This window comes from Enterobacter sp. ECC_219_Taxon_10 (assembly GCF_058354905.1).
This window is the reverse complement of record NZ_CM178005.1, coordinates 683,407-798,749: the sequence shown is the minus strand read 5'-3', so window position 1 is coordinate 798,749 and position 115,343 is coordinate 683,407. Positions and strand designations below refer to the sequence as shown.

Genomic DNA, 115,343 nt, shown 5'->3' with positions numbered 1-115,343 from the left:
CCTGCTCATGGCGTACCAGCACATGGTCAATGCCCCCTACCGTATGCAGCGCATCATAAATATCAAGAACCGCACCGCCAGGATAGCCGAACACTTGCTTTACGCCCTGATCGATCAGCGACCGGACGACCATTTCCGCGCCAGACAACATCTCCATGCTTTGCCTCCAGGCATTTTGTTATAGACGGACCGCCGAATTCATTTCCGCACCGTCTTGCGATCGGGATGAACCCGTCTTCTATTTTGCAGAGTGATACTTACCTTAACCGCTCGTTATGAGGCAGGCAATTCGCAAACCAGGAGAGAGAAGAGGCCGTGAAAGCAGAAAAAACAGACATTGTCAGAGGATATGGTTAATTCATCTGAAATTAGAGGACGAGATGATAAATCATCGCTGAAAAGCGCGGCGATCCAGAAAATCATCTATTTTTACAGGCCTGGCAGCCGCCAGACAAAATACACAACAGAACAAAATATCAATAAATGAAATAAAACCAGGATAAATCACATGCAGAGATGCAATTTATCCTGACTCGATTATCGACGGCAGATGCTAATAAGTAGCTCTTCCATCCACTGATGTCCTTTATCCCGTCCAGCGGCTTCATGCCAGGAGAGATAGCAGGTACGGCTATTTAGCTTGAGTGGCAGGGGCAGAATTTGCAGATTTAATGCGCCAGAGAACTCTTCTGCCAGCCAGCGTGGCGCAATTGCCACCAGCTGCGTCTGGGAAACGACGTTTAATACACTGACCATGGCCATCCCCTGATAAGCCACGCTCGCCTGTTTCTCCGCAGTGTCGTACCACGGCAGGCTAAAGGAGGCATATCTGTCGAGCGCGACAACGGCATGCTGTTCGCCATAAACGTCACTTTCACGTAGCGGAGCATTCAGTCGTGGATGTTTTTTGCTGGCAACCAGCACCATTTCATCTTTAAACAGCGGTACGCAGGAAAATTCAGGACGGCGGAATTCTTCATAACCCAGGACGAATTCGGTTTCCTGGTAACGTAACTGGTGTTCAGTGTTTTGATTTAAGGACGATTTAAAGACAAGATTAATATTAGGTGCGATCTCTTCAACTTTATTATAAATAATTGATGTCAGATAATTATCTAATGGGCTGCAGACGCAGAGATGGAATACTCTCTCACTGCTTAAGGGTTCAAAGCCCGAGCCTGGCAGCTCATTTTGCACCAGCTGCAGCGCCTGGCGGATGGAGCCGAAAAGCTGGAAAGCCCGCGCTGTCGGCTGGATCCCTCTGCCATAACGAACGAATAATTCGTCATTGAACATCACTTTAAGCCTGGCAACCGCGTTGCTTACCGCAGGTTGTGACATTCCCAACGATTGTGCCGCCCGGGTGATATTCTGCTCCTGCATGACGGCATCAAACACCGTCAATAGATTAAGATCCACCGTGCGCAACTGCGGTTTAATCCCATCAGTAACTTGTGGTTGTTTAATATTATTTTCTGGCACTTCTGACTCCACTGTCACGCTACACTCCCTTCGCCAACGCACTGTAATAATTTCAGAAAATATGATTTACCATGCAAATACGACCAGCGAAAGAAAATTGTTTAAAAATCGGAATATATAAAGATCACGTAATAACGTTAAAATAAAAATAGACGCAAAAGATATGTTTAACTTTAGTGCTGGAATGAAACCATAAACCGAATCAATATACAACAACCATCCAGTTAAGGATGACTTAAGTATAATTAAACTGTTATCGCTGTTGCTCAGTACTGAGTTAATAATCTGTTATCACCTTTCATTTCAATGAAGTCAAAACACACTTACCAGAATGATAAATAAGTGATATTAAAGAATTTTTAAAAGGACACCTACATAACAAAACGATCGCCTGAAAAATACCTATTAATTTTATTTGTTTCTGCAAATGTTTTTTAAGTCCAAATTTAGACAATTTGTAAAGCCAGACAAGAAAAATCCAGCACAATAAGCTAAAGCACACATCCTCCCTGCTCGACCTTCCGGGGCCGTTTTTACCATCAGGGGTTGACATGCACAGTCGTATCCAGTACCACTAAAAGCATATTGAATTTAACGGAGCACGATTCATGACACGCACCATTCGTTTCACCGGTCTACTACTACTAAACGCATCCACTGTGCGCGGTAGACTGGCGGGCGAAATTCAGCGTTGAATCGTCACCAGTAAGACTAAAAACCCGCGCCACTGCGCGGGTTTTTTTATGCTCGTAGCAAGGCGCCCTAAGACTGACAAGGACCTAACCCATGAGCCAGCAAGTCATTATTTTCGATACAACTTTACGTGACGGTGAACAGGCATTACAGGCAAGCCTGAGTGTAAAAGAGAAACTGCAGATTGCGCTGGCTCTCGAACGTATGGGCGTCGACGTGATGGAGGTTGGCTTCCCGGTCTCGTCTCCGGGTGATTTCGAATCCGTCCAGACTATCGCCCGCACCATTAAAAACAGCCGCGTGTGCGGTCTGGCGCGCTGCGTAGAGAAAGACATCGACGTAGCTGCTGAGTCGCTGAAAGTGGCCGAAGCCTTCCGTATTCACACCTTTATTGCCACTTCCCCCATGCATATCGCAACCAAGTTGCGCAGCACGCTGGATGAGGTCATTGAACGCGCGGTATATATGGTTAAGCGCGCACGCAACTACACCGATGACGTTGAATTCTCCTGTGAAGATGCGGGCCGTACGCCAATCGAAGACCTGGCGCGCGTAGTGGAAGCCGCCATCAACGCGGGCGCGAAAACCATCAACATCCCGGACACCGTCGGCTACACCATGCCGTTTGAGTTCTCCAACATCATCACCGGCCTGTATGAGCGCGTACCGAATATTGATAAAGCGATCATCTCAGTGCATACCCATGATGATTTGGGCCTGGCCGTAGGCAATGCCATCGCCGCAGTGCACGCCGGCGCGCGTCAGGTAGAAGGCGCGATGAACGGTATCGGCGAGCGCGCGGGCAACTGTTCGCTGGAAGAAGTGATTATGGCAATCAAGGTGCGCAAAGACATCATGGACGTGCACACCCGCATCAATCACAACGAAATCTGGCGCACCAGCCAGACCGTCAGCCAGATTTGCAACATGCCGATTCCGGCCAACAAAGCGATTGTCGGCACCGGCGCCTTCGCGCACTCCTCCGGTATTCACCAGGACGGCGTGCTGAAGAACCGTGAAAACTACGAAATCATGACTCCGGAATCCATCGGCCTGAACCAGGTGCAGCTGAACCTGACCTCTCGCTCTGGCCGCGCGGCGGTTAAGCACCGTATGGAAGAGATGGGTTATCAGGACAGCGATTACAACATGGATCAGCTGTACGACGCGTTCCTGAAGCTGGCCGACAAGAAAGGCCAGGTGTTCGATTACGACCTGGAAGCGCTGGCCTTCATCAACAAGCAGCAGGAAGAGCCAGAGCACTTCCGTCTGGATTACTTCAATGTGCAGTCCGGCTCCAGCGACATCGCCACCGCCTCGGTCAAACTGGCCTGCGGTGATGAAATTAAAGCGGAAGCGGCAAACGGCAACGGCCCTGTCGACGCTATCTATCAGGCGATCAACCGTGTCACCGAGTACGACGTTGAGTTAGTGAAGTATGACCTGACGGCGAAAGGACATGGTAAAGATGCGCTGGGTCAGGTGGATATCGTCGTCAACTACAACGGCCGCCGTTTCCACGGTGTGGGCCTGGCGACGGATATTGTCGAATCCTCCGCGAAAGCGATGGTGCATGTCCTGAACAACATCTGGCGCGCCGCTGAAGTCGAAAAAGAGTTGCAACGCAAAGCTCAGAATAAAGAGAACAACAAGGAAACCGTGTAATGTCGAAGAATTACCATATTGCTGTGTTGCCGGGTGACGGTATTGGCCCGGAAGTAATGGCACAGGCGCTGAAAGTACTGGAAGCCGTTCGCACGCGTTTTGCGATGAAAATTACTACCAGCCACTACGACGTGGGCGGTATTGCGATTGATAATCACGGAACGCCATTGCCGAAAGCCACCGTTGAAGGCTGCGAAAATGCCGATGCCGTGCTGTTTGGCTCCGTTGGTGGCCCAAAATGGGAACATCTCCCGCCGGCAGAGCAACCAGAGCGCGGCGCGCTGCTGCCGCTGCGTAAACATTTTAAGCTGTTCAGCAACCTGCGTCCGGCGAAGCTGTATCAGGGGCTGGAAGAGTTCTGCCCGCTGCGCGCGGACATCGCGGCCAACGGATTCGACATTCTCTGCGTGCGCGAGCTGACGGGTGGGATCTACTTTGGTCAGCCAAAAGGTCGCGAAGGCAGCGGCCAGCATGAGAAAGCGTTTGATACCGAGGTGTATCACCGTTTCGAAATCGAACGTATCGCCCATATCGCGTTTGAGTCGGCACGTAAGCGCCGCCATAAGGTGACCTCCATTGATAAAGCGAACGTGCTGCAGTCGTCCATTTTGTGGCGCGAGATCGTCAGTGAAGTCGCTAAGCAGTACCCGGACGTTGAGCTGTCGCACATGTACATCGACAACGCAACGATGCAGCTGATTAAGGATCCGTCCCAGTTTGACGTGCTGCTCTGCTCCAACCTGTTCGGCGATATCTTGTCTGACGAGTGCGCGATGATCACCGGTTCTATGGGCATGCTGCCATCCGCCAGCCTGAATGAAGAAGGCTTTGGACTGTACGAACCGGCGGGCGGATCCGCACCGGATATCGCCGGCAAAAACATTGCTAATCCGATTGCGCAGATCCTCTCCCTGGCCCTGCTGCTGCGCTATAGCCTCGATGCAGGCGACGCAGCAACCGCAATTGAAAACGCCATTAACCGGGCGTTAGAAGAAGGCGTCCGTACCGGTGACTTAGCGCGCGGCACGGCAGCAGTCAGTACCGATGAAATGGGCGACATTATTGCCCGCTATGTCGCTGAAGGGGTGTAATCATGGCTAAGACGTTATATGAAAAGTTGTTTGATGCGCACGTTGTTTACGAGGCACCAAACGAAACCCCGCTGCTGTACATTGACCGTCATCTGGTACACGAAGTGACCTCTCCGCAGGCCTTCGACGGCCTGCGCGCGCACAAGCGCCCGGTACGTCAGCCGGGTAAAACCTTCGCGACTATGGATCACAACGTCTCCACCCAGACCAAAGACATTAATGCCTCGGGTGAGATGGCGCGTATCCAGATGCAGGAGCTGATCAAGAACTGCAACGAGTTTGGCGTTGAGCTGTATGACCTGAACCATCCGTATCAGGGCATCGTCCACGTGATGGGGCCTGAGCAGGGTATTACCCTGCCGGGCATGACCATCGTCTGCGGAGACTCCCATACCGCAACCCACGGCGCTTTTGGCGCGCTGGCCTTCGGGATCGGCACGTCTGAAGTGGAACACGTTCTGGCGACCCAGACCCTGAAGCAGGGCCGCGCCAAAACCATGAAAATTGAAGTAAAGGGTAAAGCCGCTCCGGGCATTACCGCGAAGGACATCGTGCTGGCCATCATCGGTAAAACCGGCAGCGCGGGCGGTACCGGCCACGTTGTGGAATTTTGCGGCGACGCGATTCAGGCGCTGAGCATGGAAGGTCGTATGACCCTGTGCAACATGGCTATTGAGATGGGCGCAAAAGCTGGCCTGGTCGCGCCGGACGAAACCACCTTCAACTATGTGAAAGGCCGTCTGCATGCGCCGAAGGGTCAGGATTTTGACGACGCGGTGGCGTACTGGAAAACCCTGAAAACCGACGACGGCGCGACCTTCGATACCGTTGTCACGCTGCAGGCGGAAGAGATCGCCCCTCAGGTGACCTGGGGCACCAATCCGGGCCAGGTGATTTCCGTCAACGACAGCATCCCGGACCCGGCGTCCTTCGCCGATCCGGTCGAGCGCGCCAGTGCGGAAAAAGCGCTGGCCTATATGGGACTGAAGCCAGGCGTACCGTTGACCGATGTCGCCATTGATAAAGTCTTTATCGGTTCCTGCACCAACTCACGTATCGAGGATTTACGCGCGGCGGCAGAGATTGCCAAAGGCCGTAAAGTGGCGCCGGGCGTGCAGGCGCTGGTGGTTCCAGGCTCCGGTCCGGTGAAAGCCCAGGCGGAAGCGGAAGGTCTGGATAAGATCTTCATCGAAGCAGGCTTCGAGTGGCGCCTGCCGGGCTGCTCAATGTGTCTGGCGATGAACAACGACCGCCTGAATCCGGGCGAGCGCTGCGCCTCTACCAGCAACCGTAACTTTGAAGGCCGTCAGGGCCGCGGTGGACGCACCCATCTGGTCAGCCCGGCGATGGCCGCCGCCGCGGCAGTTACCGGCCATTTCGCCGATATTCGCAGCCTGAAATAAGGAGACAATCATGGCAGAAAAATTTACCCAACATACGGGCCGTGTTGTCCCGCTGGACGCCGCTAACGTCGATACGGACGCGATCATTCCTAAGCAGTTTTTGCAGAAAGTGACCCGCACCGGTTTTGGCGCACACCTGTTTAACGACTGGCGTTTTCTGGACGACAAAGGCGAAGTGCCGAACCCGGAATTCGTCCTGAACTTCCCGGAATACAAAGGTGCCTCCATTCTGCTGGCGCGGGAAAACTTCGGCTGCGGCTCATCGCGTGAGCATGCGCCATGGGCGTTGACCGACTACGGCTTTAAGGTAGTTATCGCCCCGAGCTTCGCGGATATCTTTTACGGCAACAGCTTCAACAATCAGTTGCTGCCGGTGACGCTGAGCGACGAGCAGGTCGATGAATTGTTCGCGCTGGTTAAGGCGAACCCGGGCATGGCGTTTGAGGTGGATCTGGAAGGGGAAGTGGTGAAAGCCGGGGATAAGACCTACAGCTTCAGCATCGATGCCTTCCGTCGCCACTGCATGCTGAACGGTCTGGACAGCATTGGCCTGACGCTCCAGCACGAGGACGCCATCTCCGCGTACGAGAAAAAACAGCCTGCGTTTATGGGCTAAAAGCAGTGGCCCGCTGCAGGCGGGCCACTGCTTCCCTCCGATACCTGTCAGACAATCGTCTCATTTCGTGAAGCCACCTCCCGGAATCAAACATCCTTGACCCGGCAGGTCAGCCCAAGCGTAACCACCGAAATCGCCGCAATCACCCAGTAAACCGAGGCATGGCCATAGCTTTGCGCCAGCGCCCCCTGAATCACCCCCGCCAGAATAACGCCCGTCGAAATGCTGTTGGTAAAAAGCGTGGTCGCAGAGCCTGCGCGTCCGGGCATAAGATCCTGGAACCAGAGCATGCCGATCCCGGCAACGATACCAATAAACACAGCGTTAAACAGCTGCAGCGCAAGCAGCGCTTCACGCGAATGGAAAAGGATCAGTCCCGCGTAAAACAGCACCCCGGCCGCCACGGCGACGATCATCATCCGACGCTTTCCGAAGCGCTTCACGTAATACCCCGCCAGAATCATCGCTGGAATTTCCAGCCCGGCAGCTGTGCCCATTAAGATCCCGGCAAGCTTGTCCGGCAGGCCCAGATCGCTGCTGATCCACAGCGGCATATCAATGATGTACATGGTGTTGCAGGTCCACATCAGCGTGGAGGCAATAAACAGCATGCGGACGTTTTTATCCTGCCAGCCGCTCACCTGCGTGATGGGCTTATCCGTCGTCTGCTCAATCCGAGCGACGGACGGCAGCGCAAAGGCAATCAGCGCCAGGCTAATAATAAAAATGCCTGCCGCGATCGAAAACATGACCGTAAAGCCATAGTTCAGCGCCAGCATGAAGGCCAGCGGCGGGCCGATGACCCATGCAAGAGAGAGCTGCGCACGCATCACCGAGCTGAACATAACCACCTCCCGCGCCGAGCTGTCGGCGTATTCACGGGCCAGCGCGAACAGCTGCGGCATGGCGGTATTGGCAAGAGAGGCCAGCAGCACGCCGCAGGTAATGAGCGTCAGGTAGTGACGGTTAAAGGCAAAAAGCAGCGCGTTGCCCACGGCCATCGCGCAGCAAAAGAGGATCAGCCTGCGGCGATCGCCCTGGCTGTCCGATCGTTTCGCCAGTCCCAGGCTAACGAGGATCCCGGCAATGGCGTTGACGGTATAAAACAGGCCAACCCAAAACGGCTGTGCGCCCACCTCGCGGCTGAGGAACAGGCTCAGCGTCGGTGCCTGTAGGGCCCCCGCCACGCCCATCATAAAGGCCACCAGCATAAAAGCGGCATATACGCCATTCAGGCGGCGCCCCATCGTCATCAACCACAGCATGCGCAAGTCCTTGTGAAAGCGAATCGAAATTGGGTGAAAGAATAAACGAAAAAAGCCAGCAAAAACATTTTGCTGGCGGGTGATAAACACCAATACTCAGTCACACATGATCGAGGCGAGTTAGCGGGAAGAGGTCGGTTTCGTAACGTCCCACTGCATCAGTTCTTCCAATATTTTCAGCCGTTGCTCTGCACACTGGCGGGCCAGCCAGGACGATCCTTTTGTCGCTGAAAAGTACTGCTGATAAAACTGACGTGCGGTAGACCTCTTCATAATTTACCTCCTCACTTCATCGGAAAGCATTATTGGCCTAATATAGGGATTAATAAATTGCTGATTTTTTGTCAGGAGTTCCTCTTTTATGCCATCCGGTCGACTGCAACAACAATTTATCCGCCTGTGGCAGTGCTGCGAGGGTCAATCGCAGGAGACCACGCTTAACGAGCTGGCAGAACTTCTCAACTGCTCTCGCCGCCATATGCGCACGTTGCTCAACACCATGCAGCAGCAGGGCTGGCTAAGCTGGGAGGCCGAGGCCGGACGCGGCAAGCGCTCTCGCTTAACCTTCCTCTATACTGGTCTGGCGCTGCAGCAACAGCGGGCGGAGGATCTGCTGGAGCAGGATCGCATCGATCAGCTGGTCCAGCTGGTGGGCGACAAGGCCGCCGTGCGCCAGATGCTGGTCTCGCATCTGGGGCGCAGCTTTCGTCAGGGCCGCCACATTATGCGGGTGCTCTACTATCGGCCAATGAAAAACCTGTTGCCCGGCACGGCGTTACGTCGTTCTGAAACCCATATGGCCCGGCAGATATTCAGCGGCCTGACGAAAATAAATGAGGAAAACGGGGAACTGGAAGCGGACATCGCGCACCACTGGCAGCAGCTTTCCCCCCTGCACTGGCGTTTCTTTTTACGCCCGGGCATTCACTTCCACCACGGACGCGAGCTGGAGATGAGTGACGTCATCACCTCTCTGGAACGCGCCCGCACGCTTCCGCTCTATTCGCACGTCTCGCGGATCCACTCCCCCACGGCCTGGACGCTGGACATTGAACTGTCGCAGCCGGACAGATGGCTGCCGTGGCTGCTGGGCTATGTGCCCTCAATGATCCTGCCCGGCGAATGGCGATCGCTGAACAATTTTGCCAGCCTGCCGATTGGCACGGGCCCCTACTCCGTGACGCGCAATACCAACAACCAGCTCAAAATCCGCGCCTTTGATGACTATTTTGGCTATCGGGCGCTGATCGACGAAGTGAACGTCTGGGTATTACCGGATCTCAACGAAGAGCTGAGCGCAGGCCTGACGCTGGAAGGCCCCACAACAAGCGAAAAGGCGTTCGAAAGTCGCCTGGAGGAGGGCTGTTACTACTTGCTCTTTGACAGCCGCAGCCACCGCGGAGCAAACCACGACGTCCGCACGTGGATCAGCCATGTTCTGGCCCCGGCTAACCTGATTTATCACGCAGAGGAGCAATACCAGACCTGGTGGTTCCCGGCATATGGCCTGCTTCCGCGCTGGCACCATGCTCAGCCGGTGCGCAGTGGAAAACCTGCCGGGCTGGAGACCATCACCCTCAGCTACTATCGCGATCACATTGAGCACCGTTTTATCGCGAAGATTATGAGCAAGCTGCTGGCGGCCGAAGGCGTGACACTGGCGATACAGGAAGTCGACTATGATGAATGGCACCGCGGGGATGTCGTCAGCGATATCTGGCTCAATAGCGCCAACTTCACGCTGCCGCTTGATTTCTCGCTCTTTTCTCACCTGTATGAAGTGCCCCTCATTCAGCACTGTATCAACCGGGACTGGCAGCAGGACGCCGCGAAGTGGCGGGCAGGCGAAATGGATCTGGCCGCATGGTGCCAGGAGCTGCTGGCCGGGCAGACGATCGTACCGTTGATCCACCACTGGCTGCTGATCCAGGGACAGCGCAGCATGCGCGGCCTGCGGATGAACACCCTGGGCTGGTTTGATTTTAAATCCGCCTGGTTTGCGCCGCCGGAACCATAACGCTTTCGTAATATTCACCAAATCATTACAATAGCGCCGTTCTCAACGGGGTGCTGCATCACAGATGTGCGCTGAGATAATACCCGTCGAACCTGATCCGGATAACGCCGGCGAAGGGATTTGAGGCTGTCGCTCAAAATCCTTTGCCACTCAACTCTGAGGTGCAAAGTGTTAAAAAAAGTTTTCCCCCTGCTGGCGCTGTTTGCGCTGCCTGCTTTCGCGAAACCCGTCCTGACGGTCTACACCTACGACTCCTTCTCCGCCGACTGGGGCCCTGGCCCGGTGGTAAAAAAAGCCTTTGAAGCCGACTGCAACTGCGAGCTGAAGTTCGTGGCGCTGGAAGATGGCGTGTCGCTGCTCAACCGTCTGCGCATGGAAGGGAAAAACAGCAAGGCCGACGTGGTGCTCGGGCTGGATAACAACCTGCTGGAAGCCGCGACGCAAACCAAACTGTTTGCCAAAAGCGGCGTGGCGGCAGATGCCGTCAACGTGCCGGGCGGCTGGAAAAACGACACCTTTGTGCCGTTCGATTACGGCTATTTTGCTTTTGTTTACGACAAAAATAAGCTGAAAAACCCGCCGAAAAGCCTGAAAGAGCTGGTGGAAAGTGACCAGAAGTGGCGCGTGATCTATGAAGATCCGCGTACCAGCACGCCGGGTCTGGGCCTGCTGCTGTGGATGCAGAAAGTCTATGGAGATAAAGCGCCGGAAGCGTGGCAGAAACTGGCCGCCAAAACCGTCACCGTGACCAAGGGCTGGAGCGAAGCCTACGGCCTGTTCCTGAAAGGCGAAAGCGATCTGGTGCTGAGCTACACCACCTCTCCGGCCTACCACATCATCGCTGAGAAGAAAGATAACTACGCCGCCGCGAATTTTGCTGAAGGGCACTATCTGCAGGTGGAAGTGGCAGCGCGTACCGCCGCCAGCAAACAGCCGGAGCTGGCCGAGAAGTTCCTGAAGTTCATGGTTTCACCGGCGTTCCAGAATGCGGTTCCCGCAGGCAACTGGATGTATCCGGTCACCAGCGTTGCGCTGCCCGCAGGTTTCGAGCAGTTGACCAAACCAACAACCTCGCTGGAATTTACGCCGCAGCAGGTCGCCGCGCAGCGTGCAGCATGGGTAAGTGAATGGCAACGCGCCGTCAGCCGTTAATTCCCGGCTGGTTAATCCCCGGTCTGCTCGCCGCCATGCTGATGGTGGTGGTCAGCCTGGGGGCATTCCTTGCGTTGTGGTTTAATGCGCCAGAGAGCGATCTGCTCGCGCTCTGGCACGACAGCTATCTCTGGCACGTTATCCGGTTCTCTTTCTGGCAGGCGTTTCTTTCTGCGCTGCTGTCAGCGATCCCGGCCATTTTCCTCGCGCGAGCGCTGTACCGCCGGCGTTTTCCCGGCAGGCAGGCTCTGCTGCGCCTGTGCGCCATGACGCTGATCCTGCCAGTTCTGGTGGCCGTTTTTGGCATTCTGAGCGTCTACGGTCGTCAGGGCTGGCTGGCTTCGCTCTTTGCATCTTTGGGGCTGGAGTGGACCTTTTCCCCTTACGGGCTGAAGGGCATCCTGCTGGCGCACATTTTCTTCAATATGCCGATGGCGACGCGCCTCTTTTTACAGGCGCTGGAAAACATTCCCGGCGAACAGCGCCAGATTGCGGCTCAGCTCGGCATGCGCGGCTGGTCGTTCTTCCACTTTGTCGAATGGCCGTGGCTGCGACGTCAGATTGCCCCGGTGGCCGCGCTAATCTTTATGCTCTGCTTCGCCAGCTTTGCCACCGTGCTTTCGCTCGGCGGCGGGCCGCAGGCCACCACCATCGAGCTGGCGATTTATCAGGCCTTAAGTTACGACTACGATCCGGGCCGCGCCGCGCTGCTGGCGATGGTGCAGATGGCGTGCTGTCTGGTGCTGGTGCTGCTGAGCCAGCGATTGAGTAAAGCCATTCCCGCTGGCAGTAATCACATAACCGGCTGGCGCGACCCGCAGGACAGCCTGCACAGCCGCGTCGCCGATTTTATCCTGATTATGCTGGCGCTCATGCTGCTGCTGCCGCCGCTGCTGGCCGTTATCGTTGACGGACTGAACCTTAATCTCACGTCCGTCCTGCAGCAGCCCGTCCTCTGGGAAGCGACGTGGACCTCGCTGCGCATCGCGCTGGCAGCCGGGCTGGTCTGTGTACTTCTGACCATGATGCTGCTCTGGAGCAGCCGCGAGCTCTACGCGCGTCATGCTCGTAAAACCGGACAGGCGCTGGAGCTGACGGGCATGCTGATTCTGGCGATGCCGGGCATCGTGCTGGCGACGGGCTTCTTTTTACTGTTCAACAGCACCATCGGCCTGCCGGAAAGCGCCGACGGCATCGTCATTTTTACCAACGCCTTAATGGCCATCCCTTACGCGCTTAAGGTGCTGGAAAACCCGATGCGCGACGTCAACAGCCGTTACGGTTTACTGTGCCAGTCGCTGGGCATGCAGGGCTGGCAGCGACTGAAGGTGGTCGAACTCCGCGCGCTAAAACGGCCGCTCGCCCAGGCGCTGGCGTTTGCTTGCGTGCTGTCGATTGGCGATTTTGGCGTGGTAGCCCTCTTTGGCAACGAAGATTTCCGCACGCTGCCGTTCTGGCTCTATCAGCAAATCGGCTCTTATCGCAGTCATGATGGCGCGGTCACAGCACTGTTACTGCTGCTGCTGTGCTTTGCCTTATTTACCGTTATCGAAAAACTTCCGGGGCGCGATGTTAACACTGACTGATGTAACCTGGCTTTACCAGCATCTGCCGATGCGCTTCACGCTCTCCGTGCGCCAGGGGGAGATGATCGCCGTACTTGGCCCAAGCGGCGCGGGAAAAAGCACGCTGCTTAATTTGATTGCGGGTTTTCTTCAGCCGGCAAGCGGCGCGATCGTCATTGAAAATCACGATCATACCCACACGCCGCCCGCAAAACGTCCGGTCTCAATGCTGTTCCAGGAAAACAACCTGTTTACCCATCTGACGGTGCGGCAAAACATCGCTCTGGGAATGCATCCGGGGCTCAGGCTGAACGACGCCCAGCGCCAGAAGCTGGAGATCATTGCCGCACAGATGGGGATCACTGGGTTCATTGACAGGCTGCCGGGCGAGCTTTCCGGCGGCCAGCGTCAGCGCGTGGCGCTGGCGCGTTGTCTGGTGCGGGAGCAGCCAATACTGCTGCTGGATGAGCCCTTCTCGGCGCTCGATCCCGCTCTGCGCCAGGAGATGCTGGCGCTGGTGCAGGACGTCTGTCAGCGCCAGCAACTGACGATGCTGATGGTGTCGCACAGTATTGAGGATGCCGCACGGATTGCGCCGCGATCGGTGGTGATTGCCGAAGGGAGAATTGCGTGGGATGGGAAGACAGAAGAATTGCTGAAGGGGAAAGCTACCGCGTCTTCACTGCTGGGCATCAGGGCAGTCTGATGCCCTCCCCTTCACTCAGAGGACGAATAAATCCTCCGCCATTTTTTCAAAAGTGATGAAAGCCCCTACTGCAAGTCCATAGCCGAATGTCGCTCTGAATGAAAAGTCAGAGCGCATATAACCCTGTTTGGCAACCGACGATCCTGAAAAATAATAAATCGAACTTTTTTATTATTATTTTAAATCACATTTTATTTATGAATTAATATCTTTTATATATACGGGAAATAAATACATCAGGCAAAAATAAATACATCAACATGATTTTTACCCTTACGTTTCTTTGCTAAGAGAGTATTATTTTATGATTTTACTGCTCTTGAAAGGGATATTGTCATGGCAGTGCGCCCAGGAAACTTTCAGCAAAATGACACGCTAAATCGCTATTTACTTTTTTTCCCACGTAACGCTTACGCGTTAAACGACGTACATTCCTTTACAGGCGAAGAAGCACTCAGCCAGCCCTATCGCTATACCATCCGATTTACCAGCCCCAATGCAAATATTTCACCTGACGCCGTTTTGAATCAGAAGGCGGAATTTCTTCTTCGCGCCCCTAACCCTGAGGCGTCATGGCATGGTCAGCCAACCTGGCTGCCAGTGCGCCAGATCAATGGAACCATTACTGCGTTTTCCCGCCTTAAGTCATCTTCAGATGAAGCGCTCTATGAATGCGTGCTTGAACATGAACTTGCGTTACTGAACAGAAACTTCCGTTCGGCAGTGTACACCGATGTCTCCGTGCCGGAGGTCGTCACGCAGTTGATGAAAGAGAGCCGTTATTTTGAAGGCTTCAATATTGATTTCGACAACCTCAGCTGTAGCTATCCCCGCAGGGAAATGATTATTCAGTGGAAAGAGACCGACCTGCAGTTTATTCGCCGCCTGTTGGCCGAAGTAGGAATATGGTTCCGTCTTGAAAATCACAGCACCACGCCGACGGAAACAGTGGTTATATTTGGCGACTCTGCCAGTCGCTATATCATTAGCGAAAAGAAATTCCCCTTTGTTCGTCGCTCCGGGATGACCAGTCATGATGAGTACGTGACAAAACTCGAAGAACGACATGCGTTAATACCCGAAAATATAATGGTGAGGGCCTATAACTACCGCGCTCCCCTCTCTCCACAGGCGGACAAGACTATTGTAAGTACCGACATTCCCGGTGGCATGACGGCAGGCAGAGAGTATCACCATTCAGATCATTTTCTTGAGGGCGGGGATTTTTATGGAAAAGAAAGCGAAACCGCTGCGTTCTATGCACGTTTGCGCTATGAGCGCCTGCTAAATACCCAGTGTGTACTCGGTGCCACAACCAGCGCAGCGGAACTGCAGCCGGGAATAAAGTTCGATATAACCGGTCAAATTCCTGATGGCTTTAAGAAAGGTTTTTTCGTTACGTCAATGACGATAACGGGCAGTCGCGCAGAGCATTATCAAGCCCTGCTGTCAGGCATCCCTTGCCGGCATGAGTATAGTTTCAGGCCAGAATTTCTTCCCCGACCACAAATTGCAGGTACCGTTCCCGCACGGGTAATGGCGATAGGCAGCAATAAAATCTATGCGGGAATTGATGCCACCGGACGCTACCGGGTGAAGTTCGATTTTGATCTCGATGAGAAACGTTCAGGCTTTGAAAGTGCGCTGGTGCGCCTTGCCAGACCGTACGCCGGAGATGTTTACGGTTTTCATTTTCCACTGCTCGAAGGCACGGAGGTCGCCATTGCGTTTGAAGGCGGCGATCCGGATCGCCCGTTCATTGCCCATGCCATGCATAACGGCGCGCACACTGATTTAGTCACAAACCGCAATGATACCCGCAACATCATCCGTACTGCAGGCCTGAATAAAATCCGTCTGGAAGACAAGCGGGGCCAGGAACATATCAAGATTTCAACAGAGCGCGGAAAGGGACAGCTCAGCGTGGGCCATCTTGTCGATGCGGAAGGAAAGCCACGCGGGGAAGGTCTTGAAGCGCGAACAGATGACTGGATGGCGCTGCGAGCGGCAAAAGGCGTAATGATCAGCACTGAGGCGCAACCGCGCGCCCAGGGACAACAGCTGGATATGACGGCGGCCATCGCGCAGCTCGAAAAAGCACTCTCGCTGGCCATAACGCTGCAGCAGTGCGCAATGACGGCCGGTGCCGATGAGGTGGATACCGAACGACAAAATGCCCTGCTTAAGACGCTGAATAAGCTTTCGGGCGCGGGCCTGCTGACCTATGCCGGAGAAGGACAGGCCCACGTCACGCCGCAAAGCCTGCAGCTTTCGGCAGGTCAGGATCTGATTGCAACCGCTGGCCGCAACGGCAGCGTAAACGTGGTGAAAAAGTTCTCGCTGGCCGTAGGGGAAAGGCTCTCTCTGTTCGCCCGCAAACTTGGCATACAGCTGATTGCCAGTGCTGGTGATATCAAAACGGAGGCGCAGCGCGGAGCCCTGCACATGCTTTCTCAGGATGATTTCACCGTCACGAGCACGGCAGGCAAAATTAACGGCAGTGCGAAGCAGGGAATACAGCTGGTATGCGGTGGTGGTGGCATCCGTATTAGTCCCAGCGGGCTGGTTGAAATTTTCTCGCCAACCGGCGTGGACATTAAAGCGCCGAATTTTGCCTATAAAGGGGCGGAAAGCGTGCAAACGCAACCGCCTGCATTTAACAAGGGCGCGTTTGCACAGCGCTATCAGCTGCATGCGTCTGACGACCCGGAGCAGATCCTCGCTAATCGCGCGTTCCGCCTTAAAAGCTCGGCGGGCCAAATGATTGAAGGCGTGACCGACAGCAATGGCTGTTCCCCGCTGCTGGATGCGGCCGACCTTGATTCGTACAAACTGGAGGTACTCTGATGGCTGATGAGAAGAAAAGCCCGTATTGCCCGCGCGTGGTCTCTGAGAACGATATCCCCGTCCCCAAATCATTAAGCCTGACGGCGCAGACATGCAGGGTGGGCATTCCTCGTCCGATGCCGGGGATCGTGATTCTGGTTCATGGGGTAAACGATGTGGGTGAAGCCTATCAGAATCAGGAGAAAGGCATTATCGCCGGGTTAAATAAACGGCTTAACCGGACAGATATGTACGCGCATGAATGGAATCACTTCATCATGACGCACAATGAAGAAGCGCAAAAGACAATCGCGGCGCCGGGCCGCTCGCCTGTTATCCCGTTTTACTGGGGCTATAAGCCTGTAACGCATGAAGAATACCGCGCAGATCAGCAGCGCTATCGCAATGAAGTCAGCAAGCTCAAGGCGGAGGCACATCTGCCGTTCGACGCTTACCAGGAGGATGATGCGAAGAAAAAAGCGGATTTGGGTAATGACGGCCAGGGGGCGTTTAAATACCAGAACGACAATTTTGGTAACGCGCTTGATGTGAACTATGCCAAGGGCGGCGGCACCTTTGCGAATGCGACAACCAATATTCCGGATATGCTGGGGCCAGGCGCGGGGGGATTCGCAACGTCCGCAGCAGGGATTATAACGTTGCATGCGAATGATGGTGATTTTACCCATCCTATTTTTTCTAACCCTCACCGGATTTACCAGTTCTTTGCCGCACAGCGCCTGGCGGATTTGATTATTCAGATACGTCAGCCGCTGGAAACACGAAACGACGTTATCAATATCGTGGCCCACAGTCAGGGAACGATTATCACCATGCTGGCAAACATGCTGGTAAAGCAGGCGGGATATGAACCGGTTAACTGCGTCATTCTCAATCACTCCCCTTACTCGCTCGAAAGTCGGCTGGCTGAAGATATTCAGCCGGGTCATCATCAGACATCCGATGCGCGGGTGCTGACGTTTAAGAACTTTTGCTCACTGATGGCGACGCATTACAAAGGCGGTGAGATAACAGAAGCCGATATTCTGGCAATGGAAGCGGCCTGCACGCTGCGTAAACCGTCCGACAACCCGTTAAGGACGGATACAAGATACAGACGTGATAATAACGGCCGGGTCTATAACTATTTTTGTCCGAATGACGGCACCGTCTCCCTCAAGAACATACAGGGGTTCGGCTGGCGCGGTATTCCTGAAGATATTGCCAGCAATATTCCAAACCTGTATCAGCGGGTATTTTATCAACATGGAGAGGTGGGAACGACGCCGGACGGGAAACCGTTTAGCCTGCCGCCCGTGAGAACGGGTGATGCGGATTACGGTTCAGTCGGTAACGCCTCTTACACCGCGCATGACGTGATGGTGAACGGTGAAGAGCTACCGGTGAAGTTTATATTCACATTGCAGGGGGCAAATAATTATAAAGGCGACGATCCAAAAACGAGAGATAAGCCGTATACCGCCTCCATCGATCCGGACAGCCCGGACGCCTATATTTCCTACTCAGCAAAAGCCTACGCCATCAAACGGACGCAAAGCGCCACATACGGTGTTAGCAGATACCAAAGCCTAAGCTGGCATCCCGGCCATGTCTTGACGCCCGATGAGCTGAAAATGGAAAGCTATGAGCGCGGTGTCCAGGTGATTAACGGCGTGGTGGCAGGTTCAAAGGATTTTCTGACCGTGACATTAACCTGGCTTCGCCCGCGCGAAGAGCTGGAAAAGGAATGGGCGAAGTCCGACCCAGTAAGTTACAGCCAGCACTCGTCAATCGTGATGAGTGAATATGCCCCGTCCCATGCGATGGCTTTTGACCTGGCCATCGGCCAGTGCCGGTCCTTTGATTATAAGGCGGGCAAATTCTGGGAAGACCTGCTGCACCGTGCGGACTGGCGGGATCCGCTGAACAATAATCTGCTGGCAAGAGAATACTATCGTTCAGGTCGACTGAATGTCGATGCCACAAAAAAATTCATGAATAAGCCAAATGACATTTTACCGACAAGGCAGTTTGGGGTGGTAAATGAATTTCAGAATGCCACGACGGTAAAGCCATCGCGAGATTTGGCAGCTGGTAACCAGGAAGTCGCAAATTTGCAATGGGATATGCCCAAAACAAAAAGTGACTGTGAACTGGGATTACAAAATCATATATCGGCGCTCGATCTTCGCCCTTATTGAACAAAACAGGGAAGTAAAGGGAAATGAAAAATAGAATAGGTACAGCCTTGGCTGTATTGCTGATGGCTTCAGGCTGTCAGGCGAAAGAGCCGCCGACACAGGTGGTTTACCGCTTTGATGACCATCGTTATCTGGAACTGAAAGGCTGGGACTGTGAAGGCGAGCTCTGGTACACCGATACGCAGCGGGGGATTCATTCGCAGCCGTATTCACAATTTTATCGCATTTTTACCAAAAAATTTATTCACCCTTCAGAGCGATATATTGTCCTCACATCATGGGGTGGTGGTGCCTTTACCGTATCAAAAGATTTCGGAAAGACCTGGCAGTTAGCGCAGTTTTCTCCCGGAGAAAACGAGCCGAATGGTGATTCCTCACCAGCTTATGATGAGGTGCTATCTCTGACGGTAATAAACGATCAAGGCTTTCTGCATACAAAGCACCGGCTTTATATGTCCTCCAGACCGTTTGATGACCCCCGTCTATTGCCCGGTGGTAAGGGTATTCATTACGAACTTCAGGATGGGGTGCAGGGCGATATTACAGCAGGAACGGGTGGCTGGGCGTGGGGAATGATTTATATGACGAAGCAAGGCCTCAAGGACACCGTACAGTCATTACAAACTAATTGGGAAGACCAACCCGATAAGGTCCCTGAAGTGAAAGGTTACACCGGCTGGGACCATATGCAATGTGACATGGATGCGGGGCGCTAACTGATGAAAGCATTATGTTCAGGCATGGCTGTTACTGCTGTACTGATGACTTCAGGCTGTCAGGCCAATGAGCCGCCGACGCAGGTGGTTTACCGCTTTGATAACCATCGTTATCTGGAACTGAAAGGCTGGGACTGTGAAGGTGAGCTCTGGTACACCGATACTCAGAAAGCAATTCATTCTCTGCCGTACTTCCAGTTTTACCGTATATATACCAAACAATTCATTCATAGCTCTGAGCGTTATATTGCCATTCCAGCCTGGGAATCTGCGGGATTTATTGTATCAAAGGATTATGGCAAAACCTGGCACCCGTCCTCATTCTCGCCCGGAGAAAATGAACCTAATGGAGACAATGCACCTCCCTATGACGACATTCTTTCCTTTACTGTCGTGAATGACCAGGGCTTTCTGCAGACAAAGCACCGCCTTTATATGTCCTCCAGGCCGTTTGATGACCCACGCCTGGCAACTGGTGGGCCAGGAATTAATTATGTAGTTGAAGGCGTAACTCACAGAATTAAACCACAATCACCAGGGCCTGCGTGGGGGCTCGATTACATCACTAAGGAGGCACTGGAGAACGATACGGCAAAATTCCATACCAATTATCAGAATTTACCCGATAAGGTCCCTGAAGTGAAAGGTTACACCGGCTGGGACCATATGCAATGTGACATGGATGCGGGGCGCTAACCAATGAAAGCATTATGCTCAGGCATGGCTGCCGCTGCTGTACTGATGGCTTCAGGCTGTCAGGCGAAAGAGCCGCCGACGCAGGTGGTTTATCGCTTTGATGACCATCGTTATCTGGAACTGAAAGGCTGGGACTGTGAAGGCGAACTCTGGTACACCGATACGCAGCGGGGGATTCATTCGCAGCCGTATTCACAATTTTATCGCATTTTTACCAAAAAATTCATTCACCCTTCAGAGCGATATATTGTCCTCACATCATGGGGTGGGGGTGCCTTTACCGTATCAAAAGATTTCGGAAAGACCTGGCAGTTAGCGCAGTTTTCTCCCGGAGAAAACGAGCCGAATGGTGATTCCTCACCAGCTTATGATGAGGTGCTTTCTCTGACGGTAATAAACGATCAGGGCTTTCTACTGACAAAGCATCGCCTTTATATGTCATCCAGACCATTTGACGATCCGCGCGTATTGCCAGGTGGTTCTGGAATTAAGTACCAGCTTGAAAACGGTGAGGTGGACGAAATAACTTCAGATGCACCTGGCTGGAAATGGGGGATGGTGTATTTCACAAAAGGATGGCTGGAGGGAAAAGTCGTCAGGCGTGAATCAAATTATCAGAATTTGCCCGATAAGGTCCCTGAAGTGAAAGGTTACACCGGCTGGGACCATATGCAATGTGACATGGATGCGGGGCGCTAACTGATGAAAGCATTATTCTCAGGCATGGCTGCCGCTGCTGTACTGATGACTTCAGGCTGTCAGACGAAAGAGCCGCCGACGCAGGTAGTCTATCGTTTTGATGACCATCGTTATCTGGAACTGAAAGGCTGGGACTGTGAAGGCGAACTCTGGTACACCGATACGCAGCGGGGGATTCATTCGCAGCCGTATTCACGATTTTATCGCATTTTTACCCAAAAATTTATTCACCCTTCAGAGCGATATATTGTCCTCACATCATGGGGTGGTGGTGCCTTTACCGTATCAAAAGATTTCGGAAAGACCTGGCAGTTAGCGCAGTTTTCTCCCGGAGAAAACGAGCCGAATGGTGATTCCTCACCAGCTTATGATGAGGTGCTATCTCTGACGGTAATAAACGATCAAGGCTTTCTGCTGACAAAGCGCCGGCTTTATATGTCATCCCGACCGTTTGATGACCCACGCCTGGCAACTGGTGGGCCAGGAATTAATTATGTAGTTGAAGGCGTAACTCACAGAATTAAACCACAATCACCAGGGCCTGCGTGGGGGCTCGATTACATCACTAAAGAGGCACTGGAGAACGATACGGCAAAATTCCATACCAATTATCAGAATTTACCCGATAAGGTCCCTGAAGTGAAAGGTTACACCGGCTGGGACCATATGCAATGTGACATGGATGCGGGGCGCTAACCAATGAAAGCATTATGCTCAGGCATGGCTGCCGCTGCTGTACTGATGGCTTCAGGCTGTCAGGCCAACGAGCCGCCGACGCAGGTGGTCTATCGTTTCGATGACCATCGTTATCTCGAACTGAAGGGCTGGGACTGTGAAGGCGAGCTCTGGTACACCGATACGCAGCGGGGGATTCATTCTGAACCTGTAAGCCAGTTTTACAGAATATTTACTAAAAAGTTTGTCCATCCCTCAGAACGATACATCGCTATTACAGGCTGGGGAGTCGGTGGTTTTCGTGTCTCTAAGGACTACGGGAAAACGTGGCAGGTTGCACAATTCTCTCCCGGAGGAAACGAACCGGATGGAATGAACTCACCTCCGCGAGATGATGTTGTTTCTTTCACAGTGGTGAATGACCAGGGCTTTCTGCTGACAAAGCACCGCCTTTATATGTCCTCCAGGCCGTTTGATGACCCCCGTCTATTGCCCGGTGGTAAGGGTATTCATTACGAACTTCAGGATGGGGTGCAGGGCGATATTACAGCAGGAACGGGTGGCTGGGCATGGGGAATGGTTTATATGACGAAGCAAGGCCTCAAGGACACCGTACAGTCATTGCAGACTAATTGGGAAGACCAACCCGATAAGGTCCCTGAAGTGAAAGGCTACACCGGCTGGGACCATATGCGCTGTGACATGGATGCGCGATAAACGACTAAGGATAGACAATGAACGGCGTAATTCGCTTAGACGATCCGCTGGCGAACGGTGGAAAAGTGACTTCAGCTTCAGGGGCCAATTTCATGGGTAAACCCGTGGCGCTAAAAGATGACATCGTTGAATGCCTGCTGCACAAAGGGAAATACCCGATTACAGAGTGCCATCCACGCTGGACGATGCTCGGACGAGGCGTGGTTGTCGACCGGTGTAAAGCAGCGTGCGGGTGTGAAATAAGGACAACGCTGCCAACGGCGGGGGCTATATAATGGAGTGGTGGTTATATTCGAAGCAGAAAGATGCTGACGTAAAAATGCCGACGTTAGCGATCGTTGCTGTGTATATCGTCGCTGTTGTCATGGGGATCATTCTTGAGATTTTTACCTGGCCTCAGAATAAACATGTGACGCTCTTTTTTTTCTTGCCGTCCGTACTGCTACCGCTCAGCCTGGTAACGTGTCTGGTATTTGCGCTGAAAATGATAATAAGTACCTCTGTAAACTATGCAGAAACTCGCAAATATATTGCAAAAGAGAGGGCTATCAGGCTCAAACGTTTTGCGCGTCAGAACATCACCATTGCAGCCTGGTCGGCCCTCTCTCCGGTCGATCAACTGGCGCTGAATATGCTTAAGCTTGAAGGTGAGTTTCCGCTGGCGCCCAAAACGCCGCTAAAAATTGAGGCAACCGAAGCGTTTGACCAGACTCCAGACGAAGCCGTCTTTTCGCGCCTGCTCGCGCCGATGGCCGATAAGCTCAAAATGAGTGCGTATCAGCGAAGGGATACATACGTCTGGGTTCGCGGGGGCGATGCGAACTGTGTTGAGGATCTGAGACGAGCGCTGGAAAATCTGAAGTTACACAGTGCGCACGGCGGCAAAATTCAGTTTATCAGCGAATGCCCTGACTACTCGCTCATCGGGGAGTGGATAGCGGCAAGCGACAAATTCATCGTTAACAGGCTGCTGATCGTCGTCGATATGCATGGTGAAGACGGTGACAGTAAGAGAATGGAAAACGCCTGCGCTTTTCTCTTCACTAACCAATACGTGCATACAGAGGGAGAGAAACCGGTTTATCTGTACCAACCGATGAGTAAGATCACGGATGTAGAAGAAACGATGCCGGTTTATCTGGATGTTGGACCTGTGACGGCCCCAAAAGCGCTCTGGTACAGCGGATTAGCCCGTACGGAAAAATATCCTTTGATGCAGGCGTTGGATGCTAAAAACGCTGTTATGGAAAGGCTGGAAATGGAATCCTCGCTCGGGGAAAAGAGCGAGGGATACAGATGGCTGGCGCTGGCGCTTGCTGCCGATGCGGTAAAGTATGCGCAGGGAGCTCAGCTGGTGGCAAATTCAGCAATGAATAAATTCTCCGTCACCGCCCTTTCCTCGCAGGAAACTCATGTACCCGAAATCTGCCGATGGGACGTTTGGCTGCTTCCTTTTGTTAATGGGGTAATGACGGGGCTATTTTTATTATTCTCGTTATTTTTCATTATGATGATAACAAATAATCCCGGTGAGATGCCTTCCATACTGGTATTAGCGGCAAGCATAATACTCTCTGTTCTGGTTCCAGCGGTGACAGGCGCTTTCCTGTCTATCACCAGCTCAAACCGGGCTTACAGAGATATGGGGTTCTAGAGCGGGAAACAGATTAACGGCTTACCACCTTCAACAGGATCTCGCCGTACACCGGCATCAGCGGGTGACGAATCAGCGCGACCAGGGCCACCACCGCAACGCCCAGCGTCAGCGGGGCCAGCCACAAAAGACGAGAGCGCGGAAGATAGCGCGTCAGGCGATCGACGCTGGCTTTCGCGCTGCGCCATAGCCGCCAGCAGAGCCAGGCCGCCAGCCACAGCAGCACAGCCGTGCCCAGCAGCAGCCACTTAAACTCACCGCTTTGCATACCGTCAGGGATATCAATCGCCGCGCCGGCGAGGATCCCCGGCAGGAAGTAAAACGGCGGCCAGAAGACGCAGCCGATAATGTTCGGCACCACGAACTTCGCGACCGGCAGGTCCAGCATCCCCGCCACCATCGGCACCAGCGGACGCGTTGGCCCAACGAAGCGGCCTACCAGAATGGTAAAAATGCTGTGCTGATGCAGAGCATGCTCGGTTTTATCCAGCAGCGCTTTGTTCTTTTTCATAAAAGACCAGCGGTGCAGCGGCTTCTTAAAGCGCCAGCCCAGCCAGAAGGAGATCCAGTCCCCCATCAGGCAACCGATAATCCCGGCCAGCCACGCCTGCCAGAAATTAACCTCGCCGCTGCCGATCAGCGCGCCAAGCCCCGCCATCATCACGGTTCCGGGCAGGATCAACCCAACAAGCGCCAGCGATTCCAGAAACGCCACCAGCGCCACGGCGATGAGCGAGTACATAACGGACTGGGTAATAAAGTGTTCCAGCAATGCCTGCATAACTATTCCGGTCAGAAAACGAATCAGCGATTCTGCTTAGCGCCCCGCACCGCGTCAAGGCAACAATTGTCTGAATAGTTTACAGGTTGCTTCCCGCATTCACCTGCTTGTTTATCTTTTTTTACCGTTTATTCACATCCCGCGCGGAATTCGCTCGGGCTCGCGCCGGTGCATTTCTTAAACACGCGAGAGAAATAGAGCTGATCTTCAAATCCCACGTTGCGCCCAACGGTAGCAATCGGCATTCGGGTTGTGCTGAGCAGCAGCTTAGCCTGGCTGATGCGCTGATCCTCACGCCAGCTCAGAACGCTGACGCCCAGCTGCTGGCGGAACAGATGCGACAGCCGCGACGGCGACAGACAGACGTGTTGGGCGACGCTGGCGATATCAAACTGGCTGTCGGCCAGATGGTCGCTAATGTACTGGCAGGCGTCGCGGACGCGGTTATCCAGCGGCGGGTTAAGCGATTCGTTGATGGCCTCCATGCGGCGCAGCAGCACCTGCTCAAGCAGGTTTATCGCCAGCAGTTCGGCATAGCGCCCGCCGGCCTGCCCCGCCTCAATAATCTGCGCGAACAGTTCGCGAAACTGCGCCAGATGAACCTCATCCGGGCGATAAAAGCCGGTATGCGCAAAAATAGCCGGCCACGAAAGCCACTCCTGCCAGTAAGCGCGCGGGCGGAAATAGACCCACTGGTGATACCACTCTTTAGCATCCGGATGACGCCCGTAGTGGTGGATCTCTCCCGGCGGGAACAGCAGGATATCGCCGGGACGGCAGACAAACTGCTGGTCACCGTTCTTGATGATCCCTTCCCCCCGCACGGTCAGGTTGAGAATATACCCTTTCATTCCGAGCGGTCGGTCGACGTAAAAATCGAGATATCCCTCAGCCTCGATAGGGGTCAGTCCCGCCACAAGGTGCGCGTTAAACGAGTATCCCGGCAACAGGGGATCGTTTTGCGTTTCGGCCATAGATTCAGTTCTCCCAAGGGTCCTGAAGGAAACCAATTGTCCATATCACTAAAAGCAGTATAAAAATGGCCTGCGAAAAGATCCAAAAAGCATCACGCCTCTTTTACGTCCGCTATGTTTCAGCCTTTCCCCCTGATTTCTCCGCCAGTACAGGCAGATAAGCAGTAACAAAAGTGTCTATAAGTGCGGCAGAAATGTCCACATTGAATATTTGCACGGCGTCACACTTTCCGTCGTAACAGCAATTTAGTCCATAAGATTAGCGGATCCTGCCTGACGATTTTCGCCTCCAGTCTCTAATGTTCTTCCATACCTGTTTTTTGGATGGAGCAACACCATGGCAATTGCAATTGGCCTCGATTTTGGCAGCGACTCGGTTCGCGCGCTGGCAGTGGACTGTACGTCCGGCCAGGAGATAGCAACCAGCGTTGAGTGGTACCCGCGCTGGCAGGAAGGGCGCTACTGCGATGCGGCGAACAATCAGTTCCGTCATCACCCGCGGGACTACATTGAGTCGATGGAAGCGGCAATCAAAACCGTACTGGCCGAACTGACGGACGCCCAGCGGGCCGAGGTCGTGGGGATTGGCGTCGACAGCACCGGCTCCACGCCTGCCCCGGTGGATGCCGAAGGCCGCGTGCTGGCACTGCGCCCGGAGTTTGCCGACAACCCGAACGCCATGTTCGTGCTGTGGAAAGACCATACTGCCGTGGAAGAGGCCGAAGCCATCACGCGCCTGTGCCATCAGCCGGGTAAAACAGACTACTCGCGCTACATCGGCGGGATTTACTCCAGCGAATGGTTCTGGGCCAAAATCCTCCACGTCACCCGCGCCGACGCAACCGTTGCGCAGGCCGCGGCGTCCTGGATTGAGTTGTGCGACTGGGTGCCTGCCCTGCTCTCCGGCACCACCCGGCCGCAGGATATTCGCCGCGGGCGCTGCAGCGCCGGGCATAAATCCCTGTGGCATGAAAGCTGGGGCGGCCTGCCTCCGGCCGCGTTCTTTGATGAACTCGACCCAATCATCAACAAGAATCTCAAATACCCGCTGTTTACCGACACCTTCACCGCCGATATTCCGGTCGGCACGCTTTGTGAAGAGTGGGCGACGCGTCTCGGCCTGCCGCAGAACGTGACCATCTCCGGCGGCGCGTTTGACTGTCATATGGGCGCCGTGGGCGCGGGCGCGCAGCCCAACACCCTGGTAAAAGTTATCGGTACTTCGACCTGCGACATTCTGACGGCAGATAAAGCCAGCGTCGGCGACCGCGCGGTGAAAGGCATCTGCGGCCAGGTTGACGGCAGCGTGGTGCCGGACTTTATCGGCCTGGAAGCCGGTCAGTCCGCGTTTGGCGATATTTACGCCTGGTTTGGCCGCGTGCTGGGCTGGCCTCTGGACCAGCTGGCAGCGGCTCATCCAGAGCTGAAAACCCAGATTGCCGACAGCAAAAAGCAGCTCCTGCCGCAGCTCACCGAAGCCTGGGCCAAAAATCCGTCTCTCGATCACCTCCCGGTGGTGCTGGACTGGTTTAACGGTCGCCGCACGCCGTTTGCCAACCAGCGTCTGAAAGGGGTGATTACCGATCTCAACCTGGCGACAGACGCTCCAGCGCTGTTCGGCGGCCTGATTGCCGCAACGGCCTTCGGTGCCCGCGCCATTATGGAGTGCTTCACCGAGCAGGGCATCGACGTGAACAACGTGATGGCGCTGGGCGGCATCGCCCGTAAAAACCCGGTGATTATGCAGGCCTGCTGCGACGTGCTGAACCGTCCGCTGCAGATTGTGGCTTCCGATCAGTGCTGCGCGCTGGGCGCGGCGATTTTCGCTGCCGTGGCCGCAGGCGTGCATTCCGATATCCCGACCGCACAGCAGCATATGGCGAGCGCCGTCGAAAATACGCTCCAGCCGCGTGCCCGGCAGGCACAACGCTTTGAACAGCTTTATCAGCGCTACCAGCAATGGGCAAAAAGCGCCGAACTTCACTATCTCCCTGTCGCCGCCCCGGCCAAAAGCACCGCGGACACTACGGCAACCCTGACCCATTAAGGACACGATGATGACCATTTTTAATAACTATGAAGTGTGGTTTGTGATTGGCAGCCAGCATCTGTACGGACCGGAAGCGCTGCAGCAGGTGACGAAACACGCGGAGCACGTGGTTAATGCGCTGAACGCGGAAGCCAAACTGCCGTGCAAACTGGTACTGAAACCGCTGGGCACCACGCCGGACGAAATTACCCACATCTGCCGCGACGCGAACTACGACGATAAATGCGCAGGTCTGGTGGTGTGGCTGCATACCTTCTCTCCGGCCAAAATGTGGATCAACGGTCTGTCTATCCTCAACAAACCGCTGCTGCAGTTCCATACCCAGTTCAATGCCTCCCTGCCGTGGGACAGCATCGACATGGACTTCATGAACCTGAACCAGACCGCGCACGGCGGCCGCGAGTTTGGCTTCATCGGCGCGCGCATGCGCCAGCAGCACGCGGTGGTCACCGGCCACTGGCAGGATGGCAAGGCGCAACAACGTATCGGCTCCTGGATGCGACAGGCGGTCTCTAAGCAGGATACCCGCCACCTGAAAGTGGTGCGTTTCGGCGACAACATGCGTGAAGTGGCGGTCACCGACGGCGATAAAGTCGCTGCGCAGATCAAATTCGGCTTCTCCGTAAATACCTGGGCAGTGGGCGACCTGGTGCAGGTGGTAAACGACATTAGCGATGGCGACGTGAGCGCGCTGGTGGATGAATACGAAAGCAGCTACCGCCTGACCCCTGCGGCACAAATCAACGGCGACAAGCGCCAGAACGTGCTGGATGCAGCGCGCATTGAGCTGGGCATGAAGCGCTTCCTGGAACAGGGTGGCTTCCACGCTTTTACTACCACTTTTGAAGACCTCCACGGCCTGAAACAGCTGCCGGGCCTGGCGGTACAACGTCTGATGCAGCAGGGCTACGGCTTTGCAGGCGAAGGCGACTGGAAAACTGCCGCTCTGCTTCGCATCATGAAGGTAATGTCGACCGGTCTGCAGGGCGGCACCTCCTTTATGGAGGACTACACCTACCACTTCGAAAACGGCAACGACCTGGTGCTCGGCTCCCACATGCTGGAAGTGTGCCCTTCTATCGCCGTCGAAGAGAAACCGATCCTCGACGTGCAGTATCTCGGCATCGGCGGCAAAGCCGATCCGGCGCGTCTGATCTTCAACACCCGCACCGGCCCGGCCATCAACGCCAGCCTGATCGATCTGGGCGATCGTTTCCGCCTGCTGGTGAACTGCGTCGATGCGGTTGAAACGCCACATTCGCTGCCGAAACTGCCTGTCGCCAACGCCCTGTGGAAAGCGCAGCCAGACCTGCCGACCGCGTCAGAGGCGTGGATCCTGGCCGGCGGCGCGCACCACACGGTGTTCAGCCACGCGCTGGATCTGAACGACATGCGTCAGTTCGCCGAGCTGCACGATATCGAGCTGACCGTCATTGATAACGATACCCGCCTGCCTGCCTTTAAGGACGCGCTGCGCTGGAACGAAGTCTATTACGGTTCAAAACGCTAAGTACGGAATGCCCGGTGGCGCTACGCCCACCGGGCAGGGAGACAACAATGTTAGACGATCTCAAACGTCAGGTGCTCGAAGCCAACCTGGCGCTGCCGAAACATAACCTGGTGACCCTGACCTGGGGCAACGTCAGCGCCGTTGACCGGGAAAAAGGCGTGTTCGTGATCAAGCCTTCCGGCGTGGATTACACGGTGATGACCGCGGACGATATGGTGGTGGTCAGCATCGAGACGGGTGAAGTGGTGGAAGGTAACAAAAAACCGTCATCCGATACGCCCACTCACCGCCTGCTGTACCGGTCATTCCCGACCATCGGCGGCATTGTGCATACCCATTCTCGTCACGCGACCATCTGGGCGCAGGCGGGCCAGTCGATCCCGGCGACCGGCACCACCCACGCGGACTACTTTTACGGCACCATTCCCTGCACGCGTCTGATGACCGATGCAGAGATCAACGGTGAGTACGAGTGGGAAACGGGTAACGTAATTGTCGAAACCTTCGAAAAACAGGGAATCGACGCGGCGCAGATGCCCGGCGTGCTGGTGCACTCCCACGGCCCGTTTGCCTGGGGTAAAAACGCGGAAGACGCGGTGCATAACGCTATCGTGCTCGAAGAGGTCGCCTATATGGGGATCTTCTGTCGCCAGCTGGCGCCGCAGCTGCCGGATATGCAGCAAACCCTGCTGGATAAGCATTATCTGCGCAAGCACGGCGCGAAGGCCTATTACGGACAATAAACTGTATATATCTCCAGCATAAAACATTCAACCAGGCTATAATCAGGCCTGGTTTTGTTTTATGGGATAGCGGCGTGGCACAGGCGCAACAAGGCTTTTTACTGACCCGACACTGGCGGGATACCCCTCAGGGCACCGAGGTCGCGTTCTGGCTGGCGACGGACAACGGCCCGCTGCACGTTACGCTGCCGCCGCAGGAGTCCGTGGCATTTATCCCTGAAGCGCACGTCGAAAAGGTGAAGCAGCTGCTGCGCGACGAAAGCGGCTGGCGCATTACCCCGCTTGAACTGAAAGATTTCCACCGCCAGCCGGTTTACGGCCTCTACTGCCGCGCCCATCGCCAGCTGATGCGCTATGAAAAGCTGCTGCGCGAAGCGGGCGTGACGCTCTACGAAGCGGATATCCGCCCACCGGAACGCTTTCTGATGGAGCGGTTTATAACCGCGCCCGTCTGGGTAGACGGCGCAGAGCAAAACGGCACCCTCATCAACGCTCGCCTGAAGCCGAATCCGCATTATCGTCCACCGCTGAAGTGGGTCTCCCTGGATATAGAAACCACCCGTCATGGCGAACTGTACTGCATCGGTCTTGAAGGCTGCGGGCAGCGGGTTGTGTATATGCTCGGGCCGCCGAACGGCGATGCGTCCGCGCTGGATTTTCAGCTTGAGTACGTCAGCAGCCGCCCGCAGCTGCTGGAGAAACTTAACCAGTGGTTTGCCAGGCACGACCCGGATGTGCTGATCGGCTGGAACGTGGTGCAGTTTGACCTGCGCGTGCTGCAAAAACACGCCGAGCGGTATCGCATCCCGCTGATGCTCGGGCGCGGAAATACGGAGCTGGAGTGGCGCGAGCACGGCTTTAAGAACGGCGTTTTCTTTGCGCAGGCCAACGGTCGACTGATTATCGACGGCATCGAGGCGCTGAAATCCGCTTTCTGGAATTTCTCCTCCTTCTCTCTGGAAGCGGTAGCGCAGGAATTGCTCGGTGAAGGCAAATCCATCGACAATCCGTGGGACCGCATGGACGAGATCGACCGGCGCTTCAACGAAGACAAACCCGCGCTCGCTACCTATAACCTGAAAGACTGTGAGCTGGTGACGCAGATTTTCCATAAAACCGAGATCATGCCGTTCCTGCTGGAGCGGGCGACGGTAAACGGCCTGGCTGCTGACAGGCACGGCGGCTCGGTAGCGGCCTTTAGCCACCTCTATTTCCCACGAATGCACCGTGCGGGCTATGTTGCGCCCAACCTCGGAGACGTGCCGCCGCAGGCCAGCCCCGGCGGCTACGTGATGGACTCCCGGCCTGGACTGTATGACTCGGTTCTGGTGCTGGACTACAAAAGCCTCTACCCGTCGATTATCCGCACCTTCCTGATCGATCCCGTCGGGCTGGTAGAAGGCATGGCGCAGCCAGACGACGCCCACAGCACCGACGGTTTCCTCGGCGCCCGTTTTTCGCGGGAAAAACACTGCCTGCCTGAAATTGTGGGGAACATCTGGCACGGCCGCGACGAGGCTAAACGCCACGGCAACAAGCCGCTCTCGCAGGCGCTGAAAATCATTATGAACGCCTTTTACGGCGTGCTGGGGACCAGCGCCTGCCGCTTCTTTGATCCCCGTCTGGCCTCGTCCATCACCATGCGCGGGCACGACATCATGCGCCAGACCAAAGCGCTGATTGAATCCCGGGGCTATGACGTTATCTACGGCGACACGGATTCCACCTTTGTGTGGCTTAAGAGCGCACGTACAGAAGAGGATGCCTCGCGAATCGGCAAAGAACTGGTCGCTTTCGTGAACGCCTGGTGGCAGGAACATTTGCAAAAAGAGCGGTTAACCAGCGCATTAGAACTGGAATTTGAAACCCATTTTGCCCGCTTTTTAATGCCCACCATTCGCGGTACCGATCAGGGCAGCAAGAAGCGCTACGCCGGGCTGATTCAGGAAGGAGATAAGCAGCGTATGGTCTTTAAAGGCCTGGAAACGGTGCGCACCGACTGGACGCCGCTGGCACAGCAGTTTCAGCAAACCCTTTACCTGCGGGTGTTTCGCAACGAGCCGTATCAGGATTACGTGCGCGAAACCATCGCCAGCCTGATGGCGGGCGAACTGGATAACCAGCTGGTCTACCGCAAACGCCTGCGCCGCCCGCTGGCGGAGTACCAGCGTAACGTTCCTCCACACGTGCGCGCCGCGCGTCTGGCGGATGAAGAAAACGTGCGCCGCGGACGTGCGCCACAGTATCAAAATCGGGGTACCATTAAGTACGTCTGGACGATTAACGGCCCGGAACCCGTTGATTACCAGCAGTCTCCGCTCGATTACGATCACTATCTTACGCGCCAGCTTCAGCCCGTCGCCGACGGAATTTTGCCCTTCATTGACGACGATTTTGCTACACTAGTGACAGGGCAACTTGGCCTATTTTGACGCGTGACGAAATGGCTGCCATCCAGTACCATAGCGCCCTTTCCATTCCCGGACCCATTTTTCGATGACCGTCTTTTTTGACGGGGGTCGAACTATTGCCTGCAATTAAAGATTAGAGCCGAACAACTATGCCTTTTACACTTGGTCAACGCTGGATCAGCGATACAGAAAGCGAACTTGGATTAGGAACCGTCGTTGCCGTTGATGCGCGCATGGTTACCCTCCTCTTCCCTGCCACCGGTGAAAACCGCCTGTACGCCCGCAATGACTCCCCTGTAACCCGCGTGATGTTTAATCCGGGTGACACCGTGACCAGCCACGACGGCTGGCAGCTGAAGGTTGAAGACGTAAAAGAAGAGAATGGACTGCTCGCCTACATCGGGACGCGTCTTGATACCGACGAGACAAATGTCATCCTGCGTGAAGTGCTGCTCGACAGCAAACTGGTGTTCAGTAAGCCGCAGGACCGCCTGTTTGCCGGGCAAATTGACCGCATGGATCGTTTCTCCCTGCGCTACCGCGCGCGCAAGTTCCAGAGCGAGCAGTACCGTATGCCGTGGAGCGGCCTGCGCGGCCAGCGCACCAGCCTGATCCCCCACCAGCTGAATATCGCCCATGACGTGGGCCGTCGCCACGCGCCGCGCGTGCTGCTGGCTGATGAAGTGGGCCTGGGTAAAACCATTGAAGCTGGCATGATCCTGCATCAACAGCTGCTTTCCGGCGCAGCCGAGCGCGTGCTGATCGTGGTGCCAGAAACCCTGCAGCACCAGTGGCTGGTCGAGATGCTGCGCCGCTTTAACCTGCGCTTCTCCCTGTTCGACGACGAGCGCTATGCCGAAGCGCAGCACGATGCCGACAACCCGTTTGAAACCGAACAGCTGGTGATCTGCTCCCTGGACTTCGTGCGCCGCAGCAAGCAGCGTCTTGAGCACCTGTGTGACGCCGAGTGGGATCTGATGGTGGTCGATGAAGCACACCATCTGGTCTGGAGCGAAGACGCACCGAGCCGCGAATATATGGCGATTGAACAGCTTGCCGAGCGCGTGCCCGGCGTCCTGCTGCTGACCGCAACGCCGGAGCAGCTCGGTCTGGAAAGCCACTTCGCCCGCTTGCGCCTGCTCGATCCAAACCGTTTCCACGACTTCGCGCAGTTTGTGGAAGAGCAGAATAACTACCGTCCGGTTGCGGATGCCGTCGCGCTGCTGCTGGCGGGAAAACGTCTCTCAAACGACGAGCTCAACACCCTGAGCGATCTGATTGGCGAGCAGGATATTGAACCGCTGCTGCAGGCCGCGAACAGCGACAGCGAGAACGCGGAATCCGCGCGCAAAGAGCTGATCGACATGCTGATGGACCGCCACGGCACCAGCCGCGTGCTGTTCCGTAACACCCGTAACGGCGTGAAAGGGTTCCCGAAACGCGAGCTGCACACCATCAAGCTGCCGCTACCAACCCAGTATCAGACGGCGATTAAAGTCTCCGGCATTATGGGCGCGCGCAAAACCCAGGAAGAGCGCGCCCGCGATATGCTCTACCCGGAACAGATTTACCAGGAATTTGAAGGCGATACCGGCACCTGGTGGAACTTCGATCCGCGCGTAGAGTGGCTGATGGGCTACCTGACCGCGCACCGCTCCCAGAAAGTGCTGGTGATCTGCGCCAAAGCGGCCACCGCGCTGCAGCTGGAGCAGGTCCTGCGCGAGCGCGAAGGCATTCGCGCCGCCGTGTTCCACGAAGGGATGTCCATCGTCGAGCGCGACCGCGCGGCGGCCTGGTTTGGCGAAGAGGACAGCGGCGCCCAGGTGATGCTGTGCTCTGAAATCGGCTCCGAAGGCCGTAACTTCCAGTTCGCCAGCAATCTGGTGATGTTCGATCTGCCGTTCAACCCGGATCTGCTGGAGCAGCGTATCGGCCGCCTGGATCGTATTGGTCAGGCGCATGATATTCAGATCCACGTCCCATATCTGGAAAAAACCGCCCAGTCCGTGCTGGTGCGCTGGTTCCACGAAGGTCTGGATGCGTTTGAACATACCTGTCCAACCGGCCGCACCATTTACGATCGGGTGCACGGCGATCTGATTGGCTTCCTGGCCGCGCCGGAAAACACCGACGGCTTTGACGATCTGATCAAGTCCTGCCGCGAGCAGCACGACGCGCTGAAAGCGCAGCTTGAGCAGGGCCGCGACCGCCTGCTGGAGATCCACTCCAACGGCGGTGAAAAAGCACAGGCGCTGGCTGAGAGCATTGAAGAACAGGATGACGACACTAGTCTGATTAGCTTCTCCATGAACCTCTTCGACATCGTCGGGATTAACCAGGACGATCGTGGCGAGAATCTGATTGTCCTTACCCCGTCAGACCACATGCTGGTCCCGGATTTCCCGGGCCTGCCGGAAGACGGCTGTACCATCACCTTCGAGCGTGATGTGGCGCTGTCCCGCGAAGATGCGCAGTTCATCACCTGGGAGCACCCGCTGATCCGCAACGGGCTGGATCTGATCCTCTCCGGCGATACCGGCAGCAGCACCATCTCCCTGTTGAAAAACAAGGCGCTGCCCGTAGGCACTCTGCTGCTGGAGCTGATCTACGTTGTGGAAGCGCAGGCGCCGAAACAGCTGCAGCTCAACCGCTTCCTGCCGCCAACGCCGGTGCGTCTGCTGCTGGATAAAAACGGTACGAATCTCGCAGGACAGGTTGAGTTCGAAAGCTTTAACCGTCAGCTGAGCGCGGTGAACCGCCATACCGGCAGCAAGCTGGTCAATGCGGTGCAGCAGGACGTGCACGCTATTCTTCAGCAGGGCGAAACCCAGATTGAAAAAGCGGCCCGAGAACTGATTGACGCTGCGCGCAATGAAGCCGACGAGAAACTGTCTGCCGAGCTGTCCCGCCTGGAAGCGTTAAAAGCGGTCAACCCGAACATCCGTAACGACGAGCTGGCGGCGATTGAAAGCAACCGTCAGCAGGTGCTGGAAAGCCTGAACCAGGCGGGCTGGCGCCTGGATGCCCTGCGTCTTATCGTTGTGACGCATCAGTAAACGGAGCGCAAGATGGTGATGGAGCCGTATAATCCGCCGCAGGATCCCTGGCTGGTCATTCTGTATCAGGATGAACACATCATGGTGGTCAACAAGCCGAGCGGCCTGTTGTCCGTGCCGGGGCGCCTGGACGAGCACAAGGACAGCGTGATGACGCGCATTCAGCGCGATTTTCCGCAGGCAGAGTCCGTCCATCGCCTGGATATGGCCACCAGCGGCGTGATTGTGGTGGCGCTGAACAAAGCGGCGGAGCGTGAGTTGAAGCGCCAGTTCCGCGAGCGCGAGCCGAAAAAGCAGTATGTCGCCCGCGTCTGGGGCCATCCGGCGCAGGCGGAAGGGCTGGTGGATTTGCCGCTGATATGCGACTGGCCGAACCGGCCAAAGCAGAAGGTGTGCTATGAAACCGGCAAGGCCGCGCAGACCGAATATGAAGTGCTGGAGTACGCGCCGGATAATACCGCGCGCGTCCTGCTTAAGCCAATTACCGGACGTTCACACCAGCTGCGCGTGCATATGCTTGCGCTGGGTCATCCGATTCTGGGCGACCGGTTTTACGCCCCGCCGGAAGCGCTGGCGTTAGCGCCACGTCTGCAACTGCACGCGCAGACGCTCACCATCACCCACCCGGCCTTCGGTAACGCGATGACGTTTAAAGCCCCGGTGGACTTCTGAAAAAAAAGCCCGACGCTGTCGGGCTTTTGCTTATTTGAAACCTTTCTTCTCTTTAATCAGCTCGTACGCTTTCTGGATTTCCTGCGCTTTTTGCTTCGCCATCTCCATCATTTCCGGCGGTAAGCCTTTCGCGACCAGTTTGTCCGGGTGGTGTTCACTCATCAGCTTACGGTAGGCACGTTTAATTGTGGTTTGATCGTCCGTGGGCTTCACGCCAAGCACGTTGCAGGCATCTTCCAGCGTCGGGCCACGCTGCGCCTGCTGCCAGCCGCCACCGGACGACTGCTGGTGATAGCCGCCGCCAAACTGTGCCCCGCCCTGCATCATGCGCAGGAACTGGTCAAACTGCATACGGGAGATGCCCAGCTCTTCCGCAATGACGTACAGCACATCACGTTCATTAGGGTGAAGTGAACCGTCGGCAAATGCCGCCTGGATTTGGATTTCCAGAAACATCCGAATTAAATCAAAACGTCCGAAGCAGATGCTGCGGAACTGGCGCATCTTTTCACGCAGCGGATAGTTATCGGATTTACCGATGCGAAACGCATTTTGCGCAGCCACACGAGATTCACCGTGCAGATTCATGCGATCCATGAATACGCTGGCAATCTGAATATCGGCTTCTGTGACACGCCCTTTGGATTTGGTTAAGTGCCCCATAACCTCAAAGGTGGTGGAGAAAAAGAGTGACTGACGCTCGCGCTGATTGGCAAACCAGGCCATTTTGCGGCTGCGCGCCTTATCAAACATGTGGCCGATAATAAGCCCAAGCACAATCCCCCAGAACCCGGCACCCATGATGATGGCGAACGCAACGCCGATTATTTTACCCCAATACTGCATATACTCCCCGGATAGTCATATTCCTGGCCGACGCAACGTCATCATCACTGTGTTCAAGTCACGGTCAATTGAAGGACATCGCCTATAATTTGCTTTATCATACTCTTCATTCGATAGCGAGCCTAACACTCTGGCACGCAAACGGGCAGGATTAACGCTGGTACTGCGCAGATGAGTAAGATAGTCTCTGAGCGTTTGTAAGCCGTAGCCACTGATGACGGAACAATAAAATATAACGTATGAAAAAACGTATCCCCACCCTCCTGGCCACAATGATTGGCTCCGCCCTTTACAGTCAACAGGGGCTGGCGGCCGATCTCGCCTCGCAGTGTATGCTTGGCGTCCCAAGTTATAATCGCCCACTGGTGGAGGGCGATACAAATAGCTTGCCGGTAACCATTACTGCCGATAGCTCCAAAGGTACTTATCCTGACAATGCCACGTTTACGGGTAATGTGGATATTAACCAGGGCAATAGCCGCCTGCAGGCGGATGAAGTGCAGTTGCACCAGAAGCAGCCGGAAGGCGCGGCCGAGCCGGTACGAACGGTGGATGCGCTGGGTAATGTGCACTATGACGATAATCAGGTCATCCTGAAAGGTCCGAAAGCCTGGTCAAACCTGAATACCAAAGACACTAACGTCTGGGAAGGTGATTACCAGATGGTGGGTCGCCAGGGACGCGGTAAAGCGGACCTGATGAAGCAGCGCGGTGAAAACCGCTATACGATTCTGGAGAATGGCTCCTTTACATCCTGTCTGCCGGGTTCAAATACCTGGAGCGTGGTCGGGAGCGAAGTTATCCATGACCGTGAAGAACAGGTCGCGGAAATCTGGAACGCCCGCTTTAAGCTCGGCCCAGTTCCGGTTTTCTACAGCCCTTACCTGCAGCTTCCCGTGGGTGACAAGCGTCGCTCAGGTTTCCTGATCCCCAATGCCAAATACAGCACCTCGAATTACTTTGAGTTCTACCTGCCGTATTACTGGAACATCGCGCCCAACATGGACGCCACGATCACGCCGCACTATATCCACAAGCGCGGCAACATCATGTGGGAGAATGAGTTCCGCTATCTGACTCAGGCCGGGGCTGGCCTGATGGAGTTGGATTATCTGCCGTCAGATAAAGTGTTCCAGGATGAGCATCCAACGGAAGGTGATAAACACCGCTGGTTATTCTACTGGCAGCATGCCGGGGTGATGGATCAGGTGTGGCGCTTTAATATTGACTACACCAAAGTTAGCGACTCATCTTATTTTAACGATTTCTCGTCCAAATACGGTTCGAGCACGGATGGCTATGCCACGCAGAAGTTCAGCGTTGGCTACGCGGTGCAGAACTTTGATGCCACCGTCTCAACCAAGCAGTTCCAGGTATTCTCTGACCAGTCCACGCCTACCTATGGCGCAGAGCCGCAGCTGGACGTTAACTGGTATCAGAATAACGTAGGTCCATTCGACACCCGGGTTTACGCTCAGGCAGTACATTTCGTGAACACGGATTCGGATATGCCGGAAGCCACGCGTCTTCACCTTGAGCCGACGATCAATCTGCCGTGGTCTAACGACTGGGCAAGCCTGAATACCGAAGCCAAGCTGATGGCGACTCACTATCAACAAAAAAATGTTGATAATTACAATGCCACCCGAAATGCGCATCTGGAAGAGTCGGTAAACCGAACGCTCCCACAGTTCAAAATGGACGGCAAGTTGATCTTCGAACGTGATATGGGCCTGCTGGCGGATGGTTATACCCAGACGCTTGAACCGCGTATGCAGTATTTGTACGTGCCGTATCGCGATCAGAGCAATATCCAGAACTACGACTCTTCTTTACTGCAGTCTGACTACAGCGGCCTGTTCCGTGACCGTACTTATGGCGGTCTGGACCGTATCGCATCCGCTAACCAGTTAACGACAGGCGTCACTACGCGCGTTTATGATGATGCCGCCGTTGAACGTTTTAACGTTTCTGTTGGTCAAATCTACTATTTCACCGAGTCACGTACCGGTGATGACAACATTAACTGGGAGAAAGACAACAAAACGGGATCGCTGGTTTGGGCGGGTGATACTTACTGGCGCATGACTGACCGCTGGGGTCTGCGTGGCGGCGTGCAGTATGACACTCGCCTCGATAATATCGCCACAAGTAGCGCGGCTATTGAGTACCGCCGCGATGAAGACCGGATGATGCAGTTGACGTATCGTTACGCCAGCCCGGAATATATTCAGGCAACATTGCCTTCCTATGCTGGCAATGAACAGTATAAAGACGGCATCTCGCAGGTGGGTGGCGCAGCAAGCTGGCCTATCGCCGACCGCTGGTCAATCGTAGGCGCTTACTACTTTGACACTAACGCGAATAAGCCAGCGGACCAGATGGTGGGTCTGCAATATAACTCCTGCTGTTACGCGCTGCGCGTCGGTTACGAGCGTAAGCTTAACGGCTGGGACAGTGAAAACAATCAGGGCAAATACGATAACGTGATTGGCTTTAATGTCGAACTGCGCGGCCTGAGTTCCAACTACGGCCTTGGCACGCATCAGATGCTACGTTCGAACATTCTGCCGTACAGTAGCTCTTTGTAATGTGCTTGATTTACAACGTAATCCGCTTTGCGGTTAATTGAAATGGAAAAAGTATGAAGAACTGGAAAACGCTGCTGCTCGGTGTCGCTATGGTTGCGAATACCAGCTTCGCGGCCCCCCAGGTTGTTGATAAGGTCGCGGCTGTCGTTAACAACGGCGTCGTGCTCGAAAGTGACGTTGACGGTCTGATGAAATCCGTGAAGCTCAATTCGGGCGAAGCAGGCCAGCAGCTTCCGGATGATGCTACGCTGCGCCATCAGATCCTGGAGCGTCTGATCATGGATCAGATTATCCTGCAGATGGGTCAGAAAATGGGCGTGAAGGTGACTGACGAGCAGCTCGATCAGGCCATCGCTAACATTGCAAAGCAGAACAACATGACGCCAGACCAGATGCGCAGTCGTCTGGCTTATGACGGTATCAGCTACGCCACCTACCGCAACCAGATCCGTAAAGAGATGCTGATTTCGGAAGTGCGTAACAACGAAGTGCGCCGCCGCGTCACGATCCTGCCGCAGGAAGTGGACGCGCTGGCAAAGCAGGTGGGCAACCAGAACGATGCGAGCACAGAGCTGAACCTGAGCCACATTCTGATCCCACTGCCAGAGAACCCAACGTCCGATCAGGCTGCGGAAGCAGAAAGTCAGGCACGTTCTATTGTCGACCAGGCGCGTAACGGCAGCGACTTTGGCAAGCTGGCTATCACCTACTCCGCTGACCAGCAGGCGCTGAAAGGCGGCCAGATGGGCTGGGGACGTATTCAGGAGCTGCCTTCCATCTTTGCTCAGGCGCTGAGCACGGCGAAGAAAGGCGATATTGTGGGTCCAATCCGTTCAGGCGTGGGCTTCCACATTCTGAAAGTGAACGATCTGCGCGGTCAGAGCCAGAACATCTCCGTGACTGAAGTTCACGCTCGCCACATTCTGCTGAAGCCGTCACCGATTATGACTGACGATCAGGCGCGTGCGAAGCTGGAGCAGATTGCCGCGGACATTAAGAGCGGTAAAACCTCGTTTGCCAATGCAGCGAAGGAGTTCTCTCAGGATCCTGGCTCTGCGAACCAGGGCGGCGATCTGGGCTGGGCGGCAGCGGACATTTACGATCCTGCCTTCCGCGATGCACTGATGAAGCTGAATAAGGGTCAGCTCAGCGCCCCGGTTCACTCTTCATTTGGCTGGCATCTGATCGAACTGATGGACACACGCAACGTGGACAAAACGGATGCGGCGCAGAAAGACAGAGCCTACCGTATGCTGTTTAACCGTAAATTCTCTGAAGAAGCGGCAACCTGGATGCAGGAACAACGCGCCAGTGCTTATGTGAAAGTGCTGAGCAACTAATGAAACAGCATCGTGTTGTTATCACGCCCGGCGAACCCGCCGGGATTGGGCCTGACCTCGTTGTCCAGCTCGCCCAGCGCAGCTGGCCGGTAGAACTGGTTGTCTGCGCTGATGCAACACTGTTACAAGACCGGGCGAAGCTGCTCGGTCTGCCTCTAACGCTCATCCCTTACGATGAAGGCCAACAGCCCGCACCACAGCAGGCCGGTACGCTCACGCTGCTCTCTGTCCCCCTTCGTACACCCGTTGTTCCAGGCCAGCTCAGCACGGAAAACGGCCATTACGTCGTTGACACCCTTGCTCGCGCCTGCGACGGTTGCCTGAAGGGCGAATTTGCCGCTCTGATCACCGGCCCCGTCCACAAAGGCGTCATCAACGAAGCGGGCATACCGTTTACCGGGCATACGGAGTTCTTCGAAGAGCGCTCGCACAGCCCGAAAGTGGTGATGATGCTGGCGACCGAAGCGATGCGCGTTGCGCTGGTGACAACCCATCTGCCGATCAAAGCCATTCCTGATGCGATCACCCCTGAACTCCTGCGCGAGATCATCGGGATTTTGCACCATGATCTGCAGACAAAATTTGGGATCCCGCAGCCCCACGTGCTGGTCTGCGGTCTGAACCCGCACGCCGGAGAAGGCGGGCACATGGGCACCGAAGAGATCGACACCATTATTCCGGTGCTCAACGAAATGCGGGCGAAGGGGATGAATCTCAGTGGACCGCTGCCTGCGGACACCCTTTTCCAGCCGAAATACCTGGATAATGCCGACGCCGTGCTCGCGATGTACCACGATCAGGGCCTGCCCGTGCTAAAATACCAGGGCTTTGGCCGCGGGGTGAATATCACCCTCGGTTTACCCTTTATTCGAACATCCGTTGACCACGGCACTGCGCTGGATCTGGCAGGCCAGGGGAAAGCGGATGTCGGCAGTTTTATTACGGCGCTTAATCTCGCCATCAAAATGATTGTTAATACTCAATGACTAATCGAGTCCATCAGGGCCACTTAGCCCGTAAACGCTTCGGGCAAAACTTTCTCAACGATCAGTTCGTGATCGACAGCATCGTGTCTGCTATTAATCCGCAGAAAGGTCAGGCTATGGTCGAAATCGGCCCGGGTCTTGCCGCGCTGACCGAGCCGGTAGGCGAACGCCTCGACGAGCTGACCGTTATCGAACTGGACCGCGACCTGGCCGCACGCCTGCAAACGCACCCGTTCCTCGGACCAAAGCTGACCATCTACCAGCAGGATGCCATGACCATGAACTTTGGCGAACTGTCGGAAAAAATGGGCCAGCCGCTGCGCGTGTTCGGCAACCTGCCGTATAACATCTCCACGCCGCTAATGTTCCACCTCTTTAGCTATACTGATGCCATTGCCGACATGCACTTCATGTTGCAAAAAGAGGTTGTTAACCGTCTGGTTGCAGGGCCGAACAGTAAAGCGTATGGTCGTTTAAGCGTGATGGCACAATATTACTGCAACGTGATCCCGGTACTCGAAGTACCGCCGTCCGCGTTCACGCCACCGCCGAAAGTAGATTCTGCGGTTGTGCGCCTGGTGCCGCACAAAATAAAACCTTATCCGGTTAAAGATCTGCGCGTACTCAGCCGCATCACAACAGAAGCGTTCAACCAGCGCCGTAAAACGATCCGTAACAGCCTGAGCAATTCGTTTACCGTTGAGGTGTTAGCAGAGCTGGGGATCGACCCGGCAATGCGTGCGGAAAACATTTCCGTAGAGCAGTACTGCAAGCTGGCTAATTACATCAGCGAAAATGCGCCGCCGAAGGAGAGTTAAGCCATGATTGATTCGCCCCGCGTATGTGTCCATGTACAAAGCGTCTATGTTGAATCGCAATCCTCGCCGGATGAAGAGCGTTTTGTCTTTGCCTACACCGTGACCATTCGCAATCTGGGGCGGATGCCCGTGCAGCTGCGCGGGCGCTACTGGCTTATCACTAACGGCAATGGCCGCGAAATTGAAGTTCAGGGTGAAGGCGTGGTCGGTGAGCAGCCCCACATCGCCCCTGGCGAAGAGTACCAGTACACCAGCGGCGCGGTGATTGAAACGCCGCTGGGTACCATGCAAGGCCATTACGAAATGGTCGACGTCGATGGCAACGTGTTCCGCGTTGCTATTCCTGTGTTCCGTCTCGCCGTAACCACACTCATTCATTAATCTAATGTCTACATATCTGATTGGCGACGTTCACGGTTGCTACGATGAACTGATCGCATTGTTAAAACAGGTCGACTTTACGCCAGGACAGGACACGCTCTGGCTGACGGGCGATTTAGTCGCGCGCGGCCCGGGATCGCTTGAGGTTTTACGTTTCGTCAAATCGCTGGGCGACAGCGTTCGCATGGTGCTGGGCAATCACGATCTTCACCTGCTGGCCGTATTTGCCGGGATCAGCCGCAACAAACCTAAAGATCGCCTCTCTCCCCTGCTGGATGCGCCAGACGCGGACGAACTGATTAACTGGCTGCGCCGTCAGCCCTTACTTCAGGTCGACGAGGAGAAAAAGCTGGTCATGGCCCATGCCGGGATCACGCCACAATGGGATCTTGAGACAGCGAAAACCTGCGCACGTGACGTAGAGGCGGTGCTGGCGAGCGACTCGTACCCTTTCTTCCTTGATGCCATGTACGGCGATATGCCGAACCACTGGAGCGAGGATCTCAGCGGTCTGGCCCGCCTGCGCTTTATCACCAATGCGTTCACCCGCATGCGTTTCTGCTTCCCGAACGGGCAGCTGGACATGTATTCCAAAGAGACACCGGAAAGCGCGCCTGCCCCGCTCAAACCGTGGTTTGCTATTCCTGGACCGGTGACAAGCGAGTATAGCGTGGTATTTGGTCACTGGGCTGCGCTGGAAGGAAAAGGCACGCCGGACGGGATCTACGGTCTGGATACCGGATGCTGCTGGGGCGGAGAGTTAACCTGCTTACGCTGGGAAGATAAAGCTTACTTTGTGCAGCCGTCCAACCGACAGCTGGACTTAGGGGAAAGTGAGGCCGTTGCCTCCTGACTATTGCCTCCCTCCCCAAAAGACCGCACCGAACAGTCCCCTCTCCCCTTTGGGAAGAGGGGAGAGGGGTAGGAAAATCACTTAACGACGCTCCAGAATCTCGAAGCAGTAGCTGTGGGAGTTCTGCGCATCGGCGTCGTGGAATTCGCTGAACACAGATTCCCATTCGTCCGGATCGTAATCCGGGAAATGGGTATCCCCTTCCACTTCTGCATCAATGTGGGTCAGATACAGCTTCTGCGCTTTTGGCAGGAACTGTTCATACACACGACCGCCACCGATCACCATGATCTCTTCGGCATTGCCGCATGCAGCAATCGCCTCGTCTACTGATTTTACCCATTCGACGCGATCGTCAGTGCCCGGCTGGCTGCTGATAACGATATTCTTACGGCCCGGCAATGGACGACCAATCGACTCCCAGGTCAGGCGGCCCATCACTACCGGCTTGTTTAACGTAGTACGTTTAAACCATGCGAGATCGGCAGGCAGGTTCCACGGCATGGCATTTTCCATACCGATAACGCGGTCCACCGCCAGCGCTGCAATCAGACTGATCATTGAAAATTTCCCGGATGCAAAAAATTGCCGCCACTATACGGAAAGCTTAATCTTTCGTCGACTGGCGGCAGAGTAAAGATACAGAAATTTTTTATTATTGCTGGCAACTCCACTTCACGCGGAAGGTTTACTCTCGGGCTCGTCAGCCGGATCGCCGGTATGCTTGCCCTCTTCCGTGCCCTGCCAGCCGTGACGCTGGATCAGCGACAGGTGATTGCGGTCCTCGTTAATGATTTCCGTCAGCATCGCGCTGGTGCGTTTAAACACCGCTGCACGCTCCGTAGCCGTGCTGCCTGCCATCGCCGCCATCTCTTCCACCATCCCGGTGTTAAAGCGGCGGAACAGATCCGCACGTTCGCGCGCCTCATACGCGCCGAGCCCCAGATTTTCCAGCGCCATCCGGCCGGACTTCAGCGCGCCTTCGAATGTCTCACGTTCCGGCGCCTCAACCCCTGCCTGCCGCAGCCGGATGTAATGATCCACATCGCGCGCGCGGGAAATTATCGTCAGCGCAGGGAAATGCTCTTTTACCAGCTCCACCATCTGCATGCTGGTCTCCGGATCGTCAATGGCGTTAATCAACACCTCTGCTTTTGCCGCCCCGGCGGATTCCAGCAAGTCGACGCGGGTCGCATCGCCGTAAAACACCTTCATATCAAATTTACGCAGGGTATCAACATGGTCGGGGTCGTGATCGAGGATGACCATCTTCACCCCGCTCGACAGCAGTAAACGCCCCACGATCTGCCCGTAGCGGCCAAATCCGGCGATGATAACGCGCGGCTGCTCCTCGTCGATCTCGTCGGCTTCGCGCTCCTGCTCGCTACCCGATTTTTCAAGGCGCGTCAGAACCACCAGCAGAACAGGCGTCGCCGCCATCGACAGCGCGACCGCCAGCGTCAACGCTTTCGCCCACTCGGGATCGAGCACGTTTGCCATCTGCGCGGCGCCAAACACCACGAACGCAAATTCGCTTCCCTGACCCAGCAGCACGGCAAACCAGCGGCGCTGCTTGTTCGGCACCTTCAATGGGCGCGCAATCAGCCACAGCATCACCATTTTAATGACGAGGAAACCGACGAGCAGGATGACAATCCGCAGCGGGTGCGTGACCAGCGTGCCGAAGTCGACGGACATCCCCACCCCGATGAAAAACAGCCCCAGCAGCAACCCTTTGAACGGCTCGATATCGCTTTCCAGCGCGTGACGGTATTCAGAGCTCGCCAGCAGAACGCCTGCGAGGAAGGCCCCCATCGCCATCGACAATCCGGCTTCCTCAAGCAGCAAACCAAAGCCAAACACCAGGAACAGCGCCACGGCGCTGAACACTTCGCGCAGGCCCGAGCGGGCAACAAACCGCAGTAACGGACGGGTCACGTAACGCCCCAGCAGGACCACCAGCGCCAGCGCCCCCACGACTTTTAATGCCGAAAGTGCGAACGCACCCAGCGTCGTGGACGAGCCGCTTGCCGCCAGCAGCGGAATCATCGCCACCAGCGGAATAGCGGCAATATCCTGAAACAGCAGCACCGAGAACGCGCTGCGTCCCATCTGGGATACCGTCAGATTTCGCTCGTTCATCGCCTGCATGGCAATGGCCGTTGAGGAGAGCGCCAGCGTCATGCCGATAAGCTCTGCCACTTTCCAGTCCATACCCAACAGGATACAGAACCCGCCGAGCAGCAGGCCGCAGGCCACCATCTGCAGCGCGCCTCCGCCAAATACCGAGGCGCGAAGCTTCCATAATCTCTGCGGATCCAGCTCCAGGCCAATCACAAACAGCATCAGCACAACGCCAATTTCAGCGAAATGGAGGATCGCCTCCGCATCCGTGACCAGTCGAAATCCCCACGGCCCAATGACGCAGCCCGCAATCAGGTAGCCGAGAACAGAGCCCAGCCCCAGACGTACCGCCACGGGCACAATCAGTGCCGCCGCGCCGAGATAAATCAGCGCCTGTATCAGCGTATGGCTATCCATGGTGCGTCTCCTGCCACTCAAGTAAGCGTTGTTTATAATGGCGAGCCTGCGCCTGCAGCGTTTCATCGTCGCAAACAAAGGTGCAGTGCATCGCAAACGGCGGGAGCCAGTTCAGTCCACAGTAAAGCGCAGTAGCCTGCAGCGGCTGCGCCAGCACGTCAAACCCCGGAAAGGAACCAATATCAAAGTGGCTTTCCCCACCGCCGGTAGTGACCGCCCACATCAGGCTTTTGCCTTTCAGCGCATGGCCATTGTGACCATACGCCCAGCCGTGGGAGAAGACTTTATCAATCCACAGTTTCAGGAGCGGGGGCGTGCTGTACCACTGCATGGGATGCTGCCAGATAATCAGATCGGCACGGGAAAGTGCCTCCTGTTCGGCAGCGATATCGATATTAAAATCGGGATAGAGTTCATAGAGGGAACGTATCTCTACGTTATCAAGCGTCCTTACCTGCTCAAGCATCCGCTTATTCGCATGCGAATGGTGCGGATAGGGGTGGGCATAAATTATCAGAATCATTGATTAGCCTGTTGTTACTGCTTTCTTTTAACAAAAGAGTGTAGTCAGTAATTCAACAGGCTAATAGTGAATATTATTGACGGGCTTACGTCAGAATTCTGAATTAGTTATCCAGTTCGCCCATCGATTTAACCTGGTCACGGTTAATCTGCTCAGTTTGGCCGGTTTCAGCGTTTTTGTAAGACACCAGACCGGTATCGTCATCCACCTGCGGTTTGCCGTCGGTGACAATGGTTCTGCCATCGGTGGTTTTTACGGCCTGATTAGACGAACAGCCCGCAACGGTAAACATTGTCGTGGCAGCCAGAACGGAAGCGATCAGTAATTTATTTTGCATGGTGTTTTCCCCTGCTCTCAGATGAATTTCGTTATCGACCTAACCATTTTAGGCTAACTGACTGAAAGCGGATGAAAAACCAGAAGGTTCTGAAGAGAGGAAGAATGCCCGGTTACCGAACGGCACCGGGCAATTTGTCTTACTTGCTAATCTGCGCGTGCATTTCCTGCACCGAAATCACCTTCTCGGTGGCGTCCGCGTTCAGCGCCATGGCCGTCGCGAAACCGCCGTTCAGGGTGGTGTCGTAGTGCACTTTGTACTGCAGCGCGCTGCGGCGAATCAGCTTGGAGTCTTCAATCGCCTGGCGGCCTGCGGTGGTGTTGATGATGTAGGTGTATTCGCCATTCTTGATACGATCCTGAATGTGCGGACGACCTTCATGCACCTTGTTCACCAGACGCGGGTTGATGCCGGCTTCGCCCAACACAATCGCCGTACCGTGGGTTGCATCCAGCTCGAAGCCCTGTTTCAGCAGCTTGGCGGCCAGGTCAACCACGCGTTCTTTGTCACCTTCACGAACGGAGAGCAGCGCACGGCCTGATTTTCTCATGGTGGAGCTACTGCCCAGCTGCGCCTTCGCGAACGCTTCTGCGAAGGTGCGGCCCACGCCCATCACTTCCCCGGTAGAGCGCATTTCTGGCCCTAACAGCGGGTCAACGCCCGGGAATTTGTTGAACGGCAGCACCACTTCTTTCACCGAGTAGTACGGTGGGATGATCTCTTTTGTCACGCCCTGTTGAGCCAGCGTCTGGCCTGCCATCACGCGTGCCGCCACTTTCGCCAGCGGAATACCGGTGGCTTTGGAGACGAACGGTACGGTACGTGCCGCACGCGGGTTCACTTCAATCAGGTAAACTTCGTTGTCTTTTACCGCGAACTGAACGTTCATCAGGCCGCGGACCTGCAGTTCGAAGGCCAGCTTTTGCACCTGCTGACGCATCACGTCCTGAATCTCCTGGCTCAGCGTGTACGCTGGCAGAGAACAAGCGGAGTCGCCGGAGTGTACGCCAGCCTGCTCGATGTGCTCCATGATGCCGCCAATCAGCACCATTTCGCCATCGCAGATGGCGTCAACGTCCACTTCTACCGCGTCGTCGAGGAAGCGGTCGAGCAGCACAGGCGCATCGTTGGAGACGCTCACCGCGGTCTGGAAGTAGCGTCGCAGGTCGGCTTCGTCATAAACGATTTCCATCGCGCGGCCGCCCAGTACGTAGGAAGGACGCACCACCAGCGGGTAGCCAATCTCTTTCGCCTTCTCGACAGCCTGTTCGATAGCGGTCACGGTGGCGTTCGCAGGCTGTTTCAGCTTCAGACGGTCAACCGCCTGCTGGAAACGCTCGCGGTCCTCCGCACGGTCAATCGCATCCGGACTGGTGCCGATAACCGGCACGCCTGCCGCTTCCAGCGCGCGCGCCAGCTTCAGCGGGGTCTGGCCGCCGTACTGCACGATAACACCTTTTGGCTTCTCGATGCGCACGATTTCCAGCACGTCTTCCAGGGTAACCGGCTCGAAGTAGAGACGGTCAGAGGTGTCGTAGTCGGTGGAGACGGTTTCCGGGTTACAGTTGACCATGATGGTCTCGTAACCGTCTTCGCGCAGCGCCAGCGAGGCGTGTACGCAGCAGTAGTCAAACTCGATGCCCTGGCCGATACGGTTTGGACCGCCGCCCAGCACCATAATCTTGTCGCGGTCGACGGACGGATTCGCTTCGCACTCGTCTTCATAGGTGGAGTACATGTACGCGGTGTCGGTAGAAAACTCTGCCGCACAGGTGTCGACGCGCTTGTAAACCGGGTGCAGGTCATACTGGTCGCGCAGCTTACGGATTTCCGCTTCGCGCACGCCCGCCAGCTTAGCCAGACGCGCGTCGGCGAAGCCTTTACGCTTCAGCATGCGCAGGAAGTCTGCGTCCAGGCCGTTGATGCCCAGCTCTGCCACTTTCTCTTCCAGACGCACCAGCTCTTCAATCTGCACCAGGAACCAGCGGTCGATGTTGGTCAGGTTGAACACGCCGTCGACGGACAGGCCAGCACGGAAGGCATCGGCGATGTACCAGATGCGCTCCGCGCCCGCGTCTTTCAGCTCGCGGCGGATTTTGGTCAGCGCTTCCGGGTCGTCCAGGCTCACTTTCGGGTCAAAGCCGGTCGCGCCCACTTCGAGGCCGCGCAGCGCTTTCTGCAGGGATTCCTGCTGCGTGCGGCCAATCGCCATCACTTCACCGACGGATTTCATCTGGGTGGTCAGACGGTCGTTCGCGCCTGCGAACTTCTCGAAGTTAAAGCGAGGAATTTTAGTCACAACGTAGTCGATGGACGGCTCGAAGGACGCAGGGGTGCGGCCACCGGTGATGTCGTTCATCAGCTCGTCGAGGGTATAACCCACCGCCAGTTTCGCCGCCACTTTCGCAATCGGGAAGCCGGTCGCTTTGGAGGCCAGCGCGGAGGAGCGGGACACACGCGGGTTCATTTCGATAACAATCAGACGGCCGGTTTTCGGGTTAACGGAGAACTGCACGTTAGAGCCGCCGGTTTCCACGCCGATTTCACGCAGTACCGCCATCGAGGCGTTACGCATGATTTGATACTCTTTGTCGGTCAGCGTCTGGGCTGGCGCAACGGTGATGGAATCGCCGGTGTGGATACCCATCGCATCGAAGTTTTCGATGGAGCAGACGATGATGCAGTTGTCGTTTTTATCACGCACCACTTCCATCTCGTACTCTTTCCAGCCAATCAGCGATTCATCAATCAGCAGCTCTTTGGTTGGGGAAAGATCCAGACCGCGTTCGCAAATCTCTTCGAACTCTTCGCGGTTGTAGGCAATACCGCCGCCGGTGCCGCCCATGGTGAACGATGGGCGGATGATGCATGGATAACCCACTTCAGCCGCAACGGCCAGCGCCTCTTCCATGTTGTGTGCAATACCGGAACGCGCGGTGTCGAGGCCGATTTTCTTCATCGCCACGTCGAAGCGGCGACGGTCTTCTGCTTTATCAATCGCGTCGGCGGTCGCACCAATCATGGTTACGCCGAACTCGGCCAGCACGCCCTGACGCTCCAGCTCCAGCGCACAGTTCAGCGCCGTCTGGCCGCCCATGGTTGGCAGGACCGCGTCCGGACGCTCTTTCTCGATGATTTTACGCACCACTTCCCAGTGAATCGGCTCGATGTAGGTTGCATCGGCCATTTCCGGGTCGGTCATGATGGTTGCCGGGTTAGAGTTCACCAGGATAACGCGGTAGCCCTCTTCACGCAGGGCTTTACACGCCTGAGCGCCGGAGTAGTCGAATTCACAGGCCTGGCCGATGACAATCGGGCCAGCGCCAAGGATCAGGATGCTTTTTATGTCTGTACGTTTTGGCATGGTCTTCTCGGCTCCTGATTATTTAGCGGTCTTACGGTATTGCTCGATAAGTTCGATGAAGTGATCGAACAGCGGCGCGGCGTCGTGCGGGCCCGGGCTGGCTTCCGGGTGACCCTGGAAGCTGAATGCTGGCTTATCGGTGCGATGAATCCCCTGCAGGGTGCCATCGAACAGCGACTTATGGGTCACGCGCAGGTTAGCCGGCATTGAGGCTTCATCGACGGCAAAGCCGTGGTTCTGCGCGGTGATCATTACCGTGTTGTTATCGATGTCTTTCACCGGGTGGTTACCACCGTGGTGGCCGAACTTCATCTTAACGGTGTTCGCACCGCTCGCCAGCGCCAGCAGCTGATGGCCGAGGCAGATGCCGAATACCGGGATGTCGGTTTCCAGGAAGGACTTAATGGCGGCGATGGCGTAATCGCACGGTGCCGGGTCGCCAGGACCGTTGGACAGGAAAATACCGTCCGGATTCATCTTCAATACGTCTTCGGCAGAGGTCTGAGCCGGCACCACCGTCAGGCGGCAGCCGCGGTCAACCAGCATGCGCAGAATGTTGCGCTTGGCGCCAAAATCGTAGGCCACCACGTGGAACGGCAGCTCGCTCTCTTTTTTCGCTTCCGGCAGGTCGCCTTCCAGCGTCCAGCTACCCTGTGTCCAGCTGTAGGCTTCCGCGGTCGTCACTTCTTTCGCCAGGTCCATGCCGTTCAGGCCCGGGAAGGCTTTCGCTTTTTCCAGCGCCAGCGTCGCATCGAGGTTATCACCCGCGATGATGCAGCCGTTCTGTGCACCCTTCTCGCGCAGCAGACGCGTTAACTTACGGGTATCAATATCGGCAATCGCCACGATGTTATGGCGCTTCAGGTAAGAAGAGAGGTCTTCGGTATTGCGGAAGTTGCTGGCAATCAGCGGCAGGTCGCGAATGACCAGGCCTTGCGCATGTACCTGAGAAGATTCTTCGTCAGCCGCGTTGGTGCCGACATTGCCGATATGAGGATAAGTAAGAGTAACGATTTGGCGAGAATAGGAAGGATCAGTGAGGATTTCTTGATAACCGGTCATTGAAGTATTGAAAACGACTTCCCCAACCGCCGAACCCGTTGCCCCTATGGCCCGACCGATAAACTGGGTTCCGTCTTCCAGAACCAATAGCGCTGACTTAATCAAAACACCCTCCAGAGAATATTCACTCACTTTATTTGCATATTAATTCATAACCATGTCATGGATCAATGCAAATGTGTTGCCAGCGGATTTTTGGCAAACGGCGGCATTCTGGAGATTTGGTGGGTAAAAGTCAACTTAAAACGGATATTTTGTTTAGTCTTTTGCGCATCTGGTGAGGCGAGTGAAGCTTAAGCGACAAAAAGATCAGGTAAATCACTGCGGAAAACGCTTGCGCGCCGAATTTAATGAAAAATGAGTCGACACAGCATCAAAAAGTGGACCAAATGGTCAAAATTTACATTTCAGTAACGAAAACCAGGAAGAATAGTTGTGTTTTCATGGCTCAACAAACAAAACAAGAGCTAAACAGGTAAAATATAAGGGCAATAAAATATTGCCCTATGCAATCAAAGAATTACGACTGCAATAACCACATCACGATGGGTAATAATACTTACAAATTGTTGAGATCGAGCACATCTCGCATATCAAAAAGTCCATCTTTCTTGTTTTTAAGCCACAAAGCGGAACGTACCGCGCCGTTGGCAAACGTCATGCGGCTTGAGGCTTTATGAGTAATCTCCACGCGTTCACCAATATCGGCGAACATCGCCGTATGTTCGCCGACGATGTCACCCGCACGTACCGTTGCGAAACCAATAGTGCCCGGTACGCGTTCGCCAGTGTGACCTTCGCGGGCATAAACCGCGCAGTCTTTTAAATCTTTATCGAGTGCATGAGCAATCGCCTCGCCCATCGCCAGCGCCGTGCCTGACGGCGCATCTACCTTGTAGCGGTGGTGGGCTTCGACAATTTCAATATCGGTATAGTCGCCCATGACCTTCGCTGCTTTCTCCAGCAGCTTGAGCATGACGTTAACGCCCACGCTAAAGTTCGCCGCGAAGACAATCGCGATCTCTTTTGATGCGTCCTGGATGGCCTGCTTACCCGCGTCGTCAAAACCGGTGGTGCCGATCACCATCCCCTTGCCGTGCTGGCGGCAAAATGCCAGGTGCGTCAACGTACCTTCCGGGCGGGTAAAGTCGATAAACACATCGAAGTCATCTTTAACCGCATCCAGGCTGCTCTGGACAGTAACGCCCGTCTTTCCTGCACCCGCCAGTTCACCTGCGTCGGCCCCCAAAAGCGATGAGCCTTCACGCTCCAGCGCCGCGCCCAGCGCTACGCCATCCATCTGAAGTGCCGCCTGAATCAGCTGACGGCCCATACGTCCACCCGCGCCCGCAATGGCGACACGGATCTGTGCATCATGCATAGTTATTCTCTTACGTTAAAATGATGTAAATCGTTTTCAGATTAACCAGCCTTCGCGGAGGCTGCCAACTGAAAACACCAATAATTAGAATTTAACGTGAAACCGACTTAAATATCAGTAAAAGACATGATTTTGTGGTCACGATAAAGTACGGGGCAAAAAAAAGGCCAGCACATGAGATGCTGGCCTTTTCGCTGTTTAGGGGTTATTCCACTTCGCGGGCGTCGATACGCAGCTCTTTCGGCACTTCGAAGACGATATTCTCTTCGCGTCCTTCCAGCGGAACCGCTTCGCCACCGCCCAGCTCCTGCAGACGGGTTATCACGTTCTGCACCAGGATATCCGGCGCGGAAGCGCCTGCGGTAACGCCAACGCAGACCGCATTTTTAACCCACGCTTCCTGGATGTCCGCCGCGTCGTCGATCAGGAACGCCGCTTTACCCATGCGCTGCGCCAGTTCGGCCAGACGGTTGGAGTTAGACGAGTTTTTGGAGCCGACCACCAGCACCACGTCCGCCTGTTCAGCCAGCGCACGCACCGCTTCCTGGCGGTTGGTGGTCGCGTAGCAGATGTCATCCTTACGCGGCCCGACGATTTTCGGGAAGCGCTGGCGCAGGGCGTCAATCACATCCGAGGTATCATCAACCGAGAGCGTCGTCTGGGTCATAAACGACAGACGGGCTTCATTTTTAACGTTCAGCGTAAAGACATCTTCCGGCGACTCAACCAGATACATTCCCCCTTCCGGATTGCTGTACTGGCCCATGGTACCTTCGACTTCCGGATGACCCGCATGGCCAATCAGAATCGACTCTTCACCGCGACGGCTGGCACGCGCCACTTCCATATGCACTTTCGTCACTAATGGGCAGGTTGCGTCGAAAACGGTTAAATCGCGGCTTTTCGCTTCGTTACGCACCGCCTGAGAGACGCCGTGCGCGGAGAAGATCAGGATCGCACCGTCCGGCACTTCGCTGATCTGCTCGATGAAAATAGCGCCGCGCTCGCGCAGGCTGTCCACCACGTAGCGGTTATGCACCACTTCGTGACGCACGTAAATTGGCGCGCCGTAAATCTCCAGCGCGTTTTCGACAATGCTGATAGCGCGGTCTACACCTGCGCAGAAGCCGCGCGGGTTAGCCAACAGGATCTGCATTTCAGGCCTCCAGTGCCGGATCGATCTCCAGCACTTCAACATCAAAATGAACGGTACGCCCGGCAAGCGGATGGTTGAAGTCAACGGTGATAGAGTCGCCGTTAATCTCGCGGATCACGCCAGGCATTTCGCTGCCGTCCATAGCGGTAAAGAGCATAATCGCCCCGATTTCCGGTTCGCCCGCGTCCATAAACTCGCGGCGCGAGAAATACTGGATCAGGTCCGGGCTTGGCACGCCAAACGCGGCATCCGGCTCCAGCGAGAACGCTTTTTTCTCCCCCTCTTTCAGGCCCAGGAGCTGCTGCTCAAGACCTTCAGACAGGGAGGTATCGCCGAGACGAAACAGGGCAGGTTTGCCGTTATTGCGGGTGGATTCGGCGGTGGAGCCGTCATCCAGCTTCAGCGTGAAGTGAACGAGAACCGCGCTGTTGCTCTGTACGGATTTAGACATGCAAATTGCTCGCTTGTTTTGCCCGGTGGCATTACACCACCGGGCGAGTGTGTTACGCCTGCTCTTTCGCGGCCGGTTTAGGCAAGAAGCCTTCCAGCACGATTAACGCCGCACCGATGCAAATTGCGGTATCGGCCAGGTTAAAGGTCGCGAAGTGCCAGTCGCCGACGTAGAAGTCGATCATATCGACCACAAAGCCGTGCCACAGGCGGTCAAACAGGTTGCCCAGCGCGCCGCCAATGATCAGCGCGTAGGCAATGTTATTCAGCTTTTGCGTGGCCTTTGAGCGGTACATCAGCACGGCCAGCACCACGCAGATACCGAGAGCGATACCCGCAAAGAACCAGCGCTGCCAGCCACCGCTGTCGGCAAGGAAGCTAAACGCCGCGCCGTAGTTGCGTGCATAGTGCAGGTTAAGCGACGGGAACAGCGAAACCGTCTCCCCCAGAGCAAAATTTTGGAGGATCAGGAACTTGCTGCCCAGATCGATAATCAGCACCACCACAACCAGCCACAGCCAGCGCAGTCCTGTTGAACAGAGAGTTTTACTCATCAGGCAAACTTACGTTTTTCGCCGTCACCGGCGACGTTGCTTACACAGCGTCCGCAGATGTCTGCGTGTTCCGCCACCTGGCCGATATCGGTAGTGTAATGCCAGCAGCGCGGGCACTTCTCACCTTCGGCTTTGCTCAGCGCGACTTTCAGCCCTTTGAGCAGCTCGCTCTGCTGAGCATCAGCAGAAGCCTCGGCATAATCCGCAACTTTTGCTCCGGAGGTCAACAGGACAAATCGCAATTCATCGCCCAGCGCGGTCAGCTTCGCCGCCAGCTCAGGTTCGGCGTACAGAGTCACTGCCGCTTCCAGAGAGCCACCAACTTTCTTATCAGCACGCGCCTGCTCGATCACCTTGTTCACTTCGCCACGCACTTTCAGCAGCTCGTCCCAGAAGGCATCGTTCATTGCTTCGGTGCTGGAGAGATCGAACAGACCTTCATACCACTCGCCGGTGAAGACATATTTCTCACGGTCGCCAGGCAGATAGCCCCAGATTTCATCTGCGGTGAAGGACATGATCGGCGCCATCCAGCGCACCAGCGCTTCTGCGATATGGAACAGCGCGGACTGGCAGCTACGGCGCGCCACGCTGTCCGCCTTCGCGGTGTACTGGCGGTCTTTGATGATGTCGAGGTAGAACGAGCCCATCTCGATGGAGCAGAAGCGCATCAGGCGCTGCACCACTTCGTGGAAGTCGTAGGACTCATACGCCTTAACGATGTCTTCCTGCGCCGCTTTCGCGCAGCCTACCGCCCAGCGGTCCAGCACGACCATCTCTTCCGGTTTCACCATGTCTTTCACTGGATCAAAACCGTTCAGGTTCGCCAGCAGGAAGCGCGCGGTGTTACGGATACGACGATAGCTGTCAGCAGCACGCTTCAGGATCTCGTCAGATACCGCCATTTCGCCGGTGTAGTCGGTAGAGGCTACCCACAGGCGCAGGATATCCGCGCCCAGCTTGTTCATCACGTCCTGCGGAGAAACGGTGTTACCGATGGATTTGGACATCTTACGGCCCTGTCCATCCACGGTGAAGCCGTGAGTCAGTACCTGACGGTAAGGCGCTTTACCCTTCATCGCGGTGGAGATCATCAAAGATGACATGAACCAGCCGCGGTGTTGGTCAGAGCCTTCCAGATACATATCGGCAGCGTGGCCGGCAAACTCCGGACGCACATCGACCACGGAGGCGTGAGTAGACCCGGAGTCGAACCACACGTCCAGGGTATCCGGCACTTTCTCGTAGTTGTCCGCGTCCGCGCCCAGGATGTCACGGGCGTCGAGATCCCACCACGCCTGAATTCCGTCAACTTCAACGCGCTTCGCCACTTCTTCAATCAGTTCCAGGGTGTTCGGATGCAGTTCCTGCGTCTCTTTATGCACGAAAAGAGACATCGGCACGCCCCAGGTACGCTGACGGGAGATACACCAGTCAGGACGGTTAGCCACCATGGATTCGATACGCGCCTGGCCCCAGTCCGGGATCCACTGCACGCCTTTGATCTCTTTCAGAGACTGCTCGCGCAGGCCTTTCTGATCCATGCTAACGAACCACTGCGGGGTCGCACGGAAGATGATTGGCGTCTTGTGACGCCAGCAGCACGGATAGCTGTGCTGCATTTTCTCAACGTGCAGCAGCGCGCCGCTGGTGCGCAGCATGTCAACGATAATGTCGTTCGCTTTGAAGACGTTGATGCCGTCCAGCGCCGGATAGGTGCCAGGCAGGTAAAAACCGTCCGGGCCAACCGGATTGGCGATTTCAAGACCGTACTTTAGGCTGATGTTGTAGTCGTCAGGACCGTGGCCACCGGCGGTATGTACCGCACCGGTACCCGCGTCCAGCGTCACGTGGTCGCCCAGGATCGCCGGAACGTCGAAGTCCAGGAACGGGTGTTTGAAGCGCATCAGCTCCAGCGCGTCGCCTTTTACGGTACCCAGCACGGTGTAGTCGGTGATATTCGCGCGTTTCAGCACGCTTTCAACCAGATCTTTCGCCAGGATAACCGCGCGGCCATCAATCTGCACCAGCGCGTATTCGAACTCGCCGGAGAGCGAGATTGCACGGTTGGCTGGCAGCGTCCATGGGGTAGTGGTCCAGATCACCAGAGAGATCGGGCCGCTAACGCCAGGCAGACCGAATTTACCTTTAATGGCATCCTGATCGACCGCTTCGAAGGCCACATCGATAGAAGGTGAAGTTTTGTCGTAATACTCCACTTCCGCTTCTGCCAGCGCAGAGCGGCAGTCCACGCACCAGTGCACCGGCTTCGCGCCTTTATGCAGGTGACCGTTACCGATGATTTTGCCCAGCGCACGGATGATGTTGGCTTCGGTTTTGAAGTCCATGGTCAGGTACGGGTGCGACCAGTCGCCCAACACGCCCAGACGGATAAAGTCAGCGCGCTGGCCTTCAACCTGGGTGGCAGCGTATTCGCGGCACTTCGCGCGGAACTCTGCAGCGGTAAACTTCTCGCCAGGCTTGCCAAACTCTTGCTCCACTTTCAGCTCAATGGGCAGACCGTGGCAGTCCCAGCCCGGAACGTAAGGCGAGTCATATCCCGCGAGTCCTTTGGACTTCACGATAATGTCTTTCAGAATCTTGTTTACAGAGTGACCAATATGAATGCTGCCATTCGCATATGGAGGGCCATCATGCAGAATGAAGGTTTTTTTGCCTTTTTTAGCTGCACGAATGATGCCGTACAGGTCATCATCGGTCCAACGCGCCAGCATTCCCGGTTCGCGCTTGGCGAGATCGCCGCGCATCGGGAACCCTGTTTCCGGCAAATTCAGGGTTGATTTATAGTCACTCATCAGATTCTCGGTTCCGTATTTATCACGTAGGCAGTTAAGCCGGTTCTATAGCCCAAAATACTCGCGGGCCGTCAATTCATCTCGCGCGATTTGCGCCTTAAGTTCATCCAGCGAAGCAAATCGCTGCTCGTTGCGTATTTTTTTACGCAGTATCACATCTATATGGCGACCATAAAGGTCCATTACAACGTCCAGCAGGTGCACTTCTAGCTGTTGACGCACACCGGCAACGGTCGGACGCGTGCCAATGTTGGCAACGCCGTAAAACGGCTTATCGCCAAGTCCTGCTACTTCCACCGCATAGACCCCTTTAACCGGGGAAACCTGACGACGCAGCGGTATATTCGCCGTCGGGAAACCTATCGTGCGGCCCAGCGCGTCGCCATGGACCACGCGGCCAGAGATAGTAAATGGATGTCCCAGCAGAGTTTCTGCCGTCTCCAGTTCATCATTAGCCAGCGCCTGACGCACCGCCGTGCTGCTGACGCGCACGCCGCCTTCACAGAAGGTCATCGCGCTGGTGACGTCAAAACCGTACTCCAGACCAGCCTTCTGTAATAGCAAGAAATCGCCCTGACGACCAGCGCCAAAGCGGAAATCATCCCCCACGGCGAGAAACTGTACGCCAAGACGCTTAACCAGCAGGTCGCTGACGAAATTTTGTGCTGTCAGTGCGGCAAAGCGACGATCGAAACGCACGCACAATACGTAGTCCACGCCGGACTCTGCCAGGTAGCGCAACTTTTCGCGCAGGCGAGTGAGGCGGGCGGGAGATTTATCGCCCGCGAACAGCTCCAGCGGCTGTGGCTCGAAAATCATCACCACAACGGGCAGGCCACGGGCCTCCCCTTCTTTACGCAATCCCTGCAACAGCGCCTGATGACCACGATGCACGCCGTCGAAATTACCAATAGTCAGCACGCACCCGTGTGGGGCTCTGCTGAGATTATGTATGCCGCGTATCAGCTTCATGTCTGGCTCAAAACAGTGAAAATCGCCAAAGTATACCTTGTACAGCGGTTAAGGTTAACCGGCGATTGTTCGCGCAAAACAGAAAGCCGTAATGATTTCATCAGGCTGACCTTTCACAGCGAAAAAATCTGCCCGTGAACTGCGATTTTTACGCCGAAAGGCTGTATTCACGAAAGACAAGCTGGTAGAATCCTGCGCCATCACTACGTAACGTAGCGTCGCTAATTAACGGCGCTTATTTGCACAAATCCATTGACAAAAGAAGGCAAAGAGGGCATATTCCTCGGCCTTTGAATTGTCCACATAGAACATATTTGGGAGTTGGACTTGGCTAATATCAAATCAGCTAAGAAACGTGCCGTTCAGTCTGAAAAGGCTCGTAAGCACAACGCAAGCCGTCGCTCTATGATGCGTACTTTCATCAAGAAAGTATACGCAGCAATCGAAGCTGGCGACAAAGCTGCAGCGCAGAACGCATTTAACGAAATGCAACCAATCGTGGATCGTCAGGCTGCTAAAGGTCTGATCCACAAAAACAAAGCAGCGCGTCATAAAGCAAACCTGACCGCGCAGATCAACAAACTGGCTTAATCGCCACTTGTTGTTGCTTGTTTAAAGAACCCGCTTAACGCGGGTTTTTTTATGTCTTCAAAACGCCGGTGGCGTAAATAGCGCCGAGTAGTCACGGTTGCAGATTCGCTGCACCGCCGGATGCTGAATCATCCTTTCGGCGAATATGGCGTGGTACTCTTCCATCACGTTATCTACCCTGCCAATCTCCGTAATCTTATCGTCTGAATAGAGATCGTGCGCATAGAGCGTTGGTGCCACGAAGATCGCATTATGCGCTTCGCCGAAGGCTTTCATCAGCGCCGCATCGTCAAACTCACCGAGGATCTCCACGTTCAGCCCCTGTGAGTTAAACCAGTTCAGCAGCTTGCGTCCCAGCATGGAACGCCTTCCCGGCACCAGCAGGCGACGCTCTTCGAGACAGGCCGGGAAAGGTTTCTCCGGCGGTGGATTGATGCACCAGAAGCTCACGCCGCATTCGCCAATTTTCACCGAGAACAGCCCCTCCTGCTGTGTGGAGTCGATGGGGCAATCCGAGATAATCATGTCCAGCTTATGCTGGCTCAGCTGCTCCAGCAGCATCTCGTGGGTGGATTCAAAGCAGCGCAGGTGGATTTGTTCATCCTCTACCACGGCGGCATCCAGCACGCCGCTCACCAGCCGTTTGGAGAGCGCATCCGCCACGCCCACGTCAAAGAGCAGGTTCGACTCTTTGCGGTAGTTGACGATATCCAGCATCTCCTGGCTCAGGGTGAACATTTTGTCCGCATAGCGGAAAACCAGTTCACCCAGCTCGCTCGGCTCAATCCCACGGCCCTTTCGCTTGAAGAGCTTGCCCTGCAGACGTTCTTCCAGGGCTTTAATTTGCCCGGTGATGGTTTGCGGCGTCAGGTAAAGCGCCTCTGCGGCCCCCACGACCGAGCCCTGTTTATAGACGTGCCAGAAGTAGTACAGATGGTTGTAATTTAAATGAGACATCGCGTCTTCTCTCCCTGAGTGTGTATCGGGAGAAGGATCGCCTCCTCCCGGTGTTCCGCTATGCCTGGACGGCCTGTCCGGACAACTTCACCTTCAACAAGGTATAGCCAATCACTGCGGCCAGTAATGACCCGATGAGAATGCCGAGCTTCGCCCAGACGATGAGCTCAGGCGCGTTTGCGCCAAACGCCAGCGTCGAGATAAAGATCGACATGGTAAATCCAATGCCGCACAGCACGCCGACGGCCATAATCTGACCAAAGCTTGTACCGTTCGGCAACGACGCCAGCTTCATCTTCAGCGCCAGCCAGCAGAAGAGGCTGATCCCCAGTGGCTTACCGATAAACAGCCCGGCAATAATGCCCAGCGGCAGGACAGACGTCAGCCCGTCCAGCGTAACGCCCTGCAGGGAAACGCCCGCATTGGCAAACGCAAACAGCGGCAGGATCATAAAGGCGACCCACGGATGTAGTACGTGTTCCAGCTGTTTAGCGGGAGACTTTCCGTCCTGCGGCTTAAGCGGCACGAAGAAGCCGACAATCACGCCTGCCAGCGTGGCGTGCACGCCGGATTTCAGCACTGCCGTCCACAGCACCATCCCCACCAGAATATAGATACCGATGCGGCGAACATTGAAGATGTTCAGCAGCGCCAGCACTGCAATCGCCCCGGCGGCCACGCTCAGGGACAGGATCGACAGATCGCTGGTGTAGAACAGCGCGATAATCACAATGGCGCCCAGGTCATCAATAATCGCCAGCGCCATCAGGAAGATTTTCAGCGCAACCGGAACGCGGCTACCGAGCAGGGCTAAGACACCGAGCGCAAAGGCGATATCCGTTGCGGCCGGGATAGCCCAGCCGTCACGCGCGACAGGATCCTGCCAGGTAAATGCGAGAAAGAGCAGCGCCGGAACGACCATCCCGCCAATGGCAGCGATCACCGGAAACGCCGCGCGCTGGCGGCTGGCGAGCGAGCCGAGCACCAGCTCGCGCTTAACTTCCAGTCCTACCAACAGGAAGAACACCGCCATCAGCGCATCGTTGATCCACAGCAGCATGTTCTTGTTAATTTCCAGCGCCCCGACCTTCAGCTCGACGGGTGTTTCCAGAAATGCGTGATAGAGATCGCGGGTCATGCCCAGGTTAGCCAGCCCCATCGCGGCCGCCGCGGCAATAATCAGGATCACACCACCGGACGCCTCACTGCTAAAGAAACGGTGTAGTAATTTCATTTATGTTCTCTCTTTTACAACAATACCTCGATAAAACCATAATACCAAGCCAAATAGCTCGGCAAAAACAGATTAATATTGAGTATAGACTCAGTTTTACCGATCGATATCGGCAAATAAAAAAAGCCCGGAATCGCTTCCGGGCTTTTTGAAGATGAACACCAGCTAACGAACTAGCGGGTCAAATCATCGAAGAATTTTTTGACGCCATCAAAGAAGCTTTTGGAGCGCGGGCTGTTTTTCTCGCCCGTTGGGCCGCCAAAGCTCTCCTGAAGCTCTTTCAACAGCTGTTTCTGCTTGTCGTTCAGGCCAACCGGCGTTTCCACGACGACGCGGCACAGCAGGTCGCCCTGAGCACCACCGCGAACGGATTTCACGCCTTTGCCGCGCATGCGGAACAGCTTGCCGGTCTGGGTTTCGCCAGGGATTTTCAGATTGACGCGACCGTCCAGCGTCGGCACTTCGATTTCACCGCCGAGAGCCGCCATCGCGAAGTTGATCGGCACTTCACAGTACAGGTTGTTGCCTTCACGCTCGAAGATGGCGTGCTGTTTCACCTGAACCTGAACGTACAGATCGCCTGCCGGCGCGCCGTGCTCGCCTGCTTCACCTTCACCCGCCAGACGGATGCGGTCGCCCGTATCAACGCCAGCCGGGATCTTAACGGACAGGGTCTTGGTTTTCTCAACGCGACCATGGCCGTGACACTTGGTGCACGGATCTTTAATCAGCGTACCGCGACCGTGACAGTGCGGACAGGCCTGCTGTACCGCGAAGAAGCCCTGACGCATCTGTACCTGGCCGGAGCCGTGACAGGTTGGACAGGTCTGTGGCTGGGTACCCGCCTTCGCGCCGCTGCCGTGGCAAACATCACACTCTTCCAGCGTCGGAATACGGATCTCTTTCGTGACGCCACGAACGGCCTCTTCGAGAGTGAGATCCATGTTGTAGCGCAGGTCTGCGCCGCGCGCCGCGCGCTGACGACCACGACCGCCGCCAAAGATATCGCCGAACACATCGCCAAAGATGTCGCTGAAATCCGCACCGCCGCCAAAGCCGCCGCCACCGAATCCACCGCCGCCCATGCCGCCCTGTTCAAAGGCTGCGTGGCCGTACTGGTCATAGGCCGCACGTTTTTGTGCATCGGTCAGGACTTCGTAGGCTTCTTTGATCTCTTTAAATTTTGCTTCAGCCTCTTTGTCACCCTGGTTACGGTCCGGGTGGAATTTCATGGCCAGGCGCTTATACGCCTTTTTGATTTCACGCTCTTCCGCAGTTTTCGGAACGCCTAAAATCTCGTAATAGTCTTGCTTTGCCATTGGTTTTTTTAAGCCCCTTAACATGCGAGCACGGGCGTGGAGAGTTCTCCTACGCCCGTGCCGATTAATTACCCTGCATCAGGGCGATTATTTTTTGTCTTTAACTTCTTCGAACTCAGCGTCGACAACGTCGTCGTCTTTCGCGTTGTTCGCAGAAGCGTCAGCGCCCGCCTGCTGCTGTGCGTGCTGCTGCTGAGCGATTTCCATCAGCTTCTGGGAAGCCTGTGCCAGCTCCTGCATCTTCGCTTCGATATCCGCTTTGTCTTCGCCTTTCAGAGACGTTTCCAGCGCGCTCAGTGCAGCTTCGATAGCAGTTTTGTCTTCCGCTGGCAGTTTATCGCCCGCTTCTTCAACCTGCTTACGGGTGCTGTGCAGCAGATGGTCACCCTGGTTACGGGTCTGAACCAGCTCTTCGAACTTACGGTCGGATTCCGCGTTAGCTTCGGCATCACGAACCATTTTTTCGATTTCCGCTTCGTTCAGGCCAGAAGATGCCTTGATGGTGATCTTCTGCTCTTTACCGCTGTTTTTGTCTTTCGCAGACACGTGCAGGATACCGTCAGCATCGATATCGAAGGTGACTTCGATCTGCGGCATGCCGCGCGGTGCCGGGTTAATACCATCCAGGTTGAACTGACCCAGAGATTTGTTATCAGACGCACGTTTACGCTCACCCTGCAGCACATGGATGGTTACCGCAGACTGGTTGTCTTCAGCGGTAGAGAACACCTGGCTGTGCTTTGTTGGGATGGTGGTGTTTTTGTTGATGAGCGCAGTCATCACGCCGCCCATGGTTTCGATACCCAGAGACAGCGGGGTAACGTCCAGCAGCAGTACGTCTTTCACTTCACCGGTCAGAACGCCACCCTGAACCGCAGCACCGATAGCAACCGCTTCGTCCGGGTTCACGTCTTTACGTGGCTCTTTACCAAAGAATTCAGCCACTTTCTTCTGAACCATTGGCATACGAGTCTGACCACCCACCAGGATAACGTCCTGGATATCAGATACAGACAGGCCAGCATCCTGCAGTGCAACTTTCAGCGGCTCGATAGAACGGTTCACCAGGTCTTCTACCAGGCTTTCCAGTTTCGCACGGGTCACTTTGATGTTCATGTGTTTAGGACCGGTCGCGTCTGCAGTGATGTACGGCAGGTTCACGTCGGTCTGCTGAGCGGAAGACAGTTCGATCTTCGCTTTCTCAGCGGCTTCTTTCAGGCGCTGCATTGCCAGCGGATCGTTACGCAGGTCAATGCCCTGATCTTTCTTGAACTCGTCAACGAGGTAGTTGATCAGACGGGTATCGAAGTCTTCACCACCCAGGTGGGTATCACCGTTGGTTGCCAGAACTTCGAAGGTTTTTTCGCCGTCAACTTCGTCGATTTCGATAATAGAGATATCGAAGGTACCACCACCCAGGTCGTAAACCGCGATAGTACGGTTGCCGACTTCTTTATCCAGACCGTAAGCCAGCGCAGCCGCGGTTGGTTCGTTGATGATACGTTTTACTTCCAGACCTGCGATACGGCCAGCATCTTTAGTTGCCTGACGCTGAGCATCGTTGAAGTAAGCAGGAACGGTAATAACAGCTTCAGTTACCGGCTCACCCAGATAATCTTCAGCGGTTTTCTTCATTTTTTTCAGCACTTCAGCAGAGATCTGCGGTGGTGCCGTTTTGGTGCCTTTCACATCAAGCCACGCATCGCCGTTATCTGCCGCGATGATTTTGTAAGGCATGATAGAAACGTCACGCTGAACTTCTTCGTCCTGGAAGCGGCGGCCAATCAGGCGTTTGATCGCAAACAGGGTGTTTTGCGGGTTTGTCACTGCCTGACGTTTAGCCGGCTGACCAACCAGAGTTTCACCATCCTGGGTATAAGCAATGATAGAAGGCGTGGTGCGATCGCCCTCGGCGTTCTCCAGCACGCGTGCAGTAGTGCCGTCCATAATAGCTACACAAGAGTTGGTAGTACCCAGGTCGATACCAATAATTTTACCCATCTAAACGTCTCCACTAAAAATTCAGTCAACATGTGGTTGTGTACCTGTAATAAGGGCAGAACGTGCTTTTTCAACTGCCCAGATTTGATTTTTTTCAGGTCCACACACTGCGGTTGACTACAAGATGGGGTCGCGACGGCATCCATCAAGGGGGAACGATAAAAAAAATTTTAATTTCACCCTGATGAGATCATAGACGGCGTCGATGCCGCCCATTATGATGCCGCGCCCCGTCAGGGAGAATTGACGCGGGTTTAACCATTTCACCATATTAATGATGATTTTTTTGAGGACTTATGGGCAACACTAAGTTGGCTAATCCGGCTCCGCTGGGCCTGATGGGTTTTGGCATGACCACCATTCTGCTGAACCTGCACAACATCGGGATGTTCCCGATGGACGGCATTATCCTGGCGATGGGCATTTTTTACGGCGGTATCGCGCAAATCTTCGCGGGCCTGCTGGAATATAAGAAAGGCAACACCTTCGGCTTAACCGCCTTCACCTCTTACGGCTCGTTCTGGCTGACCCTGGTCGCCATCCTGCTGATGCCTAAAATGGGCCTGGCAGACGCGGCAAACGCCCACTTCCTGGGCGTCTACCTGGGCCTGTGGGGCGTCTTCACCCTGTTCATGTTCTTCGGCACCCTGAAAGGCAACCGCGCACTGCAGTTCGTCTTCCTGAGCCTGACCGTGCTGTTCGCCCTGCTGGCGATTGGCCACCTGGCGGATAACGAAGGCATCGTTCACGTAGCAGGCTGGATTGGCCTGGTGTGCGGCGCAAGCGCTATTTACCTGGCAATGGGTGAAGTGCTGAACGAACAGTTTGACCGCACCATTTTACCGATTGGTGAAAAACACTGATCCCTCTGTCGTGCCCGCCTCGCGGGCACGATACTCTCCCGCCTGACGAAGCCAAACGCCTAATCCCAGCCCCATCAGCGAGAGCGCGAGTACATACCAGGCAGGCGCCATCGGCGACACCCCCATCATCACCGTGACCACTATCGGCGTCAGCCCGCCGAAAATGGCATACGCGACGTTATAAGAGAACGAGATCCCAGTGAAGCGAACCTCCGGCGGGAAGGCGCGCACCATGACGTAAGGCACAGCACCCACTACGCCCACGCACAGCCCCACGATACCGTACAGCAGGAACAGCTGTTCAGGATGAGTGCCCGCCAGATGGTAGAACGCCCAGCTGGACGCGGCCAGTAGCAGGCTGCCGACAATAAAAGTCAGGCTGGCACCGAAACGATCCGCCGCCAGCCCGGCGGCCAGACAGCCAAAGCAGAGCATGATTGTCGCGATACTGTTCGCCTGTAAGGTCACGGCAGGGGCGAAACCGTACTGTTTCTGCAGCCACACCGGCGACATCAAAATCACCACCACAATGCCCGCCGACAGCAGCCAGGTGAGCAGCATCGACACCACCACCGCTTTTTTATGACGCACCACGACGGCTTTGACCGGCAGCTCCTGCGCCAGCGCCTTGCGCTGCTGCATTTCGAGGAAAATAGGCGTCTCCTGCAGCCAGCGGCGCAGGTACATTGCCACCAGGCCAAACGCCCCACCCAGCAGGAACGGAATACGCCAGCCCCAGTCGTGCACGGCCTGCTGCGTCATGCTGGTGTTGACTATCGTCGCCACCACCGACCCCAGCAGGATCCCGACGGTCAGCCCCGCCGTTAACGTTCCGCAGGCGATACCGATGCGGCGGGCAGGAACGTGCTCCGCCACAAACACCCAGGCCCCCGGCACTTCCCCGCCGATAGCCGCGCCCTGGAGAATGCGCATTAGCAGCAGCAATAGTGGGGCGAGAATGCCCATTGAGGCATAGGTTGGCAGCAGGCCGATGGCCAGCGTCGGCACCGCCATCAGCAGGATGCTCAGGGTAAACATCTTCTTACGCCCGACAAGATCGCCAAAGTGGGCCATGATGATGCCGCCCAGCGGACGCGCCAGATACCCGGCAGCAAAAATGCCGAAGGTTTGCACCTGACGCAGCCATTCCGGAATATCCGCCGGGAAGAAGAGCGCCCCCACCACGGCGGCGAAGAAGACAAAGATGATGAAGTCGTAAAACTCCAGCGCGCCGCCTAAGGCGGCGAGCGTAAGGGTTTTGTAGTCCTGTCGATTCAGAGGTCGGGTGTTATGTGACATAGCGAACCATTGTGCATGTGTTGTGGATAATTTTTTACAGCAATCGTAAAGAAAAAATTACTATATCGTAAATCCATTTACACGCTACTGCGGCTGGCGCTAATGTCACATTTTAGTTAATTTCAGGAGATTGTCTCGCGGCGTGCGCTTTTAGGACGAAATGCTGCTACCACTTTGTCGTCAGTTTCCACGTACGGCCCGTCAAGCAACTGTATACAATACGGTACACTCGCAAATATGCCGTGCACAATGACGCTGCCGTCCTCGGCTTTTAATCCTTCCAGCGTCTCTTTGATCGACTTCGGCTGTCCCGGCAGGTTCAGAATCAGCGCCTGCTTGCGGATGACCCCTACCTGGCGGGAAAGAATCGCCGTCGGGACAAAGTGTAGACTGATCTGGCGCATCTGTTCACCGAAGCCCGGCATTTCACGATCGGCGATAGCCAGCGTCGCGTCCGGCGTCACATCCCGGCGCGCGGGTCCAGTTCCGCCCGTGGTCAGCACAAGGTGACAGCTCATCTCATCCACCAGCTCACACAAGGTCTGCTCGATGATCGGTTGTTCGTCGGGGATAAGGCGAGTCTGGATCTCAAACGGGGTGGTCAGCGCACTCGCCAGCCACGCTTCCAGAGCGGGGATGCCTTTATCCTGGTAAACGCCGCTGGAGGCGCGGTCAGAAATCGACACTAAGCCGATGCGTAAGGTATTCATATCCATTCCATTCAAAAAGTACTGATTAAAGGGAATGATACACGCAGAGGGAAAATTCAGACAGGGATCAGAAGAAGACGCGTGACCGGGAGCCCGGTCACGCAGAATGATTACAGCAGGTCGCCGATCATTTTTTCCAGTTTTTCCTGGTCAACAGCAAACTTACGGATACCGTCCGCCAGTTTGTCTACAGCCATTGGGTCCTGGTTGTGCTGCCACAGGAACTCAGATTCAGTGATGCGCTCTGGGCGTGCTTTCACTTCACCGGTGTAGGACAGTTTACGCTCCAGGGTACCTTCGCTCTCTGCCAGCTCTTTCAGCAGCGCAGGCGCGATGGTCAGGCGGTCACAGCCAGCCAGCTCGATGATTTCACCGACGTTACGGAAGCTTGCGCCCATAACCACAGTCTCATAGCCATGCTGTTTGTAGTATTCGTAGATTTCAGTCACAGAAATCACGCCTGGATCTTCAGCCGGTGCGTACTCTTTCTTATCGGTGTTGGCTTTGTACCAGTCCAGAATACGGCCCACGAACGGAGAAATCAGGTACACGCCTGCTTCCGCACACGCACGTGCCTGTGCGAAGGAGAACAGCAGGGTCAGGTTACAGTTGATGCCTTCTTTTTCCAGCTGCTCAGCAGCGCGAATGCCCTGCCAGGTCGACGCCAGTTTGATCAGGATACGGTCATTGCTGATACCCGCATCGTTGTACAGTTTGATCAGGCGTTTTGCTTTCGCGATTGACGCTTCGGTGTCGTAGGAGAGACGTGCATCCACTTCGGTAGAGATACGGCCCGGAACCAGCTTCAGAATTTCCAGACCGATGTTCACTGCCAGTTTATCAGTAGCATCCACAACCTGCTGCGCGCGGTCATTGCTCTGTGCTTTCGCCCAGGTCACAGCCTCGTCAATCAGTTTGCGATACTCAGGGATCTGTGCGGCGTTAAGGATCAGAGAAGGGTTAGTTGTGGCATCCTGCGGCTGGTACAGCTTCATTGCCGCGATATCTCCGGTGTCAGCTACGACAGTGGTGAACTGACGAAGGGAGGTCAATTTATCCGTCATGATAGTGTTTCTCTTTTAACGTGCCCTGGATAATTCACGCTACCGACAGCATGCCTGCAGCGGAAAAATGACAGGTTTACTTGTTAGGGGGATGTAACCGGTCTGCCCTGATGATAACACGACGGAGGGGTAGCGCAACCGCAGACAGTGCGCTTAGGCAGAGTATGATAAACTCAGAATATTAACAGGCTGCTAAGCAACAGCATGCCCAATCAGTGGTAGCGCTTACATATTCACGTTGGCATCAACAAGAGGGACGTTAATGCCTGATTTCTTTTTCTTTATTAACGAAGTCCTCTGGGGTTCGATAATGATCTACCTGCTTCTGGGAGCAGGTATCTGGTTTACGCTACGCAGTGGGTTTATCCAGTTTCGTTATATCCGCAAGTTTGGCAGAAGTCTGAAAAACAGCGTCACGCCCCAGCCGGGGGGATTAACGTCGTTCCAGGCGCTCTGTACCAGCCTGGCGGCACGCCTTGGCAGCGGTAATCTGGCGGGCGTTGCGCTGGCCATCAGCGCCGGTGGGCCAGGCGCGGTGTTCTGGATGTGGGTCACGGCGCTTCTCGGAATGGCTACCTCTTTTGCCGAAAGCTCGCTGGCGCAGCTTTACAAAGAGAAAGACAGAAACGGGCAGTTTCGCGGCGGTCCGGCCTGGTATATGGCGCGTGGCTTAGGAATGCGCTGGATGGGCGTTCTGTTCTCGCTTTTTTTACTTCTCGCGTACGGCCTAATCTTTAATACCGTGCAGTCAAACTCCGTCGCCCATGCCCTGCGCTATACCTTCTCCTGCCCGGAGTGGATCACCGGCATCGTTTTAGCCCTCTTTGTGTTGCTCACCATTTCTGCCGGCATCAATGGCGTCGCCCGCCTGATGCAGTGGCTGGTTCCCATCATGGCGCTGCTCTGGGTTGCCGCGAGTCTGGTCGTCGCTGCGCTGCATGCCGACCAGGTTCCGGGCGTGATTGCGACCATCTTTAAAAGCGCCTTTGGCTGGCGTGAGGTCACGTCTGGCGCCCTGGGTTACACCCTGAGCCAGGCGCTGATGGCAGGTTTTCAGCGAGGCATGTTCTCCAATGAAGCCGGAATGGGCTCCACTCCCAACGCCGCCGCGGCCGCCTCTTCCTGGCCGCCACACCCGGCAGCGCAGGGTATCGTGCAGATGATAGGCGTTTTTATGGATACCGTTATTATCTGTTCCGCCAGCGCCATGATCCTCCTGCTGGCCGGCCCGGTACCCCATACCTCGGACGCCGTCGGGATCCAATTTCTCCAGCAGGCGCTGGTGAATCTTACTGGAGGCTGGGGGGCAGGATTTGTCTCGCTCATTCTGATGCTATTCGCCTTCAGCTCGATTGTAGTGAATTACCTGTACGCCGAAAACAACCTCATCTTCCTGAAATTCGACTCTCGTCCGGCCATCCTCTTGCTTCGCCTGGGCGTGATACTGATGGTGATCGCGGGCTCCCTTTTGAACATGCCGCTGGTCTGGCAGCTGGCGGATGTCATTATGGCGCTAATGGCAATCACTAACCTGACGGCGATCCTGCTGCTCTCGCCCGTTGTGAACCTTATTGCCAGGGATTATCTGCGCCAGCGCAAGTTGGGCGTCCCCCCGGTTTTTGATGCCGCACGCTATCCCGAAATTCAGTCACAACTCGCCCCCGGCACCTGGGATGATTTGCCCCGGCGATAACAGCTATCGATCAATTCAGGGCGATTTTTTGTTAAAGTCGCTCTAAATTTCCTGCAAGGACTGGATATGCTGATTCTGATTTCACCTGCAAAAACGCTCGACTACCAGAGCCCGCTCGCCACCGAGCGTTATACCCAGCCAGAACTGCTGGACTACTCGCAACAGCTGATCCGCGAAGCGCGTAAGCTCTCGGCGCCGCAAATCGCCTCGCTGATGAGCATCAGCGACAAGCTGGCAGACCTTAACGCGACCCGATTCCATGAGTGGCACCCGGATTTCACCCCCGCCAACGCGCGCCAGGCGATCCTGGCGTTTAAGGGCGATGTCTACACCGGGCTGCAGGCGGAAGATTTTAGCGAAGCCGACTTTGATTTTGCCCAGCAGCATCTACGCATGCTGTCGGGTCTGTATGGCGTGCTGCGCCCGCTGGATCTGATGCAGCCATATCGTCTGGAGATGGGGATTCGCCTGGAAAACGCCAAAGGCAAAGACCTGTACCATTTCTGGGGCGACATCATCACCGACAAGCTGAACGCGGCGCTGCACGCTCAGGGCGATAACGTGGTGGTTAACCTGGCATCCGATGAGTACTACAAATCAGTGAAACCGAAAAAGCTGAACGCGGAGATCGTTAAGCCGGTCTTCCTTGATGAGAAGAACGGCAAGTTCAAGGTCATCAGCTTCTACGCCAAAAAAGCGCGTGGCCTGATGAGCCGTTACATCATTCAGAACCGCCTGACGAAGCCGGAGCAGCTGACCGGGTTTAACAGTGAAGGGTATTTCTTTGACGAAGAGGCGTCGGGGAAAGGCGAACTGGTGTTTAAGCGCCACGAGCAGTAAAACACAACCCCGCCTGCTGGCGGGGTTTTGCGTTAATGGTGTTTCCAGTCCGGTCCCGGACGGTGGTCGCGGTCGTGGCAGGCCCGGTAAGGCGTAGCCGCCACCGGGCAACACAATCACGCGCGCGTCATCATCAACTTACGCAGCGCCGCAAAGTCCGCCGGCAGCTCATGAGACAGCAGCGGCAGGTCAGCACGCTCGGCCAGCTCTTTCGGCAGCGGCAGCGTTTCGCCCAGGATCGCTTCCACGCTCTCTTTGAACTTCGCCGGATGCGCGGTGCCCAGGAACAGGCCATATTCACCCGGGTTAAGCTGGTCGCGCAGCGCGCGGTAGGCAATTGCCGCGTGCGGCTCAGAGGTGTACCCCACCGCCTTCAGCTCGCGCATGGTGGCTTTGGTGGTTTCGTCCGTCACAGCGGCGTAGCCCAGGTCACCCAGACGCCAGATCTTACGGCGGAACAGCTCTTCAACGCGCGGCCAGTTGTTCGGCTGTGACACGTCCATGGCATTGGAGAGCGTGGCCTGCGTGGCGTTAGGAGCCCATTTGCCGTCTTTCAGGAAGCGCGGCACGGTGTCGTTGGCGTTGGTAGCAGCGATAAAGCGTTTGACCGGCAGCCCCAGAGATTTCGCCAGCAGGCCCGCCGTCAGGTCACCAAAGTTACCGCTTGGTACGGAAACTACCAGCTGATTGCGCGCTTCCTGCGGCAGCTGCGCCACCGCTTCGAAGTAGTAGCAGATCTGCGCCAGCAGACGGCTGATATTGATGGAGTTCGCCGAGTTCAGCCCCAGCGCGGCCTTCAGCTCTTCATCATCGAACGCCTGCTTGACCAGCGCCTGGCAGGCATCGAAATCGCCGTCGATCGCCACGGTTTCAATGTTGCCGCCGAGGGTGCAGAACAGTTTTTCCTGCAGCGGGCTGATCTTGCCTTTTGGATAGAGGATCACCACGCGGACGTTTTTCAGGCCGTAGAACGCGTGCGCCACCGCCGCGCCGGTATCGCCGGAGGTGGCGGTCAGGATGGTCACCGGTTTGTCGCCGCTGATGTGGGTCAGCATCTGCGCCATAAAGCGGCCGCCGAAATCTTTAAACGCCAGGGTCGGGCCGTGGAACAGCTCCAGACAGCCGACGTCAGGCTCCACCGGCTTAACCGGAGCCGGGAAAGCAAACGCCGCGCGCACGCGCTCTTCCAGCAGCTCCTGCGGGATTTCGTCGCCGATAAATGCAGAAAGAATTTTGGTGCTGCGGGTGACAAAATCCTGCTTCAGCAGTTCGTCGATGTCGGTCAGCTGAAATTCCGGCAGGTCATGCGGGAAAAACAGCCCCTGATTTTTGCCCAGCCCCTGAGTCACCGCCTGCGCGAAGCTGACCTGCTCGTTATGATCTTTAAGGTTGTAGAGTTTCATTAATTATCCCAGTACTCGTGCGCCAGCCGTGTCCAGACGGCAAATATGAACAAAGCCTTCCTGATTTTGCAGGTAGTGTTTAGAGAGCCAGTCCGCCACGCGCTGCGCGGTGTCTGGCTTATCGCACAGGGCGAACAGCGTCGGGCCGGAGCCGGAGATGCCACACGCCTGCGCGCCGATATCCATCGAGGCCTGTCGCGCCTCGTTAAAGCCGGGCAGCAGCTTCGTGCGGTACGGCTCGGCAATGACGTCCTTCATTAGCTTCGCCGCCAGCTGCGGCTGACGGGTGTAGCAGGCGTGGATAAAGCCCGCCAGATGACGCCCGTGGGCGATGCAGTCCTGGCGACGATACTGCGCAGGCAGGATCGCACGCGCTTCCGCGGTAGAGACCTTAATGCCCGGATACGCCAGCACCCATAGCCACTCATCAAACCCTGGCACCTGCTGGCTGATGATGCCATTTTCTTCGATCATCAGCTGCATGCCGCCGAGGAAGCACGGCGCCACGTTATCGTAATGAATACTGCCGGAGATGCGTCCTTCGAGCTCGCCCATCAGCCCCAGCAGACGGCTGTTATTCAGCGGCTTACCGCAGTGCTCGTTCATCGCCACCAGTGCGGCAACCACCGAACAGGCGCTGGAGCCCAGGCCCGAGCCAATCGGCATACTTTTTTCCAGCGTCATGGCGACCGGCACATTTTTGCCGATCTCCTGACAGAAGCGTTCCCAGCACTGATAGACGATATTCTCGCGCGGCTCAGACGGCAGCTTGCTGGCGAAGCGGCCCACGTTATTCAAGCTGAAGCTCTCTGCCGCTTCAACCGTGACCGTATCGCCCAGCAGCGAACCATCTACCGGCGTCACCGCCGCACCCAGCACGTCAAATCCGACGCTCATATTGGCGCTGGAAGCCGGGGCATAAACTTTGACCATGTTAAACTCCTAACTTCCATGACAGGGTACGCAGCAGATCGGCAAACACACCCGCCGCCGTAACATCGTTCCCTGCGCCATAGCCGCGAAGCACCAGCGGCAATGGCTGATAATAGTGGCTGTAAAACGCGAGGGCGTTTTCGCCGTTTTTAACTTTGTACAGCGGGTCGTTGCCATCCACTTCGGCAATCTTCACCCGGCACACGCCATCTTCTTCAATGTTGCCAACATAGCGCAATACCTTACCTTCATCACGGGCTTTCGCCACTCGCGCGGCAAAAGCGTCGTCAAGCTGGGGCAAATTCGCCATAAAGGTGCTGACATCGCCGCTGCTGTCAAACTCGGCTGGCAACACGGGTTCAATCACGATATCGGAAAGCTCAAGCTCGCGCCCCGTTTCACGCACCAGGATCAGCAGCTTACGCGCCACGTCCATACCGGAGAGATCGTCACGCGGGTCCGGCTCGGTATAGCCCAGCTCGCGCGCGGCACGGGTCGCTTCCGAGAGGCTCATGCCCTCATCCAGCTTGCCGAAAATAAACGACAGGGAGCCGGAGAGAATGCCGGAGAAACGCTGCAGTTCGTCGCCCGCGTTCAGCAGGTTTTGCAGATTTTCGATAACCGGCAGGCCGGCACCGACGTTAGTGTCGTAGAGGAACTTGCGGCGCGACTTGCTCGCCGCCAGACGCATCTGGTGATAGTAATCCATCGACGAGGTGTTGGCCTTTTTGTTCGGCGTCACCACGTGGAAGCCTTCGCGCAGGAAGTCGGCGTACTGGTCGGCCACAGCCTGGTTTGAGGTACAGTCAACGATCACCGGGTTAAGCAGGTGATACTCTTTCACCAGACGGATCAGGCGCCCCAGGTTGAACGGCTCTTTCGCCTCCTCCAGCTCCGCCTGCCAGTTTTCCAGGTTAAGACCGTGGACGTTGGTCAGCAGCGCCCTGGAGTTGGCGATACCGCAGACGCGCAGGTCGATATGCTTTTTCTTAAGCCACTCCTGCTGGCGCTTCACCTGCTCCAGCAATGCGCCACCTACGCCGCCCACGCCAATCAGGAACAGCTCGATCACCTGATCGGTGTTGAACAGCATCTGGTGCACCACGCGAACGCCGGTGGTCGCATCGTCGTTATCCACAACAACGGAAATTGAACGCTCGGACGAGCCCTGGGCAATCGCCACGATATTGATATTGGCCCGCGCCAGCGCGGCAAAGAATTTGGCGGAGATACCGCGCAGAGTGCGCATACCGTCACCGACCACAGAGATCACGGCCAGGCGCTCCTGAATGGAGAGCGGCTCCAGCAGTTCCTCTTTCAACTCCAGGTAGAACTCTTCTTCCAGCGCGCGGCGGGCGCGCAGACAGTCGACCTGCGGCACGCAGAAGCTAATGCTGTACTCGGAAGAGGACTGGGTGATCAGCACCACCGAGATACCGTTGCGTGACATGGCCGCAAAAACGCGCGCCGCCATGCCGACCATCCCCTTCATCCCCGGACCGGAGACGCTGAACATCGCCATATTGTTCAGGTTGGAAATACCTTTCACCGGCAGGCCATCTTCATCGCTGCTGGCACCAATCAGCGTGCCTGGCGCCTGTGGGTTACCGGTGTTTTTAATCAGGCAAGGGATCTGGAACTGGGCAATCGGGGAGATGGTACGCGGGTGAAGTACTTTGGCACCGAAATAAGAAAGCTCCATCGCTTCCTGATACGACATCGACTTCAGCAGCCTGGCGTCCGGCACCTGGCGCGGGTCGCAGGTATAGACGCCGTCGACGTCAGTCCAGATCTCACAACAGTCCGCGCGTAAACAGGCAGCCAGCACGGCGGCAGAGTAGTCGGAGCCGTTGCGGCCCAGCACCACCAGTTCACCCTTCTCATTTCCGGCGGTGAAGCCTGCCATCAGGATCATATGGTCAGCGGGAATTTTGCTTGCGGCGATACGGCGGGTTGATTCGGCAATATCAACGGTAGATTCGAGGTAGTGACCCACCGCCAGCAGTTTCTCAACCGGGTTGATAACGGTCACGCTATGGCCGCGCGCTTCCAGCACGCCCGCCATGATGGCGATGGAGAGTTTTTCGCCCCGGCAGATCAGCGCCGCGTTGACGCTGTCCGGGCATTGGCCCAGCAGGCTGATGCCGTGCAGCACATGTTTGATCTGAGCAAACTCCTGCTCAACGAAAGACTTCAGCTGCGCGAGCGGGAAACCATGCTGTGCCTCTGCCAGCCCCTGCAGCAGCTCAGCGAAGATACGCTCTGCGTCGCTGATGTTCGGGAGTGCATCCTGGCCACCGATGGTCTTTTCAATCATCGCCACCAGATGGTTTGTGATTTTTGCCGGGGCAGAGAGGACGGTCGCAACCTGCCCCTGCCTGGCGTTGCTCTCCAGGATATCGGCAACACGCAGAAAGCGTTCTGCATTTGCCACTGATGTACCGCCGAACTTCAACACTCGCATGGTTCTACCTCGTTTCCTTTAGCCGAAAAAAAAGCCCGCACTGTTCAGGTGCGGGCTTTTTTCTGTTTTTCCTGTACGCGTCAGCCCGCATCGTTACCTGTGGTAATGATGATGGTTGTGGTAATGGTGGTAATGCTGATGCGTTTCATGGATGTTGTGTACTCTGTCATTATTATCTGTCTGTGCTGTATTCTTTTAGGGTTAAAGGATCGGGCACCTTAAGTCAATGAATTTTTAATTTGATCACAATTCCGCAGACGTTCACGTCACGCTGCGCGCCGTTTTATTTTCATCCGAATCCCCCAACTGCAACCCTCCACGACAGACCTTTTCGCCATACTAAAAACTTATGGCAGCATTTTACTCGGCCAATTTTTTTTCAATATCGTGCAGCAAACGGTGCAACATGGCAGTGTCCCGCTGCTCAAGACGTCCAAGGCGCTGCTGTAGCCAGTCGGCCATTTTTCGATCGTCCGCAACGCCAAGGCTCGATAGCAGGCTCTCCACGCGAGCACGAAGCGCGGCCAGCTGATTTTCATTTGCCGCTTCTGCCTGAGGTTGGGGGATTTGCATTAGGGAGGCTAATTGATAGCAATAGACCATGACCGCCTGGCCTAAATTCAGGGAAGGATAATCGGCTACCATCGGCGCACCGGTGAGAACGTCCGCCAGCTCAAGCTCTTCGTTGGTGAGCCCGGAATCTTCGCGACCAAATACCAGCGCGGCTTTCTCCAGCCACTGGCTTTTCTCCTCCAGCATGGGTACCAGTTCAGCAGGCGTGACGTAGTAGTGGAACTTCGCCCGGCTGCGTGCGGTGGTCGCAACGGTAAACGAAATATCGTGCAGCGCGTCGGCAAGCGTAGCGTAAGTCTTTATATTATCGAGAATATCACCCGAACCGTGCGCCACCCAGCGGGCGGCAGGCTCCAAGTGCGCAGTGCTGTCCACAATACGTAAATCGGTAATACCCATGGTCTTCATGGCGCGGGCCGCAGCGCCTATATTTTCGGCTCTGGCTGGAGCGACCAGTACAATCGACAGATGCATTTATGCTCTCTTTTTAATCAGTTAGCGGATAAAAATGTGATGCACTTCAACATATTACGCAGCGCGAATTTACAAATTTGCAACACGAATCACCGAAATAGCGTTTCATAATAAATTAAAGACGCTAAACTATTTTGTGTCTGAACAATCAGTTAGAATGTTAACAGGAGCCTATTATCCCTATGTTTTATAATGATAATGGCAACATGAATACCCTATTCTGATTGGATTCGCTTCGTTTATAAATCAATCTCCGCAACTAGTTGGTTTATTGAAAAATTGTGACAAAGGCTAGCATTCGGCTACGATGATTTCATCAAACTGTTAACGTGCTACAATTGAACTTGATATATGTCAACGAAGCGTAGTTTTATTGGGTGTCTGGTGTCACTTAGCCTGTTATGTTGCTGTTAAAATGGTTAGGATGACAGCCGTTTTTGACACTGTCGGGTCCAAAGGGAAAGTACCCAAGACCAAGCTAATGATGTTGTTGACGTTGATGGAAAGTGCATCAAGAACGCAATTACGTACTTTAGTCACGTTAAGCCGATCATGTTAATTTGCGACATGTATCAGGCAGGTCAGGGACTTTTGTACTTCCTGTTTCGATTTAGTTGGCAATTTAGGTAGCAAACATGCAGACCCCGCACATTCTTATCGTTGAAGACGAGTTGGTAACACGCAACACGTTAAAGAGCATTTTCGAAGCAGAAGGCTACGATGTCTTTGAAGCGACCGATGGCGCAGAGATGCATCAGATCCTTTCTGAAAATGATATCAACCTGGTGATCATGGATATCAACCTGCCGGGCAAAAACGGTCTTCTTCTGGCGCGCGAATTGCGCGAGCAGGCGAACGTCGCGTTAATGTTCCTGACGGGCCGTGACAACGAAGTTGATAAGATCCTTGGCCTGGAAATCGGTGCGGATGACTACATCACCAAGCCGTTCAATCCTCGCGAGTTAACCATTCGTGCACGCAACCTGCTGTCCCGCACCATGAACCTGGGCACAGTCAGCGAAGAGCGCCGTAGCGTCGACAGCTACAAATTCAACGGCTGGGAACTTGATATCAATAGCCGTTCGCTGATTAGCCCGAACGGTGAGCAGTATAAACTGCCGCGCAGTGAATTCCGCGCGATGCTGCACTTCTGCGAAAACCCGGGCAAAATTCAGTCCCGTGCAGAGCTGCTGAAGAAAATGACCGGCCGTGAGCTGAAGCCTCATGACCGTACCGTAGACGTGACCATCCGTCGTATTCGTAAACATTTCGAATCTACGCCTGATACGCCGGAAATTATCGCCACGATCCACGGCGAAGGGTACCGCTTCTGCGGAGACCTGCAGGAGTAATCCGGCAGTTAACCCATGAAAAAACGGCGCATTTGCGCCGTTTTTTTTTATTTCCAGATCCGCATCGTATCGTCATCCGGCGATGCAGCTGGCTCAGACCGCTTCGGCTGTGAAAGTGAATACCAGTCGAGATGTCGGGTCAGGTACATCACGGCGAACAGTGCCAGCGCCAGCACCGCTGACCCCAACAGCAGCGCGCTATCCTCCGAGCGCAGCAAGAACCACATCACCACGTCCAGCCCCAGCAGGGCCAGCACGAACAGCCCGCTACGCTTCCAGCTTTTCATCACAGCCCGCAGGTACATCCCGTTCATCGCCGCACCAACCAGACTTGCAACAACCCAGGCTGGCGTAAAGCCGACGTGTTCTGACAGCGCCAGCAGCACCAGATAGAACAGCACCAGCGACAGCCCCACCAGCAGATACTGCATCGGGTGCAGGCGCAGCCCGGTCAGAGTTTCGAAAACAAAGAAGGCCATAAACGTCAGCGCAATCAGTAAAATAGCGTACTTGATCGCCCGGTCAGTCAGTTGATACTGATCGGCGGGCGTGGCTACCGTGACGCTGAAAGCGGGGATCGACTCCCACGCCGGAGATTCACTGCCGTTGAACCAGCTCTCAAGGTTGTTCGCAAACCAGCTGCTCTGCCAGTTCGCCTGGAAACCGGAATCACCAATTTTGTGCTTCACCGGCAGATAGTTACCCATAAAGCCTGGATGTGGCCAGTTACTGTTCAGCGCCATTTCACTGTTACGTCCCACAGGCACCACGGCAAAACTTCCCGTCCCTGCCAGATTCAGCGACATCTCCATGACAAACGTTTTTGGCTCCAGCGCTTTGTCCGTCAGCGGGATATGAACCCCGGAAAGCCCCCCATACACGCCTGAACCCGGCTCTACGCCCAGCGTCTCACCGTTGATACTGGAGACGTTCACCGTGCCAATACCGCGAGCGTCGCCCACGCCAACAACGATAAACGGCTGCCCCAGGGTCATCGCCTCCCCTTTCAGCTGCGTGATTTTTTCGGTGTTGAACCGCGCTTTTATGTTGAGTTTAGTGTTCCAGATCTGCCCGTCATAAATACCGATATTTCGGGACTCAACGTGCTGGTTACCCTCAACCAGCAGAGACTCCGGCAGGATAAAGCGCATATAGCTTTTCTTGTATTCGACTTTCTTCTCATCCTCTAACTTGTAGAAGACCTCCGTCACCGGGATCGCAATCAGCGGGCCGACCAGTTTTTGCGGTCCACTGGTACTCTGGCGAAGCGTATTTTCGACATCGTTACGGTAGCTTTCACGCTCTGAAATGAGGTTACTCACCATAAACAGCGGAACTAACAGCAGCAGAATGCACCCCAGCAGGGTGCTTACTTTCCAGAACAGGGGGGATTTCATCATTACGTCTCCTTTGTGATGAGGAGAGCGTAACCAGGCTGTGTGGGGGCAGTTTGAAGTTATGTGAAGGGACGGTGAAGTGTCAGCGTGGCCATCACGCCACCTTCATCACGATTGCGCAATGTAATGTCTCCCTGATGCAGACGAGCCACCTCCCGGACAAAGGCCAGCCCAAGCCCGCTGCTCTTAACCCCGTTCTCCCGCGGCAGGGAATAGAAGCGTTCAAAAATACGATCCTGCGCGTAATCCGGGATCCCGCTTCCGCTGTCGGTGACGATCAGCTGTATCTGCCCGCGCTCTTCCCGGGCCGCCAGTTCTATGGATCCGCCCTGCGGCGTAAAATCGATAGCGTTATCCAGCAAATTGCCGAGCGCCTGTTCGAGCAGGTCGGGATCGCCTTCAACATAAAGCGAAGCAGGCTGGAGGGTCAGCGCAATCTCTTTTGTTGCCAGCTGCGCCGATCGCGCGTCGGCAAGCCGGGTAAACAGCGAGTCGACCCGGACGGCCTCGGGCGTAATCTCGACCCGATTTTCAAGCCGAGCCTGAGCGAGCAGTTTTTCAACCAGCGACTGCATGCGCGCGTTTTGTACCAGAATGTTATCGATGAAACGAGCAGCCACCTGCGGCGGCGGCTGCTCGGCGAGTATTTCCGCCGCGCCGCGTATGGCGGCGATCGGGCTTTTCAGCTCGTGGGTGAGCGCATGGACATAGCGTTCAATATAGTTTTTCCCTTCGAGGCGAATGCGCATATTTTCCAGCGCCTGGGCCAGCTTGTGCAGTTCGCTACTGCCTGGATTGGGCAGTGGGAGAGGCGTGTCGGTGGTCACCGAGTCGGCGTAGCGCGATAACGTACTGATGGAACGGTTGATCCACCAGGCGACAAAAAGACCGATCAGCAAAGCAATGCCGAGCAGCGCCCCGCCTGCCCACAGAATTCGCCGCTCGCTGCGATGGATAACCGGTGCCATCGCGCTGTTAGGTTTCCCTACCGACAGCACGCCGATGATTTTGCCCTGCTCCACAACCGGCGCGGCAACATACATCACCGTACTCTCCGTATCCTCGGGATTGATCTGAGTACTGCGCGCGCCGTATTCGCCGCGAAGCGTCAGCCAAACGTCGTTCCAGCGAGAGTAATCCTGCCCCACGGCCAGACCGGCGGAATCAAAAACCACTCTACCCTGCGCATCGGTCATATAGACGTGATACTCGTTGCGCACCTTATGAATGCCGCCGATATTGGCGCGGAAAGGCCGCTGATGGAGTTGGGAAAAGGCCTGCGCCAGTTTGCCCTGCTGCGCATTGCCCGAAAGAAGATCCTCACGCCCGACTTCGGCGAGCAAGGTCGCGGTATCGATCAACGTACCCTCGGTTGCCCTGCGCACGCCGGGCTTCACTTCCTGAACAAAGATCGACAGCACAAACCACGCGGCGATGGCCACGATGAGGAAATATCCCAGCAACAACCGCATCCCAATGCGCATCAGTAAAGGCCCAGACTATAGCCCATACCGCGATGGGTGCTGATGGGTGAAAGTTCCTCGTTCACCGCCCGCAGCTTGGCGCGCAGGGTTTTGATGTGGGTATCCACGGTACGATCGAAACTGTCCCCGTCTTCACCCCATACCTTGTCCATGAGTTGCTGGCGAGAAAATACTCGTCCGGGCGCCTGTAACAGGGTTTTGAGCAGCAAGAATTCGTAGCGGGTCAGGGGCAATGTTTCACCGCACCAGCTGATTCGGGCTGCAGGTTCGTTCAGCTCAAACTGCCCGATACGCACCGTCTCTGCTGGCGCGGCGGATTTTTGCATCCGCCGTAAAATGGTCCTTACCCGGGCACATACTTCGCGCGGGGAGAAAGGTTTGGCGACGTAGTCGTCTGCGCCCATTTCCAGGCCGAGGAGTTTATCCACTTCGTCACTGCGTGCCGTCAGAAACAGCACGGGCAGTGATGGATGCTGCGCAAGAAGCTGGCGGCAGAGCTCGAAACCGCTGATGTCCGGCAGCCCGACGTCCAGAATGGCGAGCGCCGGAACCTGCCGCCGCGCCGCCTCCAGCACCGGTAGCCCCCGTTCAAACGCCTTTACCGCAAACCCTTCCTGCTGAAGCATGTAGATAAGCGTATCGGCGATACTGGTTTCGTCTTCAACCAGCCAGACCACAGGTTGTTGCATGGTTCATCCCTGCATTAATGCCACGGCATAATCGGCACCGCGCTGATCGCGTTTTTCGGTGAGCCTTCCACCACTTTGTCGGAATACGCCAGGTAGGCCAGGGTGTTGCGTTTGGCATCATAGAAACGCACCACCTGTAGCTTTTTAAACACCAGCGAGGTCCGTTTCTGGAATACCACATCGCCCTGCGCTTTGCCGTTCTTGATTTTATCGCTCAGCTCAACCGGCCCCACCTGCTGACAGGAGATCGCCGCATCGGAAGTGTCTTCCGCCAGCCCCAGGCCGCCTTTAATACCGCCCGTCTTCGCGCGGCTAACGTAGCAGGTAACGTTTTTCACGTCCGGATCGTCAAACGCCTCCACCACAATTTTGTGGTCCGGACCGAACATTTTGAACACGGTATCGACAGAACCAATCTGTTCCGCCTGCGCCGCACGGCCCGCTACCAGCAACAGGGCAGTAAGAAGCAAAGTCTTGTATTTCATATTGTTACCATTCTTTAAAATTGCATTGAGCAATTATTCAACACGTTAGTCAAAAATGTAGCAAGATCACAGGATTAGAATATATTCACCCAAAACGAAGGAGAAAAGGCATTAATGCGCAAAAAAAACACTGAATGCTAAAACATCAAAAAATGCTATTATCCGCTAACCTGTTATCAGGCACCTGCTGTTTTAAGGATGAGGATAGTATATGGATCAGGCTGGAATTATTCGCGACCTGCTCACCTGGCTGGAAGGTCATCTCGACCAGCCTTTGTCACTGGATAATGTGGCGGCTAAAGCGGGCTATTCCAAGTGGCATCTGCAAAGGATGTTCAAGGATGTCACCGGTCATGCTATCGGGGCCTATATTCGCGCACGTCGTTTATCGAAATCTGCTGTAGCGTTGCGCCTGACGGCGCGGCCCATTCTGGATATTGCTTTGCAGTACCGTTTTGATTCGCAGCAGACCTTCACCCGCGCCTTTAAAAAACAGTTCTCGTTGACGCCAGCGCTCTATCGCCGCTCGCCTGACTGGAGCTCGTTTGGTATGCGTCCGCCGCTACGTCTGGGCGAGTTCGCAATGCCGAAATACGAAATGGTCACTCTGCCGGAAACCCATCTGATCGGTACGACCCAGAGCTATTCCTGCTCTCTGGAGCAGATTTCTGAGTTCCGTCATCAGATGCGCGTCCAATTCTGGCGCGATTTCCTGAGCCATGCGCCGGCCATTCCGCCGATCCTGTATGGCCTCAACGAAACGCATCCAAGCCAGGAAAAAGACGACGAGCAGGAGGTGTTTTACACCACCGCCCTCACCCCTGACATGGCCAACGGCTACATTCAGGGCTCTAAACCTGTCGTACTGGAAGGCGGCGAGTATGTGATGTTCTCATACGAGGGTTTAGGAACGGGCGTCCAGGAGTTTATCCTGACCGTTTACGGAACCTGCATGCCAATGCTGAATCTGAATCGCCGTAAAGGTCAGGATATTGAGCGCTACTACCCGGCGCAGGATGCCAAACCGGAAGAAGGCCCAATCAATCTGCGTATGGAATTCTTGATTCCGATCCGTCGTTAACGCTGCAGTTCGTCAAGCGCAGGGGCATCGAGATGCGAAATGTCCCCTGCCATCTCCACCACCCAGCCCGACGCCAGCCACGCGCTTTCCTGGTAATCAATCCGGGAAATGGAGCAGTTGCGCAGACGCAAACGGCGCTCGGCATAAGCCGGCAATCCCAGAATGGTGCTCACCAGGCAGCCCAGGGCGATACCGTGACTCACCAGCAGCGGACGGCTGCCTGCCGGAAGTTTGAGGCATTCCGCCAGTGCCGCATGCATACGCACGCTCAGCTCCTGCATGGATTCGCCCTCAGGAATACGGCCATCTTCGGTACCGTTCACCAGTGTGCGACGCCAGCCCTCTTCCGTTTCCGTCAGTGTATCGATATGGCGCTTTTCCAGCACGCCCATATCCAGCTCGCGCAGGCGCGGCTCAAGCATCACATCGCAGCCGCAGGCGTCTGCAATGATGCGCGCCGTCTGCTGTGTGCGACCTAAATCGCTGGTAATAACGTGGGTAATGCCCAGCGTTCTGGCGCGTTCCGCCACCTGCCACGCTTGCTGCACACCCTTCTCGGTGAGAGGACTGTCTGACTGGCCTTGAATACGTCGCTCGGCGTTCCACTGCGTTTCACCGTGGCGAACAAGGTATACCTGTAACATGCTTTTTTTCCGTTATACTGCGATGAGTTTTTTTGAATCGAGCTTAATTATGCACCATGTTGTCTCTGCTACCACCAATCCTGCCAAAATTCAGGCAATTCTAAAGGCTTTTGAAGAGATTTTCGGCGAAGGATCCTGCCATATTGAGGCCATCGGCGTCGAGAGTGGCGTACCTGAACAGCCGTTTGGCAGCGAGGAAACGCGCGCTGGCGCACGAAATCGCGTGGCAAATGCAAAAGCCGCGGCCCCGAAGGCTGACTTCTGGGTCGCCATAGAAGCAGGCATCGACGAAGGCGCAACCTTTAGCTGGGTGGTGATTGAAAGCCGCGAGCAGCGCGGCGAAGCACGCTCGGCCACCCTGCCGCTGCCGGAGATCATTCTGGAAAAAGTCCGCGCAGGTGAAGCGCTCGGGCCGGTAATGTCGCACTACACCGGCATTGATGAGATTGGCCGTAAAGAAGGGGCAATTGGCGTCTTTACGGCGGGTAAGCTCACGCGTTCAGGGGTTTACCATCAGGCGGTGATCCTGGCGTTAAGCCCGTTTCATAACGCCATTTATCGTTGATCGCCCAATAAGACTGACTCAAGCCACTGACGCAGCTCGACCGGCGCAGACTTCAGGCTGTTCGATCCACGGGTTATCGTCGCGATGCCCGCGCCCAGCTCGTTTTTCAGCTCGCGCTGGCTCATCTCACCGCGCAATAGCTCTTCAATGATGCGCACGCGCGTGCCCAGCGCCTCACGCTCGTCCGGCGTGAGCATCAGCTGCATGAGGGGTAGGTGCAAATCCTGCTCGTAAGACTGGCGAAGCAGCTCCACAAAACGAAGCCACTCCTGGTGACGCTGTTCGGCCATCGCCGAGGAATATGGGGAATGCTGGGTCATGTTATGCTGCCTCTTGTACTCATTAGCGAGTACAGCATAACACAACCCATGCCGATCAGTAACGTCTCTGCCACTCAGCATCGCTCATCAGGGTATCTTTCTGCCCCATGAAGTAGCGATAGTAGGCGTCATAGGCCAGCACGTTCTTCACGTAGCCGCGCGTTTCCGAGAACGGGATGCTCTCGACAAACGCCACGGCGTCGATGCGTCCGGCGCTATTGCCAAGCCAGGTGCGCACGCGACCCGGGCCAGCGTTATACGCCGCCGACGCGAAGATACGGTTATTGCCGAACTGCTGATACACGTACTGCAGGTAGCTGGTGCCGATGTTGATGTTGGTATCCGGATCCAACAGCTGTGACGGGCTGCTGTACCCAGGGATATTAAACATCTTCACCGTGTGCGTTGCCGTGCCCGGCATAATCTGCATCAGCCCGCTGGCGCCCACCGGGGAACGGACTTTCGGGTTCCAGGCGCTCTCCTGACGAGCAATCGCCATGGCGTAGCTTTGCGGGATATCTTTGCCGCTGGTGTAGCGGTCAAACAGATCTTTATACGCCAGCGGGAAACGCTCTTCGAGATGATCCCACAGCTTACCGGCGATCGTCGCCTGCACGCTCAGATCCCACCAGTGATTATCAAACGCATAGCGGGCAAGCTGCGCTTTTTCATCCGTGGTGCGGCTGGTCACCAGGTTGGCCCACTCGCTGCGCGCGGTGTTATCCATGTTCCAGTACATCAGCTCGCGAACGCGCGCCATCTCTGGTCCCTGCGTCAGCGACGGGTTCGCATTAGCGGGCGCTTTGTCGATCCTGAGCGTGTACTCTTCGCCCAGACGCTGGGCGGCCGCCATCGGATAGAACCCACGCTGCTGCATCAGCGAGTGAAGAATATCTTTGGCTTCGCCTTCACGACCACGCTCCAGCAGCAGATCCGCCTGCCAGTAGCGCCATTCGTCTTTCTCTTTGGCATCCATCGGCAAACGCGCGAGCCAGGTGTTGAGGCCACGGCGGTCGCCGGTACCCAGCGCCATGCGCACGCGGCGTTCCACCAGCGACGTGGAGTTAGAACGCATAATGGCATCGTCTCGCCAGCGCGCCTGTTCGTCGGTCACATCCGTGCCCATCAGTCGCCACGCCACGATGTCGCGCAGCTCCTGGGTTTGATCTTCATTCAGCTGCTGCGCCTGCACCAGCTGCGGGATCATCAGCCGCGCATTTTCGACATCGTCGCGCGCCACGCTGGCAAAAGCCACCGCCGCCATCTGGCGGGTAAAATCGGTCGAGCCCGTGCTGCGGGCAAAGGTCAGCACGCTGTTCGGATCGTTTGCCAGCGCGATAACCGCCGAGGAGATAGTCTGGTAATCGGACGGCATCTGCCCTGCCAGCGCGGTCACCAGACGCGTGTTGCCGGCTTTCATCGCCAGGCGAATGCGCTCAAGGTAGGCCAGCGGGTCCTGATTGCCGGACGCGCGCCATGCGCCAAACAGGGAATCACAGGCGTTCGGCTGGCTTTTGCCGGTCAACCACAGATCTTTCGCCCCGGCCCATGCCTCTTCCTGCTGTCCGGTCGCCCATTTCGCATAGTAGTAATTACACTGCGCTTCGGTGGTATTCGGCTTGTCAGGGCTAAACGCCAGCAGGCCGCGCCAGTCTTCACGACGCGCCAGCTCATTCACAAAGCGAGACTGGAGATTTCGGGCAGGCGGCAGGGTCGGGTTCGCCTTAATGAAATTATTCACGGTGACGGTCGGCTGGTTCATCAGATCGTCGGTAATCTGGCGATACTCCAGATACGGATACAGCGGATAATCCTTGAGCGTCGGCATCAGCGCCTGCACGGTATCCATCTGCTTGTTGTCCCACGCCTGTTTAATCTGGGCGTAGCGGTTACGTTGTTCATCCAGTGAATCTGCATGCACCGCCTGGCTTACCGCCATTACGCATACGCTGGCAGCCAGCAGACGCCAGACCACCCGTTTGGCTTTTTCCACAAGCTCTTCCTCATTGTTTTTTCGTCAATTGCAGCGTCTTGCCACGTCAAAGTCACAACAACTTATGCTAACCAGGCATCCTGCAACGCGCCACGTCATGGACACTTTTTTACCTTTCTTGCGCGTTTTAACACTCCCGACGTTCCTGGCTGGGATTAGGGCGTGAAAAAGGCTACACTTCGAGGCTGAAATTCCTTCTCATTACGATAAAAGAGGCGAAGTCCACGTGGCTCAATTCGTTTATACCATGCATCGTGTCGGCAAAGTTGTCCCGCCGAAACGTCATATTCTTAAAAATATCTCGCTGAGCTTCTTCCCGGGCGCAAAAATTGGTGTTCTGGGTCTCAACGGTGCCGGTAAGTCCACCCTGCTGCGCATCATGGCCGGCATCGATACAGACATCGAAGGTGAAGCCCGTCCGCAGCCTGGCATCAAGATCGGCTACCTGCCACAGGAACCTCAGCTGAACCCGGAACACACCGTACGTGAGTCCGTTGAAGAAGCGGTGTCCGAAGTGGTTAACGCGCTGAAAGGTCTGGATGAAGTGTATGCCAAATACGCCGAGCCGGATGCGGACTTCGACAAGCTGGCCGCTCAGCAGGGCAAATATGAAGAGATTATCCAGGCGCACGATGGTCACAACCTGAACGTGCAGCTGGAGCGTGCGGCTGATGCCCTGCGTCTGCCGGACTGGGATGCGAAAATCGCGAACCTCTCCGGTGGTGAACGCCGCCGCGTGGCGCTGTGCCGCCTGCTGCTGGAAAAACCAGACATGCTGCTGCTCGATGAACCGACTAACCACCTGGATGCGGAATCCGTGGCATGGCTGGAGCGCTTCCTGCACGACTTCGAAGGCACCGTGGTGGCGATTACCCACGACCGTTACTTCCTCGACAATGTCGCAGGCTGGATCCTGGAGCTGGACCGCGGCGAAGGCATTCCGTGGGAAGGCAACTACTCCTCCTGGCTGGAGCAGAAAGATCAGCGCCTGGCGCAGGAAGCTTCTCAGGAAGCGGCCCGTCGTAAGTCTATTGAGAAAGAGCTGGAGTGGGTGCGTCAGGGCGCGAAAGGCCGTCAGTCTAAGGGCAAAGCCCGTCTGGCACGCTTCGAAGAGCTGAACAACACCGAATACCAGAAACGTAACGAAACCAACGAACTGTTTATTCCACCTGGAGCACGTCTGGGGGATAAAGTGGTTGAAGTCAGCAACCTGCGCAAGTCTTACGGCGACCGCCTGCTGATCGACGACCTGAGCTTCTCCGTACCGAAAGGCGCTATCGTTGGGATCATCGGTCCGAACGGCGCGGGTAAATCGACCCTGTTCCGCATGATGTCCGGTCAGGAACAGCCTGACAGCGGCTCTATCACCCTGGGTGAAACCGTGAAGCTGGCCTCCGTTGACCAGTTCCGTGACGCGATGGATAACAGCAAAACCGTGTGGGAAGAAGTCTCCGGCGGTCTGGATATCATGCGTATCGGCAACACCGAGATGCCAAGCCGTGCCTACGTTGGCCGCTTTAACTTCAAAGGCACCGACCAGGGCAAACGCGTGGGCGAGCTGTCCGGCGGCGAGCGCGGTCGTCTGCACCTGGCGAAGCTGCTGCAGGTTGGCGGTAACGTTCTGCTGCTCGATGAACCAACCAACGACCTGGATATCGAAACCCTGCGCGCGCTGGAAAACGCCCTGCTGGAGTTCCCGGGCTGCGCGATGGTTATCTCGCACGACCGCTGGTTCCTGGACCGTATCGCCACCCACATCCTGGACTACCAGGACGAAGGTAAAGTGGAGTTCTTCGAAGGTAACTTCACCGAGTACGAAGAGTACAAGAAACGCACGCTGGGCGCCGACGCGCTGGAGCCGAAGCGTATTAAGTACAAGCGTATTGCGAAATAAGTGCCTGAGTGCCGGGTGGCGGCTTCGCCTTACCCGGCCTACGGTACTGCGCAGTTTGTAGGCCGGGTAAGCGTGAGCGCCACCCGGCTTTTTTATTTGCCCACGTAATACCGCTTCACCTCATCAAACTGCATCGCAAACTCGATATAGCTCATCAGCGCGGGCGAGTTCAGCTTGCGGCTCGGATAGGCCAGCCACAGATCGTTACCTTCAACATTCCACTCAGGCAGCACCTGAACCAGCGCACCTTTTTCGATCTTATCTTCCAGCAGAAACGCGGGTAACAGCGTGATCCCCGCGCCGGCAATCGCACATTCGCGGGCGTAAACAAGATTATCGGTCATGTGCGCGTTATCCGGCAGGTAGCGGTAATCCTCGCCCTCGCGTCGCAGAAGCCACTCCGACCACGCCCGGTGCGTAATGCAGCGGTGCTCCACCAGTTGGCGAGGATGCGTCAGCGGCTCCCGACGCGCCAGATAGTCCGGCGAGGCCAGCATGTAGCGCGGGCAATGCCCGATCATCCGGCCAATCAGGGAGGAGTCCTGCGGCCTGCCGGTGCGCAGCGCCACGTCAAAGCCGGACTCGACCAGATCCACCACGTCGTCAGAGATCGACACATCCAGCGAAACGTCAGGATAGCGAAGCTGGAACTCGGCATTCATATGCGCCAGCAGCGTCGCCCCAATCCCCGCCGGACAGGTGATCCTCAGTCGCCCGCTGGGGTTTTCACGCAACCGCTGAATAGCGTACTCCGCCCGCTCGCTGGCCGCCAGCATCTCGCGACAGTGCACCAGATAGTGCTCGCCCGCGAACGTGAGGCTGATCCTGCGCGTGGTGCGGTTGAGCAGGCGGATCCCCACCTGCTGCTCCAGCTGACTAATTCGCTGGCTCACGCTGGATTTTGGCAGTTCCGCCTTCTGCGCCGCCGCGGTAAAGCTGCCCATCTCCGCCACCAGCGCGAATAGAGCCATATCCTGCAACTGTTTAAACATGATTGTTCATCCTGTGCGAACGCTGAGTTCTTGATTGTCCATCTTATCATGCAGCTGGCCACTTAATAGACTAGCCTCAACAAAACGCATGCCATTGAGGAGCACACCATGTCTGTTAAAGCCATTGCCGTTAACCCAGAAAATCCATCCACCTTCATTGAAATCACCCCGCCTATGCCGCAGCCCGGCGAGCACGATCTGCTGGTGGAGGTGAAAGCCGTCTCCATAAACCCTGTAGACACCAAGGTGCACGCAGGCATTGCCAAAAACGGGCTGAAAGATCCGCGCGTGCTCGGCTGGGATGCCAGCGGGATCGTCAAAGCCGTGGGGACTGGCGTGACCGGATTCAAACCGGCCGACGAGGTATGGTACGCGGGAGACATCACCCGCCCGGGCAGCAATACCACGCATCAGCTGATCGATGCGCGCATAGTCGGGCACAAGCCTGCCAGCCTCGGCTGGGCGGCTGCCGCAGCACTGCCCTTAACCGCGCTCACCGCGTGGGAAGGCCTGTTTGAACGGCTGAACATTCAGGATGCAGGGGCGGACAAAACGCTGCTGATCATCGGCGGCGCGGGCGGCGTGGGCTCGCTGGCGATCCCGTTTGCGAAGCACAACAGCAAAGTGAAGGTCATCGCAACCGCTTCACGAGAAGATTCCGCCCAATGGTGCCGCGATCGTGGGGCTGACGCGGTGGTGAACTACCGCGATCTGAAAGGCGAGCTGGCAAAACAGGACATCACCTTTGTGGATTACATTTTCATCCTCAACGACACCGACGGGCACTGGGATGCGGTCAGCGAACTGATTGCACCGCAGGGGCATATCTGTTCCATCGTTGAGAATGAACATCCGCTGAACCAGGACAAGCTCAAGTCCAAATCCGCCGCGCTGCACTGGGAGTTTATGTACACCCGCAGCATGTACCAGACCGCTGATATGGCGCGGCAGGGTGAGATCCTCAATGAGGTGGCGAAGCTGGTGGATAACGGCGTGGTAGAAAGTTCGCTGAGTGAAACACTGCACGGGCTGAGCGTGGAAAGCATTACCGAAGCGCACCGTAAAGTGCTGGAGGGGCATATGCGGGGGAAAGTGGTGGTTGAGTTCTGAGTGGTTTGTTCCCCTCACCCTGCCCTCTCCCCAGAGGGGAGAGGGTAAAGACGGCTCCGTTCGATCCCCTCGCCCCTCTGGGGAGAGGGTTAGGGTGAGGGGTAAACTACCCCTGCTCCCCCATCATCTCCTTCACCAGCTCGACGCAGCGCAGGAAACGCGAGTCGTAGTCCGACTCTTCCACATGCACAAACTCAACGTTGTTTTCGTTGAGCATCTCCACCAGCATGGACTGGAATTCTCGCCTGTCCACCGAGCTGCCGAGGCTGCGCATGCCGTCGGCCACCCACGGGGTATTATTTTCCAGCAGGATCACCAGGTCAAAGCGGTATTCGTCAATCAGCGCCTGCACGAACGGGTGTTCGCGCCCCTCGTACTTTTTACAGAACGCCTGCGTGGTGACGAAATCGGTATCGATAAAGGCCACTTTATTGGCGTATTTCACGGCAAAATCAATGTACTGGGCGTGTCCGAGGGCAATTTTATCGTAGTCCGAATACTGCAATGCCATCTCGTCGCCGCCGAGGTGCGAGAACACATAATCGCGGCCATACTCCCACGCGCTGGTGGTGTTGAAGATGTTCGCCAGCTTGTTGACCAGCGTTGATTTACCGCTCGATTCACCGCCCAGAATAGCCACCGTGCGCACGAAGAACGGCTTCACTTCGGTCGGGATGTAATCCCAGTAGCGGAACGGGTTCTCGCGGATCTGCGCCCCGCTGATGTTCATAAAGGTGCGTTTTGGATCGATCAGCACCGTCTCGATGCCCAGATGCTCGCGGAACTGCGGCGCGTCGGACTCTTCAGAGGTGTAGATCCAGTTAGGCGCAATGCCCTTTTCTTCCATAAACGCTTTGATGCCGTTGCTCCACACGTCCCAGCCGTGCGGGTACGGCTCCATGCCCTCTTCGTTAAAGGCATGAATACGAATGTTTTTCTGGTACTTAAAGGTCTGCAGCAGCCAGCGCAGGCGGTCCGGCACGGTGGGCTGCTGCGACATGGCGCTGTCTTCAAACAGCTGACGGTCGCGAGTTTCGTCGTAACCCATGATGATGTGCAGCTCGTCAACCTGGCTACAGGCGCGCTGGATCAGATAGATATGCCCGGTATGCAGGGGGTAAAACTTGCCGAACACCACGCCGATGTTCTTTTGCATACGCGGGAATTCGAGCCCCAGAAAACGGTGCAGCGCTTCGAGCTTCTGCGCGCTGGGGCTTTTGATTTTGGCGTTCAGCAGTTGGCTCAGGTAGCCTTTGGTCATGCCGCTGGCGTCAGCCACCTGCTGCAGCGTGCAGCCTTTCTGACGGATTGCGGTTTTGATGTAGTCAAATGATGACATAAATTACGGTGCCTCCTGCAAAATCGAATACGTAATTATAAGTCGTCAAAGACATTTAACGCATCTGCGAGTTTCTTAACACCAAAGACCTGCATCCCTTCCGGGATTTTTTTCGGCACGTTAGCTGCCGGAACAATAGCCCGACGGAAGCCGTGTTTTGCTGCCTCGGAGATACGCTCCTGGCCGCTCGGCACCGGACGGATTTCCCCGGCCAGCCCTACTTCACCAAACACCACCAGATCCTGCGGCAGCGGCCTGTCGCGCAGGCTGGAGACCATCGCCAGGAGTAGCGCCAGATCTGCGCTGGTTTCGGTGACTTTAACGCCGCCAACCACATTAACGAACACATCCTGATCCGCCATCTGCAGGCCGCCGTGACGGTGCAGCACCGCCAGCAGGATCGCCAGACGGTTCTGCTCCAGACCGACCGCCACGCGCCGCGGGTTACCCATCATAGAGTGATCCACCAGCGCCTGAATTTCGACGAGCAGCGGGCGCGTGCCTTCCCACAGCACCATCACCGAGCTGCCGGAGGTGATCTCATCGCCACGGCTCAGGAAGATGGCTGACGGGTTGCTGACCTCGCGCAGCCCCTGTTCGGTCATGGCAAACACGCCCAGTTCGTTCACCGCCCCAAAACGGTTCTTGTGGCTGCGCAGGGTACGGAAACGGGAATCCGCGTCGCCGTCGAGCATCACGGAGCAGTCGATACAGTGCTCAAGCACCTTCGGCCCCGCCAGCGAGCCGTCTTTGGTCACGTGGCCGACCATCACAATCGCCACGCCGCGCGTTTTGGCAAAGCGCGTCAGGTAAGCGGCGGTTTCACGCACCTGCGCGACGCTGCCCGGCGAGGACTGAATGTCCGCCATGTGCATCACCTGGATGGAGTCGATCACCATCAGCTTCGGCTGCTCTTCTTCGGCGATCATACAGATCTGCTCGATGCTGGTTTCGGAGAGCATGTTCAGGTTACCGGTCGGCAGGCCAAGACGGTGCGCGCGCATCGCCACCTGCTGGAGTGACTCTTCCCCCGTGACGTACAGGGTTTTCATCTGTTCGGCGAGCTTGCAAAGCGTTTGCAGCAGCAGGGTAGATTTCCCCGCGCCCGGGTTACCGCCGATCAGAATCGCGCTGCCCGGCACCACGCCGCCGCCGAGCACACGGTCAAATTCCTTGAAGCCGGTGGAGAAGCGCGGCAGCGCCTCCAGGCTGATATCTGAAAGTTTTTGTACCTTCGACACGCCTGCATTGCCCGCATAGCCACTCAGGCGTTCATTGCGGGCCACGCTCGGCGAAGCCGCCACACCACGCACTTCGGTGATGGTGTTCCAGGCATGACAGGCGCTGCATTGCCCCTGCCAGCGCGGATAATCCGCACCACATTCATTACAGACAAATGCGCGTTTTGGAGCTTTCGCCACGGTTTACCTCGTTATTTCTGATTAAGGCTGCCGGAGAGAATGCAGAACACCCCCATCAGGTCAGCGTGACGGATAGTCACTTCCGTCTTTTCATTCACTTTTGGCTTGGCATGGTAGGCAATGCCAAGGCCAGCAACTTTGATCATCGGCAGATCGTTCGCGCCATCACCGATGCCGACGGTCTGCTCGACAGGAATGTCATATTTCTCCGCCAGGCGCGTCAGGGTGTTGGCTTTGTACTGGGCATCCACGATGTCGCCGATGACCTGGCCGGTCAGCTTGCCGTCCATGATTTCCAGCTCGTTAGCCACCACGGTGGTCAGATGCAGTTTTTCACGCAGATAATCTGCAAAGAAGGTGAAGCCACCGGACGCAATCGCCACTTTCCAGCCGAGGGACTGGAGCTTCAGCACCAGCTGCGTCAGCCCTGGCATCAGCGGCAGCACGTCGCGCACCTGGCGCAGAATGTTGGCGTCGGCCCCTTTCAGGGTCGCCACGCGCTGGCGCAGGCTGGCGGTGAAGTCCAGCTCGCCGCGCATCGCACGCTCGGTGACTTCCGCCACCAGCTCACCGCTGCCTGCCAGTTTAGCAATCTCGTCAATACACTCGATCTGAATGGCGGTGGAGTCCATGTCCATCACCAGCAGCCCCGGCGTTTTCAGGTGCGGAATTTTGCCGAGCGGCGCAACGTCCAGCCCGGCGTCATGCGCCAGACGCGTTGCGCGCTGCGTCAGGGAACCCGCCAGCCGGATGACCTGGTAATCTTCCACGCACCAGGCCGCTACGATGACCATCGCCGCGCCCAGCCTGGTTTGATACTGGGTCAGGCGTTGCTTATCCAGGCCGCGTCCGTACAGCAGCCAGCCGCTACGGCCAGCGTGGTAATCCAGAGGCATCACCTCATCGCCACTTAACGAGAGCGGCAATCCTGGCCATAAAGAGACATCCGTTGGCAGGTCACACCAGGTAATGTTCGGCATTAAAGCTCCTGTAATTTCGTTCGCGCCGGAAGGTTCCAGAGGGAAAATAACGCATGAGGCTACCCTGTAACCATCACTTCTGGCAACATTAAGCCCTAAATTTTCAGCAGGTGGAATATGGCTCGCGCAAAACTGAAATTCCGGCTTCATCGCGCCGTGATTGTCCTTTCCTGTCTCGCACTGTTAGTGGCATTGATGCAGGGGGCATCGTGGTTTAGTCAGAACCATCAGCGGCAGCGCAACCCGCAGTTTGAAGAGCTGGCCCGCACGCTGGCGCGTCAGGTGACGCTCAACGTTGCGCCCCTGATGCGCACCGAGACGCCGGACGATAAGCGGATAGGCCAGGCCTTGCGTCAGCTTACGGAAAACAGCCGCATTCTGGATGCGGGCGTATACGATGAAAAAGGTGACCTGATTGCCCGCGCCGGAGAGCACGTCGACGTGCGCGACAGACTGGCGCTGGACGGCAAAAAAGCCGGAGGCTATTTTAACCAGCAGATCGTCGAACCCATTCAGGGCAAGAATGGTCCGCTGGGCTATCTCCGCCTGACGCTCGATACTCACACTCTGCCGACCGAAGCCAAACAGGTGGATAATACCACCAATATTTTGCGCCTGATGCTGCTGCTCTCGCTGGCCATTGGTGTCGTGCTGGCGCGTACCCTGCTTCAGGGCAAGCGCACCCGCTGGCAGCAGTCGCCGTTCCTGCTGACCGCCAGCAGATCGGTTCCCGAAGACGAAGAGAGCGAGAAGAAAGAATAGTGATAAAGTAGGCGAACGATTCGGAAAAGGAACTCTGCCATGACGACGTTACGCCTGCTTATCTCTGACTCTTATGATCCCTGGTTTAATCTCGCGGTAGAAGAGTGCATCTTCCGCCAGATGCCCGCCACCCAGCGCGTGCTGTTTCTCTGGCGCAACGCCGATACAGTGGTCATTGGCCGCGCGCAAAACCCGTGGAAAGAGTGCAATACGCGGCGTATGGAAGAGGACAACGTCCGTCTGGCGCGCCGCAGCAGCGGCGGCGGCGCGGTGTTTCACGACCTCGGCAATACCTGCTTCACCTTTATGGCGGGTAAACCGGAGTACGACAAAACCATCTCCACCTCGATTGTCCTTAACGCGCTGAATTCACTCGGCGTGACGGCGGAGGCGTCGGGGCGGAACGACCTGGTGGTGAAAACGCCCGAGGGCGACCGAAAAGTCTCCGGCTCCGCCTACCGCGAAACGATGGATCGCGGCTTCCACCACGGCACCCTGCTGCTGAACGCCGATCTGAGCCGTCTGGCGAACTACCTGAATCCGGACAAGAAAAAGCTCCAGGCGAAAGGGATCACCTCCGTGCGTGGACGGGTGGCGAATCTGGTGGAACTGCTGCCGGAGATTACTCACGAGCAGATTTGCGACGCGATCCGTGACGCGTTCTTTAAACATTACGGCGAGCGCGTGGATGCGGAAGTGATTTCGCCGGATAAAACCCCGGATCTGCCCAACTTCGCCGAAACCTTTGCCCGCCAGAGCAGCTGGGAGTGGAACTTCGGTCAGGCCCCCGCGTTTTCTCATCTGCTGGACGAACGTTTTACCTGGGGCGGTGTAGAGCTGCATTTTGACGTGGAGAAAGGCCATATCACCCGCACGCAGGTATTTACGGACAGCCTCAACCCGGCACCGTTAGAAGCGCTGGCGGCCCGCTTGCAGGGCTGTTTGTATCGGGCAGATATGCTGCAGCAGGAATGCGACGCGTTGATTGGGGATTTTCCAGAGCAGGAAAAAGAGTTGCGAGAATTATCGCAATGGATAATAAATGCGGTTCAATAATACTGAATATCCCACTAAAGCCTACGAAATAGCTTTAGTGGGGTAATTATATTTAATTTACATTTAATAACAGCAATACAATTAACTTTATCATTCCATTATTTATTTAGCCCTTCTTAAAACACGCTTCAAATAATCTAACTAGATGCTTTCCCCATCCGAAACGAGAATGTAGGTTCGCAAGATAATATTAATTATCCACTCCGCGATCTCCTCACAATTTCGTTAAGGATTAACGATGAAAAAGTTATTAATTGCAACAACCGTTGCTATGGCACTTTCCGCGGCTGCGCACGCGGCAGACTCAACCGCACTGTTAAAAGTTCAGGGTGTCCTGACTAACGACGCCTGTACCCCAACGCTGAGCGGCGGCGGTACCGTTGATTTCGGCACCACCTATGTTGATACGCTCTCGTCAACGAATACCAACCAGCTCGGTAAAAAAGACATCACGCTGTCTATCGCATGCTCGGCCCCCACAGCCTCAGTTGCCTGGGGCATAGAAGATAACGTCGGTTCGCCTGCAGCGGTAGGCATCACCAACCCTGGCTTCACCACGGGTGGCAATGTTTATGACGATCAAACAGATGTCCAGTTTGGCGTAGGCAGTACCACTGGTGGAGTCAAAATTGGCGCCTATGCCGTTACGATTGATAAAGCAAACTCAACGGCTGATGGCGTCGCGCAGAACGTTATTACGGCATACTCCACTAATTTCATGGGGTGGTCTGGCTTTAATGACGGTAACCCCCGGGATTACGTTACACATGATGGACAAGTATATTCGCTGGGAACGTCTGCATACATACCCGTCGCCTTTACCAACGCCGTCTTCCCGTTGCGCGTAGCCCTCGCCGTGGATAAAACCAGCACGCTGGCGATTACTGACGATACCCCAATTGCTGGTCAGGCAACCATTACGCTTTATTACCTGTAATCCCTTTTCGTGCCGCTGATATTGGCGCGATGAATTAACCGTTAAGGAACAACGATGAAAAAGATTTTACTTGCCAGTGCCGTCGCGATGGCGCTGACCGCCGCAGGCGCGAACGCAGCCTCTACCGCTGTACTGAAAGTGACCGGCCTGCTCTCTGTTGAAGCCTGCACCCCGACCCTGAGCGGCGGCGGCGTAGTGGACTACGGCCGTATCCACCTGTCTGAACTGTCTGCCACCACCGACAACCAGCTGGGCACCAAAGACATCTCCCTGACCATCAATTGCCCGGACGCCGGTGCGAAAGCGGGCTGGACCATTACCGATGACAGCGCGGCGTCTCGCGCTACTGGCGTGACCATCACTAACGGCGATGCCGCAAACGGTTCAGTAAGCAGCGCAGACCAGTCCTACGGCGTGGGTCTGGCAGGCGACGTGAAAATCGGTGCTTACTCGGTTTATACCGATGTCGCCAACGTCCTGGCTGACGGCGTAAGAGTGGATCCGATCTTCGGTGCGGCAACCACCCCGACCTGGGCGAAATCCACCACCGGTATCATCAAAAACGGCAATGCCGAAATGATGACCGTGGCGGCCACCGGTACCACTGCACCTCTGGCTTACAGCACTGCAGTATTCCCGCTGAAGGTTTCTCTGGCGATTGAGGACACCACTACGCTGGCCATTACGGATGATACCAACTTGTCAGGCCAGGCCACGATCACCGTGAAATATCTCTAATTATCACCGCGATAATGAATGAACCAGGCCTCCTTTTATTGAGGAGGCTTTTTTATCAGGTTAAAGGAATAATCTCGATGTCTGTATCATCCTCTCTTTGCAAACTGGCGCTTGCCGCCCCATTTCTGTTTTCTGCCTTTGTTACGCAGGCGAATGCCGCGGGCATGGTGCCGGAAACAACGCTGCTGGTGATTGATGAATCCACCCACAGCGGCGTGATGAACGTCAAAAACACCGATAACGGCCCTGCGCTGCTGTACACCACCATTATCGATCTACCCGATGACACCGGCATCAAGCTGGACGTGACTCAGCCCGTCGTTCGCGTCGAGCCAGGCCAGCAGCAGCAGCTGCGCTTTATTATGCAGAACACGCAGCCGCTCACGGTTGAGCACCTCAAACGCGTGACGTTTGAAGGCATTCCACCAAAAAGCACCGATAAAAACATGAAGATTGGCTTCAACATGCGCCAGGATCTGCCGGTGCTCATTCGCCCTAAAAACCTGCCCGTGGTCACCGATGCCTGGAAGCTGCTGACCTGGTCCGGCAGCGGCCAGACAATCAAAGTGAAAAACCCGTCTGCTTACGTGGTTCGCCTGGCGCAAAACGTCACTTTCCTGCCGTCCAATACCACAGGGAAGCTGCAAAAAACCTATATCCTGCCGGGCCAGACGCTGGACGTCAGCGTGGCGAAAGGCATTACCGGTGATAAATCCGTGCGTTTCTATCCAGCCAGCCGCTACGGCATTAGTGTTCCGGATTTCACCGCGCCGTTAGGCCAATAATAATAAATATAATGAGAGTTAATGCGTGAACAACCTGAACCTTGCCTCTTTGATTCGAGCAGCACTTTACTGCTCGCTGACAGTTTCACTGATCCCAGGCTCGACGTTGCTGGCGAGGGAAGTGACCTTTGATACGGATATTCTTGCCACGCGCGGGATCAGTAAAAACCTGGCGGATTACTTTGCCGAAGCGCCGCGTTTTCTTCCTGGAAGACATACCGTTTCGGTCAAAATTAACGGCGTGGACAAAGGGTCACTGGCAGTGCTTTTTGGCGATAAAGGTCAGGTGTGCGCTGATGAGGACTTTCTCAGCGCCATGGGCTTAATGCCCTTGCGCATCGGAAAGAATGAATCCTGCCACAATTTGCTCGCGGATTATCCCTCTGCCGTCATTAACGCCATGCCCGGCAACGAAACGCTGGAGTTTTATTTACCGGCAGAAGCCCTGGATAACGGTTTTCTGACCCCGCAAAACTTTATTAAGGGCGGTACCGCCGGGCTGTTAAACTACAACCTGTTCAGCAGCCGCAGTGAATATAGCGGTTCAGAAAGCCAGGATTATACCCAAGCCAACCTCGAAGCCGGGTTTAACCTCGCGGAGTGGGCGGTACGTAGCCGCTACATGATCACCGACGACAACGGGAAATACCGTTCAGACAGCCTGTATACCTACGGTGAACACGTGTTCCAGTCACAGAAGGTTCGCGCGCAGGTCGGGCAAATTAACGTTCAGTCTCAGCTTTTCGGCGGTGCGGCCATCAACGGCGTACAGTTTATTCCCGAACAGGGTTTAGCGCAGGATACGCCTGGCGTTACTGTTAAGGGGCTTGCGCGGGGCAACCAGGCACGCGTTGAAGTTCGCCAGTCAGGACAGCTGATTTACTCCACGCTGGTTAACGCAGGGCCGTTCAGCCTTGAAAACGTGCCCGTTGTCCGCAGCAACGCCAACCTCGACGTCAGCGTGGTGGAAACCGACAACTCCATTACCCGCTTTACCGTGCCGTCCTCTTCGTTCAACTTCCAGGTATCGCGCCCGGTGGGCCTGGCGATGTCGCTGGGCCGCGTTCGCGACGTCGACAGCGATTACGCCATGCCCTGGGTCTACAACGTTTCCGACGGATGGCGTCTCGACAGGGACTGGATCACCACCGCATCCGGCGTACTCGCCCAGGACTACCAGGCCGTCGGGGGCATGCTGCAGTGGCTCCCGGCTGATCGCATGACGCTTTCCGGCTCGCTGCTGGGCAGCAAAGCAAACTACGGCGAATCGCAGCAGGGGGCGAAGGGAGAACTGAGCGCCGGGATGTCGATGCCGGGCAACCTGAACGTCAGCTTAAGCGCGGCGAAATACAGCACCGGCTATCGCGAGCTGACGGAAGCCCTTGTCGACGACTTTGACGGTTATCAGGGCAGCTACAGCGCGAACCTGAGCTGGAGCAATAATATGCTGGGTACCTTCTCTCTGGGCTATTACGGCTATCAGGCAACCAACGACAGCGATGATACCCGCAACGTGATCGTCTCCTGGAGCCAGTCGTTCAAATACATGAATATTACTGCCAACTGGCAGCACGCCGTGAATCAGCAGTCGGACGACGACGACGGCAGCACGCTGAACGACGACGATATGTTTTACGTCAACGTCAGCTTCCCGCTGGGATCGCAGCGTGTCGGTGCGTATATGCGCAGCCAGGGTGAGAAGACCAACTATGGCCTGCAAAATAGCGGTTCTCTGGGACAGGACACAAACTACTACCTCTCTGCCGATCGTGATGACCAGAATCACGAAAACAGCTTCAACGGCAACATTAATACCAACCTCCATTACACCCAGCTCGGTATTGGAGGAGGAACCACTGGCAGCGACCAGCGCAACTACAGCGCAACGCTCTCCGGCGGGATCGCCGCGCACCAACATGGCCTGACCTTCTCGCCATACGAGGTGAAAGAGACCTTCGGTATCGCTCGTCTGAGTGAACCTGAGAGCGGCATTGAAATCTCCACGCCTCAGGGCCGCGTCTGGACCGACCGCTGGGGTCAGGCCGTCGTTCCTGAAATGACGGAGTGGCGGAAGTCACGTATCGAAGTGAACGCCAACACCCTACCGAAGAGCATGGACCTGGCTAACGGGATCAAAAATATCTCGGCAGCCCACGCCGCCTTCAAAGAGCTGAATTTTGAGGTACTGAACACCCGCCGCGTCATGCTGGAAGTGAAACAGGCTGACGGCAGCTGGTTACCGAAAGGCACCAGTATTGTGGATGAGAAAAACAACTATCTGGTCAGCACCGTCGATGACGGGCGCATTTTCGTTTCCGATATGTCGAAAAGTCCGACGCTGTATGCCGTGGATGACAATATGCAGCGCCTGTGCCGCATTAAATACACGCTGAGTGACGTTCAGGACAAAGAAGCGTTCTATGAAATGGCGCAAGGAGTTTGCCAATGAGTTCCCGGGGAAAATATCTGCTGATTGCCGTTGCAGTCTTATCTTCACTTTCAGCCCGCACGGCCCTGGCGGATGATGAATGCCAACTCTCCTTTACCAACAGCGGCGTCAGCTTTGGCCTGCTGAAGCAGAATGACGTCGTGGAGGCAAAACAAGGCTGGAACCAGATGCCGTCCAGGGAGATCAACGTCAACGTCAACTGCCCGGAAAGCCAGCCCATCGCCCTGTTTATCCAGGGGCGCGCCGGGGAAAAAGGCCGTTTCTACTTTGGTGATAACAGCGGTCTGGCAGTGCGCGTGAGCAATATGGTGGTGGACGGAAAAAGCTACGCGTTCTCAAAAACGGTCGATCGCACGCGGTTCACCCCGAGCGGAGAGAGCCAGGAAAGCCTGTTACTGCGTAATAACGATGGGATCATTGCCGTCGATAACCAGGCTCCGGTAAGCGGTAGCCATATGAGTTTCACCATGAAATTGACGCCCGTACTTAACGATAGGCAATTTTCATACTCAACGGATATCACAACGCTTGAAAGTGATTTGATGTGGGAAGTGTTAACGCAGCAGTAAGAACATGCCGGGCAGCATGGCTGCCCGGCAAAGACAACATTACTCTTTATCGCCCAGCAGAACGGATTCCAGCGCGATTTTGATCATGTCGTTGAAGGTGGTCTGACGCTCGGCAGCGGTGGTCTGCTCGTGGGTACGGATGTGGTCAGAGACGGTACAGATGGTCAGCGCTTTCGCACCAAACTCAGCCGCGACGCCGTAGATACCCGCCGCTTCCATTTCCACACCCAGGATGCCGTATTTTTCCATCACGTCGAACATCTCGCCGCCGTCCGGTGCATAGAACAGGTCAGCAGAGAAGATGTTACCCACGCGCGCTTCAACGCCCAGCGCTTTTGCCGCGTCGACTGCGTCACGCACCATGCCGAAGTCAGCAATCGCCGCGAAGTCGTGGTCTTTGAAACGCATACGGTTAACTTTGGAATCGGTGCAGGCACCCATGCCGATAACGATATCACGCAGCTTAACGTCCATGCGCACCGCGCCGCAGGAGCCCACGCGGATGATTTTCTTCACGCCGAAGTCGGTGATCAGCTCTTTGGTGTAGATGGAGCAGGATGGGATACCCATACCGTGGCCCATGACGGAGATTTTGCGGCCTTTATAGGTACCGGTGAAGCCCAGCATGCCGCGAACGTTGTTCACTTCACGCACGTCTTCGAGGAAGGTTTCTGCAATGTGCTTCGCGCGCAGCGGGTCGCCCGGCATCAATACGACGTCAGCGAAATCACCCATTTCTGCGTTAATGTGAGGAGTTGCCATCTTCAGTTCCTTTTCATGTAATTTCTCCCTCTCCCTGTGGGAGAGGGTTGGGGTGAGGGCATCAGGCCGCACCCGTGTTTCTCGTGGGAGAGGGTTGGGGTGAGGGCATCAGACCGCACCCGTATTTCTCGTGGGAGAGGAGCGGGATGAGGGCATCAGGCCGCACCCAATCCGTTTAGAACATGGCTTTGCCATATTCCATGTCAGACGTGCCAAAATATTTCGCAAGGGTCTGGCCGATGTCCGCGAAGGTTTCACGGTGACCGAGCGAGCCCGGCTTCACTTTCGGGCCATACACCAGCACCGGGATGTGCTCACGGGTATGGTCGGTACCGGTCCAGGTTGGGTCACAGCCGTGGTCCGCTGTCAGGATCAGAATGTCATCTTCACCCACCAGCTCCATCAGCTCAGGCAGACGGCGGTCAAACAGTTCAAGGCCAGCAGCATAACCCGCAACGTCGCGACGGTGGCCCCAGGAGGAGTCGAAGTCCACGAAGTTGGTAAAGACAATGGTTTTGTCGCCCGCTTCTTTCATCTCTTTGATGGTGGCATCGAACAGCGCATCGAGACCGGTCGCTTTGACCTTTTTGGTGATGCCGCAGTTGGCGTAGATATCCGCGATTTTACCCACGGAAACCACGTGGCCGTCTTTCTCTTCAACCAGCTTCTGCAGCACGGTTGGCGCTGGTGGCTCAACGGCCAGGTCATGACGGTTACCGGTACGCTGGAAGTTACCCGCTTTGTCGCCGATAAACGGACGCGCGATCACGCGGCCAATGTTGTAGCCGCCTTCGGTCAGCTCTTCACGGGCGATTTCGCACAGCTCGTAGAGTTTATCCAGGCCGTAGGTCTCTTCGTGGCAGGCAATCTGGAACACGGAGTCAGCAGAAGTGTAGAAAATCGGCTTGCCGGTTTTCATGTGCTCTTCGCCGAGCTGGTCCAGAATCACGGTACCGGAAGAGTGGCAGTTACCGAGGTAGCCCGGCAGGTTGGCACGCTTGACCAGCTTATCGAGAAGCTCCTGCGGGAAGCTGTTCTCGTGATCGGAGAAATAGCCCCAGTCGAACAGCACCGGCACACCGGCGATTTCCCAGTGACCGGACGGGGTGTCTTTACCGGAAGAGAGCTCGTGCGCCCAGGCGTAGGCGCCCACCACTTCCGCGTTGCCGTCCATACCGGCTGCGATTTTACCGGTAGAACCTTCATGCGCTTTCACCAGACCGAGGCGGGTCAGGTTTGGCAGAGTCAGAGGGCCTTTACGACCGTTGTCCGCTTCGCCTTTAGCACAGGCTTCCGCGATGTGACCCATGGTATCGGAACCCACGTCACCAAAACGTTCTGCATCTTCGGTTGCGCCGATGCCGAATGAGTCCAGCACCATAATAAATGCACGTTTCATAATTGTTCTCCGTACTTAGTGCTTCATAAAAATGCGATCAGATCAGTATACCGCTATTCGGTGATACGGCGATAGACCGTTGGGGTGTTTTCCGGCGCTTTATCATCAAGCGTAATGGCGGCTTTCACCGCTTTCGCCGCGTCCTGCCAGCTGGCTTCATCTTTGGCGTGGATCACCGCCAGCGGACGTTGGCCGTCAACGCTGTCGCCCAGACGGGCCATATCGGTAAAGCCGACGCTGTAATCAATGGTGTCGGATGCCTGACGACGACCGCCGCCCATAGACACGACAGCCATGCCGAGCGCGCGGGTGTCCATGGCAGAGACAAAGCCTTCGCTATCCGCATAGACGGCTTTGCTGAGCATCGCGGTCGGCAGGTATTTCGCGTAGTTTTCGACGAAATCGGTCGGGCCTTTCTGCGCCGCCACCATGCGGCCAAAGATCTCCGCCGCTTTGCCGTTGTCCAGCACTGCCTGCAGCTTCGCGCGCGCTTCTGCATCGTCTTTAGCGAGTTTGCCGGAGATGAGCATCTCAACGCACAGCGCCATGGTCACGTCAAACAGACGCGGGTTACGGTATTCGCCGGTGAGAAATCGCACGGCTTCGCGGACTTCAACCGCGTTACCGGCGCTGGAAGCCAGCACCTGGTTCATGTCGGTCAGCAGCGCGGTGGTGCGCACGCCCGCGCCGTTAGAGACGCCAACAATCGCTTCGGCCAGCGCCTCAGAGAGTTCATAGGTCGGCATAAAGGCGCCGCTGCCCACCTTCACGTCCATCACCAGCGCATCCAGCCCTTCAGCCAGTTTCTTCGCCAGGATAGAGGCGGTGATCAGCGGGATGGAGTCAACGGTCGCGGTGATATCGCGTGTTGCATAGAAACGTTTGTCTGCCGGAGCAAGAGAGCTGGTCTGGCCGATAATCGCCACACCAACGTCTTTAATAATGTCGCGGAAGCGGTTGTCGTCCGGGAAGATATCGAAGCCCGGAATGGCTTCCAGTTTGTCGAGCGTACCGCCGGTGTGGCCCAGGCCGCGCCCGGAGATCATCGGAATGTAACCGCCGCAGGCTGCCACCATGGGGCCGAGCATCAGAGACGTCACGTCGCCCACGCCGCCGGTGGAGTGTTTGTCCACAATCGGGCCGTTAAGGTTAAGGCTTTTCCAGTCCAGAACGGTTCCTGAATCTCGCATCGCCATGGTCAGCGACACGCGCTCGGGCATCGACATATCGTGGAAGAAAATGGTCATCGCCAGAGCCGCAATCTGCCCTTCTGAGACGGTGTTATCACGAATGCCGTTGATAAAGAAGCGGATCTCTTCGTCGCTTAATGCCTGACCATCACGTTTTTTACGAATAATTTCTTGTGCGAGAAACACGGTAACCTCCATGCGGAATCGGGGGAGTTGTGGCGGGTGGCGCTACGCTTACCCGCCCTACGATCCTGTAGGCCGGATAAGCGAAGCGTCATCCGGCATTGTCTGGCAATCAGTAGCTGCTTGCGCTCTTACCGTCGCCGTGACCCAGCGCTTTCAGCAGGCTTGCCAGCAGGCTGGACGCGCCGAAGCGGTAGTGACGGGAATCAGCCCAGTCGGCGCCAAACAGCTCGTCGGCAATTGCCAGGAACTGCTGCGCGTCTTCGGCGGTACGCACGCCGCCCGCGGGTTTGAAACCAACGGTTTTGGACACGCCCATGTCGCGGATCACTTCCATCATGATGCGCGCGCTTTCCGGGGTCGCATTCACCGGTACTTTACCGGTAGAGGTTTTAATGAAATCCGCACCGGCTTTGATGGAGATTTCAGACGCTTTACGAATCAGCGCCTCTTCTTTCAGCTCGCCGGTTTCGATGATCACTTTGAGCAGCACGTTTGCCGCCGCACACGCGTCTTTACAGGCTTTCACCAGGTCAAAACCGACCTGCTCGTTGCCAGCGATCAGCGCGCGGTAAGGGAACACCACGTCAACTTCGTCTGCGCCGTAGGCAATCGCCGCACGGGTTTCCGCCAGCGCGATCTCGATATCGTCGTTGCCGTGCGGGAAGTTAGTCACGGTTGCAATGCGCACGTCCGGAGTGCCCTGCTCTTTCAGCGTTTTGCGGGCAATCGGGATAAAGCGCGGGTAGATGCAGACAGCGGCGGTGTTGCCCACTGGCGTTTTCGCCTGATGGCACAGGGCGATGACTTTTTCATTGGTGTCGTCATCGTTCAGGGTGGTCAGGTCCATCAGTTTCAACGCGCGCAGGCTGCTTGCAGTTAAATCGGTCATAACATTCTCCAACGGCAGTGCCGTATAAATTTTACCTTGCGGGTCTGTGAGTATTCTAACATTCACCCGCATCCACACTTCGACATTCATCACAGTTAATGAAAACTGCGTACAAATTTGCATTACTGTAATGAGATCTTCTTCAAACTTTAGTGCGTAAATTGCCGGCTAAAGCAGCGATACCCCCTGTCGGATCAAAAGCCCCGACAGGCTGGCTTCCTACAATTCGCTCATCATCCGCAGAACACTCAAGGAAGCGAATATGCCCCACTCCAGCCCCGACGCCCTGCAACAACGTTGCCAGCACATTGTGACAAGCCCGGTGTTAACCCCGGAACAAAAACGTCATTTTCTGGCGCTGGAAGCGGAAAACAACCTGCCGTATCCGACACTTCCTGAGGCCGCGCGAGCCGCGCTGGACGAAGGGTTTATCTGCGACATGTTCGAAGGCCACGCGCCTTACAAACCCCGTTACGTTCTGCCGGATTACGCAAAATTTCTGGCTAACGGTTCAGAATGGCTGGAGCTGGAAGGGGCGAAAGATCTCGACGAAGCCCTCTCGCTGTTAACCATCCTCTACCACCATGTTCCGTCTGTCACATCGATGCCGGTCTATCTCGGTCAGCTTGATGCGATATTAACTCCGTATGTTAGAATTCTAACACAAGAAGAGATCGATAGCCGAGTAAAACGTTTCTGGCGCTATCTCGACCGTACGCTGCCGGATGCGTTTATGCACGCAAACATTGGGCCTGCCGACGGCCCCATCACCCGTGCCATTCTGCGTGCCGACGCAGAGCTGAAGCAGGTTGCGCCGAACCTGACCTTTATCTACGATCCCGATATCACCCCGGACGACTTGCTACTTGAAGTGGCAAAAAACATATGTGAATGCAGCAAACCGCATATTTCCAATGGCCCAATGAATGATAAAATTTTCACAAAAGGCCGTTACGGCGTGGTGAGTTGTTACAACTCCCTGCCGCTTGCAGGCGGTGGCAGCACCCTGGTGCGCCTTAACCTCAAAGCCATTGCTGAACGCAGCACATCCATTGAAGACTTCTTCACCCGCACGCTCCCACACTACTGCCAGCAGCAAATTGCCATCATCGATGCACGCTGCGATTTCCTGTACGGGCAGTCTGGCTTCTTTGAGAATAGCTTCCTGGTGAAAGAGGGGCTGATTGATGCCGATCGGTTTGTGCCGATGTTTGGCATGTACGGCCTGGCGGAAGCGGTAAACGCGCTCTGTGAGAAAGCAGGAATAGCGGGACGCTACGGAAAGGACGAACAGGCCAACGCGCTGGGTTATCGCATCAGCGAACAGCTTGCAGCGTTTGTCGAAAACACGCCTGTGAAACACGGCTGGAAGCAGCGTGCGATGCTGCACGCCCAGTCAGGCATCAGCTCCGATTCGGGCACCACGCCGGGCGCGCGTCTGCCCTACGGCGACGAACCGGATCCCATCAGCCACCTGCTGGCTGTTGCGCCGCACCATAAACACTATCACTCCGGGATTAGCGATATTTTAACGCTGGATGAGACGGTAAAACGCAATCCTCAGGCGGTGGTTCAGCTTTGCCAGGGTGCGTTCAGGGCCGGTATGCGTGAGTTCACCGCGAATGTCGCTGGTAACGATCTGGTCCGCGTAACCGGGTATATGGTGCGCTTGTCGGATCTGGAAAAGTACCGCGAAGCCGGATCGCGCACCAATACCACCTGGCTGGGTGAAGAAGCCGCACGCAATACCCGAATTCTGGAACGTCAGCCGCGCGTGATAAGCCATGAACAGCAGATGCGCTTTAGTTAGTCAGGTCATTCCCTTCTCCTGCGTGGACGGGCCGGGCAGCCGCCTGGCGCTGTTCCTGCAGGGCTGCAACCTGCGCTGCAAAACCTGCCACAACCCGTGGACCATCGGGCGCTGCAACGACTGCGGGGACTGCGTGCCCCACTGCCCGCATGACGCGCTGACCATTCAGGCAGGACGCGTCTGGTGGCAGGAGAGTCACTGCCAGCAGTGCGACACCTGCCTGCGCCTGTGCCAGCAGCAGGCCACGCCTATGGCGAACCGCCTGAGCGTGGAGGAGATCCTCACGCAGATCCGAAAAGCCGCCCCCTTTATTGAGGGCGTTACCGTCAGCGGGGGCGAAGCCACCACGCAGCTGCCGTTTTTAATCGCCCTGTTTACCGCGATCAAAACCGATCCTGAGCTACATCATTTAACCTGCATGGTTGACAGCAACGGTCTGTTAAGCGAAACCGGCTGGCAAAAGCTGCTGCCGGTACTGGATGGCGCGATGCTGGATCTGAAGGCGTGGGGGAACGAGCATCACCGCTTCCTGACCGGGCGCGAAAACCCGCAGATTAAACAGAGCATCCGCTGGCTGGCAGATCGTCACCGTTTGACGGAACTCCGCTTGCTGGTTATTCCGGAGCAGTGTGATTACCTGGAACATCTCAAGCCGCTAACGACCTTTATCCACGGGCTTGGGAATGTGCCAGTGCGCATCAACGCTTTTCATGCGCATGGGGTTTACGGCGAGGCAGCGTCATGGCGCAGCGCCACGCCGGAGGACGTTGAACCGCTGGCCCGGTCGCTGGAAAAAAAGAAAATAACGGTGATTCGTCCGGCGCTTTATCTATAGCGTGATGCCAAAAACCGAACGGGTATTTTCCAGCAACGCGCCGGCAATCACATCTTCAGGTTCCTGACGCAGTTCGCACAGCACGTCAAAAACGCGCGACGCCTGTTCCGGGCGATTCGGCTGCCCCTGAAAACCATTCAGCGGCATATCCGGCGCGTCAGTTTCCAGCAGAAGCGCCGACAGCGGCAGCTGTGCCATTACGTCCCGGGTTTTACTGGCACGCGGATAGGTAATGGTGCCACCGACGCCGATTTTATACCCCAGCTCAATAAAACGCTGCGCCTGCTGCAGGCTGCCGGAAAAACCGTGTACAACGCCTCTTCGCGGCAGATCGATACGCTTAAGGTGCATTGCGAGCTTATCATGCGTGCGTCTTGAGTGGAGGATCACCGGCAGATCGTGACGCTTTGCCAGCCTGAGCTGCGCGTCGAGGACCGTCTGCTGGCGTTCAAACTGCGGATCCTCGCGATAGAGATCGAGCCCGATCTCGCCGATGGCGACAAGTTTCTCTCCTGCACTTTGCAGCACCTGATCCAGCTCTTCAAGATGCTCATCACGATGGCGCTCAATGACAATCGGATGCAGGCCGAGCGCGGCATAAAGCGCGGGGTATCGCGTGGAAAGATCCAGCACGCGGGAAAAATAGGCCGCTTCTACTGACGGCACAATGATGGCCTGAACGCCTGCCTCGGCAGCTTTCGCAATACTTTGCGCTTCATCCCCCGTAAACGGCGGGAAATCAAAGTGGCAGTGGGTATCAACAAAGCGGTGCGTCACGCCAGATCCTCGTTATCCAGTAAAGCGTCATTCGCCTGCGGGATATCCACCAGCGGCATCGTCAGGGCATCATTGGCGACAACCGCAGGCGGCATAATAATCCGTTTATGCCGATGAAGCGGCGGCTGCTCCGCCAGCATTTTCCCCACCGTCGCCAGGAAGTAACGCCCGCACAGCCGCCCCGTTTTGTAATCCATGCGCAGCGCAGGGACGCGGCTGCCCAGCGCCATGCTCAGCAGCGGCTTCGGCGGATAGATTTCAAAAATTCGCAGCTTACCCGGCGGTTTTTCAATAAAGCGCTGCATCGCGCCGTAGGTGGTTTCATGCTGCTTTGCGATGTTCACCAGCGGCTGCAGGCTGCTGTCGCCCAGCCAGCGCTCCATCCGTTTAAACCACTGGGGTGTGTAATACATTTGCGACGGCACGGTACGGATCACCACGATGGTTTTCGCCCCGCGCCGGGCGGCTTCCTGCACCGGCACCGCGTCGCTGATGCCGCCGTCCAGATAGCTGATGCCGTCCAGCAGAGCTCCGGTACGATAAAAACCGGGAATAGCGCTGGAGGCGCGGATGATGTCCAGCCAGTTATCCTTCTGCGGTGAGAAATAGCCCGGCGAGTAGTCATCCCCCCGGCTGGCGCACATCCAGAACGCTTTGCCGCTATCAAACAGACGGGCGGCGGTATCCATGGCCAGCGGCATCTGGCTGGAGGTCGACTCCAGAAGCCAGTCGAGATCGATCAGGTTGCCGCCGCGCACGAAGCGCACCGGGTTAAAAAATTCTTTCGCCGTGGTGTAGCGCATGATTACTTTTCGCGCGTAGCCGGGCTGGTTACAGACATAGGCAGAGAGATTCTGCGCCCCGGCGGACGTACCGAAGTAGAGGTCAAACGGGTTGAACTGCGCACGCATAAATTCATCCAGCACGCCGGCGGTGAAAATGCCGCGCTGTCCTCCCCCCTCACAAACCAGTGCGAGTTGACCCGCGCGAAACGGTTTTAACGTCAGCGGCGCAATATTGCCGAGCGTAACGGGAATTCGTTGCCCCACCTCTGCTTTCCTGTTTTGATTATTTTATCACTCCACAGTAACGCACCCGACCTGTAACGCAAATAAGAAAAAGCCAGTCGCAGGGACTGGCTTTATTTTGTTGAAGAAATATTGCGTTTGCTATGGACGTCGACGCCCCGTAAACAGGCTGACCAGGAACAGAATAATACCGACGACGAAGACAATTTTAGCTGCCCATGCCGCTGTACCTGCCAGACCACCAAAGCCCAATGCGGCGGCAATTAACGCGATAACCAGAAATATAATGCCCCAACGAAACATAAGCTTCTCCTTTACCATAGTTAATGTCGGCCGCTAAACGTGAGCGCTCAGGTCACTCACCGGCGTTTTTCCAGAGTCGTTCTTATTTCGCCCGCAGGATTTAGCCCGGCGGGCGAATGGTCCAGAATTACTTCGTTTTCAGATCGTTTTTAACGCTTTTCACACCATCAATGGCTTTCGCAATTGACTCGGCACGTTCACTTTGCGCCTGGGAATCAACCGTACCGGAAAGCTGAACCACACCATCGGTGGTTTCTACTTTCACCTTACGAGACGGCACGATGTCATCTGCTAAAAGTTTAGCTTTGATTTCGCTGGTGGTTGCCGCATCCCCGGCATAACCTTTCACCGACGCGTTTTTACCGTCGCGAACGTGCAGTTTATCGCTCACGGAGGCCACACCTTCGACACCCTTAGCGACTTTCACCGCCTGTTCTGCCTGCGCCTGGCTTTCCACGAAGCCACTCAGGGTGACCACTTTCTTGTCGGTCTTAACGGAAATATCGGTGCTCTTGATGGCTTCATCATCCACCAGCGCGGCTTTCACTTTTGCTGTGATAGAGCTGTCGTCCATGAAATTACCGACTTTATTCATAGAGCTATCGATTTTTTGCCCTGCGGTATCGGCCGTGGACTGTGCTTTATCCATGGCGCTGCTTTCCGCGAGGGCGGAACCGCTAACCAGAACGCTACCCAGTGTTACAGCCAGCAGAGTTTTAGAAATCTTCAGTCTTGTCATATTCATCGATTTATTCCTGTGTTTTACCCGCTATTCGGGCTACATACTTCCTTAGTAGTTTTATATATTGCGAATAAACACACGGGTGAAATGGAGAACCAATCGACATGCATTGAACAGTTAATTCATCCACACCCGGTGCTAAACACTGAGTTAAATATAGATCACTCTCACAATGCCGCTTTCAGAATTGAGTAAAAAACGCGCGAATAGCGTGAAATAGCGGTGAATTAAGAACATTCCGCAAGGGATTAATAAGACTGGAATAAAAGAAGAGCACGGCGATTGCCGTGCTCTGAGAGGGGATTAGTGTTCGCGCGTTTTGCGGAACTGTACGTCAGGATAACGTTCCTGCGTCAGGTTCAGGTTGACCATCGTTGGCGCGATATAGGTCAGGTTGTCGCCGCCATCCAGCGCCAGCTGAATTTCGTTCTTACGCTTAAATTCTTCGAATTTCTTCACGTCTGAACACTCAACCCAGCGCGCGGTCGCCACGTTGACCGATTCGTAAATCGCTTCCACGTTGTACTCGCTCTTCAGACGCGCAACCACCACGTCGAACTGCAGCACACCCACCGCGCCGACAATCAGATCGTTGTTGGCGATTGGACGGAACACCTGCACGGCGCCCTCTTCGGAGAGCTGAACCAGGCCTTTCAGCAGCTGCTTCTGCTTCAGCGGATCGCGCAGACGAATACGACGGAACAGCTCCGGCGCGAAGTTCGGAATCCCGGTGAACTTCATCATTTCGCCCTGGGTGAAGGTATCGCCGATCTGGATCGTACCGTGGTTGTGCAGACCGATGATGTCGCCCGGATACGCTTCCTCAACGTGCGAGCGGTCACCCGCCATAAAGGTCAGCGCGTCGGAGATCACCACATCTTTGCCAATACGCACCTGGCGCAGCTTCATGCCCTTCTCATACTTACCGGACACTACGCGCATAAAGGCCACGCGGTCGCGGTGTTTCGGGTCCATGTTGGCCTGAATTTTGAAGACGAAACCGGTGAATTTCTCTTCTTTCGCTTCCACTTCGCGAGTGTCGGTTTTACGCGGCATTGGCTGCGGAGCCCACTCCACCAGACCGTCCAGCATGTGGTCTACGCCAAAGTTACCCAGCGCGGTACCGAAGAAGACCGGGGTAATTTCACCGCTCAGGAACAGCTCTTTGTCGAACTCGTGAGACGCCCCCTTCACCAGCTCCAGCTCGTCGCGCAGCTGCGCGGCCAGCTCTTCGCCAACCGCGGCATCCAGATCCGGGTTGTCCAGACCTTTCACAATGCGCACTTCCTGAATGGTGTGGCCTTTACCGGTCTGGTACAGATAAGTTTCGTCTTTATAGAGGTGGTAAACGCCTTTGAACAGCTTACCGCAGCCAATTGGCCAGGTAATTGGCGCACAGGCGATCTTCAGCTCGTTTTCCACTTCATCCATCAGCTCCATCGGGTCACGGATGTCACGGTCGAGTTTGTTCATAAAGGTGAGGATCGGCGTATCACGCAGGCGGGTAACTTCCATCAGCTTGCGGGTACGATCTTCTACACCCTTCGCGGCGTCGATCACCATCAGACAGCAGTCCACCGCCGTCAGGGTACGGTAGGTATCTTCGGAGAAGTCTTCGTGGCCCGGGGTGTCCAGCAGGTTTACCAGGCAGTCGTGATAAGGGAACTGCATCACGGAGGTGGTAATCGAAATACCGCGCTGCTTTTCCATCTCCATCCAGTCAGATTTTGCATGCTGGCTGGAGCCACGGCCTTTAACGGTACCCGCAGTCTGGATCGCCTGTCCGAACAGCAACACCTTTTCGGTGATGGTCGTTTTACCGGCATCCGGGTGCGAGATAATGGCAAAAGTACGGCGCTTGGCCACCTCTTGCAGATAAGGAGACAACGTCATAATTAAATCTTCTTTTATAAGCGCGGCAGCACGCCACGCATCATGGAATACAAAATTGCGGCTATTTTACCCATCAACGGGGGGCAGGCAATCATTGTTTACACAGGAGTTGCTCCAGTTCGGTCAATGACGTGACGGTCCAGGTTGGCTCGATGCCTTCAGGCTTCACGCGGCCATGCGCATTTAGCCAGACGGTCGACAAACCTGACTTCATACCGCCAAGAATATCAGACTCTGCGGTATCCCCCACCATCAGCACGCGATCGCGGTCGGGATTACCGGCCTGCGCCAGCGCATAATCGAAAATCCGCGGATCCGGTTTCGGCACCCCCACCTCTTCGGAGATCACCAGCGCGTCAAAATGATCGCGCAGGCCGGTGCGCTCCAGACGGATTTGCTGCAGCGCGGTGAAGCCGTTAGTGATGATTCCCAGTTTCACTTTGCCTTTCAACGCATTCAACAGAGAAACCGCGCCCGGCAGTGGCGCGCAAATATCCGCCATCGCATTGAGAAAAGCATCATTCAGCGAGCCCGGACTCACGTTTAAGCGCTCCGCCCAGACGTCAAAACGCTGGTGCTGAAGCTGTAACGCAGTGATGGCACCGTTCTGGTAATCCACCCACAGCGGCTTGTTCACCGCCTGATAGTTCTGAAAATCTTCAGCGGTGAAGGTCACGCTATAGTCGAGAAACATCCGCTGTAGGCCGCCAAACGAGTCAAACGTAAACAGCGTTTCGTCGGCATCAAAGAAAATCCAGTCCCATTTCATCGTTACAACCTTATCTTCGTTATCCAATCGGCAGAGCCATTATGATGGCGTCTTCACGTCCCTCTGCGGTGGGGTAGTAGTTACGGCGGACTGTCGCCTCGTTAAAGCCTAAGCTTTCATAGAGCGCGATGGCGGCGACATTCGATGCGCGCACCTCCAGCCACAGGGTGAAAACGTCACGGGTTTCGAGCTCACGAATGAGATGCTCAAGCAGTTCTCTTCCCAGCCCACGGCGCTGAAACGCCGGGTCGACGGCGATGTTAAACAGCGTCGCCTCGTCAAGAACGACCTGC

The 115,343-nt window shown here is 55.8% G+C and carries 102 protein-coding genes, 1 pseudogene, 1 riboswitch and 1 other annotated feature (2 of these 105 only partly in view); of the genes and pseudogenes, 48 read left to right on the top strand and 55 right to left on the bottom strand.

Features of this window, described 5'->3' with window-relative positions; all coding sequences use genetic code 11:
* Both ilvI and leuO read right to left on the bottom strand, forming a co-directional pair.
* Positions 1 to 157: the 5' portion of an acetolactate synthase 3 large subunit gene (ilvI, locus tag AC4ICF_RS03725; RefSeq protein WP_316379693.1), read on the bottom strand. It extends 1,568 nt beyond the left edge of the window; only the first 157 of its 1,725 coding nucleotides appear in the window; its start codon is at positions 155 to 157; its stop codon lies off the left edge, out of view.
* A 380-nt stretch (positions 158 to 537) separates the two neighbouring features.
* The gene (gene leuO / locus AC4ICF_RS03720; protein WP_302219616.1) at positions 538 to 1,500 is read right to left on the bottom strand and encodes a transcriptional regulator LeuO; all 963 of its coding nucleotides are present in this window, start codon (positions 1,498 to 1,500) and stop codon (positions 538 to 540) included.
* Between the two features lie 590 nt (positions 1,501 to 2,090).
* On the opposite strand from leuO, the gene leuL reads away from it, so the two are divergent.
* From leuL to leuD, 5 genes are all read left to right on the top strand, one after another.
* Positions 2,091 to 2,177 (top strand): leu operon leader peptide, encoded by an 87-nt coding sequence (gene leuL, locus AC4ICF_RS03715; RefSeq protein ID WP_071786497.1) that lies wholly within the window; start codon positions 2,091 to 2,093, stop codon positions 2,175 to 2,177.
* 91 nt (positions 2,178 to 2,268) lie between these two features.
* Positions 2,269 to 3,840, top strand: a complete 1,572-nt coding sequence (gene leuA / locus AC4ICF_RS03710; protein WP_116342492.1) for a 2-isopropylmalate synthase — start codon at positions 2,269 to 2,271, stop codon at positions 3,838 to 3,840.
* Complete coding sequence (gene leuB, locus AC4ICF_RS03705; protein ID WP_163330310.1) at positions 3,840 to 4,931, top strand: 3-isopropylmalate dehydrogenase; 1,092 nt, start codon at positions 3,840 to 3,842, stop codon at positions 4,929 to 4,931. The genes leuA and leuB overlap by 1 nt, the downstream gene beginning before the upstream one ends.
* Before the next feature lie 2 nt (positions 4,932 to 4,933).
* Entirely contained in the window at positions 4,934 to 6,334 is a 1,401-nt protein-coding gene (gene leuC / locus AC4ICF_RS03700; RefSeq protein ID WP_163330309.1) for a 3-isopropylmalate dehydratase large subunit, read from the top strand.
* Positions 6,335 to 6,344: 10 nt separating this feature from the next.
* Complete coding sequence (gene leuD / locus AC4ICF_RS03695; RefSeq protein WP_023345432.1) at positions 6,345 to 6,950, top strand: 3-isopropylmalate dehydratase small subunit; 606 nt, start codon at positions 6,345 to 6,347, stop codon at positions 6,948 to 6,950.
* An 86-nt stretch (positions 6,951 to 7,036) separates the two neighbouring features.
* On the opposite strand, the gene AC4ICF_RS03690 is transcribed toward leuD, so the two are convergent.
* The gene (locus AC4ICF_RS03690; protein ID WP_116342482.1) at positions 7,037 to 8,215 is read right to left on the bottom strand and encodes a sugar efflux transporter; all 1,179 of its coding nucleotides are present in this window, start codon (positions 8,213 to 8,215) and stop codon (positions 7,037 to 7,039) included.
* Between the two features lie 120 nt (positions 8,216 to 8,335).
* A complete protein-coding gene (sgrT, locus tag AC4ICF_RS03685) occupies positions 8,336 to 8,488 on the bottom strand; it encodes a glucose uptake inhibitor SgrT (RefSeq protein ID WP_116342480.1) in 153 nt (50 codons plus the stop codon).
* Between the two features lie 88 nt (positions 8,489 to 8,576).
* Between sgrT and sgrR the strand changes: the two genes are divergently transcribed.
* From sgrR to AC4ICF_RS03620, 13 genes are all read left to right on the top strand, one after another.
* Entirely contained in the window at positions 8,577 to 10,232 is a 1,656-nt protein-coding gene (gene sgrR, locus AC4ICF_RS03680) for an HTH-type transcriptional regulator SgrR (RefSeq protein ID WP_316379694.1), read from the top strand.
* 36 nt (positions 10,233 to 10,268) lie between these two features.
* Positions 10,269 to 10,369: riboswitch (TPP riboswitch) on the top strand.
* A 31-nt stretch (positions 10,370 to 10,400) separates the two neighbouring features.
* Complete coding sequence (gene thiB / locus AC4ICF_RS03675) at positions 10,401 to 11,384, top strand: thiamine ABC transporter substrate binding subunit (protein ID WP_316379695.1); 984 nt, start codon at positions 10,401 to 10,403, stop codon at positions 11,382 to 11,384.
* On the top strand, positions 11,360 to 12,970 hold the full coding sequence (gene thiP / locus AC4ICF_RS03670; RefSeq protein ID WP_316379696.1) for a thiamine/thiamine pyrophosphate ABC transporter permease ThiP: 1,611 nt from the start codon (positions 11,360 to 11,362) through the stop codon (positions 12,968 to 12,970). Before thiB ends, thiP begins: the two co-directional genes overlap by 25 nt.
* Positions 12,954 to 13,655 carry a thiamine ABC transporter ATP-binding protein ThiQ gene (thiQ, locus tag AC4ICF_RS03665; protein WP_248096201.1) on the top strand — a complete coding sequence of 234 codons (702 nt, stop codon included), beginning with the start codon at positions 12,954 to 12,956 and terminating at the stop codon, positions 13,653 to 13,655. The genes thiP and thiQ overlap by 17 nt, the downstream gene beginning before the upstream one ends.
* 336 nt (positions 13,656 to 13,991) lie before the next feature.
* A complete protein-coding gene (locus AC4ICF_RS03660) occupies positions 13,992 to 16,502 on the top strand; it encodes a type VI secretion system Vgr family protein (RefSeq protein ID WP_316379697.1) in 2,511 nt (836 codons plus the stop codon).
* Positions 16,502 to 18,682, top strand: coding sequence for a T6SS effector phospholipase Tle3 domain-containing protein (locus AC4ICF_RS03655; protein ID WP_491466150.1), 2,181 nt, complete (start codon positions 16,502 to 16,504; stop codon positions 18,680 to 18,682). The genes AC4ICF_RS03660 and AC4ICF_RS03655 overlap by 1 nt, the downstream gene beginning before the upstream one ends.
* A 23-nt stretch (positions 18,683 to 18,705) precedes the next feature.
* Positions 18,706 to 19,398, top strand: coding sequence for a T6SS immunity protein Tli3 family protein (locus AC4ICF_RS03650; protein WP_316379699.1), 693 nt, complete (start codon positions 18,706 to 18,708; stop codon positions 19,396 to 19,398).
* A 3-nt stretch (positions 19,399 to 19,401) separates the two neighbouring features.
* Complete coding sequence (locus tag AC4ICF_RS03645) at positions 19,402 to 20,094, top strand: T6SS immunity protein Tli3 family protein (protein ID WP_316379700.1); 693 nt, start codon at positions 19,402 to 19,404, stop codon at positions 20,092 to 20,094.
* A 3-nt stretch (positions 20,095 to 20,097) separates the two neighbouring features.
* Positions 20,098 to 20,793, top strand: coding sequence for a T6SS immunity protein Tli3 family protein (locus tag AC4ICF_RS03640; RefSeq protein WP_407065522.1), 696 nt, complete (start codon positions 20,098 to 20,100; stop codon positions 20,791 to 20,793).
* A gap of 3 nt (positions 20,794 to 20,796) precedes the next feature.
* Complete coding sequence (locus AC4ICF_RS03635; RefSeq protein ID WP_316379701.1) at positions 20,797 to 21,489, top strand: T6SS immunity protein Tli3 family protein; 693 nt, start codon at positions 20,797 to 20,799, stop codon at positions 21,487 to 21,489.
* A 3-nt stretch (positions 21,490 to 21,492) separates the two neighbouring features.
* Entirely contained in the window at positions 21,493 to 22,185 is a 693-nt protein-coding gene (locus AC4ICF_RS03630) for a T6SS immunity protein Tli3 family protein (protein WP_491466149.1), read from the top strand.
* A gap of 17 nt (positions 22,186 to 22,202) precedes the next feature.
* Positions 22,203 to 22,460, top strand: a complete 258-nt coding sequence (locus tag AC4ICF_RS03625; protein WP_039024331.1) for a PAAR domain-containing protein — start codon at positions 22,203 to 22,205, stop codon at positions 22,458 to 22,460.
* Positions 22,460 to 23,839, top strand: a complete 1,380-nt coding sequence (locus tag AC4ICF_RS03620; RefSeq protein ID WP_316379702.1) for a hypothetical protein — start codon at positions 22,460 to 22,462, stop codon at positions 23,837 to 23,839. Before AC4ICF_RS03625 ends, AC4ICF_RS03620 begins: the two co-directional genes overlap by 1 nt.
* A 13-nt stretch (positions 23,840 to 23,852) precedes the next feature.
* Here AC4ICF_RS03620 and AC4ICF_RS03615 read toward each other — a convergent pair whose 3' ends face one another.
* Positions 23,853 to 24,620, bottom strand: coding sequence for a DedA family protein (locus AC4ICF_RS03615; RefSeq protein WP_316379703.1), 768 nt, complete (start codon positions 24,618 to 24,620; stop codon positions 23,853 to 23,855).
* Positions 24,621 to 24,748: 128 nt separating this feature from the next.
* Positions 24,749 to 25,594, bottom strand: coding sequence for an arabinose operon transcriptional regulator AraC (gene araC, locus AC4ICF_RS03610; protein ID WP_116342460.1), 846 nt, complete (start codon positions 25,592 to 25,594; stop codon positions 24,749 to 24,751).
* Positions 25,595 to 25,931: 337 nt separating this feature from the next.
* On the opposite strand from araC, the gene araB reads away from it, so the two are divergent.
* From araB to rluA, 6 genes are all read left to right on the top strand, one after another.
* A complete protein-coding gene (gene araB, locus AC4ICF_RS03605; RefSeq protein ID WP_316379704.1) occupies positions 25,932 to 27,641 on the top strand; it encodes a ribulokinase in 1,710 nt (569 codons plus the stop codon).
* Between the two features lie 10 nt (positions 27,642 to 27,651).
* The gene (gene araA, locus AC4ICF_RS03600; RefSeq protein ID WP_045369353.1) at positions 27,652 to 29,154 is read left to right on the top strand and encodes an L-arabinose isomerase; all 1,503 of its coding nucleotides are present in this window, start codon (positions 27,652 to 27,654) and stop codon (positions 29,152 to 29,154) included.
* Positions 29,155 to 29,201: 47 nt separating this feature from the next.
* A complete protein-coding gene (gene araD / locus AC4ICF_RS03595) occupies positions 29,202 to 29,897 on the top strand; it encodes an L-ribulose-5-phosphate 4-epimerase (protein ID WP_025758012.1) in 696 nt (231 codons plus the stop codon).
* A gap of 74 nt (positions 29,898 to 29,971) precedes the next feature.
* Positions 29,972 to 32,329 carry a DNA polymerase II gene (polB, locus tag AC4ICF_RS03590; RefSeq protein ID WP_316379705.1) on the top strand — a complete coding sequence of 786 codons (2,358 nt, stop codon included), beginning with the start codon at positions 29,972 to 29,974 and terminating at the stop codon, positions 32,327 to 32,329.
* Between the two features lie 128 nt (positions 32,330 to 32,457).
* Complete coding sequence (gene rapA / locus AC4ICF_RS03585) at positions 32,458 to 35,364, top strand: RNA polymerase-associated protein RapA (RefSeq protein ID WP_316379706.1); 2,907 nt, start codon at positions 32,458 to 32,460, stop codon at positions 35,362 to 35,364.
* A gap of 12 nt (positions 35,365 to 35,376) precedes the next feature.
* Positions 35,377 to 36,036 (top strand): bifunctional tRNA pseudouridine(32) synthase/23S rRNA pseudouridine(746) synthase RluA, encoded by a 660-nt coding sequence (gene rluA / locus AC4ICF_RS03580; RefSeq protein WP_023310367.1) that lies wholly within the window; start codon positions 35,377 to 35,379, stop codon positions 36,034 to 36,036.
* 30 nt (positions 36,037 to 36,066) lie between these two features.
* On the opposite strand, the gene djlA is transcribed toward rluA, so the two are convergent.
* Positions 36,067 to 36,882, bottom strand: a complete 816-nt coding sequence (djlA, locus tag AC4ICF_RS03575) for a co-chaperone DjlA (protein WP_163330299.1) — start codon at positions 36,880 to 36,882, stop codon at positions 36,067 to 36,069.
* A 239-nt stretch (positions 36,883 to 37,121) separates the two neighbouring features.
* Here djlA and lptD point away from each other — a divergent pair, with 239 nt between their 5' ends.
* From lptD to apaH, 6 genes are read left to right on the top strand one after another with little or no spacing between them, the layout of a single operon-like run.
* Positions 37,122 to 39,473 (top strand): LPS assembly protein LptD, encoded by a 2,352-nt coding sequence (gene lptD, locus AC4ICF_RS03570; RefSeq protein WP_316379707.1) that lies wholly within the window; start codon positions 37,122 to 37,124, stop codon positions 39,471 to 39,473.
* 53 nt (positions 39,474 to 39,526) lie between these two features.
* Positions 39,527 to 40,813 carry a peptidylprolyl isomerase SurA gene (gene surA / locus AC4ICF_RS03565; protein ID WP_116342448.1) on the top strand — a complete coding sequence of 429 codons (1,287 nt, stop codon included), beginning with the start codon at positions 39,527 to 39,529 and terminating at the stop codon, positions 40,811 to 40,813.
* Complete coding sequence (gene pdxA / locus AC4ICF_RS03560) at positions 40,813 to 41,799, top strand: 4-hydroxythreonine-4-phosphate dehydrogenase PdxA (protein ID WP_163330298.1); 987 nt, start codon at positions 40,813 to 40,815, stop codon at positions 41,797 to 41,799. Before surA ends, pdxA begins: the two co-directional genes overlap by 1 nt.
* Complete coding sequence (gene rsmA, locus AC4ICF_RS03555) at positions 41,796 to 42,617, top strand: 16S rRNA (adenine(1518)-N(6)/adenine(1519)-N(6))-dimethyltransferase RsmA (protein ID WP_316379708.1); 822 nt, start codon at positions 41,796 to 41,798, stop codon at positions 42,615 to 42,617. Before pdxA ends, rsmA begins: the two co-directional genes overlap by 4 nt.
* Before the next feature lie 3 nt (positions 42,618 to 42,620).
* On the top strand, positions 42,621 to 42,998 hold the full coding sequence (gene apaG, locus AC4ICF_RS03550) for a Co2+/Mg2+ efflux protein ApaG (protein ID WP_014882505.1): 378 nt from the start codon (positions 42,621 to 42,623) through the stop codon (positions 42,996 to 42,998).
* Positions 42,999 to 43,002: 4 nt separating this feature from the next.
* Positions 43,003 to 43,851: a bis(5'-nucleosyl)-tetraphosphatase (symmetrical) ApaH gene (gene apaH, locus AC4ICF_RS03545; protein ID WP_116342444.1), complete on the top strand. Its 849-nt coding sequence runs from the start codon at positions 43,003 to 43,005 to the stop codon at positions 43,849 to 43,851.
* Between the two features lie 81 nt (positions 43,852 to 43,932).
* Here apaH and folA read toward each other — a convergent pair whose 3' ends face one another.
* The 13 genes and pseudogenes from folA to AC4ICF_RS03480 form a co-directional block, all read right to left on the bottom strand.
* Positions 43,933 to 44,412 carry a type 3 dihydrofolate reductase gene (gene folA, locus AC4ICF_RS03540; RefSeq protein WP_008502023.1) on the bottom strand — a complete coding sequence of 160 codons (480 nt, stop codon included), beginning with the start codon at positions 44,410 to 44,412 and terminating at the stop codon, positions 43,933 to 43,935.
* Positions 44,413 to 44,526: 114 nt separating this feature from the next.
* Positions 44,527 to 46,392, bottom strand: coding sequence for a glutathione-regulated potassium-efflux system protein KefC (gene kefC, locus AC4ICF_RS03535; protein WP_192981971.1), 1,866 nt, complete (start codon positions 46,390 to 46,392; stop codon positions 44,527 to 44,529).
* Positions 46,385 to 46,915: a glutathione-regulated potassium-efflux system oxidoreductase KefF gene (gene kefF, locus AC4ICF_RS03530; RefSeq protein WP_116342440.1), complete on the bottom strand. Its 531-nt coding sequence runs from the start codon at positions 46,913 to 46,915 to the stop codon at positions 46,385 to 46,387. Before kefF ends, kefC begins: the two co-directional genes overlap by 8 nt.
* Positions 46,916 to 47,018: 103 nt before the next feature.
* Entirely contained in the window at positions 47,019 to 47,252 is a 234-nt protein-coding gene (locus tag AC4ICF_RS03525; RefSeq protein WP_116342438.1) for a YgdI/YgdR family lipoprotein, read from the bottom strand.
* Positions 47,253 to 47,391: 139 nt separating this feature from the next.
* Entirely contained in the window at positions 47,392 to 50,616 is a 3,225-nt protein-coding gene (carB, locus tag AC4ICF_RS03520; RefSeq protein ID WP_008502028.1) for a carbamoyl-phosphate synthase large subunit, read from the bottom strand.
* An 18-nt stretch (positions 50,617 to 50,634) separates the two neighbouring features.
* A complete protein-coding gene (gene carA, locus AC4ICF_RS03515; RefSeq protein ID WP_010427050.1) occupies positions 50,635 to 51,783 on the bottom strand; it encodes a glutamine-hydrolyzing carbamoyl-phosphate synthase small subunit in 1,149 nt (382 codons plus the stop codon).
* Positions 51,784 to 52,237: 454 nt separating this feature from the next.
* Complete coding sequence (gene dapB / locus AC4ICF_RS03510; protein WP_163330295.1) at positions 52,238 to 53,059, bottom strand: 4-hydroxy-tetrahydrodipicolinate reductase; 822 nt, start codon at positions 53,057 to 53,059, stop codon at positions 52,238 to 52,240.
* A gap of 205 nt (positions 53,060 to 53,264) precedes the next feature.
* A complete protein-coding gene (gene ispH / locus AC4ICF_RS03505) occupies positions 53,265 to 54,215 on the bottom strand; it encodes a 4-hydroxy-3-methylbut-2-enyl diphosphate reductase (protein WP_316379709.1) in 951 nt (316 codons plus the stop codon).
* A 1-nt stretch (position 54,216) separates the two neighbouring features.
* Complete coding sequence (fkpB, locus tag AC4ICF_RS03500) at positions 54,217 to 54,666, bottom strand: FKBP-type peptidyl-prolyl cis-trans isomerase (RefSeq protein ID WP_003856450.1); 450 nt, start codon at positions 54,664 to 54,666, stop codon at positions 54,217 to 54,219.
* A gap of 52 nt (positions 54,667 to 54,718) precedes the next feature.
* On the bottom strand, positions 54,719 to 55,219 hold the full coding sequence (gene lspA, locus AC4ICF_RS03495; protein WP_028015470.1) for a signal peptidase II: 501 nt from the start codon (positions 55,217 to 55,219) through the stop codon (positions 54,719 to 54,721).
* Positions 55,219 to 58,035, bottom strand: a complete 2,817-nt coding sequence (ileS, locus tag AC4ICF_RS03490; protein WP_316379710.1) for an isoleucine--tRNA ligase — start codon at positions 58,033 to 58,035, stop codon at positions 55,219 to 55,221. Before ileS ends, lspA begins: the two co-directional genes overlap by 1 nt.
* A 45-nt stretch (positions 58,036 to 58,080) precedes the next feature.
* On the bottom strand, positions 58,081 to 59,007 hold the full coding sequence (gene ribF / locus AC4ICF_RS03485) for a bifunctional riboflavin kinase/FAD synthetase (protein ID WP_116342430.1): 927 nt from the start codon (positions 59,005 to 59,007) through the stop codon (positions 58,081 to 58,083).
* Positions 59,008 to 59,014: 7 nt separating this feature from the next.
* A pseudogene (locus tag AC4ICF_RS03480) lies at positions 59,015 to 59,233 on the bottom strand (DUF2575 domain-containing protein).
* Positions 59,234 to 59,334: 101 nt separating this feature from the next.
* On the opposite strand from AC4ICF_RS03480, the gene rpsT reads away from it, so the two are divergent.
* A complete protein-coding gene (rpsT, locus tag AC4ICF_RS03475; RefSeq protein ID WP_003856458.1) occupies positions 59,335 to 59,598 on the top strand; it encodes a 30S ribosomal protein S20 in 264 nt (87 codons plus the stop codon).
* A gap of 57 nt (positions 59,599 to 59,655) precedes the next feature.
* Here rpsT and nhaR read toward each other — a convergent pair whose 3' ends face one another.
* The 4 genes from nhaR to dnaK form a co-directional block, all read right to left on the bottom strand.
* A complete protein-coding gene (gene nhaR, locus AC4ICF_RS03470) occupies positions 59,656 to 60,555 on the bottom strand; it encodes a transcriptional activator NhaR (RefSeq protein ID WP_080328999.1) in 900 nt (299 codons plus the stop codon).
* 58 nt (positions 60,556 to 60,613) lie between these two features.
* Positions 60,614 to 61,789, bottom strand: a complete 1,176-nt coding sequence (nhaA, locus tag AC4ICF_RS03465) for a Na+/H+ antiporter NhaA (RefSeq protein ID WP_116342428.1) — start codon at positions 61,787 to 61,789, stop codon at positions 60,614 to 60,616.
* 173 nt (positions 61,790 to 61,962) lie between these two features.
* The gene (dnaJ, locus tag AC4ICF_RS03460; protein WP_008502040.1) at positions 61,963 to 63,108 is read right to left on the bottom strand and encodes a molecular chaperone DnaJ; all 1,146 of its coding nucleotides are present in this window, start codon (positions 63,106 to 63,108) and stop codon (positions 61,963 to 61,965) included.
* Positions 63,109 to 63,195: 87 nt separating this feature from the next.
* Entirely contained in the window at positions 63,196 to 65,109 is a 1,914-nt protein-coding gene (gene dnaK / locus AC4ICF_RS03455) for a molecular chaperone DnaK (protein ID WP_163330292.1), read from the bottom strand.
* A gap of 296 nt (positions 65,110 to 65,405) precedes the next feature.
* Between dnaK and satP the strand changes: the two genes are divergently transcribed.
* Positions 65,406 to 65,972 (top strand): acetate uptake transporter, encoded by a 567-nt coding sequence (gene satP / locus AC4ICF_RS03450; RefSeq protein WP_061099280.1) that lies wholly within the window; start codon positions 65,406 to 65,408, stop codon positions 65,970 to 65,972.
* Here the strand turns inward: satP and AC4ICF_RS03445 are convergent.
* The 3 genes from AC4ICF_RS03445 to tal form a co-directional block, all read right to left on the bottom strand.
* Positions 65,949 to 67,271, bottom strand: coding sequence for an MFS transporter (locus AC4ICF_RS03445; RefSeq protein WP_116342423.1), 1,323 nt, complete (start codon positions 67,269 to 67,271; stop codon positions 65,949 to 65,951). The two genes, satP and AC4ICF_RS03445, sit on opposite strands and share 24 nt — an antisense overlap.
* Before the next feature lie 122 nt (positions 67,272 to 67,393).
* On the bottom strand, positions 67,394 to 67,981 hold the full coding sequence (gene mog, locus AC4ICF_RS03440; protein WP_061099282.1) for a molybdopterin adenylyltransferase: 588 nt from the start codon (positions 67,979 to 67,981) through the stop codon (positions 67,394 to 67,396).
* Positions 67,982 to 68,091: 110 nt separating this feature from the next.
* Positions 68,092 to 69,045, bottom strand: a complete 954-nt coding sequence (gene tal, locus AC4ICF_RS03435) for a transaldolase (protein WP_008502045.1) — start codon at positions 69,043 to 69,045, stop codon at positions 68,092 to 68,094.
* Between the two features lie 262 nt (positions 69,046 to 69,307).
* On the opposite strand from tal, the gene AC4ICF_RS03430 reads away from it, so the two are divergent.
* Positions 69,308 to 70,738: an alanine/glycine:cation symporter family protein gene (locus AC4ICF_RS03430; RefSeq protein WP_316379712.1), complete on the top strand. Its 1,431-nt coding sequence runs from the start codon at positions 69,308 to 69,310 to the stop codon at positions 70,736 to 70,738.
* A gap of 66 nt (positions 70,739 to 70,804) precedes the next feature.
* Positions 70,805 to 71,578, top strand: a complete 774-nt coding sequence (gene yaaA, locus AC4ICF_RS03425; protein ID WP_061099284.1) for a peroxide stress protein YaaA — start codon at positions 70,805 to 70,807, stop codon at positions 71,576 to 71,578.
* A gap of 116 nt (positions 71,579 to 71,694) precedes the next feature.
* Here the strand turns inward: yaaA and thrC are convergent, their stop codons facing one another.
* The 6 genes from thrC to yjjY all read right to left on the bottom strand — a co-directional run bounded on the left by thrC (position 71,695) and on the right by yjjY (position 77,965).
* Positions 71,695 to 72,981, bottom strand: a complete 1,287-nt coding sequence (thrC, locus tag AC4ICF_RS03420; protein WP_316379713.1) for a threonine synthase — start codon at positions 72,979 to 72,981, stop codon at positions 71,695 to 71,697.
* Positions 72,982 to 72,984: 3 nt separating this feature from the next.
* Positions 72,985 to 73,914 (bottom strand): homoserine kinase, encoded by a 930-nt coding sequence (gene thrB / locus AC4ICF_RS03415; RefSeq protein WP_047957721.1) that lies wholly within the window; start codon positions 73,912 to 73,914, stop codon positions 72,985 to 72,987.
* Position 73,915: 1 nt separating this feature from the next.
* A complete protein-coding gene (gene thrA / locus AC4ICF_RS03410; protein ID WP_116342415.1) occupies positions 73,916 to 76,378 on the bottom strand; it encodes a bifunctional aspartate kinase/homoserine dehydrogenase I in 2,463 nt (820 codons plus the stop codon).
* Positions 76,379 to 76,402: 24 nt separating this feature from the next.
* Positions 76,403 to 76,520: a sequence feature (Thr leader region), on the bottom strand.
* Positions 76,459 to 76,527: a thr operon leader peptide gene (gene thrL, locus AC4ICF_RS03405; protein WP_015572623.1), complete on the bottom strand. Its 69-nt coding sequence runs from the start codon at positions 76,525 to 76,527 to the stop codon at positions 76,459 to 76,461. Its footprint overlaps the feature before it by 62 nt.
* A 211-nt stretch (positions 76,528 to 76,738) precedes the next feature.
* Positions 76,739 to 77,425 (bottom strand): tRNA/rRNA methyltransferase, encoded by a 687-nt coding sequence (locus AC4ICF_RS03400; RefSeq protein WP_316379714.1) that lies wholly within the window; start codon positions 77,423 to 77,425, stop codon positions 76,739 to 76,741.
* A 399-nt stretch (positions 77,426 to 77,824) separates the two neighbouring features.
* Positions 77,825 to 77,965 carry a YjjY family protein gene (yjjY, locus tag AC4ICF_RS03395; RefSeq protein WP_085928893.1) on the bottom strand — a complete coding sequence of 47 codons (141 nt, stop codon included), beginning with the start codon at positions 77,963 to 77,965 and terminating at the stop codon, positions 77,825 to 77,827.
* 95 nt (positions 77,966 to 78,060) lie between these two features.
* Here yjjY and arcA point away from each other — a divergent pair, with 95 nt between their 5' ends.
* On the top strand, positions 78,061 to 78,777 hold the full coding sequence (gene arcA / locus AC4ICF_RS03390; RefSeq protein WP_003856501.1) for a two-component system response regulator ArcA: 717 nt from the start codon (positions 78,061 to 78,063) through the stop codon (positions 78,775 to 78,777).
* A gap of 47 nt (positions 78,778 to 78,824) precedes the next feature.
* On the opposite strand, the gene creD is transcribed toward arcA, so the two are convergent.
* Genes creD through creA form a run of 4 tightly spaced genes read right to left on the bottom strand, consistent with a single transcriptional unit; the run spans position 78,825 to position 82,832 of the window.
* Entirely contained in the window at positions 78,825 to 80,177 is a 1,353-nt protein-coding gene (creD, locus tag AC4ICF_RS03385) for a cell envelope integrity protein CreD (protein WP_316379715.1), read from the bottom strand.
* A gap of 56 nt (positions 80,178 to 80,233) precedes the next feature.
* Positions 80,234 to 81,658 carry a two-component system sensor histidine kinase CreC gene (gene creC, locus AC4ICF_RS03380; protein ID WP_316379716.1) on the bottom strand — a complete coding sequence of 475 codons (1,425 nt, stop codon included), beginning with the start codon at positions 81,656 to 81,658 and terminating at the stop codon, positions 80,234 to 80,236.
* Positions 81,658 to 82,347 carry a two-component system response regulator CreB gene (gene creB, locus AC4ICF_RS03375; RefSeq protein ID WP_316379717.1) on the bottom strand — a complete coding sequence of 230 codons (690 nt, stop codon included), beginning with the start codon at positions 82,345 to 82,347 and terminating at the stop codon, positions 81,658 to 81,660. The genes creC and creB overlap by 1 nt, the downstream gene beginning before the upstream one ends.
* 14 nt (positions 82,348 to 82,361) lie before the next feature.
* Positions 82,362 to 82,832, bottom strand: a complete 471-nt coding sequence (gene creA, locus AC4ICF_RS03370) for a protein CreA (protein WP_014882476.1) — start codon at positions 82,830 to 82,832, stop codon at positions 82,362 to 82,364.
* A 211-nt stretch (positions 82,833 to 83,043) separates the two neighbouring features.
* Between creA and robA the strand changes: the two genes are divergently transcribed.
* Positions 83,044 to 83,913 (top strand): MDR efflux pump AcrAB transcriptional activator RobA, encoded by an 870-nt coding sequence (gene robA, locus AC4ICF_RS03365; RefSeq protein WP_116342407.1) that lies wholly within the window; start codon positions 83,044 to 83,046, stop codon positions 83,911 to 83,913.
* Here the strand turns inward: robA and gpmB are convergent.
* On the bottom strand, positions 83,910 to 84,557 hold the full coding sequence (gene gpmB, locus AC4ICF_RS03360; RefSeq protein WP_008502057.1) for a 2,3-diphosphoglycerate-dependent phosphoglycerate mutase GpmB: 648 nt from the start codon (positions 84,555 to 84,557) through the stop codon (positions 83,910 to 83,912). The genes robA and gpmB overlap by 4 nt on opposite strands.
* 49 nt (positions 84,558 to 84,606) lie before the next feature.
* Between gpmB and yjjX the strand changes: the two genes are divergently transcribed.
* Positions 84,607 to 85,122: an inosine/xanthosine triphosphatase gene (gene yjjX / locus AC4ICF_RS03355; RefSeq protein WP_163330287.1), complete on the top strand. Its 516-nt coding sequence runs from the start codon at positions 84,607 to 84,609 to the stop codon at positions 85,120 to 85,122.
* Here yjjX and trpR read toward each other — a convergent pair.
* Together trpR and sltY are read right to left on the bottom strand one after the other, a co-directional pair.
* Positions 85,113 to 85,442, bottom strand: coding sequence for a trp operon repressor (trpR, locus tag AC4ICF_RS03350; RefSeq protein WP_061099291.1), 330 nt, complete (start codon positions 85,440 to 85,442; stop codon positions 85,113 to 85,115). The genes yjjX and trpR overlap by 10 nt on opposite strands.
* A 55-nt stretch (positions 85,443 to 85,497) precedes the next feature.
* Positions 85,498 to 87,435, bottom strand: a complete 1,938-nt coding sequence (gene sltY / locus AC4ICF_RS03345) for a murein transglycosylase (protein ID WP_316379718.1) — start codon at positions 87,433 to 87,435, stop codon at positions 85,498 to 85,500.
* Between the two features lie 226 nt (positions 87,436 to 87,661).
* Here sltY and ettA point away from each other — a divergent pair, with 226 nt between their 5' ends.
* A complete protein-coding gene (gene ettA, locus AC4ICF_RS03340) occupies positions 87,662 to 89,329 on the top strand; it encodes an energy-dependent translational throttle protein EttA (RefSeq protein WP_032660788.1) in 1,668 nt (555 codons plus the stop codon).
* 92 nt (positions 89,330 to 89,421) lie between these two features.
* Here the strand turns inward: ettA and AC4ICF_RS03335 are convergent, their stop codons facing one another.
* Positions 89,422 to 90,321 (bottom strand): LysR family transcriptional regulator, encoded by a 900-nt coding sequence (locus tag AC4ICF_RS03335; protein ID WP_316379719.1) that lies wholly within the window; start codon positions 90,319 to 90,321, stop codon positions 89,422 to 89,424.
* Positions 90,322 to 90,429: 108 nt separating this feature from the next.
* Between AC4ICF_RS03335 and AC4ICF_RS03330 the strand changes: the two genes are divergently transcribed.
* Positions 90,430 to 91,431, top strand: coding sequence for a zinc-binding alcohol dehydrogenase family protein (locus AC4ICF_RS03330; RefSeq protein ID WP_316379720.1), 1,002 nt, complete (start codon positions 90,430 to 90,432; stop codon positions 91,429 to 91,431).
* Between the two features lie 106 nt (positions 91,432 to 91,537).
* Here AC4ICF_RS03330 and nadR read toward each other — a convergent pair whose 3' ends face one another.
* Genes nadR through serB form a run of 3 tightly spaced genes read right to left on the bottom strand, consistent with a single transcriptional unit; the run spans position 91,538 to position 95,171 of the window.
* Positions 91,538 to 92,770: a multifunctional transcriptional regulator/nicotinamide-nucleotide adenylyltransferase/ribosylnicotinamide kinase NadR gene (gene nadR / locus AC4ICF_RS03325; protein WP_006810194.1), complete on the bottom strand. Its 1,233-nt coding sequence runs from the start codon at positions 92,768 to 92,770 to the stop codon at positions 91,538 to 91,540.
* 35 nt (positions 92,771 to 92,805) lie between these two features.
* Positions 92,806 to 94,191, bottom strand: a complete 1,386-nt coding sequence (radA, locus tag AC4ICF_RS03320; protein ID WP_003856523.1) for a DNA repair protein RadA — start codon at positions 94,189 to 94,191, stop codon at positions 92,806 to 92,808.
* An 11-nt stretch (positions 94,192 to 94,202) separates the two neighbouring features.
* Positions 94,203 to 95,171 (bottom strand): phosphoserine phosphatase, encoded by a 969-nt coding sequence (gene serB, locus AC4ICF_RS03315; protein WP_116342399.1) that lies wholly within the window; start codon positions 95,169 to 95,171, stop codon positions 94,203 to 94,205.
* Between the two features lie 117 nt (positions 95,172 to 95,288).
* Between serB and AC4ICF_RS03310 the strand changes: the two genes are divergently transcribed.
* The 7 genes from AC4ICF_RS03310 to AC4ICF_RS03280 all read left to right on the top strand — a co-directional run bounded on the left by AC4ICF_RS03310 (position 95,289) and on the right by AC4ICF_RS03280 (position 102,467).
* Positions 95,289 to 95,933, top strand: a complete 645-nt coding sequence (locus AC4ICF_RS03310; protein WP_316379721.1) for a YtjB family periplasmic protein — start codon at positions 95,289 to 95,291, stop codon at positions 95,931 to 95,933.
* A gap of 39 nt (positions 95,934 to 95,972) precedes the next feature.
* Positions 95,973 to 96,989, top strand: coding sequence for a lipoate--protein ligase (lplA, locus tag AC4ICF_RS03305; RefSeq protein WP_316379722.1), 1,017 nt, complete (start codon positions 95,973 to 95,975; stop codon positions 96,987 to 96,989).
* Positions 96,990 to 97,227: 238 nt separating this feature from the next.
* On the top strand, positions 97,228 to 97,926 hold the full coding sequence (locus tag AC4ICF_RS03300; protein WP_316379723.1) for a DUF1120 domain-containing protein: 699 nt from the start codon (positions 97,228 to 97,230) through the stop codon (positions 97,924 to 97,926).
* A gap of 54 nt (positions 97,927 to 97,980) precedes the next feature.
* Positions 97,981 to 98,664: a DUF1120 domain-containing protein gene (locus tag AC4ICF_RS03295; protein WP_316379724.1), complete on the top strand. Its 684-nt coding sequence runs from the start codon at positions 97,981 to 97,983 to the stop codon at positions 98,662 to 98,664.
* 77 nt (positions 98,665 to 98,741) lie between these two features.
* Positions 98,742 to 99,449: a fimbria/pilus chaperone family protein gene (locus AC4ICF_RS03290; RefSeq protein WP_316379725.1), complete on the top strand. Its 708-nt coding sequence runs from the start codon at positions 98,742 to 98,744 to the stop codon at positions 99,447 to 99,449.
* Between the two features lie 25 nt (positions 99,450 to 99,474).
* Positions 99,475 to 101,898 (top strand): fimbrial biogenesis usher protein, encoded by a 2,424-nt coding sequence (locus AC4ICF_RS03285; RefSeq protein WP_316379726.1) that lies wholly within the window; start codon positions 99,475 to 99,477, stop codon positions 101,896 to 101,898.
* Entirely contained in the window at positions 101,895 to 102,467 is a 573-nt protein-coding gene (locus AC4ICF_RS03280) for a DUF1120 domain-containing protein (RefSeq protein WP_316379727.1), read from the top strand. Before AC4ICF_RS03285 ends, AC4ICF_RS03280 begins: the two co-directional genes overlap by 4 nt.
* Before the next feature lie 39 nt (positions 102,468 to 102,506).
* Here the strand turns inward: AC4ICF_RS03280 and deoD are convergent, their stop codons facing one another.
* The 4 genes from deoD to deoC all read right to left on the bottom strand — a co-directional run bounded on the left by deoD (position 102,507) and on the right by deoC (position 106,893).
* Positions 102,507 to 103,229: a purine-nucleoside phosphorylase gene (gene deoD, locus AC4ICF_RS03275; protein ID WP_010427122.1), complete on the bottom strand. Its 723-nt coding sequence runs from the start codon at positions 103,227 to 103,229 to the stop codon at positions 102,507 to 102,509.
* A gap of 175 nt (positions 103,230 to 103,404) precedes the next feature.
* The gene (gene deoB, locus AC4ICF_RS03270) at positions 103,405 to 104,628 is read right to left on the bottom strand and encodes a phosphopentomutase (RefSeq protein ID WP_316379728.1); all 1,224 of its coding nucleotides are present in this window, start codon (positions 104,626 to 104,628) and stop codon (positions 103,405 to 103,407) included.
* Positions 104,629 to 104,681: 53 nt separating this feature from the next.
* Positions 104,682 to 106,004, bottom strand: a complete 1,323-nt coding sequence (gene deoA, locus AC4ICF_RS03265) for a thymidine phosphorylase (protein WP_316379729.1) — start codon at positions 106,002 to 106,004, stop codon at positions 104,682 to 104,684.
* 109 nt (positions 106,005 to 106,113) lie between these two features.
* Positions 106,114 to 106,893: a deoxyribose-phosphate aldolase gene (gene deoC / locus AC4ICF_RS03260; protein ID WP_003856543.1), complete on the bottom strand. Its 780-nt coding sequence runs from the start codon at positions 106,891 to 106,893 to the stop codon at positions 106,114 to 106,116.
* Positions 106,894 to 107,155: 262 nt separating this feature from the next.
* Here deoC and AC4ICF_RS03255 point away from each other — a divergent pair, with 262 nt between their 5' ends.
* Positions 107,156 to 108,703, top strand: coding sequence for a YjjI family glycine radical enzyme (locus tag AC4ICF_RS03255; protein ID WP_316379730.1), 1,548 nt, complete (start codon positions 107,156 to 107,158; stop codon positions 108,701 to 108,703).
* The gene (locus tag AC4ICF_RS03250; RefSeq protein WP_163331154.1) at positions 108,678 to 109,538 is read left to right on the top strand and encodes a YjjW family glycine radical enzyme activase; all 861 of its coding nucleotides are present in this window, start codon (positions 108,678 to 108,680) and stop codon (positions 109,536 to 109,538) included. Before AC4ICF_RS03255 ends, AC4ICF_RS03250 begins: the two co-directional genes overlap by 26 nt.
* On the opposite strand, the gene AC4ICF_RS03245 is transcribed toward AC4ICF_RS03250, so the two are convergent.
* The 7 genes from AC4ICF_RS03245 to rimI form a co-directional block, all read right to left on the bottom strand.
* Positions 109,533 to 110,315 (bottom strand): TatD family hydrolase, encoded by a 783-nt coding sequence (locus AC4ICF_RS03245; protein ID WP_316379731.1) that lies wholly within the window; start codon positions 110,313 to 110,315, stop codon positions 109,533 to 109,535. The two genes, AC4ICF_RS03250 and AC4ICF_RS03245, sit on opposite strands and share 6 nt — an antisense overlap.
* Positions 110,312 to 111,364 (bottom strand): patatin-like phospholipase family protein, encoded by a 1,053-nt coding sequence (locus AC4ICF_RS03240; RefSeq protein ID WP_116342385.1) that lies wholly within the window; start codon positions 111,362 to 111,364, stop codon positions 110,312 to 110,314. Before AC4ICF_RS03240 ends, AC4ICF_RS03245 begins: the two co-directional genes overlap by 4 nt.
* 120 nt (positions 111,365 to 111,484) lie before the next feature.
* Complete coding sequence (locus AC4ICF_RS03235) at positions 111,485 to 111,646, bottom strand: DUF1328 domain-containing protein (RefSeq protein ID WP_003856556.1); 162 nt, start codon at positions 111,644 to 111,646, stop codon at positions 111,485 to 111,487.
* A 127-nt stretch (positions 111,647 to 111,773) separates the two neighbouring features.
* On the bottom strand, positions 111,774 to 112,391 hold the full coding sequence (osmY, locus tag AC4ICF_RS03230) for a molecular chaperone OsmY (RefSeq protein ID WP_302219674.1): 618 nt from the start codon (positions 112,389 to 112,391) through the stop codon (positions 111,774 to 111,776).
* 300 nt (positions 112,392 to 112,691) lie between these two features.
* On the bottom strand, positions 112,692 to 114,281 hold the full coding sequence (gene prfC, locus AC4ICF_RS03225) for a peptide chain release factor 3 (protein ID WP_028015433.1): 1,590 nt from the start codon (positions 114,279 to 114,281) through the stop codon (positions 112,692 to 112,694).
* 91 nt (positions 114,282 to 114,372) lie between these two features.
* Positions 114,373 to 115,050, bottom strand: coding sequence for a pyrimidine 5'-nucleotidase (gene yjjG, locus AC4ICF_RS03220; RefSeq protein WP_316379732.1), 678 nt, complete (start codon positions 115,048 to 115,050; stop codon positions 114,373 to 114,375).
* Positions 115,051 to 115,069: 19 nt separating this feature from the next.
* On the bottom strand, positions 115,070 to 115,343 hold the 3' portion of the coding sequence (gene rimI / locus AC4ICF_RS03215; RefSeq protein WP_116342381.1) for a ribosomal protein S18-alanine N-acetyltransferase. It continues 170 nt past the right edge of the window; the window shows 274 of its 444 coding nt (coding positions 171-444); its start codon lies off the right edge, out of view; it ends in the stop codon at positions 115,070 to 115,072.

Bases quoted from the DNA above. Each gene is read 5' to 3' on its own strand.
- leuL (WP_071786497.1), top strand. From the start codon at position 2,091: ATGACACGCACCATTCGTTTCACCGGTCTACTACTACTAAACGCATCC.
- leuA (WP_116342492.1), top strand. From the start codon at position 2,269: ATGAGCCAGCAAGTCATTATTTTCGATACAACTTTACGTGACGGTGAA.
- leuB (WP_163330310.1), top strand. From the start codon at position 3,840: ATGTCGAAGAATTACCATATTGCTGTGTTGCCGGGTGACGGTATTGGC.
- leuC (WP_163330309.1), top strand. From the start codon at position 4,934: ATGGCTAAGACGTTATATGAAAAGTTGTTTGATGCGCACGTTGTTTAC.
- leuD (WP_023345432.1), top strand. From the start codon at position 6,345: ATGGCAGAAAAATTTACCCAACATACGGGCCGTGTTGTCCCGCTGGAC.
- AC4ICF_RS03690 (WP_116342482.1), bottom strand. From the start codon at position 8,215: ATGCTGTGGTTGATGACGATGGGGCGCCGCCTGAATGGCGTATATGCC.
- sgrT (WP_116342480.1), bottom strand. From the start codon at position 8,488: ATGAAGAGGTCTACCGCACGTCAGTTTTATCAGCAGTACTTTTCAGCG.
- sgrR (WP_316379694.1), top strand. From the start codon at position 8,577: ATGCCATCCGGTCGACTGCAACAACAATTTATCCGCCTGTGGCAGTGC.
- thiP (WP_316379696.1), top strand. From the start codon at position 11,360: ATGGCAACGCGCCGTCAGCCGTTAATTCCCGGCTGGTTAATCCCCGGT.
- thiQ (WP_248096201.1), top strand. From the start codon at position 12,954: ATGTTAACACTGACTGATGTAACCTGGCTTTACCAGCATCTGCCGATG.
- AC4ICF_RS03660 (WP_316379697.1), top strand. From the start codon at position 13,992: ATGGCAGTGCGCCCAGGAAACTTTCAGCAAAATGACACGCTAAATCGC.
- AC4ICF_RS03655 (WP_491466150.1), top strand. From the start codon at position 16,502: ATGGCTGATGAGAAGAAAAGCCCGTATTGCCCGCGCGTGGTCTCTGAG.
- AC4ICF_RS03650 (WP_316379699.1), top strand. From the start codon at position 18,706: ATGAAAAATAGAATAGGTACAGCCTTGGCTGTATTGCTGATGGCTTCA.
- AC4ICF_RS03645 (WP_316379700.1), top strand. From the start codon at position 19,402: ATGAAAGCATTATGTTCAGGCATGGCTGTTACTGCTGTACTGATGACT.
- AC4ICF_RS03640 (WP_407065522.1), top strand. From the start codon at position 20,098: ATGAAAGCATTATGCTCAGGCATGGCTGCCGCTGCTGTACTGATGGCT.
- AC4ICF_RS03635 (WP_316379701.1), top strand. From the start codon at position 20,797: ATGAAAGCATTATTCTCAGGCATGGCTGCCGCTGCTGTACTGATGACT.
- AC4ICF_RS03630 (WP_491466149.1), top strand. From the start codon at position 21,493: ATGAAAGCATTATGCTCAGGCATGGCTGCCGCTGCTGTACTGATGGCT.
- AC4ICF_RS03625 (WP_039024331.1), top strand. From the start codon at position 22,203: ATGAACGGCGTAATTCGCTTAGACGATCCGCTGGCGAACGGTGGAAAA.
- AC4ICF_RS03620 (WP_316379702.1), top strand. From the start codon at position 22,460: ATGGAGTGGTGGTTATATTCGAAGCAGAAAGATGCTGACGTAAAAATG.
- AC4ICF_RS03615 (WP_316379703.1), bottom strand. From the start codon at position 24,620: ATGCAGGCATTGCTGGAACACTTTATTACCCAGTCCGTTATGTACTCG.
- araC (WP_116342460.1), bottom strand. From the start codon at position 25,594: ATGGCCGAAACGCAAAACGATCCCCTGTTGCCGGGATACTCGTTTAAC.
- araB (WP_316379704.1), top strand. From the start codon at position 25,932: ATGGCAATTGCAATTGGCCTCGATTTTGGCAGCGACTCGGTTCGCGCG.
- araA (WP_045369353.1), top strand. From the start codon at position 27,652: ATGACCATTTTTAATAACTATGAAGTGTGGTTTGTGATTGGCAGCCAG.
- araD (WP_025758012.1), top strand. From the start codon at position 29,202: ATGTTAGACGATCTCAAACGTCAGGTGCTCGAAGCCAACCTGGCGCTG.
- rapA (WP_316379706.1), top strand. From the start codon at position 32,458: ATGCCTTTTACACTTGGTCAACGCTGGATCAGCGATACAGAAAGCGAA.
- rluA (WP_023310367.1), top strand. From the start codon at position 35,377: ATGGTGATGGAGCCGTATAATCCGCCGCAGGATCCCTGGCTGGTCATT.
- djlA (WP_163330299.1), bottom strand. From the start codon at position 36,882: ATGCAGTATTGGGGTAAAATAATCGGCGTTGCGTTCGCCATCATCATG.
- lptD (WP_316379707.1), top strand. From the start codon at position 37,122: ATGAAAAAACGTATCCCCACCCTCCTGGCCACAATGATTGGCTCCGCC.
- surA (WP_116342448.1), top strand. From the start codon at position 39,527: ATGAAGAACTGGAAAACGCTGCTGCTCGGTGTCGCTATGGTTGCGAAT.
- pdxA (WP_163330298.1), top strand. From the start codon at position 40,813: ATGAAACAGCATCGTGTTGTTATCACGCCCGGCGAACCCGCCGGGATT.
- rsmA (WP_316379708.1), top strand. From the start codon at position 41,796: ATGACTAATCGAGTCCATCAGGGCCACTTAGCCCGTAAACGCTTCGGG.
- apaG (WP_014882505.1), top strand. From the start codon at position 42,621: ATGATTGATTCGCCCCGCGTATGTGTCCATGTACAAAGCGTCTATGTT.
- apaH (WP_116342444.1), top strand. From the start codon at position 43,003: ATGTCTACATATCTGATTGGCGACGTTCACGGTTGCTACGATGAACTG.
- folA (WP_008502023.1), bottom strand. From the start codon at position 44,412: ATGATCAGTCTGATTGCAGCGCTGGCGGTGGACCGCGTTATCGGTATG.
- kefC (WP_192981971.1), bottom strand. From the start codon at position 46,392: ATGGATAGCCATACGCTGATACAGGCGCTGATTTATCTCGGCGCGGCG.
- kefF (WP_116342440.1), bottom strand. From the start codon at position 46,915: ATGATTCTGATAATTTATGCCCACCCCTATCCGCACCATTCGCATGCG.
- AC4ICF_RS03525 (WP_116342438.1), bottom strand. From the start codon at position 47,252: ATGCAAAATAAATTACTGATCGCTTCCGTTCTGGCTGCCACGACAATG.
- carB (WP_008502028.1), bottom strand. From the start codon at position 50,616: ATGCCAAAACGTACAGACATAAAAAGCATCCTGATCCTTGGCGCTGGC.
- dapB (WP_163330295.1), bottom strand. From the start codon at position 53,059: ATGCATGATGCACAGATCCGTGTCGCCATTGCGGGCGCGGGTGGACGT.
- ispH (WP_316379709.1), bottom strand. From the start codon at position 54,215: ATGCAGATCCTGTTGGCTAACCCGCGCGGCTTCTGCGCAGGTGTAGAC.
- fkpB (WP_003856450.1), bottom strand. From the start codon at position 54,666: ATGTCTAAATCCGTACAGAGCAACAGCGCGGTTCTCGTTCACTTCACG.
- lspA (WP_028015470.1), bottom strand. From the start codon at position 55,219: ATGAGTAAAACTCTCTGTTCAACAGGACTGCGCTGGCTGTGGCTGGTT.
- ileS (WP_316379710.1), bottom strand. From the start codon at position 58,035: ATGAGTGACTATAAATCAACCCTGAATTTGCCGGAAACAGGGTTCCCG.
- ribF (WP_116342430.1), bottom strand. From the start codon at position 59,007: ATGAAGCTGATACGCGGCATACATAATCTCAGCAGAGCCCCACACGGG.
- nhaR (WP_080328999.1), bottom strand. From the start codon at position 60,555: ATGTCTCATTTAAATTACAACCATCTGTACTACTTCTGGCACGTCTAT.
- nhaA (WP_116342428.1), bottom strand. From the start codon at position 61,789: ATGAAATTACTACACCGTTTCTTTAGCAGTGAGGCGTCCGGTGGTGTG.
- dnaJ (WP_008502040.1), bottom strand. From the start codon at position 63,108: ATGGCAAAGCAAGACTATTACGAGATTTTAGGCGTTCCGAAAACTGCG.
- dnaK (WP_163330292.1), bottom strand. From the start codon at position 65,109: ATGGGTAAAATTATTGGTATCGACCTGGGTACTACCAACTCTTGTGTA.
- satP (WP_061099280.1), top strand. From the start codon at position 65,406: ATGGGCAACACTAAGTTGGCTAATCCGGCTCCGCTGGGCCTGATGGGT.
- AC4ICF_RS03445 (WP_116342423.1), bottom strand. From the start codon at position 67,271: ATGTCACATAACACCCGACCTCTGAATCGACAGGACTACAAAACCCTT.
- mog (WP_061099282.1), bottom strand. From the start codon at position 67,981: ATGAATACCTTACGCATCGGCTTAGTGTCGATTTCTGACCGCGCCTCC.
- tal (WP_008502045.1), bottom strand. From the start codon at position 69,045: ATGACGGATAAATTGACCTCCCTTCGTCAGTTCACCACTGTCGTAGCT.
- AC4ICF_RS03430 (WP_316379712.1), top strand. From the start codon at position 69,308: ATGCCTGATTTCTTTTTCTTTATTAACGAAGTCCTCTGGGGTTCGATA.
- yaaA (WP_061099284.1), top strand. From the start codon at position 70,805: ATGCTGATTCTGATTTCACCTGCAAAAACGCTCGACTACCAGAGCCCG.
- thrC (WP_316379713.1), bottom strand. From the start codon at position 72,981: ATGAAACTCTACAACCTTAAAGATCATAACGAGCAGGTCAGCTTCGCG.
- thrB (WP_047957721.1), bottom strand. From the start codon at position 73,914: ATGGTCAAAGTTTATGCCCCGGCTTCCAGCGCCAATATGAGCGTCGGA.
- thrA (WP_116342415.1), bottom strand. From the start codon at position 76,378: ATGCGAGTGTTGAAGTTCGGCGGTACATCAGTGGCAAATGCAGAACGC.
- AC4ICF_RS03400 (WP_316379714.1), bottom strand. From the start codon at position 77,425: ATGCATCTGTCGATTGTACTGGTCGCTCCAGCCAGAGCCGAAAATATA.
- arcA (WP_003856501.1), top strand. From the start codon at position 78,061: ATGCAGACCCCGCACATTCTTATCGTTGAAGACGAGTTGGTAACACGC.
- creD (WP_316379715.1), bottom strand. From the start codon at position 80,177: ATGATGAAATCCCCCCTGTTCTGGAAAGTAAGCACCCTGCTGGGGTGC.
- creC (WP_316379716.1), bottom strand. From the start codon at position 81,658: ATGCGCATTGGGATGCGGTTGTTGCTGGGATATTTCCTCATCGTGGCC.
- creB (WP_316379717.1), bottom strand. From the start codon at position 82,347: ATGCAACAACCTGTGGTCTGGCTGGTTGAAGACGAAACCAGTATCGCC.
- creA (WP_014882476.1), bottom strand. From the start codon at position 82,832: ATGAAATACAAGACTTTGCTTCTTACTGCCCTGTTGCTGGTAGCGGGC.
- robA (WP_116342407.1), top strand. From the start codon at position 83,044: ATGGATCAGGCTGGAATTATTCGCGACCTGCTCACCTGGCTGGAAGGT.
- gpmB (WP_008502057.1), bottom strand. From the start codon at position 84,557: ATGTTACAGGTATACCTTGTTCGCCACGGTGAAACGCAGTGGAACGCC.
- yjjX (WP_163330287.1), top strand. From the start codon at position 84,607: ATGCACCATGTTGTCTCTGCTACCACCAATCCTGCCAAAATTCAGGCA.
- trpR (WP_061099291.1), bottom strand. From the start codon at position 85,442: ATGACCCAGCATTCCCCATATTCCTCGGCGATGGCCGAACAGCGTCAC.
- AC4ICF_RS03335 (WP_316379719.1), bottom strand. From the start codon at position 90,321: ATGTTTAAACAGTTGCAGGATATGGCTCTATTCGCGCTGGTGGCGGAG.
- AC4ICF_RS03330 (WP_316379720.1), top strand. From the start codon at position 90,430: ATGTCTGTTAAAGCCATTGCCGTTAACCCAGAAAATCCATCCACCTTC.
- nadR (WP_006810194.1), bottom strand. From the start codon at position 92,770: ATGTCATCATTTGACTACATCAAAACCGCAATCCGTCAGAAAGGCTGC.
- serB (WP_116342399.1), bottom strand. From the start codon at position 95,171: ATGCCGAACATTACCTGGTGTGACCTGCCAACGGATGTCTCTTTATGG.
- AC4ICF_RS03310 (WP_316379721.1), top strand. From the start codon at position 95,289: ATGGCTCGCGCAAAACTGAAATTCCGGCTTCATCGCGCCGTGATTGTC.
- lplA (WP_316379722.1), top strand. From the start codon at position 95,973: ATGACGACGTTACGCCTGCTTATCTCTGACTCTTATGATCCCTGGTTT.
- AC4ICF_RS03300 (WP_316379723.1), top strand. From the start codon at position 97,228: ATGAAAAAGTTATTAATTGCAACAACCGTTGCTATGGCACTTTCCGCG.
- AC4ICF_RS03295 (WP_316379724.1), top strand. From the start codon at position 97,981: ATGAAAAAGATTTTACTTGCCAGTGCCGTCGCGATGGCGCTGACCGCC.
- AC4ICF_RS03290 (WP_316379725.1), top strand. From the start codon at position 98,742: ATGTCTGTATCATCCTCTCTTTGCAAACTGGCGCTTGCCGCCCCATTT.
- AC4ICF_RS03280 (WP_316379727.1), top strand. From the start codon at position 101,895: ATGAGTTCCCGGGGAAAATATCTGCTGATTGCCGTTGCAGTCTTATCT.
- deoD (WP_010427122.1), bottom strand. From the start codon at position 103,229: ATGGCAACTCCTCACATTAACGCAGAAATGGGTGATTTCGCTGACGTC.
- deoB (WP_316379728.1), bottom strand. From the start codon at position 104,628: ATGAAACGTGCATTTATTATGGTGCTGGACTCATTCGGCATCGGCGCA.
- deoC (WP_003856543.1), bottom strand. From the start codon at position 106,893: ATGACCGATTTAACTGCAAGCAGCCTGCGCGCGTTGAAACTGATGGAC.
- AC4ICF_RS03255 (WP_316379730.1), top strand. From the start codon at position 107,156: ATGCCCCACTCCAGCCCCGACGCCCTGCAACAACGTTGCCAGCACATT.
- AC4ICF_RS03250 (WP_163331154.1), top strand. From the start codon at position 108,678: ATGAACAGCAGATGCGCTTTAGTTAGTCAGGTCATTCCCTTCTCCTGC.
- AC4ICF_RS03235 (WP_003856556.1), bottom strand. From the start codon at position 111,646: ATGTTTCGTTGGGGCATTATATTTCTGGTTATCGCGTTAATTGCCGCC.
- osmY (WP_302219674.1), bottom strand. From the start codon at position 112,391: ATGAATATGACAAGACTGAAGATTTCTAAAACTCTGCTGGCTGTAACA.
- prfC (WP_028015433.1), bottom strand. From the start codon at position 114,281: ATGACGTTGTCTCCTTATCTGCAAGAGGTGGCCAAGCGCCGTACTTTT.
- yjjG (WP_316379732.1), bottom strand. From the start codon at position 115,050: ATGAAATGGGACTGGATTTTCTTTGATGCCGACGAAACGCTGTTTACG.